The organism is Phaeovulum molybdatiresistens, from assembly GCF_023544865.1.
Lineage (GTDB): Bacteria > Pseudomonadota > Alphaproteobacteria > Rhodobacterales > Rhodobacteraceae > Pontitalea.
In genome coordinates this window covers 53,843-161,440 of the sequence record NZ_JAMJFX010000004.1, presented here as the reverse complement: position 1 = coordinate 161,440, position 107,598 = coordinate 53,843, and the positions used below count along the sequence as shown (strand labels likewise).

Genomic DNA, 107,598 nt, shown 5'->3' with positions numbered 1-107,598 from the left:
CGTCACTGAAGCTGTGGGATGAGTCTGTCCACGGAAAGGGAAACCTCGGCCATCAGCTGATTTGTGCAACAGAGCCCTGATCATCCACATTCTGGCCAAGCGGCTCTCTGAACGAACCGAAACGGCTAGGCCAGTCCTATCTACGCCAAATGCCGTGCGGGGCGCTACAGCGCAGCACCGCGATGCGACTAAACTGTGGCCAAAGCCTAAACGATAGCAGCCGCGCGATCAGTCACGGGTTCTTCCACGCCGATTCTGTATGCGGATGGGCGAAGTGCAAGCCCCTGATAGTCACAGAACAACCGAACGTGCCATCACGGGACCGCAAAGGCGGGGCTTTCGGGATTTTCGGGCCGAGATAGGTTGGAAACCTCATAGGCTTTCCCGCCAATGACTTAACCTGGCTCTGGCCCTTGAAATAGAAACAAGGAAATCAAGGCATGCCTGCCCCCGGACCCCTTCGGCATCTCTTACGACGAAACCCCCGACAGCAGGCCGATTGTGCAGGCCGAAGTCTGGCCGACAAGTGGCTTTCTAGCCCAGGTCAACAGGCGGCACCGGCTGGCCCGCGCCAAGGCCGTGCTGTGGAAGCTAATCCGCGATGGCTGGACCTGTCCCGAGTGCGGCGGGCATGTGCCAATGACCCGGCGCGCGGATGCAGTTTATTGCCGGGAAGCCTGCCGGAAGCGGGCGAAGCGCAAGCGGCAGGCGCTGGGCGTGAACCTTCAACCCTCTAAGGCGCTCTGGCCCTAAAAGCACATCGGGCCTTGCCGACCCTCACAATCTGGACCCTTGGAAGAACCTACCGGGGGGGGGGGGGCCAGCCCCTAAGATAAATGTTGATCTTGCCGACCGGGCTGGGCGAGTAGCCTTGTGGCTGGCGTAGGGTTCCTGTTCCGTTCGGCTATGCAGCGCGCCCTGTGCAGAGTATTCTTGAAAGAATTCGCAGGCGCGGGCAAGTTCAGCCAACTGGGTGAGCACCGTAAGGTGGCCTTGTTTTTAAGGCGTTTCGTCCGGTTGGCCTCTATCAATCGGGGAGGATCTCCCGGGCATCCCAGGTCCGGATGCCGCAAGGAATTGAGCCAGATTTCGACTTCCCGTCCTGGTTGATCTACCAGACAGCGATTCAACTCCCGAAGAATTCTTCGCGGGTTGAATCGCGAGGGGCAACTCGCCTGCCGCGCAAGGCATTGAAATTAGTTTTATTATTTCTTGCGAGGTTTGGCCGGCGGAGCGAAATCAACATTTATCTTATGGGCTGGGGGGGGGCGGTGCGAACTCTGGCCCCCTGGAATCGGAACCGGCGCACTTCCTTCACGGCAAACGCAAACACAGGTTTTCACACGGGGCCGAGTTTTTGGAGAGGTATCTACGCGCGAGGGATGGCCGAGTTTCGCTATCTTTCCACGCGCGCACGCTTTCCACGCGCGCACGCGCGAAGGCTGGCCGAGTTTTCCCGAGCCGTAAAAAGCGAGTTTGTGAAGCAATACGCGCGCGCGCACGCGCGCTAGGCGGGGGAATTGTAACTTCCCAGAACTTCGCGTCTTGCCCCCCCGAGGCGTCTAAAATAGGCCGATCTAGCCGGCGGCATGATCCGCGAACCGTTCCAGCGCTGGGCTGGCATGTTCCGGCTTATTCCGGGGACATCCAAGCGATTGAGGGGGAATTTCTGGGGGGGACGAAAAACCGCGTTGCCGATTTATCAAATTAAATCAAAGAATTGCCTGAAAATATTGGCGGAAGCGGTGGGATTCGAACCCACGGTACGGTTCCCCGCACGCCAGTTTTCAAGACTGGAGCCTTAAACCACTCGGCCACACTTCCGGTGCAGGGCGGCGCGCCTGATGGCCTTGGCTGTCCGGCCGGCGCGTCAAGTCCTGCGGGGCAGCGCTTAGACCAGATCACGCGATTCTGAAAGACGCCGCGCGCTGAAATCCGCAGGCAGGCCTGTGCCGCACTTTTCTTGGCCGGGCGGACCGGCTAATCTTGCGCAAAACGAGGCCCCGGCCGCGCAGGCCGCAACGGGGCGTGGGCGGGTGCCCTTGCGGGTGGTTCAGGGACAGGCGCGGGCAACCGTGCGGGAAGGGTCAGAATGTCGAGGCAGGAAATTAGACGGTTTGCACTGGTGCTGGCGGCCGGGGCGGTGCTGGCGGGATGCGAGGCGGGAACCCTGCCCTTCGCGGGCCTTGGCGGCGACGCGGTCGCACCCGAAGGCGCCGGGGCCAGCGCGCCTGCCGGCATCGAACGCGATGTCGAGGCGCCCAAGGTCTTTGCCGCGGAAGGCGACGGGCTTTGGGATGGCCGGCCCTCGTTGGGCGGGGTCTGGGTGGCGCATCCCGATGTAAAAGACCCCGAACGGGTGCTGATCCGCAACACAACCAACGGCAAATCGGTCGTGGGGGCGCTGTTCCGGCGTGAACGCGAACAGCCCGGGCCAAGGCTTCAGGTCTCGTCGGATGCGGCGGCGGAACTGGGCATGCTGGCGGGCGCGCCGACGAAACTGTCGGTGGTGGCGCTGCGCCGTGAGGTGGTCGCCGCCCCCGAACCGCTGGTCGAGGGCCCCGTGATCGCTGAAGGATCGGCGATCAGCGGCGAGGTCATCGAGGCGCGCCCGATCGCCGAGATTGCCAATTCCGCAAGCCAGGCCATCGCCAAGGCCGAGGCCGCGCCCGCCACACCGACGCCCGCCCCAGCGCCGGAAGCCGGGTTCAAGGCCTATGCCCAGATCGGCATCTTCAGCGTCGAGGCCAATGCCAAACGCGCCGCCACGCAGATGACCGACGCGGGCCTTACGGCCGCGATCCGCAAGGAGGAAAGCCAGGGCAAGACCTTCTGGCGCGTGGTCGCGGGCCCCGCCGCCACCGTCGCCGAGCGCAACGCGATGCTGACCAAGATCAAGGGGCTCGGCTATGCCGATGCCTATGCCATTTCGAACTGATCGGACCGCCTGATGACCCTTTTCCGCCCCGCCCCCCGCCTGCTGGCCCGCCTTGCCGCCGCCACGGCGCTGTCGCTGCTGGCCGCCCTGCCCGCCCGCGCCTTCGACACCCAGGCCAGCGCGGCCTGGGTCTATGATGTGACCACGCAGACGGTGCTTCTGGAAAAGAACGCCGATGTGGCGCTGCCGCCGGCCTCGATGTCCAAGCTGATGACGCTGAACATGCTGTTCGAGGCGCTGCGCGATGGGCGCGTCACGATGGACACGACCTTCTCGGTTTCCACCCGCGCCAAGGAAATGGGCGGATCGACCATGTTCCTGAACGAGCTTGACCGCCCCACCGTGCGCGAGCTGATCCACGGCATCGTGGTGAATTCGGGCAATGACGCCTGCGTCGTCGTGGCCGAGGGGCTGGCCGGGTCCGAGGACGCCTTTGCCAAGCTGATGATCGAACGCGCCCGGGCGCTTGGCATGGAAAATTCGATCTTCGCCAATGCCTCGGGCTGGCCGCATCCGGGCCATCGCATGTCGATGGAGGATCTGGGCATCCTGTCGGTGCGGCTGATCACCGAATTCCCTGAATTCTATCCGATTTTCGCCGAAACGAACTTCAACTACAAGGATCGTGCCCCGGCCAATGCCAACAACCGCAACCCGCTGCTGGCGATGCGCGGCACCGACTGGCAGGCGGACGGGCTGAAAACCGGCCACACCTCTGAGGCGGGCTATGGGCTGGCGGGGTCGGCCGTGCAGGGCGACCGGCGGGTGGTCTTTGTCATCACCGGCCTTGAGACCGAGGAACAGCGGCGCGGCGAATCCGAAGGCATCGTGAACTGGGCCTTCCGCCAGTTCGTGATGAAAACCGTGGTGCAAAAGGGCAAGCGGCTGGCCGAAGCGCCGGTCTGGCTGGGTGAGGCGCAATCGGTCGGTCTGGTCCCGGCCGAGGATGTGACCATGCTGGTGCCCGCGCTGGCGCAGGATACGATGACCGCCGAGGCGATCTTCAACGGCCCGATCGAGGCCCCCGTGGCCGCGGGCCAGGCCTTGGGCGAACTGGTGATCACCGTGCCGGGGCTGGATGCGCCGCGCCGGGTGCCGCTTGTGGCGCAAACCGATGTGGCCAAGGGCGGTTTCATGGTGCGCGTCAAGGCCGCGTTCGAACGTCTTGGCGCAAGGGCGCTGGACGCGGCTGGCAGCTGAGCGGCGATGTTCATCACCTTCGAGGGGATCGACGGATCGGGCAAATCCACCCAAGCGCGCCTGCTGGCCCAGGCGCTGCGCGATGCGGGGCGGGCCGTGGTGCTGACGCGTGAACCGGGCGGCAGCCCCGGGGCCGAGGAAATCCGCCGGCTGGTCCTGGAAGGCGACCCGGATCGCTGGTCGGCGGAAACCGAATTGCTGCTGTTCACCGCCGCCCGGCGCGACCATCTGGAACGGACCATCGCGCCCGCGCTGGCGGCGGGGCAGATCGTCATCTGCGACCGCTTTGCCGACAGCACGCGCATGTATCAGGGCCTGACGCGGGGCGATCTGCGCGCCACCGTCGATCGGCTGCATGACATGATGATCGGGCGCGACCCCGACCTGACCTTTTTGATCGACATCGACCCCGCGGTGGGTCTGGCGCGGGCCCGCGCGCGCAACGGGCATGAAGAACGCTTTGAGGATTTCGGCCTGCCGATGCAGGAACGGATGCGCGCGGGCTTTCTGGACCTGGCCCGCGAATTCGCGCCCCGCTTTCGGGTGATCGACGGATCCCGCCCGCCCGAGGCCGTTGCCGCCGAGATCTCTGCCATCGCCCGGGCCGTGGCATGAGCGCGGCGGACCTGCCCGATCCGACCCAGGTCGAAGGCGCCCCCCATCCGCGCGACACCGCGCGCCTGATCGGGCAGACCCGCGCCGAGGCGGATTTTCTGGAGGCCTTCAACACCGGGCGGCTGCACCACGGCTGGATGCTGACCGGCCCGCGCGGCGTGGGCAAGGCCACGCTGGCCTGGCGCATCGCGCGATTTTTGCTGACCCGGCCCACGCCCGGTTCGGCGGGGCTGTTCGGCGCACCCCCCGCGCCGCACAGCCTGGACACCGACCCCGACCATCCGGTCGTACGCCGCATCCATGCCGGGTCGGAACCGGGGGTCTTTTTGCTCAAACGCGGGCCGAACGACAAGGAAACCGCGCTATCAGCCGATATCCGCATTGATGAGGTGCGCAAGCTGAAAAGCTTTCTGCACCTGTCCTCGGCCGAGGGTGGACGGCGCGTGGTGATCGTCGATGCCGCGGATGAGATGAACATCCAGGCCGCCAATGCGCTGCTGAAGCTGCTGGAAGAACCGCCCGGCGGTGTCACCTTCCTGCTGATCGCGCATCAGCCGGCGCGGCTGTTGCCCACGATCCGGTCGCGCTGCCGCGAATTGCGGCTGGCAACGCTGGGCCCGCAGGACATGGCCGCGGCGCTGGCCCAGGCGGGGGCTGCGGCCGAGGATCCGGCGGCGCTGGCCGCACTGTCGGGCGGATCGGTCGGCGAGGCGATCCGGCTGACGAACCTGGACGGGCTGCGCAGCTATGCCGCGCTGGTGGCGCTATACGCCCGCCTGCCACAGATGGACCGGATCGCGGCGCTGTCGCTGGCCGAAAGCGTGGCGGGCAAGGCCAATGAGGCGCGCTTTGACCTGATGCTGGGCCTGTCGGACCTGTTCCTGGCGCGGCTGGCCCGGACCGGCGTTGCCGGCCCCCCTACCCCCGAGGCCGCCCCCGGCGAGGCCGCGGTGATGGCCCGCCTGTCCCCCGATCCGGCGGCGGCGCTGAAATGGGCGGCGCTGCACCAATCGCTGGGCGCGCGGGCGCGCCACGGGCGGGCGGTCAACCTTGACCCTGCCGCGCTGGTCATGGATATGGTGCTGGAAATCACGGCGGCGGCATCCGGCTGACCCGCCCAAGTCATGAGGACAGGCAGATGACCGCAGCGCCCGAAATCGTCGACAGCCACTGCCACCTCGACTTTCCCGATTTCGCCGAGGATCTGGCCGGCGTGGTCGATCGCGCCCGCGCGGCTGGCGTGACGCGGATGGTTACCATCTGCACCCGGCTGCGCCAGGAACCCCAGGTCCGCGCCATCGCCGAACGGTTCGAGGGCGTCTTCTACGCCGCCGGCACCCACCCGATGAGCGCGGCCGAAGAACCGCTGGTCAGCGTGGATCAGCTGGTGGCGCTGGCCGCGCATCCGAAATTCGTGGGCATCGGCGAAACCGGGCTGGATTATCACTACACCGCCGACAGCGCCGAGGTGCAGAAGACATCCCTGCGCATCCACATTCAGGCGGCACAGGAAACCGGGCTGCCGCTGATCATCCACGCCCGCGCCGCCGATGACGACATGGCCGCGATCCTGCGCGAAGGCTTTCGCGCCCGGCCCTACAGCTGCGTGATGCACTGCTTTTCCTCCAGCCCCGCGCTGGCGCGCGCCGCCCTTGACCTTGGGTTCTATCTGTCGATGTCGGGCATCGCGGCCTTCCCCAAAAGCCAGGATATCCGCGACATCTTTGCCGCTGCGCCGCTGGACCGGGTTCTGGTGGAAACCGACGCGCCCTATCTGGCCCCGCCGCCCTTCCGCGGCAAGCGCAACGAACCGGCCTATACCGTCCATACCGCGCGCAAGGGGGCCGAGATCTTTGGCCTCAGCTATGCCGATTTCGCCGCCGCGACCTCGGCGAATTTCGACCGTCTGTTCAGCAAGGCCGCGGTAAAGGTGCAGGCATGAGCCGGTTGCGTTTCACGATCCTGGGCTGTGGGTCATCGGGCGGGGTGCCGCGCATCGGCGGCCATTGGGGGGCCTGCGATCCCGCCAACCCCAAGAACCGCCGCACCCGCTGTTCCATGCTGGTCGAACGGATCGGCCCCGAGGGCGTGACCCGCGTGTTGATCGACACCTCGCCCGACATGCGCGAACAGCTGCTGCGCGCCGAGGTCGGCACCCTGGATGCGGTGGTCTATACCCACAGCCATGCCGATCACATGCACGGCCTGGACGACCTGCGCCAGATCACCTTCAACATGCGCCGCCGCCTGCCGGTCTGGGCCGACAGCGACACGCAAGAGGCGCTGCTGAACCGCTTTGGCTATGCCTTCGTGCAGCCGCCTGACAGCAACTATCCCCCGATCTGTGAGCTGCGCGCCATCCACGGCCCCTTCCAGATCGAGGGCGCGGGCGGGCCGATCCCGTTTCAGCCCTTCCGCGTGGAACATGGCAATATCGATGCGCTTGGCTTTCGTATTGGCGGGCTGGCCTATCTGCCCGATGTGTCGGCCATCCCCGACCCTGCCTGGGACCATCTGGGGGGGCTGGAGTGCTGGGTGCTGGACGCGCTGCGCCGCACGCCGCATCCGACGCATGCCCATCTGGCGCTGGCGCTGGAATGGATCGCGCGCGCCCGGCCCGCCACGGCGGTGCTGACCAACATGCATGTCGATCTGGACCATGATGAGGTGATGGCCGAAACGCCCGACCATATCCGCCCCGCGCATGACGGCATGGTGCTGGACCTGCCCGCGCCATGACCCTGCCCACCTGCATCCCGGCCCGCCCATGGGCGCGCTGATCGACGTCATCCTGCCGGTCTTTCTGGTGATCGGCTTTGGCTATCTGGTGACCTGGCGCGGGCTGTTCGCGGATGGGGCGGTGGATGGGCTGATGCGCTTTGCGCAGAACTTTGCGGTGCCGGTGCTGCTGGCGCGGTCGATCGCGCGGCTGGATCTGGGGGCGAGCTATGACGCGGGGCTGATGATCAGCTTCTACACCGGCGCGCTCTGCGCCTTTGCGCTGGGGATCGCGGGGGCGCGGCTTCTGTTTGGCCGGTCGGGGCCCGATGCGGTGGCGATCGGCTTTGCCTGCCTGTTCTCGAATTCCCTTCTGCTGGGCGTGCCGATCACCGAACGCGCCTATGGGACCGAGGCGCTGGCGGGCAATTTCGCAATCATCTCGTTGCATTCGCCGCTGCTTTACACGATCGGCATCGTCGCGATGGAGGCCGTGCGGTCGCGCGGCACCGGGGCGGGGCTGGGGCGCGTCGGGCTGAACGCGCTTTTGGGCGTGTTGCGCACGCCGCTGGTGATCGGCATCCTCGCGGGTTTCGCGCTGCAGGCCTATATGGCGCTCAGCGGTCAGGACCTGCCCGAGCCGCTTTGGGCGGCGATGACGATGATGGCCAATGCCGCCCTGCCCGCGGCGCTGTTCGGGCTGGGGGGCGTGCTGTATCGCTATCGGCCCGAAGGCGATATGAAGGCGATCGCCATGGTCAGCGGGCTGTCGCTGCTGCTGCATCCGGCGATCACCTATGGGCTTGGCCGCTGGGCCTTTGACCTGAATACGGGGCTGCTGCGGTCGGCGGTGCTGACGGCGGCAATGGCGCCCGGGATCAACGCCTATCTGTTCGCCAACATGTATGGCACGGCGAAACGGGTCGCGGCATCAAGTGTGCTGCTGGCGACCGCGGGGTCGATCCTGACGATCTGGCTGTGGCTGGCGGTCCTGCCCTGAGGCGCCTGAGCCGGCAGGGGCCAAGCCGATGCGGGCCAGGCCCTTGCCCGCAGGCGAAAGCACATTGTGCCGATCAGTGCGTCCAGGCGCTGCGGCGGTCGGTCGCGAAATTCTCGCCATAGCCGCGCGGGCGAACGTTGGCGGCCCGCTTGTGCGGTTCGGTCACGACGTAATCCAGGCCATGATCGCGGGCATAGGCCTCGGCGGCCTCACGGCTGTCGAATTTCAGCCGCACCTGCGATTGGGTGTCGCCCGAACTGGTCCAACCCATCAGGGGGTCAATTTCGCGCGCGTCGGCGGGCATGTAATCCAGATACCAGATCCGGGTCTTGGCCTGCCCCGACTGCATGGCGTTGCGGGCCGGTTGGTAGATACGCGCGCGCATGGCTTACCTCTTGCGAATGGGTCGCCTTTTATTAGTGGATCGGGCCAAAAGCGCAAGCCCTTGGCGCGGCAGCCGTTACCGGGCAAGGGGTGGCTGCCGGCCGGCTGGGGAGCGAGGGGTGGGGTGGTGCGCCCGCCGGCAGCCTTTTGCTGCTTGCCGGAACAAGATGCGAACAAACGCGCCGCGACGCAAGAAAAATTGCGCGCAATCCCATGATATAACTCGTAAAATTTGACGCATCCCTTAACCCTTTCTTGACCTTTGCACCAACCCCTTGCAACTGCGGCAAAACAGGCCAACTCTAGAGGGCTTGCAGAGGTCCGCGATGCCCCACAACACCACCAACGCCCCCGTCCCCCGCCCCGAGGTGCTGACCCGCCCGAAACTGGAAGGCGGCAAACGCTTTGTGATGAAGACCGAATTTTCCGCCGCGGGCGATCAGCCGACCGCGATCGTGGAACTGTCGCAAGGCGTGCTGGCGGGCGAACGCAACCAGGTGCTGCTGGGCGCCACCGGCACCGGCAAGACCTTCACCATGGCCAAGGTCATCGAGGCGACCCAGCGCCCGGCGATCATCCTGGCGCCCAACAAGACGCTGGCCGCCCAATTATATGGCGAATTCAAGGGCTTCTTCCCCGACAATGCGGTGGAATATTTCGTAAGCTATTACGATTACTATCAGCCCGAGGCCTATGTGGCCCGCACCGATACCTATATTGAAAAGGAAAGCCAGATCAACGAACAGATCGACCGGATGCGCCACTCGGCCACCCGGGCGCTGTTGGAACGCGACGATGTGATCATCGTCGCCTCGGTCAGCTGCATCTACGGTATCGGCTCGGTCGAAACCTATTCGGCGATGACCCAGGACATGGCAGTGGGCGGGCTTTTCGACCAGCGCAAGTTTCTGGCCGATCTGGTGGCACAGCAATACAAGCGGCTGGATGCGGCGTTTCAGCGCGGGGCGTTCCGGGTCAAGGGCGACACGGTCGATCTGTGGCCCGCGCACCTGGAAGACCGCGCCTGGCGCTTCAGCTTCTTCGGCGAAGAGCTTGAGGCAATTACCGAATTCGACCCGCTGACAGGGCAGAAAACCGACAGTTTCGAAAAGATCCGGATTTATGCCAACAGCCACTACGTCACCCCGCGCCCGACGCTGCAACAGGCGACCAAGGGCATACGGGCGGAACTGGCCCAGCGGCTGAAACAGCTGACCGATGAGGGCAAACTGCTGGAAGCGCAGCGGCTGGAACAGCGCACCAATTTCGACCTGGAAATGCTGGAGGCCACCGGCGTCTGCAACGGGATCGAAAACTATAGCCGCTATCTGACCGGTCGCGCGCCCGGTGAACCGCCCCCCACCCTTTTCGAATTCATCCCCGACACGGCCATCGTCTTCGCCGACGAATCGCATGTGACCGTGCCGCAGATCGGCGGCATGTATCGCGGCGACTACCGGCGCAAGTTCACGCTGGCCGAACATGGCTTTCGCCTGCCGTCCTGCATGGATAACCGCCCCCTGAAGTTCGAGGAATGGGATGCGATGCGCCCGCAATCGGTCTTTGTCTCGGCCACGCCTGCGGCCTGGGAACTGGAACAGGCGCAGGGGGTCTTTACCGAACAGGTGATCCGTCCCACCGGCCTGCTGGACCCCGAGGTGGAAATCCGCCCCGTGGAAACCCAGGTGGATGATCTGCTGGACGAAATCCGCAAGGTCGCCGCGCGCGGCCTGCGCACGCTGGTCACCACCCTGACCAAGCGCATGGCCGAGGATCTGACCGAATATCTGCACGAACAGGGCATCCGCGTGCGCTATATGCATTCCGACATCGACACGATCGAACGGATTGAAATCCTGCGCGATTTGCGGCTGGGGGCGTTTGACGTTCTGGTCGGCATCAACCTGCTGCGCGAGGGCCTGGATATTCCCGAATGTGGGCTGGTGGCGATTTTGGATGCCGACAAGGAAGGCTTCCTGCGATCCGAAACCTCGCTGATCCAGACGATCGGGCGGGCCGCGCGCAACGCCGAAGGCCGGGTGATCATGTATGCCGACCGCATCACCGGCAGCATGGAACGCGCGCTGGCCGAAACCAACCGCCGCCGCGAAAAGCAGGTGGCCTATAACGAGGCGCATCGCATCACGCCGCAAACCGTCAAGAAGAATGTCGAGGATGTTCTGGCGGGCCTGTGGCAAGGCGATACCGACATGTCGCGCGTCACCGCCACCGTGGGCAAGATGCACGGCGCCAACCTTGAGGCGCATCTGGACGGTCTGCGCGCCGCGATGCGCAAGGCGGCCGAGAACCTGGAATTCGAGGAGGCCGCCCGTCTGCGCGACGAAGTCAAGCGGCTGGAGGCCGTCGATCTGGTCGTGTCCGACGATCCCCTTGCCCGCCAATCGGCGGTGGAAGAGGCCGCCGATGCCGCCGTCAAGGCCAAGGGCCGGTCCACCGCCGGGCGCCCCGGCCAGCGCGGCGGTGTCAAGCGCCGCGGGCGCGGCTGACGATGCCCGCCGCGCGCCCCGCCATTGGGCCAAGGGCCGGGCGGTGGGGGCTGGCGGGTGTGATGGCAACCGCGATCCTGGGTGCGGGCGCGCCGATCCTTCCCGCATGGGCCGAGCCTGCGGCGAACGCGGCCTGCCTTGTCACGGGACACCCCCCCGCGTCCCCCTCGGTCGCGCAGGCCCGTCTGCTGGCCGCGCTGGCCCGGGTTGCGGATCTGGCCAGCCCGGGGCGCGACCCGCTGCTGGCGCCGCTGGATGACCGCGCGGTCACCCTGTGCCTGGACGACCGGCCCACCGGCGCGCTTGGCTATTTCGCGCCCGACACCGCCGAGATCGTGCTGGATGCCGGGCTGGAAGATGACGGGTTGTTTGTGGTGCTGGTGCATGAATTGCGCCACCTGCAGCAGGATCGGCGCGGCCTGTGCCCCGCGCCTATCGACCTGTCGCGCGCGGACATGCTGCAGATGGTCTTTGCGCTGGAGGCCGATGCCCAGGCGATCACCACGCTTTACGCCTGGCGCAAGCGTGCCGCCGGCGACCCGGGGCCCTGGCAGGCGCTGTCGGGCCATGAGGCCTTTGACCTGATCGGCGACAGCTTCGCCGCCGCCATCGCGCAATCGGGCGATCCGGCACAGGCGACCGCAGCTGCCTTTTCCGCCTGGTATGCCGAAGAGGCGCGGGTGGACCGCTACTATCGCGCCACCTGCAGCGATTGGTATGATGCGCAGGACCGCGAACACCGGCTGGGCGCCACCACCCCCCTGCCCGCCGATTTCAGCGCCGCCCTGTGCCAGATGCCCGATGGCGCGCCCTATGACTGCGCGCCGCCGCCCCCCGCAGCCAAGCCGCCCACGGCGCCCTGATCCCGCCCTACAGCGCGGCCAGCACCTCGGCCATCAGCGCCTGAACCTCGGCGCTGGCGGGGCCCGGGCGGGCCGCCTCGGGCGCGGCAAGCCCCTGGCCCAGCGTTTCGGCATAAACCACCCGATGCGCCAGCTGCGATTCGGCCAGATCGGCCTCAAGTTCGGTGGCGGCGGCAGCGATTTCATCGCCCAGCCGCGTGCCGCGCTTGGTGCGGTTCAGCACCACCAGCGGCCGCTTGCCCATCCGCCGCGCCATGTCCAGAACGCCCTCGGTCGCCCACAGATCGACATGGCTGGCGCCGACCGGGACAATCACCAGATCGGCCTCGCGCAAGGCCGGGCGCAGGTCGCTGTCCACCTTGGGCGGCGTGTCGATGATGATGAAATCATGCAGCTTTTTCAGCTTGTCGCTTTCATAGGACACACCCCAGGCCGATGAGGTCGACAGCTCCATCCCGGCCGCGCCCAGGCGTTCGCGCCGCGTCATGAACCACCGCCCCAAGGATCCCTGCGGATCGGTGTCCAGCAGCGCCACCGAATGCCCCGCCCGCGCCAGCGCCACCGCAAGGTTCACCGCCAGCGTCGTCTTGCCGGCCCCGCCCTTCTGCTGTGCGACCGCGATAATCCTGCCCGTCATGCTGCACCCCCTTTGCCGCAGCGCAGCATGGCACGGATTGCCGCGAATTGCACCCCCGGGCGTTGCCCCTAATGCCCCATCCGCTTGCGGATGCGCCGCACCATCAGCCAGACCAGCGCGATCACCACCGGCGTCAGGGCGGCGGTCGTCATTTCCTTGCCCAGACCCAGCAGCTTGGCCGCCGGATAGGCCAGATAGGCCGCCAGGCTGACCGCGTAATAGCTGATCGCCACAACGGACAGACCTTCGACCGTGTGCTGCAGCCGCAACTGCAGATCGGCGCGGCGATCCATGCTTTCCAAAAGCTTCTGGTTCTGCGCCGACCGTTCCACATCGACCCGGGTGCGCAACAGCTCACCCGCGCGGGCGGCGCGTTCCAGCATGGTGCGCAGCCGCGCCTCGGCCGATTTCACCGTGCGCATCGCCGGGTCATAGCGGCGCATCATGAATTCGGAAAACTTCTGCCGCCCCTCAAAGCGCGCCTCGCGCAGCACCTCGACCCGTTCCTTCACGATCGCCTCATAGGCGCCGGTCGCGCCGAAGCGGAAGGCATGTTCCACCGCCAGGCTTTCCAGTTCCGCCGAGATCGTCAGCAGCTCATCCAGCGCGGCTTCGGCGGGGCGTGTTTCATCGCGCATCCCCGTCATCAGCGCCGACAGCTGCGGGTCCAGCGCATTCAGCCGGCCCATCAACGCGCGCGCGCGCCCAAGCCCCAGCATCGACATGGCGCGATAGGTTTCCAGTTCGCAGATGCGCTGGACAATGCGCCCGATGCGCCCCGATCCGGTGCCGGGCCGCACGAAGACCGCAAAGCGCATCTGCCCCGCCGGATCGATGCGGAAATCGCCCGCGATCGCCGCCGCGCCATCCAGCACCCAGGCGCAGACCAGGCTTTCGGGCACGAACCAGCCATCCAGCGCGGGGGCGATGTCATCGGGGTTGTCGGGCAAGGTTTCGATGCGGATATTGACGGCCGCGATCCGCCGCCCCGGCGCCGCCCCGATCCAGTCGGCCGGAAAGACAGCGGCTTCGGCCGGATCGAAGGGCCGGTCCGACACGCCCGGCGCATGGGCCAGGAAGGTGGTGAATTCGGTATGGCTTTCCCATTTCAGCGCGTGGCGCCCGATCTGGCCGGTGTAATGCGTGGCGCCTGGCTGCGGATGGGCGGCGCCATAGCGGTCCAGCAGGGTCAGCAGATGGGCATGATCCTTGGCGCGGTCGCGGTTGGCCGCATCCAGCGGTTCCTTGATCGCCAGATAGACCACATGGCCCGGCGCCGAAATCCGCGGAAATGGGCGGGCATGCAGTTCATTGACAAGCGCATAGCGCTGGGGGTGGTCGTCGATCGGGCGCATCGCGGGGTCCGGTAAGGCTTGGCGAAGGCGGGGCCTTCGGGAATTGGGATATCGGCAGGGCCGGCTTCAAATAGCACCGCCGGGCCAAAGGAAATCAAGCGTGTGAGGGTATGCACAGGGATACCGGGCATTTGTGCAACAGCCCGCAACAAAAAGGCCCCGCCGGGGCGGGGCCTTTGCTGTCATGTCGCGCGCGATCAGTCGATCATCGGCAGCAGCTGGTCCACCGACTTCTTGGCATCGCCATAGAACATCCGGGTGTTGTCCTTGTAGAACAACGGGTTCTCGATGCCGGAATAGCCGGTGCCCTGGCCGCGCTTGGACACGAACACCTGCTTGGCCTTCCAGACCTCCAGCACCGGCATGCCGGCGATCGGGCTGTTGGGGTCTTCCTGGGCGGCCGGGTTCACGATGTCGTTCGAGCCGATGACGATGACCACATCCGTGCTGGGGAAGTCCTCGTTGATTTCGTCCATTTCCAGAACGATGTCATAGGGAACCTTGGCCTCGGCCAGCAGCACGTTCATGTGGCCCGGCAGGCGGCCCGCGACGGGGTGGATCGCGAAACGCACCTCTTTGCCCTTGGCGCGCAGCTTGCGGGTCAGTTCGCTGACCGACTGCTGGGCCTGTGCCACCGCCATGCCATAGCCCGGCACGATGATGACGCTGTCGGCATCGTTCAGCGCCGCGGCCACGCCTTCGGCGTCGATCGCGATCTGTTCGCCGGTGACTTCCATCGCCGGACCCGTGGTGCCGCCAAAGCCGCCCAGGATCACGCTGACAAAGCTGCGGTTCATCGCCTTGCACATGATGTAGCTCAGGATCGCACCCGAGCTGCCGACCAGCGCGCCGACCACGATCAAGAGGTCGTTGCCAAGGCTGAAGCCGATCGCCGCCGCCGCCCAGCCCGAATAGCTGTTCAGCATCGACACCACCACCGGCATGTCGGCGCCGCCGATGCCCATGATCAGGTGATAGCCGATGAACAGCGCGGCCAGCGTCATCACGATCAGCGCCAGCGTCGAACCCGACTGCAGGTAGACCACCAGCAGCACGATCGAAATCAGCGCAGCACCCGCGTTCAGCGCATGCCCGCCGGGCAGCTTTTTCGCAGCCGAGGTCACCTTGCCCGCCAGCTTGCCAAACGCGATGACCGAGCCGGTGAAGGTGACGGCGCCGATGAACACGCCCAGGAAGGTCTCGACCCGCAGGATCGACACCTCGACCGGCGATTTATGCGCCAAAAGCCCCGCAAAGCCCGTCAGCGCGCCGCGCGCGGCCTCATCCATGGCGAAGACGCGGGCCAGTTCCGCATGGGTGCCAAACCCCACGAAAACCGCCGCCAGACCGACAAGGCTGTGCATCGCCGCGACAAGCTGCGGCATTTCGGTCATCTGGACCTTCTTGGCGACGATCCAGCCGATGATGCCGCCGCCCAGGATCAGCAGCAGCGACAGCCACCAAAGCCCCGCGCCGGGGCCGACCAGCGTTGCCGCAACCGCCAGCGCCATGCCGACGATGCCGTACCAGACGGCACGTTTCGCGCTTTCCTGCCCCGAAAGGCCGCCCAGCGACAGGATGAACAGAACAGCCGCAACCACATAGGCGGCGGTGGTGAAACCGAATTCCATGTTCCGGCCCTCCCTTTACGACTTCTGGAACATGGCGAGCATGCGACGCGTCACCATGAAACCGCCGAAGATGTTGATCCCGGCCATGAACACCGACAGCGCCGCCAGCACCAGCACCAGGAAGCTGCCCGACCCGATTTGCATCAAGGCGCCCAGGATGATGATCGAGGAAATCGCGTTGGTGACCGCCATGAGCGGCGTGTGCAGGCTGTGGCTGACGTTCCAGATCACCTGGAAGCCCACAAAGACCGACAGCACAAAGACGATGAAGTGCTGCATGAAGCTGGCCGGCGCCACCAGACCAACGGCCAGCAGCAGACCGCCGCTGATCGCCAGCAGTGCCACCTGATCGCGGGTCTGCTTGCGGAAGGCCGCCAGTTCCTGGGCCCGCTTTTCTTCAGGCGTCAGTTCCTTGGCCTTTTCCTTGGGCTTGGCCGCCGCGATCGCCTGCACCTTGGGCGGCGGCGGCGGGAAGGTGATCGCGCCCTCATGGGTCACGGTCGCGCCGCGGATCACGTCGTCTTCCATGTTGTGGACGACCACGCCATCCTTGCCCGGCGTCAAATCCGCCATCATGTGACGGATGTTGTTGGAATAAAGCGTTGACGATTGCGCCGCCATCCGGCTGGGGAAGTCGGTATAGCCGATGACGGTAACGCCATTGTCGCTGACCACCTTCTGATCGGGCACCGTCAGGTCGCAGTTGCCGCCCCGTTCCGCCGCAAGGTCGACCACGACCGAGCCGGGCTTCATCATGGCGACCATATCGGCCAGCCACAGTTTCGGCGCATCGCGCCCCGGGATCAGCGCCGTGGTGATGACGATGTCCATCTCGGGTGCCAGTTCGCGGAACTTCTTCAGCTGCGCTTCGCGGAATTCCGGGCTTGAGGGCGCGGCATAGCCACCCGTGGCGGCACCGTCCTGAACCTGATCCTCGAAATCGAGATAGACGAATTCCGCGCCCATCGATTCGATCTGTTCGGCCACTTCGGGGCGCACGTCGAAGGCATAGGTGATTGCGCCAAGGCTGGTCGAAGTGCCGATCGCGGCCAAGCCCGCCACGCCCGCGCCCACCACCAGAACCTTCGCCGGGGGCACCTTGCCCGCCGCCGTGACCTGGCCGGTGAAGAAGCGGCCAAAGTTGTTGCCCGCCTCGATCACCGCGCGATAGCCCGCGATATTGGCCATGGACGACAGCGCGTCCATCTTTTGCGCGCGCGAAATCCGCGGAACCATGTCCATCGCGATCACGCTGGCGCCGGTGCCCTTCGCGGCCTCCAGCAGATCCTTGTTCTGCGCGGGATAGAAGAAGGAGATCAGCGTCTGGCCCTTCTTCAGCAGGCCCACCTCTGACTCCACCGGGGGACGCACCTTGACCACGATGTCGACCGCGCCAAACAGCGCCGCCGCATCGGGAACAATGGTCACACCGGCCGCTTCATAGGCGGCATCCGAAAACCCGGCCGCGGATCCCGCGCCGGACTGAAGGAAACATTCATGGCCCAGCTTTTTCAGCTGAACCGCCGAATCCGGCGTCATCGCGACACGCGATTCGCCCTCAAAGATCTCCTTTGGAGCTCCGATCTTCAACGCTCTCTCCCCCTTCTCATGGCCAGTTGGCCACGGTGGTCATGATATGGCCCGGAACGCATAACACCGCGCAATAATATTTCACAACGGCAATTCACCGCAGCTGCGGCGCAATTCCCGCCCAATGTGCCTTTGCGGCAAGCGGGCCTGTATCGCAAGCCCCTTGGCGCGGCTGCGACCCTTTGGCCGGTCCAGTCGGACCCTTGAAATGGCATCAAGGCGGGAAAATTGTTGCACAACGGCAACGGTTGACTACAGCCAGCGGCGCGTCCGGGCGGCATAGCGCTGCCAGTCAGCGCCGAAACGGGCGCGGATGCGGGCCTCTTCGCCCGCGATGAAGCGGCGCGCGATCAGCGCCATGAAACCCGGCACCAGCCAGATCGCCGCCAGACCGTCCCACCACAGCAGAAGGCCCGCCAGAATCAGCGCATCGGCCAGATAGATCGGGTTGCGCGACAGGGCAAAGGCCCCGCCCGTCACCAGCGCCGCCGGGTCACGGCGCGGGATAAAGGTGGTGTGGCGCGCCACCATCTGCGCAACCGCCACCGCCATCAACGCCAGACCCAGCCCGATCAGCACCATCCCCACCACGCGCCCGGGGCCAAAGGGCACCGGCACCGCACGCGCCAGCCCCCAGCCCAGGCCCGCAAACAGGCCAAGCCAGACCGGCGGCAGGTCCAGGATCCGCAATGGCTGGGCAAAACGCATCGGCGGCTCACTCTCCTGATCTTGTGTGCCGGCGATCCTTCGCGCGATGACGCGCGGGGATCAAGGGCCAAGTGCTTGCCAAACCCCGGCGGGCGCGACACTCTGCCCCCCTGACGGAGGAACATGATGACAACCGATTTCACCGCAACCCGCGCCCTGTTCGACCTGCCCGAAGGAATGGTCTATCTGGATGGCAATTCGCTTGGCCCCCTGCCCCGGGCGGTGCCGGACCGCGTCGCGCGCACGATCCGCGACGAATGGGGCGGGATGCTGATTTCGGCCTGGAACAAGGCGGACTGGATGGCGATGCCGCGCCGCGTGGGCGACCGGGTGGCGCGGCTGATCGGGGCGGAACCGGGCAGCGTGGTGATGGGCGACACGCTGTCGATCAAGGTCTATCAGGCGATCGCCGCAGGCCTGGACATGAACCCGGCCCGGCGGGTGATCCTGTCGGACAACGGCAATTTCCCCACCGATCTGTACATGGCCGAGGGGCTGTGCCGGACGCTGGGCGCCGATTACCGGCTGAAGGTCGTGGCGCCCGAGGATGTGGCAGACGCAATCGACGACACGGTGGCGGTGCTGATGCTGACCGAGGTCGATTACCGCACCGGGCGGCGCCATGACATGGCAGCGCTGACCGCGCGGGCCCATGCGGCCGGCGCCATCGCGGTCTGGGATCTGGCCCATTCTGCCGGTGCCTTCCCGGTCGATTTGGCCGGCGCGGGGGCGGATTTCGCGGTGGGCTGCACCTATAAATACCTCAATTCCGGCCCCGGTGGCCCGGCCTTCATCTATGTCGCCCCGCGCCATGCGGATCGGGCGGTGCCCGCGCTGTCGGGCTGGCTGGGCCATGCCGCACCGTTTGCCTTTGACCTGTCCTACCGGCCCGGCGCGGGGGTCGAGCGGATGCGGGTGGGCACGCCGCCGATCCTGCAACTGGCGGCGCTGGATGCGGCACTGGATGTCTGGGACGGGGTGGCGATGGCCGATATCCGCGCGGCCTCGCTTACGCTGGCGGATCGCTTCATCCAGGGCGTCTTGGCCGCCTGCCCCGATCTGCGCCTTGTGACCCCCCGCGATCCGGCGATCCGGGGCAGCCAGGTCAGCTTTGCCCATCCCGAAGGCTATGCCATCATGCAGGCGCTGATCGCGCGCGGGGTGGTGGGCGATTTCCGCGCCCCCGACATCCTGCGCTTCGGGATCACCCCGCTTTACATCGGCACGGCCGAGATCGACCGCGCCGTCGCCGTGCTGGCTACGGTGATGCGCGAGCGGCTGTGGGACCGGCCCGAATACCGCGAACGCGCGGCCGTCACCTGACGCGCCGCGCCGCCGCCGCCCAGGCGCGGACCGCATCGCCAAAGGCCCGGAACAGCGGCCGCGAAACCGGGTCATCGGCGGCATTCCATTCGGGATGCCACTGCACCGACAGGGTAAATCCCGGCGCATCCGCGACATGGATCGCCTCGGGCGTGCCATCCTCGGCCCGGCCTTCGATCACGATCCGGGGCCCGGGCTGACAGATCCCCTGCCCGTGCAGGGTGTTGGTCATCACCTCGGTCGCGCCCAAGACCTGATGAAAGCGCCCGCCCTCGGTCAGGCGCACGATGTGGCGCAGGGCAAAGCTTTCCTCAAGCGTGCCTTCGGGCGGCATGCGGTGGTTCATCCGCCCCGGCAGGTCGCGGATTTCGGGGTGCAGCGTGCCACCCATGGCCACGTTCACCTCTTGGAAGCCCCGGCAGATGCCAAAGATCGGCTGGCCACGGTCCACGCAGGCCCGGATCAGGGGCAGCGCCACCGCATCGCGCGCCCGGTCAAAGGCGCCATGCGCGGGGGTTTCTTCCTGCCCGTATTCGGACGGATGCACATTGGGCCGCCCCCCCGTCAGCAGGAAGCCGTCACAGACCTCCAACAGGTCTTCGACCCGGACCAGCCGCGGATCGGCGGGGATCACCAGCGGCACGCAATCGGCCACCTGCGCCACCGCCTCGGAATTCATCGTGCCCCCGGCATGCACCGGGTAACGGTCATTAAGTTCATGGGCATTGCCGATGATGCCGACAACGGGTCTGGACATGGTTTTCCCCCAGGCTTTGCGCAAGCCTAAGCGCCGCGCAGGCGCCTGAAAAGGGGATGCCGCGCACAGGGCCTGCGCGCGGCATCATGAAATGCGACCGTCAGGGCAGATCAAGCCTCGCCTGCCAGCCCCGCCGCCTCGATCCCGGCCAGCGCCGCCGCGGCATCGTTGTCTGACGTATCGCCCGTGACGCCCACCGCGCCGATCACCGCGCCCGCGCCATCACGCACCAGAACCCCGCCCGGCACCGGCATCACCTGGCCGCCAAAGGCGCCGTTCACCGCCGCCATGAAATAGGCCTGCGATTCTGCCCGCGCCATCTGTGCCTTGCCGCCCATGCCCAGCATGATCGACCCATAGGCCTTGGCGCGCGCGATCTCGAACCGGCCGGGGCTGGCGCCATTGCCGCGTTCAAAGGCGATCGGGTGACCGCCCGCATCCAGCACCACGACCGACAGCGGCTTCCAGCCGGCTTCGCGGCCATGGGCCATTGCCACGTCGATGATCCGCTTGGCGGCTTCCAAAGTCAGTGCCATGTCAGTTCCCTTCCTTCACCTGGGCGCGGCGCTGGTGCAGCACCGGTTCGGTATAGCCCGAGGGCTGCACCCGCCCCAGGAACACCAGATCACAGGCCGCCTGGAAGGCCAAGCCGTCAAAGCCCGGCGCCATCGGCCGATAGGCCGGGTCACCCTCGTTCTGGCGGTCGACGACGGCGGCCATCTTGCGCATCGCCTCCATCACGCGGCCTTCGGTGACCACGCCATGATGCAGCCAGTTCGCCAGCGCCTGCGAGCTGATCCGGCAGGTCGCGCGATCTTCCATCAGGCCCACGTCATGGATGTCGAGCACCTTGGAACAGCCCACCCCCTGATCGACCCAGCGCACGACATAGCCCAGGATGCCCTGCGCGTTGTTCTCGACCTCATCGGTGATCTCGGCGTCGGAATAGTTCTTGCCGGTGGCCAGCGGGATCGTCAGCAGGTCATCCAGCCGCGCGGGGCGGTTCAGCGCCGCGATCTCGGCCTGGCGGGCCTTGACGTCGACCTTGTGGTAATGCGTGGCATGCAGCGTCGCCGCCGTCGGGCTGGGCACCCAGGCGCAGTTGGCGCCGGCGCGCGGATGGCCGATCTTGGCCTCCAGCATCTCGGCCATGCGGTCGGGCATCGCCCACATCCCCTTGCCAATCTGGGCTTTGCCCGCCAGCCCGCAGGCCAGGCCGATATCGACGTTGCGGTCTTCATAGGCGGAAATCCAGGGCTGCGATTTCATCTCGCCCTTGCGCAGCATCGGCCCGGCTTCCATCGAGGTGTGAATCTCATCCCCCGTCCGATCCAGGAAGCCGGTGTTGATAAAGGCCACGCGATGCTTGGCCGCGCGGATGCATTCCTTCAGGTTGGCGCTGGTGCGGCGTTCCTCATCCATGATGCCCAGCTTGACGGTGTAACGCGGCAGGCCCAGAACCGCCTCGACCCGGTCAAAGATTTCGCTGGCAAAGGCGACCTCTTCGGGGCCGTGCATCTTGGGTTTCACCACATAGACCGACCCGGTGGTGGAATTGCGCGCGCCCCCGGCCTTGCGCAGGTCATGCATGGCGCACAGCGTGGTGACCATCGCATCCATCAGCCCTTCGGGAATTTCGCGCCCCTCGGCATCCAGGATCGCGGGGTTGGTCATCAGATGGCCCACGTTGCGCACCAGCATCAGCGCGCGGCCCTTCAGCGTGACGGGCCCGCCATCGGGCGCAGTGAAGGCCAGATCGGGGGCCAGCGCCCTAGTAAAGGTCTTGCCGCCCTTTTCCACCTGTTCGGCCAGATCGCCCTTCATCAGGCCCAGCCAGTTGGAATAGGCCAGCACCTTGTCGGCGGCATCGACCGCGGCCACCGAATCCTCGCAATCCATGATCGAGGACAGCGCGGATTCAAGCCGGATATCCGCGATATGGGCGGGATCGGTGCGCCCGATCGGATGATCGGCGTTCACATCAACAATGATGTGCAGGTCGTTGTTCTTCAAAAGGATCGCGGTCGGCGCCTCTGCCGTGCCCTGATAGCCTGCGAATTGCGCGGGCGTCTTCAGCCCCGCTTCCCCCTGCGCGGTGACGACAAGCCCGCCATCGCGCACCGCAATCGCGGTCACATCGGCCCAGGACCCGCTGGCCAGCGGCGCGACCTCATCCAGGAAGGCCTTGGCCCAGGCAATCACCCGCGCCCCGCGCGCCGGATCAAAACCCCCGCCCGCGGGCAGATCGCCCAGCGCATCGGTGCCGTAAAGCGCATCATACAGGCTGCCCCAGCGCGCATTGGCGGCATTCAGCGCATAGCGCGCGTTCATGATCGGCACCACCAGCTGCGGGCCGCATTGGGTGGCGAATTCGGGATCGGTCGGGCCGGTTTCGATGGTGAAATCGGGGCCCTCGGGCAGCAGATAGCCGATCTCGGTCAGGAAGGCCTTGTAGGCGGCGGCATCATGCGGCTGGCCGCGCCGGGCCAGATGCCAGGCGTCGATCTGGGCCTGAATCTCTTCCCGCTTGGCCAGGAACGCCCGGTTCTTCGGCGCCAGATCGCGCACGATGTCCGAAAAGCCCTTCCAGAAGGCCCCGGCGCTGACCCCGGTGCCCGGAAGCGCCGCGGCTTCGATGAATTCGACCAGCTGCGGATCGACCGACAATGCCTCACGCGCGATACGTTCGCTCATGCTTGCTCTCCCGTTTCGGCCCCGATCCGGGGCGATTGCCGTACTCTAATGGCGGTTTGCGCAAAATCGGTCAAGATACTTTACCAGTTGGGCCGGGATTGCGCCGCGGATACCCGCCGGTCCGCCCGCATCATAGCGCAGCCCGCCGCCCGGCCCAAGCCAGGGCGCCACGCGGCGCGCGGGCGGTGCGGCGGTTGAACCCCGCCGATGATCGCCCTAACCTGCGCCGCCGCGACCCGGTTCGCCCGAACCACCCTGCAGGAGCCCTTGATGGACACCACCCCCGCCGCCCCGACCCGTCTGGCCGATTACGCGCCCTGGCCGTTCCGCCTGGATCAGGTCCATCTGCAGTTTCGCCTGCACCCCACGGCGACCCGCGTCCGCGCCCGGCTGCAGCTGGCGCCCCGGGGCAGCGGTCAGGCGATGGTGCTGGATGGCGAGGGGCTGCGCCTGATCTCGGCGGCGGTTGATGGCGTGCCGCTGACGCCGGCCGATTACCGGCTAACCGACACCGCCCTGACGATCCACCCCGCCGCCCTGCCCGATGTCCCCTTCACCCTGGAAACCGAGGTCGAGATCGCACCCGAGGGCAACACCGCGCTGGAAGGCCTGTATATGTCGCGCGGCATGTATTGCACCCAGTGCGAGGCCGAGGGCTTCCGCAAGATCACCTTCTACCCCGACCGCCCCGATGTGATGGCCCGCTTTCACGTGCGCATCGAAAGCGAGCTGCCGGTGCTTTTGTCGAACGGCAACCCGGTGGGGCAAGGCGCGGGATGGGCCGAATGGGACGACCCCTGGCCCAAGCCCGCCTATCTGTTCGCGCTGGTCGCGGGCGATCTGGTGGCGCAGTCCGACCGCTTCACCACGATGTCGGGGCGCGAGGTCGCGCTGAACATCTGGGTCCGCCCCGGCGATCAGGACCGCTGCGGTTTCGCGATGCAGGCGCTGAAACGGTCCATGCGCTGGGATGAAACCGCCTATGGCCGCGCATACGATCTGGACGTGTTCAACATCGTCGCCGTCGATGATTTCAACATGGGCGCGATGGAAAACAAGGGGCTGAACATCTTCAACTCGAAATGGGTTCTGGCCAGCCCCGAAACCGCGACAGACGCCGATTTCGAACGGATCGAGGGTATCATCGCGCATGAATATTTCCACAACTGGACCGGCAACCGCATCACCTGCCGCGACTGGTTCCAGCTGTGCCTGAAGGAAGGGCTGACGGTGTTCCGCGACCAGCAGTTCACCGCCGACATGCGCCTGGGCCCGGTCAAGCGGATCGAGGATGTGATGGCCCTGCGCGCCCGCCAGTTCCGCGAGGATCAGGGCCCGCTGGCCCATCCCGTCCGCCCCGAACATTATCGTGAGATCAACAATTTCTACACCGCCACCATCTATGAAAAGGGCGCCGAGGTGGTGGGCATGCTGAAACGTCTGGTGGGCGATGATGGCTATGCCCGGGCGCTTGACCTCTATTTTACCCGCCACGACGGGCAGGCCTGCACGATCGAAGACTGGCTGAAGGTCTTTGAGGATGCGACCGGCCGCGATCTGACCCAGTTCAAGCGTTGGTATACCGATGCCGGCACCCCGCGCCTGCGCGTGACCGAGGATTGGGCCGATGGCACCTATACCCTGACCTTCACGCAATCCACGCCCCCCACGCCCGGCCAGCCCGACAAGCCCCCGCGCGTGATCCCGATTGCCGTCGGGTTGCTCTCGCCCAACGGGGACGAGATGATGCCGACGCAGGTTCTGGAAATGACCGAAGGCCGACAAAGTTTCACCTTCCCCGGCCTTGGCGCGCGCCCGGTGCCGTCAATCCTGCGGGGCTTTTCGGCCCCCGTGGTGCTGGACCGCGACACAGATCCGGCCGAACAGGCCTTTCTGCTGGCCCATGACACCGACCCCTTCAACCGCTGGGAAGCGGGCCGCGGCCTTGCGCGCCGGGCGCTGATGGCGATGGCCACGGGCGACGCGCCCGACCCGGCGCATCTTGATGCCGTGGGCCATGTGCTGGGCGATGAAACCGCCGATCCCGCCTTCCGCGCGCTGGTGCTGCGCCTGCCCGGCGCCGAGGAAATCGCCCAGGCCCTGCATGAGGCGGGCCAGACCCCCGACCCCGATGCGATCCACACCGCGCGCCTGGCCCTGGCCCGCGCGCTGGCCGACCGGCATGAGCCGCTGCTGGATCGGATCTATCGGCAGATGGAGGTGCCCGGCCCCTATTCGCCCGAGGCCGCCCCCGCGGGCCAACGCGCGCTGCGACTGGCCTGCCTGTCGCTGCTGTCGCGCCGCGACGACGGCGCGCGGGCGCAGTCGCTGTTCGCCCAGGCCCGCAACATGACCGAGTCGCTGGGCGCGCTAACCTGCCTGATCGAGGCGGGCCGCGGCGCCGAGGCGCTTGCCGCCTTCCGCAGACGATGGGAAAGCGACCGGCTGGTCATGGACAAATGGTTCATGGTGCAACTGGCCCATTGCCCGCCAGAAAAGGCCCCGGAACTGGCCGCAACGCTGGCCCGCGACCCTGCCTTCGACTGGAAGAACCCCAACCGCTTCCGCGCGTTGCTGGGCGGGCTTGCGGCCAACCACGCAGGCTTTCACCACGCCTCGGGCGCGGGATATGCCTTCTATGCCGACTGGCTGATCCGGCTGGATCCGGTGAACCCGCAAACCGCCGCGCGCATGTCCACCGCCTTTGAAACCTGGGCGCGCCATGACGCATCGCGCCGCGCGCTGGCCCGCGCCGCGCTGACCCGCATCGCCGCCACCCCGGACCTGAGCCGCGATCTGCGGGAAATGACCGTGCGGCTTCTGGGGTGAACGGACACACGCGGCCCGCGCCGGGGGCGCTGCCCCCGGACCCCCGAGGTATTTGCGGCAAGATGAAAGCGCATGGGCTTCTTCTTGGCAAAAATACTCAGGCTCCGCGGCCAGCCCGGGGAACCGGCGCCGGAGGTCTTTCCCGAAGGCTTGCCCCGCCCGCGCCCCTGGCCTAGAAGGCGAAAGCCCGCCAAGGAAGGACGTGACCCATGCTTGATCATCTTGCCTACAAAGCCCCCGAACCCAAAGTGATCGCCGGCGCCAAGGCCGATTGGGAACTGGTGATCGGCCTTGAGGTCCATGCGCAGGTCGCCTCGAACGCCAAGCTGTTTTCGGGCGCCTCGACCACCTTCGGGGCAGAGCCGAATTCCAACGTCGCCTTCGTCGATGCCGCGATGCCCGGGATGCTGCCGGTCATCAACGAATTCTGCGTGGCCCAGGCGGTGCGCACCGGGCTGGGGCTGAAGGCGCAGATCAATCTGACCTCGGCCTTTGACCGCAAGAACTATTTCTACCCCGACCTGCCGCAGGGCTATCAGATCAGCCAGCTTTACCACCCTATCGTGGGCGAGGGCGAGATCATCGTGGACATGGGCCCGGGCGTGGCGCGCCGTGTGCGGATCGAGCGTATCCACCTGGAACAGGACGCGGGCAAGTCGATCCACGACATGGACCCGAACATGTCCTTCGTCGACCTCAACCGCACGGGCGTCGCGCTGATGGAGATCGTCAGCCGCCCCGACATCCGTGGCCCCGAGGAAGCCGCCGCCTATGTGGCAAAGCTGCGCCAGATCCTGCGCTACCTTGGCACCTGCGATGGCAACATGCAAAACGGCAACCTGCGCTGCGATGTCAACGTCTCGGTCTGCCGCCCCGGCGCCTATGAACGCTGGCAGGAAACCGGCGATTTCGGCCATCTGGGCACGCGCTGCGAGATCAAGAACATGAACTCGATGCGCTTCATCCAGCAGGCGATCGAATATGAAGCCCGCCGCCAGATCGCCATTGTCGAGGATGGCGGCACCGTGGTGCAGGAAACGCGCCTGTATGACCCCGACAAGGGCGAAACGCGCAGCATGCGGTCCAAGGAAGAGGCGCATGACTATCGCTACTTCCCCTGCCCTGACCTGCTGCCGCTGGAAATCGAACAGGCCTGGGTCGATGACATCGCCGCCTCGATGCCCGAACTGCCCGATGAAAAGAAGGCGCGGTTCGTCAGCGATCTGGGGCTTTCGGAATATGACGCGGGTGTTCTGACCGCCGAGGTCGAGAATGCCGACTTCTTCGAAGCGGTCGTGGCAGCCTGTGGCGATGGCAAGCTGGCGGCGAACTGGGTCATCAATGAACTGTTCGGCCGACTGAAGAAGGAAGGCCATGAAATCGGCGACAGCCCCGTGACGCCCGCGCAACTGGGCGGCATCATCGCGCTGATCAAGGCGGGCGACATTTCGGGCAAGATTGCCAAGGATCTGTTTGAAATCGTCTGGACCGAAGGCGGCGACCCGGCGGCCATCGTCGAGGCGCGCGGCATGAAGCAGGTCACCGACCTGTCCGCGATCGAGAAGGCGGTGGATGACATCATCGCCGCCAACCCCGCGCAGGTGGAAAAGGCCAAGGCCAACCCGAAACTGGCAGGCTGGTTCACCGGCCAGGTGATCAAGGCCTCGGGCGGCAAGGCCAATCCGGCGGCGGTGAACGAAATCGTGGCGAAGAAGCTGGGGCTGTAACGGCCCCAGTCCCGGCTCACCGCATCGTCAATTGACCGCGGGGCGGGCCCGGTTAGAACGGCCCGGAACAAGAGGTGTGCCGATGCAGCAATATGAATACCGGGTGATCCCGGCCCCCGCGAAGGGTGAAAAGGACCGTGGCCTGAAGACCGGGGCGGAACGCTTTGCCCATGCCCTGGCCCGCGCGATGAACGACATGGCGCGCGAGGGCTGGGAATATCTGCGCGCCGATACCCTGCCGGCCGAGGAACGCAGCGGCCTGACCTCGAAGACCACGGTCTATCACAACCTTCTGGTGTTCCGCCGCGCGGTTGCAGCGGGGGCAGACCTGGGCCTGGCGCTGCCCGCCCCCGAGCGGGCCGAGGCGCCCCCGGCAGAAGGGACATCAGACGAACCCAAGGCCCGCCGTCTGCTGGCCGAAACGCCCGAAGGCGCCGCCCCGCGGCTGGGCCCGGCCGCGGCCAGCGGGGCGTAGGCGCTAATCCTCAATCTCCAGCGCCAGCGCGTGGATGCGGGCCAGCAGCTCCGGCCCCAGCGCCGCATGGATCGCCCGGTGCCGCGCCAGCCGCGACATCGGCGCAAAGGCGGCAGCGGCGATGCGCACCCGGAAGTGGCTTTCCCCCTCGGGCCGGGCGCCGGCATGGCCCGCATGGCGCGCGCTTTCATCGATCACCTCCAGCCTGTCGGGCTGGAATTGCGCAAGCCGCGCCCTTATCTCATCCACCACCGGCATTTTTCCGCCACGCCCCCTTTCGCCCCCCGTGAAAACCCCTAAACTCTGTGGCCCGAGTCGCACCGGCTGGTCAACAGGCCCGGCACAAGAGACGCATGATGAGCAGAAACGACCCCTTCGGATTCGATATCTCCGCCGCCTCCGACAAGAAGCGCCGCCAGAAGGGCAAGCGCGGGATGTCGGGCGCGTTCGACACCTCGACCCGCGTCTGCGACAAGGAAGGCTGCAATGAGCCCGGCCAGTATCGCGCGCCCAAAAGCCCCAAGGTGCTGGATGACTACTACTGGTTCTGCAAGGATCATGTGCGCGAATACAACCTGAACTGGAACTATTTCCAGGGCCAGTCCGAGGCGGAATTCCAGGCCTTTCTCGACAATGCCACGGTCTGGGAACGGCCCACCCGCCCCTTCAACCGCGCCAATGACGAAGCGCGCGGCTGGGCGCGGCACGGCATTTCCGACCCGATGGAAATACTGGGCGCCAATGCCACGCAAAACCCGGGCCGCCAGGTCGTGGGGCGCAAACTGCCGCCCACCGAACGGCGCGCGCTGGATATCCTGGATGCCAGGGACAGCATGACCAAGCCTGAGATCCGCAAGCTTTACAAGGCGCTGATCAAGGTGTTGCACCCCGACATGAACGGCGGCGACCGCAGCCAGGAAGAGATGCTGCAACAGGTCGTCTGGGCCTGGGATCAGATCAAGGACAGCCGCAACTTCAAGGACTGACCCGGGCAGGCCCGGGCCGGATCACGCCCCCTGCCGGGCCGCTTCTTCTTGGCGAAAATACTCCGGGGGTGAATGCGCCACCGCGCCATGCGGGGGCGCAGTGGGGGCAGCGCTCCCCCTCCTGTCTTCTGCCCCCCGCTCAGGCCCGGCCGAACCGCCCGCGCGCCGCGCGGATCGCCGGGTTGATCAGCCGCGCCACGACCGGGATCAGCCCCAGCCCCAGCGCCAGGCCGAAGATGCCGTCGAACAGCGCGGTAACCGCCCAGGCCACCGCGCCGGGCGCGCGGCCCAGGGCCGCAGCGGCCGCCTCGGCCTGATGATGGATCCAGTCATAGGGCCCGGGCCAGCCAAGCCCGGCCAGCCCGTGCAGCACGATGGACCCTCCGACCCAGATCATCGCCGCCGTGCCCACCACCATCAGCGCCTTCATGAAATGGGGCATGAAGGCGACGATGCCGCGCCCCAGCGCGCGGGTCGGCGCCAGCCGCCCGACGCGCGCCAGCCACAGCCCGACATCATCGGCCTTCACGATCAGCGCCACGCCGCCATAGACCGCCACGGTGATGCCCACCGCCACCACCGCCAGCGTCACCGCCTGCATCACCACCCCCTGCGCGGGCAGCGCCGCCAGTGCGATGGTCATGATCTCGGCCGACAGGATGAAATCGGTCTTGACCGCGCCCGCGACCTTTTCCGCCTCAAGGTGCAGCGGGTCGCCCACCGGGTCCACATGGCCATCGGCATGGGGCGTATGGGGGTGGAACAGATGCCAGACCTTTTCCGCCCCCTCAAAGCACAGATAGCCCCCGCCCAGCATCAAAAGCGGCGTGATCGCCCAGGGCGCGAAGGCCGACAGCAACAGCGCCGCCGGCAGCAGGATCAGCAGCTTGTTGCGGATCGAGCCCAGCGCGATCTTGCCCACGATCGGCAATTCACGCGCCGGCGCAAAGCCATGCACATATTTCGGCGTCACCGCGGCATCGTCGATGACCGCGCCCGCGGCCTTGGCGCCTGCCTTGGCGGCCTGCCCCGCCACATCATCGATACTTGCCGCCGCGACCTTGGCGATGCCCGCCACGTCATCCAACAACGCCAGAAGGCCGCTCATGCCCTGTCTCCTGATAGGTTGCTGCGCAAGCCTAGCCCGGGCGCGCAGACGCGGCAATCCACCGCCTTCCCCTTGCACGCCCGGGCGATATGATCCACAACTTTCCCAGGCCGCCCGATCGGGGCGCGCGTGCGAAAGACAACCCGGATAGAATTGGCGGACGGCATGCTGGATCACAACGCGAAACCCACCGAAGACATCTCCGTAAGGGACATTTTCGGGATCGATACCGAAATGAAGGTGAAGGGCTTTGCCGAACGCACCGATCGCGTGCCGGAACTTGACCCGACCTACAAATTCGACCCCGATACCACGCTGGCCATCCTGGCAGGCTTTGCCTACAACCGCCGCGTGATGATCCAGGGCTATCACGGCACCGGCAAATCCACCCATATCGAACAGGTCGCCGCCCGGCTGAACTGGCCCTGCGTGCGGGTGAACCTGGACAGCCACATCAGCCGGATCGACCTGATCGGCAAGGATGCGATCAAGCTGCGCGACGGCAAGCAGGTGACCGAATTCCACGAAGGCATCCTGCCTTGGGCGCTGCGCAACCCCGTCGCGATCGTGTTCGATGAATATGACGCGGGCCGCCCCGACGTGATGTTCGTGATCCAGCGCGTTCTGGAACATGACGGCAAGCTGACGTTGCTGGACCAGAATGAAATCATCACCCCCAACCCGTTCTTCCGCCTGTTTGCCACGGCCAACACGGTGGGCCTTGGCGACACGACGGGGCTCTATCACGGGGTGCAGCAGATCAACCAGGCGCAGATGGACCGCTGGAGCCTGGTGGCCACGCTGAACTATCTGTCGCATGACGCGGAAACCGCGATCGTTCTGGCCAAGAACCCGCATTACAACACCGAAAAGGGCCGCAAGACGATCAGCCAGATGGTGCATGTCGCCGATCTGACGCGCACCGCCTTCATGAACGGCGATCTGTCCACGGTCATGTCGCCGCGCACGGTGATCACCTGGGCGCAGAACGCGGAAATCTTCCGCAATGTGGGCTATGCCTTCCGGCTGACCTTCCTGAACAAATGCGACGAGCTGGAACGCCAGACGGTCGCCGAATTCTACCAGCGCCTCTTTGATGAGGAGCTTCCCGAAAGTGCTGCGGCCCAGGCGATACGGTAAGGCATGAAACCCTCCGACAACCCTGCAGATCCGTTCAAGAAGGCGCTGGCCGAGGCGACCAAGACGCTGGCCGATGATGCCGATCTGACGGTCACCTTCTCGGTCGATCCTTCGGGGATCGCTGGCGATACGATGCGCCTGCCGCAGGTCAGCCGCCGCATGTCGCGCGAAGAGGTGTTGCTGGCGCGCGGCACGGGCGATGCGCTGGCGCTGCGCAGGCGCCATCACGATGCGGGCACCTTCGCGCGTTACAACCCCGCGGGACCGATGGCCCGCGATCTGTATGAGGCGATGGAAACCGCCCGCTGCGAGGCCCTGGGCGCGCGCGACATGCCCGGCACGCTGACCAATATCGACGCCAAGATCGCGCATGAGGCCGAGCGCAAGGGCTATGGCCAGATCCGCAGCCGGGAAGAGGCGTCACTTGCGGTTGCCGCGGGCTACATGGTGCGCGAACTGGCAACCGGGCGCAAACTGCCCACGGCGGCGAACCATGTGCTGGACCTGTGGCGCCCCTTCATCGAGGAATCGACCGCCGATGATCTGGGCGATGTGAACGCGGTCCTGGCCGATCAGGCGGCCTTTGCGCGGATGGCGCGCCGGGTGATTGCCGATCTGGGCTATGCCGATCAGCTGGGCGAAGACCCCGACGCCGATCAGCCCGACGACGGCGCAGAGGACGAGGCCGAACAGGAAGAAGAAGCCGGCGACAACCAGGCCCGCGACGAGGCCCAGGACGAAGACGAGGCATCCACCGAAAGCAGCCAGGACGAAACCCAGGAGCAAAGCCAGACCACCGTCAGCATGGACGACCTTGCCGATCAAGAGATGGGCGAAGAGGTCGAGATGCCCGAGGCCGAGGCGCCGCTGGAACCGCCCCCGCCCGCGCCCTATTCCGCCGCCGATCCGAACTATCAGGTCTATACCACCGATTTCGATGAAGAAATCCGCGCCGAGGATCTGGCCGAACCGGCCGAGCTGGAACGGCTGCGCGCCTATCTGGACCAGCAGCTGGAACCGCTGAAGGGCGCGGTCAGCCGGCTGGCCAACAAGCTACAGCGCCGGCTTCAGGCGCAACAGAACCGCAGCTGGGAATTCGACCGCGAGGAAGGCATCCTGGATGTGGCGCGCCTGGCGCGTGTGGTGGCCACGCCCACCACGCCGCTGTCGTTCAAGGTGGAAAAGGATACCGAATTCCGCGACACGGTGGTGACGCTGCTGCTGGACAATTCCGGATCGATGCGGGGCCGGCCGATTTCCATCGCGGCGATCTGCGCCGATGTGTTGGCGCGCACGCTGGAACGCTGCTCGGTCAAGGTGGAAATCCTGGGCTTTACCACGCGCGCCTGGAAGGGCGGGCAAAGCCGGGAAAAATGGCTCAATTCCGGGCGCCCGCAACAGCCGGGGCGGCTGAATGACCTGCGCCACATCATCTACAAATCCGCCGACGCGCCCTGGCGGCGGGTGCGCGACAATCTGGGCCTGATGATGAAGGAAGGCCTGCTGAAGGAAAACATCGACGGCGAGGCGCTGGAATGGGCGCATCGGCGCATGCTGGGCCGGCGCGAGGCGCGCAAGATCCTGATGGTGATTTCCGATGGCGCGCCGGTCGATGATTCCACGCTGTCGGTCAATGCCGCGAATTATCTGGAAAAGCACCTGCGCGACGTGATCGCGATGGTCGAAAAGCGCCGCGCGGTAGAGCTGATCGCGATCGGCATCGGCCATGACGTGACGCGCTATTACCAGCATGCGGTGACCATCACCGATGTCGAACAGCTGGCCGGGGCGATGACCGAACAGCTGGCGGGCCTGTTCGATTCCGACCCGCGCGCACGGGCCCGGCTGATGGGCATCGCCAAGGCAGCACGCTGATGTATCAGGATTTCGCGGTCCGTTCACGCCCCTCGGATGGGCCGCCCCGGCTTGCGGCGCTGCGCGCGGTGCTGGCCGAGCAAGGGCTTGCGGGGTTCATCGTGCCGCGTGCCGATGCCCATCAGGGCGAATATGTCGCCCCGCGGGACGCGCGGTTGGCCTGGCTGACGGGATTTACCGGATCGGCCGGGTTCTGCATCGCGCTGATGGATCGCGCGGGCGTCTTCGTCGATGGCCGCTACCGCGTGCAGGTCCGGGCCGAGGTCGATTGCGCCACCTTCACCCCCGTCAACTGGCCCGAGGTCAAGCCCGGCCCCTGGCTGGCCGCGGCCCTGCCCGCGGGCGGTCGCGTGGGCTTTGACCCCTGGCTGCACACCCGCAAGGACATCGACGATCTGCAGGCCGCGCTGGCCGGCAGCGGGGTGGACCTTGTGCCCCTCGCGCGCAACCCGGTCGATGCGATCTGGCCCGACCAGCCCGCCCCGCCCGCCGCCCCGGCCCGCATCCATCCGCCCGAATTCGCGGGCGAGGACAGCGCCACCAAGCGCGCCCGCCTGGCGGGCGGGCTGCGCCAGCGCGGCGCGCGCGCGGCGGTGATCACGCTGACGGATTCGCTTTGCTGGCTGCTGAACATCCGCGGCGCCGACATTCCGCGCAATCCGGTGGTGCAGGGCTTTGCGATCCTGCATGACACCGGCCATCTGACCCTGTTTGCCGAGGCCGCAAAATTCGCGCGCGCCCTGCTGGACCATCTGGGCCCCGATGTCACCCTGCGCCCGGTCGCGGCCTTCGCCCCCGCGCTGCGCAGCCTGCCCGGCCCGGTGCAGGTCGACCCGGCCAGCGCGCCGCTGCAGGTGGGGCGCGAACTGGGCGAACAGGGTATCGAGATCTTGTGGGCCGATGACCCCTGCATCCTGCCCAAGGCGATCAAGACCCCCGCCGAAATCGCCGGAATGGAAGCCGCGCATCACCGTGACGCGGTGGCAATGGTCGAATTCCTGGCCTGGCTGGATGCCGAGGGGCCGAAGGGCGGGCTGGATGAAATCGCCGTGGTCACCGCGCTGGAGGGCTTTCGCCGCGCGTCCAATGCGCTGACCGAAATCAGCTTTGACACGATCTGCGGCGCGGGCCCCAATGGCGCCATCGTCCATTACCGCGTGACCGAGGCGACGAACCGCCCCGTCCGCCCCGGTGAAATCCTGCTGGTCGATTCCGGCGGGCAATATGTGGACGGCACCACCGACATCACCCGCACCATCGCCGTTGGTCCCGTGCCTGACGATGCCTGCGCCCCCTTTACCCGTGTGTTGCAGGGCATGATCGCCATATCGCGCGCGCGTTGGCCCCGGGGCCTGGCCGGGCGCGATCTGGACGCGTTGGCGCGCATCGCCCTGTGGCGCGCGGACCAGGATTACGATCACGGCACCGGCCACGGGGTGGGCGCGGCGCTTTGCGTGCACGAAGGCCCCGCGCGGCTGTCGCGGATATCGGATGTGGCCTTGCAGCCGGGCATGATCTTGTCAAACGAACCGGGCTATTACCGCGAAGGCGCCTTTGGCATCCGGATCGAGAACCTTGTTCTGGTGGAACAGGCCCCGCCCCTGCCCGGCGCCGATGACCGGGCGATGCTGACATTCGCGACGCTGACCTGGGTGCCGATCGACCGCCGGCTGATCCTGGCCGAGATGCTGGCCCCGGATGAACGCGCCTGGCTGAACGACTATCACGCCCAGGTCCTGCACCGGATCGGACCGACCGTGTCGCCCGCCGCACGGGCCTGGCTGGCAACCGCCTGCGCGCCGATCTGATCCGCCCGTTCGCCTGCGCCACGCCACCGCGGGCGGGAAGGCGCCCGCCCGCCGTCAGGGGGCTTTTCCCGGCCCGTTTGCTGACCTAGGAAGGGGCAGAAGCGCACCGCCGAAGGATCGCCCAGGATGCCCCATGATGCCGCCATTGCCGCCCTGCAGGCCCTGCTTGGGCCGCGCCTTAGCGTCACCCGCGCCGAGCGCGACCTGCATGGCGCATCCGAGGCCTGGTATCCGCCGACCCCGCCCGATGCGGTCGCCTGGCCCGAAACCACCGCCGAGGTGGCGCAGATCGTGCGCATCTGCGCGGCCCATGGCATGCCGATCGTGCCCTGGGGCGCGGGCACATCCCTGGAAGGGCATGCGCTGGCGGTTCAGGGCGGGCTTTGCCTTGACATGGGCCGGATGAACCGCGTGCTTGAAATCCGCCCTGAGGATATGCTGGCCGTGGTGCAACCCGGCCTGACGCGTGAGGCGCTGAATGAGGAACTGCGCGCCACCGGCCTGTTCTTTCCGGTCGATCCGGGCGCCAATGCCAGCCTTGGGGGCATGGCGGCGACCCGCGCCTCGGGGACGACGACGGTGCGCTATGGATCGATGCGCGCCAATGTCGCCGCGCTGGAGGTGGTTCTGGCCGATGGCCGCATCATCCGCACCGGCAGCGCTGCGGCCAAATCCGCCGCGGGCTATGACCTGACCGCGCTGATGCTGGGGTCGGAAGGGACGCTGGGCATCATCACCGAACTGACGCTGCGCCTGCATGGCCAGCCCGAGGCGATTTCCGCCGCGGTCTGCGCCTTTGACACGCTTGAGGCGGCGGTGCAGACGGTTATGGCCACGATCCAGCTGGGCATTCCGATGGCGCGCATCGAATTCGTCGATGAGACGATGGCGCGCGTCTTCAATGCCCATGCCGGCACCAGCCTGCCCGAAACGCCACATCTGCTGGTGGAATTCCACGGCTCGCCCGCGGGGGTGGCCGAACAGGCCGAACGCTTTGGCGAGGTGGTGGCGGAAATGGGCGGCGCGCATTTCGACTGGGCCACCACGCCCGAGGCGCGCGCGCGGCTGTGGAAGATGCGCCACGGCGCCTATACCGCGTGCCTGGCCGCGCGGCCGGGATCGATGGGTCTGGTGACCGACATCTGTGTGCCGATGTCGCGGCTGGCCGAGGCGGTGCGCGAAACCCGCGACGATATCGCCGCCGAAGGGCTGATCGGCCCGATCCTGGGCCATGTGGGCGATGGCAATTTCCATGCCGTCCTGCTGCTGGACCGGGGCAGCGACAGCGATCTGGCGCGGGCCAAGCGGCTGGCCGGTCGCATGGCCGAACGCGCGCTGCGCATGGGCGGCACGGTCACCGGCGAACATGGCGTGGGCCTTGGCAAACGCGCGCTGATGGCGGCTGAACATGGCCCCGCTTGGGCGGTGATGGGCGCGATCAAGGCCGCGCTTGACCCCGCCAATATCCTGAATCCGGGCAAGCTGGTGCCCGGACCTGATCTGCGCCCCGATCTGGCGCCCGATCTGGCCCCCACCCGTCCGGAGACCCTTGCATGACCCTGATGTCCACCCCCGCCGACCTGCCGCGCGCCTTTGCCCTGGCCTGGAGCGCGCGTGACGCCCACGCGCTGGCGGGCTTTTTCGCCCCGGATGCCGATTTCCTGAGCCTGACCGGCGCCGCCGCCGAAGGCGTGGACGAAATCACCGAGGTTCTGGCAGGCGAACTGGCCGGCGCCTTTGCCCGCGCGCGGCTGGTGACCGGCAAGACCAAGCTGCGCCCGCTGGGCCCGCATGCGGCGGTGCTGCTGCAGCGCTTCGTGCTGACGGGGATCGTGCATGCCGACGGGTCGGACGCGGGGCGGATCGGGGCCGTGCTGGCGGCGACGCTGGTGGCCAATGGCGCGGGCTGGGAAATCGTGGCGGCGCAATTCGTGGCCGAGGGCTGACCGGCCAGACGCCTGCCCGCCCCCCGGACGGATCAGCCCGTCAACAGCGCGCGGGCCGCGTCGCGCGCGGCCTCGCTGACCTCGGCGCCCGAAATCATCCGCGCGATTTCATCGACCCGCGCATCGGCGGCCAGCGGCACCACGGTGGACGTGGTCATGCCATCGGTCACGCGCTTTTCGACGCGCCAATGATGCCCGCCGCGCGCCGCCACCTGCGGGCTGTGCGTCACGACCAGAACCTGCGCCCCTTCGGCCAGACGCGCCAGACGCCGGCCCACCGCATCGGCGGTGGCCCCCCCCACGCCGCGGTCGATTTCGTCAAAGATCAGCACCAGCGCATCGGCCCCGCGCGCCAGAACCACCTTCAGCGCCAGCAAAAAGCGTGACAATTCCCCGCCCGAGGCGATCTTGTTCAAGGGCCCCGCCGGCGCGCCGGGGTTGGTGGCCACGGTAAAGGCCACCGCATCGCTGCCCTCGGGGCCGGGGTCGCCCGCGCTGATCGCCGTGGCAAAGACCGCCCGTTCCAGCTTGAGCGGCGCCAGTTCCGCCGCCATCGCCGCATCCAGCCGCCCCGCTGCCGCGCGCCGCGCCGCCCCCAGCTGCGCCGCCGCCGTATCATAGGCGGCCCCGGCGGCGGCCAGATCGGCCCGCAGCGCCCGGATGCCATCTTCGCCGCCATCCAGCGCCGCCAGCCGCGCGCGCAGGGTTTCGGCAAACCCGCCCAGATCGTCGGGCAAAACCCCATGCTTGCGCGCCAGCGCCCGGATCGCGAACAGACGTTCCTCGCAAGCCTCAAGCGCGCGGGGGTCAAAGGACAGGGCGTCGAGCGCCTCTTCGACGCCCTGCGCGGCATCGCCCAGTTCGATCAGCGCGCGTTCCAGCGCCGACAGCGGCGCATCCAGCCGGCCTTCGGCCTTTTCCGCAGCCCCCTGCAGCCAGCGATCGGCATCGCGCATCGCGCCCTCGGCGCCCTCGGGGCCCAGCATCTGCAGCGCGCGGGCCACATCGGTGCGGATGCGTTCGGCGCCCTGCATCAGGCGGCGCTGCGCGTCCAGCGTGCCTTCCTCACCGGGCTGGGGATCAAGCTGGTCCAGCTCGGCCACGGCATGGCGCAGGAAATCCTCCTCGCCCTTGACGGCGGCCAGCGCGGCCTCGGCGGCCTCCAGCTTGCGGGCGATTGCCGAGCGGCTGGCCCAGGCGGCGCGCACCTGCGCCAACAGATCTTCATGGCCCGCGAAAGCGTCCAGCATCGCGCGGTGCCCACGCGGGTTCAGCAAGCCGCCATCGTCGGATTGGCCGTGCAATTCCACCAGCGTCGCCGACAGCGCGCGCAGCACCTCGCCCGAAACGCGGCGGTCGTTGATGAAGGCGGTCTTGCGGCCATCGGCGCCATTCACCCGGCGCAGAATCAGCTCGGCCCCGCCGGGCAGCCCGGCCTCGGCCAGAACGGCATGGGCGGCATGACCGTCGGGCAGATCGAACACCGCCGTCACCTCACCCTGATCGGCGCCCTTGCGCACCAGTTCGGCCCGACCGCGCCAGCCCAGGACAAAGCCCAGACAATCCAGCAGGATCGACTTGCCCGCGCCGGTTTCCCCGGTCAACACGTTCAGCCCCGCCTGGAACCCAAGGTCCAGCCGGTCGATGATCAGCATGTCACGGATTTCAAGCGCGCGCAGCATCCCCGCCCCCGTCGCGACCCGCGATCAGAGCCACTCGCCCCGGATCACCTGGCGATAGACCCGCGCCAGCCAGCTGTCGCCCTTGGCCTCGGGTTCAAGGCCGCGGCGGGTCAGCAGGCGGTAGCTGTCTTCATAGAAGGGCGAGGACCGGAAGTTATGGCCCAGAATCGCGCCCGCGGTCTGCGCCTCTTCGGTGATGCCAAGCGCCAGATAGGCCTCAACCAGGCGGTGCAGCGCCTCGGGCGTGTGGGTGGTGGTCTGGAAATCCTCAACCACCACGCGGAAGCGATTGATCGCCGCCGTGTAATGCCCGCGTTTCAGGTAATAGCGCCCGATTTCCATTTCCTTCGCGGCCAGATGGTCGAAGGCCAGATCGAATTTCAGGATGGACGAACGCGCATATTCGCTGTCGGGATATTCCTCGATCACCGCGCGCAGCGCCTGCAGCGCCTGGAAGGTCAGGCCCTGATCGCGGCCAACCTCATCGATCTGGTCGTAATAGGACAGGGCCAGCAGGTATTTGGCATAGGCCGCATCCTCATCGCCGGGATAGGTGTCGATGAAACGCTGCGCGCTGGCGCGGGCGGCCTCATAATCCTTGGCCTTGTGCTGGGTGAAAGCCTGCATGATCAGCGCACGCTTGGCCCATTCCGAATAGGGATAAAGCCGCTCCACCTCGGAAAAATAACGAAGCGCGGATTCGGGACGGCGGGGGTTGCCCACCTCCAGCTCATATTCGCCGCGCTTGTAGATTTCCTCGGCGGTCAGGGATTCAAGCGAGGCTTCGCGCGCCGTGCCACCACCGCAGGCCGCAAGCACCCCCACAAGAACGAGACTTCCGACCAGTTGAGCCGCCGATCTGCCGCGCGCCATGTCCTGCCCTATCCCGTTTCTACCCTGATTCCACCTTGGCAAAAGCTGCCCCGCGTGACGCGGAACCGCCCCTTCGGTTTGTCCTAGCACAGAAAAATCCGGGGCGCAAAACGCCTTTCACCGCCGCGGCATAGGCCGGATGACAGCGGACGGCCCGGCATCGGCGCGCGGGTCAACGCGCCGCGACGCTGGCCCGGCAGACGCCCGCACCCGGCAGGCCATAGGCCTGCGCGGGCGAACATTCTTCCCAGGTCCAGGCCGAAGGATCGGCGAACAGCGCGCGCAACAGACGGTTGGTCATCGCATGACCCGCCCGCGTGCCGGAATAGCGGCCCAGGATCGGCGCCCCGGCCAGGGCCAGGTCGCCAAGCGCATCCAGCATCTTGTGACGCACCGCCTCATCGGCGTGGCGCAGACCGCCCGGCGACAGGACGCGGTCACCATCGACCACAACGGCGTTTTCATAGGTGCCACCAAGGGCCAGACCATTGGCGCGCATCGCCTCGACATCGGACTGGCGGCAGAAGGTGCGGCTATCGGCCAGTTCGCGCACAAACGCGCCATTGGCCATGTTCAGCCGCTTGGCCTGACGGCCGATCGCGGCATCGGCAAAGTCGATGACGAAATCGATTTCCAGTGCCGGGGCCGGGTCCAGCCGCGCCACGGCCTCGCCTTCGCGCACCTCAACGGGTTTCAGAATGCGGATGGCGCGCAGCGGCGCATCCAGTTGGCGCAGGCCCTTGGCCTGGATCCCCGCGACGAAGGGGGCGGCGGACCCGTCCAGGATCGGAACCTCGGGGCCGTCGATCTCAATCAGGGCGTTGTGGACACCAGCACCGACCAGCGCCGCCATCACATGTTCGATCGTCGAGACAGAAACGCCTTCGGCATTTTCCACCAATGTGCACAGCCTGGACGGTGTCACCCGGTCCCACAGCGCGGGAATGCGCGGATTGGCCGCGCGCACATCGGTGCGGCGGAAGACAACGCCATGATCGGCGGGCGCGGGGTGGATCACCATCCGCACAGGCTGGCCCGAATGCAGGCCAACGCCTTCAAACACCGCCGGGGAACCTATTGTCGTCTGCACTGCTGCACCCTTTGTTTCACTTGCCGGTGGCGGCGCCGCCCAAGGGGCACCGGACCGCAGCATCAGCTAAGCCCCCGGGGGCCGGTTAACAATTCACTCTTTGTAACGCATTGAAACAATTGCCGCAGGCTTGGGCACAAGCCTGCCGATCACGGCATAATGCATTGATATACAATGACAAAGGGCCGGGATCGCCCCGGCCCTGTCTGGTCTTTTGTGAACGGATCAGTTCGCCTGGCGCCGCAGGAAGGCCGGGATTTCGATCCGGTCCTGATCGGGATCGGCGGCCTGATCTTCGTCATAGGCCTGATGCTGCTGGGCGACGGTGCGCGCCTGGGGTGCGGGCTGCGGCGCCTGCTGCGTGGTTTCAGTGCCGTGGCCGGTCATCCGGTTGATCAGCGAGTTGATGCCAAACCGCGGGCGTTCCGCCTGGGGGGCGGGCTGCGCCGCGGGCCGCTGGGCCGCCAGACCACCTGCAAGCGGGCGCTGCGCCGCCGCCGAGGGGGCCCTGTTCACCGCCGCCTGCAGACGCTGCAGCGCCTCGGGCGAGGGGGTGCCGGGCGCGCGCGGGCGCGGGGCGACAAAGGCGCCCATGTCGTCCTCGACCTGCAGGTCGCGCGCCATCGGCTGCGGCGCGGGCTGCGGCCGATAGGCCGGGGGCGGCAGATCGTCGGCATGGACCTGCGCGTGCGACGGCGCCTGCGCGGGGGCCGTGTGCTGCACCGGCGCGCACATCGGCGCGGCTTCGGGCGCGTCGAACAGCCCCGGTTCCTGCGCGGCGGCCTGCTGCACCGGCGCGGTGGATGCAGCCACCGGCGCGGGTTCGGCCACCGGGGCCTCTTCGCGCGCGGCAGGGCGCAGCGGTTCGGACATGGGGCGGCGCGGCACCGGGACTTCGGCGGTCGCCGGGGCGGCGTCGATGCCAGTCGCCACGACCGACACCCGCATCTGCCCTTCCATCGACGGGTCGAGCGTCGAGCCCACGATGATGTTCGCGTCGGGGTCCACTTCCTCGCGGATGCGGTTGGCGGCTTCATCCAGTTCGAACAACGTCAGGTCATAGCCGCCGGTGATGTTGATCAGAACGCCCTTGGCGCCACGCAGGCTGATTTCATCCAGCAGCGGGTTGGCGATCGCTTTTTCGGCGGCCTGGATCGCGCGGTCATCGCCATCGGCCTGGCCGGTGCCCATCATCGCCTTGCCCATTTCGTCCATCACCGAGCGCACGTCGGCAAAGTCGAGGTTGATCAGGCCCGGGCGCACCATCAGGTCGGAAATGCCCTTCACGCCCTGATACAGCACGTTGTCGGCCATCGCGAAGGCCTCGGTGAAGGTGGTGCGTTCGTTGGCCAGACGGAACAGGTTCTGGTTCGGGATGATGATCAGCGTATCGACGACCTTTTGCAGCGCCTCAAGCCCCTCTTCGGCCTGACGCATCCGCTTGGATCCCTCGAACTGGAACGGCTTGGTCACGACGCCCACGGTCAGCACGCCCAGTTCACGCGCGGCCTGCGCGATGATCGGAGCCGCGCCGGTGCCGGTGCCGCCGCCCATGCCGGCGGTGATGAAGCACATATGCGCGCCGGCCAGATGATCGACGATTTCTTCAATCGTCTCTTCGGCGGCGGCCGCCCCGACCGAGGGGCGCGCGCCCGCGCCCAGACCTTCGGTGACCTTGACGCCCATCTGGATGCGGGCCGCCGCGCGCGACTGCTGCAGGGCCTGGGCATCGGTGTTCGCCACGACGAACTCGACCCCTTCCAGCTGCTGCTCGATCATGTTGTTGACCGCGTTGCCACCCGCCCCGCCGACGCCGAACACGGTGATCCGCGGCTTGAGGTCTTCGTGATCCGACATCATCAGATTCAAGGTCATTGGTTTCCGCCTGTGATTTTGTTCGGCCCCTGTCCCGAGCCGGTTTCCCTGAAAATTAGGGTGATTTTAGCCTTGATTCCGTGGAACGTCACCTGAAAAACACAGTTACTCCACAAAATCTGGAAGGCGAAAAACCGCCGCAAGCGGTATTTCGCGCATGACGCAGCATCTGGTGGAAACGATTCGCATCCACCGCAGCGGCTGGGTTCACCAATTGTCGCGGAACCAGCGCATCGCACGCTTGAGCGAGCGGGCCGGATAGCGTTCGGCGGGGATTTCGAAATCCCACCATTCGTCCTGCGGATGGGCGGCAAACAGCGCCAGCCCCACCGCGCTGGCAAAGCCCGCCCCGGTCGCGGCCTGCGGCAGGCCCTGCACCCGCAGCGGCCGGCCCAGACGCACGTTCTGGCCCAGGATCCGCGCCGCCAGCCCGTCCAGCCCGGGGATCTGGCTGGCCCCGCCCGTCAGCACGATCTGCTGGCTGGGCAGATGGTCAAAGCCCGCCGCATCCAGGATCGCGCGCACCTCTTCCAGGATTTCCTCGACGCGGGGGCGCATGATGCCGATCAGCTCGGTCCGGCTGATCTGGCGGCGGTCCTTTTCCCAGTCGCCCGAATTGCCCGACAGCTCGATCATCTCACGATCATCCATGCCGGTGGCATAGACCCCGCCGTGGAAGGTCTTGATCCGTTCGGCCAGCGCCATCGGCACCTGCAGCCCCGCGGCAATGTCCTTGCTCACCAGATCGCCGCCCATGCGCACCGCATCGGCAAAGATCATGTGTTTCTTCATGAAGATCGACACGCCCGTGGCGCCGCCGCCCATGTCGATGCAGGCCGCGCCCAGTTCCTGTTCATCCTCGACCAGGCTTGCGATCCCCGAGACATAGGCCGAAGACGCCACCCCCGCCAGTTCCAGATCGCAGCGCCGGATCACATGGATCAGGTTCTGCACCGCATCGGCCTCGATCGTCAGCATGTGCATGTCAACGGCCAGCCGCTGGCCGACCTGCCCGCGGGGATCGCCAAGCCCGGTGCGGTGATCGAGCGTAAAGTTCACCGGCTGGGCATGCAGCACCTCGCGCCCGGGGCCGATGTCGGGCATGTCGCAGGCCGCCAGCACGCGCGCCACATCCTGTTCGCTGACATGACCGTCATGCAGCGTGACATCGCCCGCCAGCCCATAGCTGCGCGGCCCCGCGCCGGAAAAACAGGCAATCACATGATCCACGCGGGTATTGGCCATCTTTTGCGCCGCCTGCACCGCGGTGCGGATCGCGCGTTCGGTTTCGGCCATCGCGTCGATTTCGCCAAAGCGCACCCCGCGCGACCGGGTCGTCGCCGCGCCGATCACCCGAAAGCCCGCCTGCCCCGCCAGGGGGCCCAGCCCGTCGCCCTCGCGCATCGCATCGGCCCCGTCGAAGCGCAGCACCAGACAGGCGATCTTGGATGTGCCCACATCCAGAATCGCGATCACGCCGCGCTGCATTGCGGTCTTGCGCATGTTGCGCATCGCGCGCTGGAATTCGTAAAGATCTGTCATCGTACAGCCCTCGCCTTCGTGTCCGGGCCGGTGATCCTGCGGAATTCCTCCAGAGCGGCGGCGGAAAGGCGGATCGTGGGCCGGGTTTCGTTGCGCATGTCGAGATGGGTAAAATCGCGGTCAAGAATGTCTTCGGCGGCATCCAGCGCCAGCACGCGTTCGATCGCGCGCACCGGGTTCTGTTCGGGCAGCAGGATGCGCTGATCGCGTTCCAGCACCAGATCCCAGCGCCGTTCGCCCACCCGCACCAGTCCGCGCGCGCGCGGCAGGATCGGCGCGGCGGCGGCCAGCACGGCCAGCGCCTCAGGCACGGCACGATCGGCGCCCACACCCGCGATCAGCGCCAGATCAGGGCGCGTCTCGCGCGCGATCAGCGTGGCGACACGGTGGCCCGTCGCATCCAGCATCTCAAGACCCGTCGGCGCACGCCACAGGATCGCGGGGACGCGTTCGGTCACCGCTGCCTCCAGCACGCCGCCGGGGCGGATCATCAACCCGACATCGGCCACCGCATCCAGCCGCCGGATCATCGCGCGGAACGCGTCCAGATCAATCGCGAAGGACGAGGCGGGCAGCTGCACCGGCATCATCGCGCGGATCGCGGCATCAACCTCGGGGCTGGCGCCCTCGATCTTCAACAGGCCGACCATGAATTCGGGGCGGTTCTGGATCGACAGCTTGATGTCTTCATAGCTCGCGACCAGATCGGCGCGGCGCCCCTCATCGCCCAGCCAGATGCCAAGGCCCAGCACCACGGCAAAGACCGGCAGGCCGATCCGGGTCAGCGCGCGCACGAACGGCGTCAGCCACAGCCGCTGCAACCGATAGGCCAGGCGCGAGGGCGCGGGGTCACGGCGTGGCGGGCGTGGGGCGGCGGCGGCCATCTGCGGCGCACGCGGGGCCGCGCCCGGACGGGGTTCGGCGCGCAGCTGCGGCCGCGGGGGCGGGGCACCTAGCGATCGCATGAGGCATCCTCGACGATCCAGCGGCACAGATCGGGGAAACCGATGCCCATATGCGCCGCCTGTTCAGGCGACAGCGAGGTCGGCGTCATCCCCGGCTGGGTATTGGTTTCCAAGAGTACAAGGCCCGCAAGGCCCCGCGCCTCATCCCAGCGGAAATCAGTGCGCGACAGACCCCGGCACCCCAGCGCGCGATGGGCGCGCAGGGCATGGTCCAGACAGGCCGCGGTGATTTCGGGCGGCAGATCGGCGGGCAGCACATGGCGCGACCCGCCGGGGCTGTATTTCGCGTCGTAATCATACCAGCCTGTGGTCTGGATCTCGGTCACGCACAGCGCGCGATCGCCCATGACGGAACAGGTCAGCTCACGCCCGGGGGCATAGCTTTCCACCATCACCATCTGCGGCATTTCATCGGACAGTTGCGGCGGGCGGTTCGCGCCGTCCAGCACCAGATAGACCCCGACCGAGGACCCCTCGTTGTTGGGTTTGACCACATAGGGCGCGGGCAGGACATGGCGGGCCATGACCTCGGCCTTGGGGGCCAGCACGCTTTCCACCACCGGCAAGCCGGCGGCGCGGAAGGCATCCTTGGCGCGGGTCTTGTCCATCGCCAGCGCCGAGGCCAGAACGCCCGAATGCGTATAGGGAATGCGCAGCCATTCCAGCAGGCCCTGGACACAGCCATCCTCGCCCCAGCGGCCATGCAGAGCGTTGAAGACCACGTCGGGGCGGATTTCGGCAAGACGCATGGCCAGATCGGGGCCGGCATCGACCTCGATCACCTCATAGCCCGCCACCCGCAGCGCCTGGGCACATTCGCGCCCCGAAGACAGGGACACCGCCCGCTCTGCCGAGGGGCCACCCATCAAAACCGCCACACGGTGGGCTGCCCTGCTCGACACACCCGCCACTTTCGCCTCTTCCCGGGGTTATCCCCGTGGATTATTGATCTTTTTCTACCGCATCAGGCGCCACAAAATCGCCGATGCGCATGATTTCCCACTCTAGCGAAATTCCCTGCGTCTGCAAAACCTTTTTGCGCACCTCTTCGCCAAGCGCCTCAAGGTCGGCGGCGGTGGCGCCGCCCGCGTTGATCAAAAAGTTGGAATGCATTTCCGACATCTGCGCGCCGCCCCGCCGCGCGCCGCGCATGCCCGCCTTGTCGATCACCGCCCAGGCCTTCAGGTCATGCACATCATCGGCCCGCCCGGTCGAGGAATAGCCCACCGGGTTGCGAAACGTCGACCCGGCGGACCGTTCGCGCGTGGGCTGGCTGGCATCGCGCCGGGCGATCTGGTCGGTCATCTTCGCCTCCAGCGCGGCCGGGTCGCCCGGCGCGCCTTCGAACACGGCCTCGACCAGCACCCAGCCTTCAGGCAGGTGGCTTTGACGGTAGGACAGGCGCAGATCGACAGGGGTCAGCGTCACCGCCCGCCCCGCGCGGTTCAGCGCCCGGGCCGAGATCAGGTGATCGGCGACATATTCGCCATAGCACCCCGCATTCATCCGCACCGCGCCGCCGATACTGCCCGGAATGGTGCGCAGGAAGGTCAGGTCCACCCCCGCCTCGGCCGCGCGGCGCGCGACATGGGCATCCAGCGCCGCCGCCCCCGCCGTCACCCGGTTGCCCGCAACCGTGATGCCGTTGAAGCCCCGCCCCAGCCGGATCACCACCGCGCGCAGGCCGCCATCGCGCACGATCAGGTTGGACCCCACCCCCATCGGAAACACCGCCACGCCCGGGTCCAGCGCCGCCAGAAACGCGGCCAGATCGGCCACATCCGCGGGCTGGAACAGCCAGTCCGCCGGGCCGCCGACGCGCAGCCAGGTCAGATCGGCCAGCGGCCGGTTCGGGGTCAGCACCCCGCGGGGGGTGAAATCGGTGGTGAAAAGCGTCTTCATGACCAGGGTCTAATCCGGCCCGGGCGGGCGCGCAAGCGTCACTCGGCCGGGTCGGGCTGGCGCAGGCGGCGCATCAGGTGGACCAGCGGCCAGCGCAGCACGCTCATGCCGCCGACCAGCACCGCCAGCCCCCAGACCGGGCCGTTTTCATAGGTGACCCAGCCCAGGATCGGCACGCCCGACGCGATCAGCGCCCAGGCCGCGCGCCAGTGAAACCGGGCCGGGGCAAGCGCGATCGACGTGGCCAGCACCGCCCAGAGGCAAGCGGCAAGAAGCGACAGCGTCCCCATCCGCCTAGGTCAGCTTCGCGATCAGGCCATGCGCCCAGGCCGAAATCGTGCCCGCGCCCAGGCAGACAACAATATCGCCCGGCCGGGCCTGTTCACGCACCAGGCGTGCCAAATCCTCTTCATGGTGCAGCGCGCGGGCATGGCGATGGCCGTGCCGGATCAGCCCCGCCACCAGATCATCGCGCGAGGCGCCGGGGATCGGGTCTTCGCCCGCCGCATAGACATCGGCGATGGCGACCACATCGGCCTCGTTGAAGGCGGTACAGAAATCATCGAACAGGCTGGCCAGACGGGTGTAACGGTGCGGCTGATGCACGGCGATGACGCGCGCGCCGGGCTGGCCCGACACCGCCTGCCGCGCGGCCTTCAGCACGGCGGCAATTTCCACCGGATGGTGGCCGTAATCGTCGATGATGCTGACGCCGCCCAGCACCTCGCCCAGCTTGGTAAAGCGGCGGTTCACGCCGCCAAAGGCGGCCAGCGCCTCGCGGATTTCATCGCGCTTCATGCCCAGATGGCGCGCCACCGCAACCGCCGCCAGCGCGTTCGAGACGTTGTGATCGCCCGGCATCGGCAGGGAACAGTTTTCGATTTTCGAACCCTCGCCCTCGGATTGCAGCAGGATATCGAAGAACGCCTTGCCCTGATCGAACCGAAGGTTCACGGCGCGCACATCGGCCTGGGCATTGAAGCCAAAGGTCACGACGCGCCGGTCGGTCAGCTTGCCCACCAGCGCCTGCACCTCGGCGTGGTCGGTGCAGCAGACGGCCAGACCGTAGAACGGAATGTTCGAGACGAAATCGTAAAACCCCTTGCGCAGCGCGTCAAAGCTGCCCCAGTGTTCCATGTGCTCGGGGTCGATATTGGTCACGATGGCGATCGTCGCGGGCAGGCGGTTGAAGCTGCCGTCGGATTCGTCGGCCTCGACCACCATCCATTCGCCCGCCCCGGCCCGGGCGTTTGATCCATAGGCATGGATCACGCCGCCATTGATCACGGTGGGGTCGAACCCGCCCTTGTCCAGCAGCGTGGCCACCATCGTCGTGGTCGTGGTCTTGCCATGCGTGCCCGCGACTGCGATGTTGGAGCGCAGCCGCATCAGCTCGGCCAGCATCTCGGCCCGGCGCACCACCGGCAGGCCGCGCCGGCGCGCCTCTTCCAGTTCGGGGTTGCCCGCCTTGATCGCCGAGGAAATCACAACGACCGCCGCATCGCCCAGGTTGTCCGCGCGCTGGCCTTCGAAGACCTTCGCGCCCAGTTGCACCAGCCGGTCGGTGATCTTGCTGGCCTTGGCGTCCGACCCCTGCACCGTGAAGCCCTGGGTCATCAGCACCTCGGCGATGCCCGACATGCCGATGCCGCCGATCCCGACAAAGTGGATGGGGCCCAGTTCCCCGGGAAGTTTCGTAGCGGCTGCGCTCATGTCTTGGTCTTTCGTGCAAGCGCCTCGACCAGATCGACCAGCCGGGCGGTGGCATCGGGGATGCCGTAATTCAACGCGGAATGGGCCATCTGCACGGCCCCGGCGGGATTGTCCAGCACAAGCGCGACCTGTTCGGCCAGCGTTTCGGGGTCAAGCCGCGCCTCGGGGATCAGGATCGCGCCGCCTGCGTCCACCAGCCCACGGGCATTTGCGGTCTGATGATCGCCCGTCGCCGCAGCATAGGGGATCAGGATCGCGGGGCGCCCGATGACGGAAATATCCGCCACAGAAGAGGCCCCCGCGCGCGAAATCACCAGCTGCGCCTCGGACAGGCGGCGGGGGACGTCGTTGAAGAAGGGCTGCACCTCGGCGGCGATACCGGCGGCGTCATAGGCGGCGATCACGCGGGCCATATCTTCGTCGCGGGCCTGATGGGCGACGCGCAGATTGGCGCGCAGCCGGTCGGGCAGCGCGGCCAGCGCGGCGGGCACCATATCCGACAGGATCCGCGCGCCCTGGCTGCCGCCAATGACCAGCACGCTCATCGGATAATCGCCGGGCGGGATATAGGGGGCGGCGGCACGGTCGCGCACGGCGGCGCGCACCGGGTTGCCGGTGTGAACGGCCTGCACCTTTTCGGGCAGCGCCGTGGGCCAGGTGCCGCAGGCCAGCACATCGACGCGCGGCGCAAAGAGCCGGTTCACCTTGCCCAGAAGGCCGTTTTGTTCATGGATCGCGCGCGGAATGCGCAGCGCCACCGCCGCCGCCAGCGCCGGGATCGTCGGATAGCCGCCAAAGCCCACCACAACCGTAGGCCGGTCCGACAGTCCAGCCACGATGGCCTTGACCACCCCGCCCGCGATGCGCAGCGGCACCACCGCCCGGGCCAGAACGCCACCGCGCGCGAAGGTGGCCGAGGGGACCTGTTCCACCCGCACCACATGCGGAAAGCCGCCCGCATAGCGCGCGCCGCGCGCATCCGTCGACAGCTTGACGCGCCAGCCCCGGCGCACCATCGCCTCGGCCAGGGCCTGGGCGGGGAACATATGCCCCCCCGTCCCCCCGGCCGCGATCAGCAACAGCGGTTCGCGTGTCCGCGACATCACCACCCCCTGCGCGCCAGAATATCCGAGATCTGCCCCTGCGGGCGCGTCCGGGTCAGCGCCAGCAACATGCCCAACGCGATGCCCGAGGCGATGACCGACGATCCGCCATAGCTGACGAAGGGCAGCGTCATCCCCTTGGCCGGCAACAGCCGCACCGCGACCCCCATGTTGATGAAGGCCTGCACGCCAAAGGCACAGGCAAGTCCCGCCCCGGCCAACCGCGTGAACGTATCGCGTTCGCGCATCAGCCGGATCAGCGACCGCACCACGATGGTGGCGTAAAGCGCGATGATCATCAGCACCAGGATCAGGCCATATTCCTCGGCCGCGACGGCGATGATGAAATCGGTATGGGCATCGGGCAGCGACCATTTCACCGTGCCCTCGCCCACGCCCACGCCAAAGAAGCCGCCTTCCTGGATGGCGTTGGTGGCATAGCCGATCTGGGTGCGCGGGTCGATTTCGGCCGACAGAAAGCCATCGATGCGGCGCGCGAAATGTTCCGAAGAATTATAGGCCACCACGCCGCCCAGCACCGTCATCCCCGCCAGCACCGTCAACAGAAAGATCGGCGCCCCGGCGATGAAATACATCACCCCCCAGGAAAACAGCACCAGGCTTGCCTGCCCGAAATCGGGCTGCAGCGCCAGCAACAGCACGATCACCAGCGCCAGAACAAAGGAATAAAGCCGCCCCGGCGGGCCCGCGACCTCTTGGGAGGCGGCCATGAACCAGGCGGCTAGCACCACGAAACCGGGCTTGAGGAATTCCGACGGCTGCACCGAGGCGAAGCCGAAGGACAACCAGCGCACCGCGCCCTTGCCGAAATCGGTGCCAAAAAATGGCAAGGCCAGGATCGCGATGAAAGCGCCGACAAAGCCGATCACGCCCAGCCGGCGCACCTGAACCGGGCTTAACATCGACACCAGCGCCATGACGCCCAGCGCAACCACGCCAAAGAACGCCTGCCGTTTGACGTAATAAAAGGGTTCAAGCCCGTTCTTTTCCGCCAGCGGCACCGAGGCGGCCAGCCCCAGCAACATCCCCAGCATGAACAGCAAAAGAACGCTGGTCAGCGCCCATTTGTCGATTGTCCGCCACCAGCGGGGAAGAATCGGTTCACCGGCCCGCACGGGCACGGTGCCAAAGACCATCTCTGTCATGGGCTACCGCCGTCTCTGCCTCAAATCGCCCGTTTGCCGGGTCTAGCAAAAACTCTACCCCATTCGCAGGCATCTGACCAGAACGGACTTGGCCGCGCGGCCCGGCCATGGCCGTTTTTTGCCGCCGTGGGCGCGACTTGCGCGGAACGGGGTGATTGCGGTCAGCGCGCAGGCGGGGCAAGCTGGAGCCAGACCGACCAACCGCGCCTGAACGGCCTGCCCCAAGGACCAGCCATGACCGAACCCTGCCTGTTCTGCCGCATCGCCGCGGGCGAACTGCCCTGCCACAAGCTGCATGAAGATGACCACGTTCTGGCCTTTCTGGACCTGCATCCGGTGCGCCCGGGCCATGCGCTGGTGATCCCGCGCGCCCATTACCCCTGGTTTGAGGATCTGCCCACCGATCTGGCCTGTCGGATCACCACCCTGTCCCAGCGGATCGCCCGGACCATGAAGGCGCTTTACGGGGTGGAACGGGTGGCGATGGTCTATACCGGCATTCATGTCGCCCATGCCCATGCCCATCTGGTGCCGATGCACGATGTGCATGACATCACCTCGGCCGCCTATCTGACCGAGGGGCCAGATCGCTTTACCGCGCCACCCTCGCCGCCCGCGGGAACCCTGGCGGCCACGGCAGCGGCGCTGCGCGCGGGGCTGGCCCGCGCAGGCTAGGCCAAGGCGCGCACCAGCGCGGTGAAATGCTCGCCGCGCTTTTCGAAATTGGGATATTGGTCGAACGAAGCCGCGGCGGGGGCCAGAAGGACGGTATCGCCCGGCTCGGCCTCGGCGGCGGCGCGGGCCACCGCACGGTCCATGGTTTCACAGATCTCATGCGGCAGATCGCCCAGTTCCAGCGCGAAATCGCGCGCCGAATGGCCGATCAGATAGGCCTTGACCACCGTCCCCAGGAAGGGCGTCAGCCCCCCCAGACCACCATCCTTGCCAAGCCCCCCGGCGATCCAGCGGATGCGCGGAAAGGCCTGCAGGGCCTTGGCGGCACTGTCGACATTGGTGGCCTTGGAATCATTGACGAAGCGCACCCCGCCGCGTTCCGCGACCAGCTGCGACCGATGCGGCAGGCCGGCAAAGGAATGAAAGGCCGCCTCAATGTCCCGCGGGGCAAGGCCCAGCGTGCGGCAGGCGGCATAGGCGGCGCAGGCATTCTGGTGGTTATGCGCACCGGGCAGGCCCCGAACCTCGCGCAGGTCGATCGCGGCCACCTGCCGCCCCCTGCGCCATTCCGCCAAAAACCCCTTGCGCGCAAAGACCGACCAGCCGTAATCGCCCAGCTTGCGCGCCGCCGAAATGCGGATCACGCGGTCATCCGCCGGACCAGTGGCCAGCTGATTGGCCAGAAAGACGCCCTCTGGCTCATCCACCCCGATGATCGCGCGGTCGGGCCCGCCTTCGGCAAACAGCCGCCGCTTGGCCGCGAAATAGCCCCCCATGCCGCCGTGCCGGTCCAGATGATCGGGCGACAGATTGGTGAAGACCGCAACATCCGGCGTCAGCGCGCGGGCAAGATCCGTCTGGTAAGAGGACAGTTCCAGCACTACCACCTCGCCATCCTCGGCGGGGTCCAGATCCAGCACACCGCGCCCGATGTTGCCCGCCATCTGCACCCGCCGCCCCGCCGCCTGCAGGATGTGATGGATCAGCGCCGTCGTCGTCGACTTGCCGTTCGAGCCGGTGACACAGACGGTGCGCGGGGTCACGTCAAAATTGTCCCAATCCGCGCTGGCCCAACTGCGGAAGAACAGCCCGATGTCATTATCGACCGGCACGCCTGCCTCCATCGCGCGGGCGATCAGGCGGTTCGGTGCGGGATACAGATGCGGGATACCGGGCGAGACGATCAGCGCCGCGACCCCCTCGAAAGCATCGGCCCGGGTCAGGTCATGCAGCGCGAGTCCCGCCGCCTGCGCCCGGTCGCGCGCCTCGGGACTGTCGTCCCAGCACAGCGGCATGGCCCCGCCCGCCGTCAAGGCGGCAGCGGTGGCAAGGCCGGACCGCCCCAGCCCAAGCACCGCGACACGTTCGCCTGCAAAACCCTGAACCGGAATCATCCCTACCCCCTGCTTGCATCTGTGACAGTGCCCCGCGCCGAACCGCGCCACAAGCGGTCAGGCCGGGGGCTGCCTGCCCCCGGACCCCCGGGGATATTTGGACAAAGCCGAAGGAACATATGTTCGGCTTTGTCCAAATATCCACGGGGGGTGAATTGGCCGACAGGCCAAGAGGGGGGCAGACAGCCCCCCTTTATCCGCCGGGCCTAGCGCAGCTTCAGCGTGGCAAGACCGATCAGCGCCAGGATCAGCGAAATGATCCAGAACCGGATCACGATCTGCGGTTCGGCCCAGCCCTTCTTTTCGAAATGATGGTGGATCGGCGCCATCAGGAAGACCCGCTTTCCGGTGCGCTTGAAATACAGCACCTGGATGATCACCGACAGCGCCTCGACGACGAACAAGCCGCCGACGATGGCCAGCACGATCTCGTGCTTGGTGCAGACCGCGATGGCGCCCAGCGCGCCGCCTAACGCCAGAGAGCCGGTATCGCCCATGAAGACGGCTGCGGGCGGGGCGTTATACCACAGGAATCCCAGCCCCCCGCCGATCAGCGCGGCGACAAAGACCAGGATTTCGCCCGTACCGGGCACGAAATGCACCCCCAGATAGGTGGTGAAGTCGACCCGCCCCACGATATAGGCGATCGCGCCCAGCGTTCCGGCGGCAATCATCACCGGCATGATCGCCAGCCCGTCCAGCCCGTCGGTCAGGTTCACCGCATTGGCCGCGCCCACAATCACGATCATCGCGAAGGGCACGAACAGCAGGCCCAGATTGACCAGCGCATCCTTGAACACCGGCATTGCCAGCTGATTGGTAAGCCCCGCCGGGTGCAGCCAGGACGCCGCCGCAGCCGCCAGCGCCGCCAACGCCAGGCCCAGTGCCATCCGGACGCGGGACGACACGCCCTTGGTGTTTTGCTTGGTCACCTTGGCATAGTCATCGGCAAAGCCGATCAGGGCATAGCCATAGGTCACCGCCAGCACGATCCAAATATACCCATTGTCCAGCCGCGCCCACAGCAGCGTGCCCACCGCCAGCGCCGACAGGATCAGCAGCCCCCCCATCGTGGGCGTGCCGGCCTTGGCGAAATGCGTCGCCGGGCCATCATCGCGGATCGGCTGGCCCTTGCCCTGCTTGCGCCGCAGGATGTCGATCAGCGGGCGGCCGAACAGAAAGCCGAAGATCAGCGCGGTAAAGAAGGCCCCCCCTGCCCGAAAGGTGATGTATCGGAACAGGTTGAAGAAATCGCCACCGTCGGAAAAGTTGGTCAGCCAATACAGCATTACGAAAGCCCTCTTGCGGCGCCGGGGGTTCGGGGGCCGTCAACCTCATGCGCCTCTGCGGCGCCCGCCTGCCCCAGTTTGCGCAGCGCGTCAACCACCAGGCTGACCTTTGACCCCTTGGAGCCCTTGACCAGCACCACATCGCCCGCATCGGCCAGATGGGCGGCGCGCGCGGCCAGCCCCTGGGCGGTTTCATGCCATTCGCCGCGCTTTTCCCGCGGCAGCGCCTGATGCAGCGCCCGCATCCGCGGTCCGGCGCAATGCACGATGTCCACCGCCGCCAGCGTCGGCAGATCGGCGATCGCGGCATGCAGCGCGGCCTCATCGGGGCCCAGTTCCAGCATGTCACCCAGCACGGCCACGCGGCGGCCCCGTTTCACCCGGCCGACCCCGTTGCGCGGCGCAACCCCGGCCAGCACCTCAAGCGCGGCCGCCATTGAGGCGGGATTGGCGTTGAACGCGTCGTCAAACAGATCGAAGCTTTGCGCGGCATCGACAATGTCCATGTAGATCCGTTCGCGCGCGCCCCGCCCCGCAGGCGGCACCCACAGGCCCATGTCGCAGGCCGCGACCGCCGGATCGGCGCCGACCGCCTCGGCCAGCGCCAGCACGCCCAGCGCATTAGCCGCGAAATGGCGGCCCGGCGTCAGGACCTTGAACAACAGCGGCTCGCCCCCGCGGGTGGCCTGCACGATGGTCGCATCGCCCGCCACCGTCGCCGCGATCAGCCGATAATCGCTGTCAGGCGTGGGGCCAAAGCGCAGGATGCGGCCCGCGCGCGCCGCTGCGGCGGTTTCGAGGATCGGGGTCACCGCAAGGCCGGTCGGGATGACCGCGACACCGCCTGGTTCCAGCCCCTCAAAGATCGCGGCCTTTTCGCGCGCGATCCCCTCGATGCTGTCAAAGGCTTCCAGATGGGCGGCGGCCACGGTGGTGATCATCGCCGCATGGGGCCGGGCCATCCGCGCCAGCGGCGCGATTTCGCCGGGGTGGTTCATGCCGATTTCAATCACCGCGAAATCGGCATCAGCCGGCAGGCGCGCCAGCGTGACCGGCACCCCCCAATGGTTGTTGAAGCTGGCCTCGGCGGCATGCACCTTGCCCTGCGCCGACAGGACCGCGCGCAGCATTTCCTTGGTTGAGGTCTTGCCGACCGATCCGGTCACCGCGATCACCCGCGCGCGCGACCGCGCCCGGCCCGCGCGGCCCAGCGCCTCAAGCGCGGCCAGAACATCGGGCACCACCAGCAAGGGATCGGTTTCATGGCAACCGGGCGGGATGCGGCTGACCAGGGCCGCGCCCGCGCCGCGCGCCAACGCATCGGCCACGAAATCATGGCCGTCGCGCACATCCTTCAGCGCCACGAACAGATCGCCCGGCCGCAGGGTGCGGGTGTCGATCGACAGCCCCGTCACCGCAAAGTCGCGCGTGGCCCGCCCGCCCGTGGCGGCGACGGCATCGGCAGAGGTCCAAAGGATCGCCATCTCAGATCTTTCCGTCCAGAGCGGCCACCGCAACGCTGGCCTGTTCGGCATCGTCGAAGGGATAGATATCCGTTCCGATCACCTGCCCGCTTTCATGCCCCTTGCCCGCGATCAGCGCCGCATCGCCCGGGCCCAGCGCATCGACCGCGCGCAGGATCGCCTCGGCCCGGTCGCCCACCTCATGCAGGCCGGGACCGCCGGGCAGGCGCGCGCCGTCCAGCACGGCGGCACGGATGGTGGCGGGGTCTTCGGTGCGGGGATTGTCGTCGGTGACATAGACCACATCGGCATGTTCCGCCGCCGCGCGCCCCATCAGCGGCCGCTTGGTCCGGTCCCGGTCGCCGCCTGCGCCCAAGACCACGATCAGCCGGCCCATCACATGCGGGCGCAGCGCGCGCAGCGCGGTTTCCACCGCGTCGGGCGTGTGGGCGTAATCGACAAAGACCGCCGCGCCATTGTCGCGCGTGGCGGCCAGCTGCATCCGGCCGCGCACCGTGGTCAGGCGTGGCAGCGCGGCAAGGACCGCCGCCGCATCCGCCCCCGCCCCGATCGCCAGCGCCGCCGCCGTCAGCACGTTCATCGCCTGAAACCCGCCAATCAGGTTCAGCCGCACCAGATGCACCTGGTCCTGCCAGGAAAAGCGCAGATCCTGCCCCGTAGCATCGAAGCGCTGGCCCAGCAGGCGCATGTCGCAGCCCTCGGCCTGGCCCACCGAAATCAGCCGCTGGCCGCGCACGGTGACGTATTTCGCAAGCTCGGCCCCCTTCGGGTCATCAATGTTGATGACCGCCACGCCATCCTCGGGCAGGACGCGGGTGAACAGCCCCGCCTTGGCGGCGAAATAGTCGTCAAAGCTTTCGTGGTAATCCAGATGGTCCTGGGTGAAATTGGTGAAGGCCGCCGCCGCCAGACGCACCCCGTCCAGCCGCCGCTGCGCCAGCCCGTGGGAAGATGCCTCCATCGCGGCATGGGTCACACCTGCATCCGCCATCTGCGCCAGCAGCCGGTGCAGGGTGATCGGTTCGGGCGTGGTATGGCTTGAGGGGGCTGCAAAGGCGCCCTCGACCCCGGTGGTGCCGATATTGGCGCCTTCCAGCCCGATCAGCTGCCAGATCTGGCGGGTAAAGGTCGCCACACTGGTCTTGCCGTTGGTGCCGGTGACGGCAACCATGGTTTCGGGCTGGCGGCCAAAGAACAGCGCCGCGGCAAAGGCCAGCGCCTGGCGGGGGTCTTCGGTCACGACGACGGACGCCTCGGTGCCGGCCAGCGCGTCGCGCGCGATGTCCAGGCCCGCGCGGTCGGTCAGAATGGCCACCGCGCCCATGCGCAGCGCATAGCCCACGAATTCGGCGCCATGCGCCCTGACGCCGGGAAGGGCCGCGAACAGGTGGCCGGGCTTGACCTGGCGGCTGTCCACCGACAGCCCCGTCACCGCCACATCACCGCCTTGCAGGGCGGTCAGGCCCAGTTCGCTCAAGGCTTTTGCGCCCTCGCCCATCGTCTGTGTCCTTTCCTCGCCGGCGCGGCCATTTATCGCCGCGCGCCCTGGGGCGTCAATTGCGCACCAGCGTGATCGCCTCGGGATCGGCGGGTTCCGGCACCGGGCGCAGGCCCAGCAGCGGCGCGGTGCGGCGCACCACCTCGGCCGCGATCGGAACGGCGGTCCAGCCCGCGGTGCGGCGCGGTTCCGACCCCGAGGTATCGACCGCCTCATCCATCGACACGATCAGCACATATTTCGGGTCCGAGGCCGGAAAGACACTGGCGAAGGTGTTGATGTTGCGTTCATCCCAATAGCCGCCGCCGGGCTTGGGCTTTTCGGCGGTGCCGGTCTTGCCCGCGACCTGATAGCCCGCCACCTCGCCAAAGGATGCGGTGCCCTCGGTCACCACCTTGCGCATCATGTCGACCGCCTGACGGGCGACCTCGGGGCGGATGATCTGTTCGCCGGGGGTGGGGGCCGCGCCATGGATCAGCGTGGGGGTCACGCGCCGCCCGCCATTGGCCAGCATCGCATAACCGGCCGCCAGATGCAGCGGGCTTGCCGACATGCCGTGGCCATAGGACACGGTCAGCGTGACCAGTTCGCCCCAGCGCGGCGGCAGCAACGGCCGGCCGGTGGGCGCCTCGGCCAGTTCGACCTTGGTCGATTCAAAGAACCCCATCCGGCGCAGGAAATCCTGCTGCGCCTCGCCGCCGATCATGGTGGCGATGCGCGCCGTGCCCACGTTCGAGGATTTCGCGATCACATCGGTGACCGTCAGCTGCGGGCCATAGTTGCGGTAATCCTTGATCCGGTGTTTGCCGAAATACATCGGCGTCTTGGTCTCGATCATGGTCTGGGGGTTCACCAGCCCCATTTCCAGCGCCTGCGCCACCGCGAAGATCTTGAAGGTGGACCCCAGTTCATAGACCCCCTGCACCGCGCGGTTGAACAGCGGGCTGTCGGACGCATCGCCCTTGGTCAACGGCGCGGGGCGGTTGTTGGGGTCGAAATCGGGCAGGCTGGCCATCGCCACGATCTCGCCGGTGGCGACCTCCATCAGGATGCCGGTGGCGCCCTTGGCATCCATCAGCTTCATGCCGCCATACAGCACCTCTTCCATCGCGGCCTGAACCGTCAGGTCGATCGACAGGCGCAGCGGCGCGCCGGCATTCGCGGGATCGCGCAGCCAGCCGTCAAAGGCCTTTTCCACGCCCGCCACGCCGATCACCTCGGCGGAATCCACGCCCTCGCGGCCGAAACTGGCCCCGCCCATGATATGCGCGGCCAGCGCGCCATTGGGATAAAGCCGCATTTCACGCGGGCCGAACAGCAGGCCCGGGTCGCCGATGTCATGCACCGCCTGCATCTGTTCGGGGCTGATCTTCTTCTTGATCCACAAGAACTTGCGCCCGCCGGTAAAGTCGCGCACCAGACGGTCGCGGTCCAGGTCGGGGAAGATGCCCGCCAGCTTGTCGGCGGTGCCCACCGGGTCCACCATCATCATCGGCTGGGCATAAAGCGCATGGGTCACCAGGTTGGTCGCCAGCACCCGGCCATTGCGGTCCAGGATATCGGCGCGCTGCGCCAGGATCGCCTCGCCGGAGCTGGCCAGCTGGGGTTCTTGCGGTTCGACCGCGGCCAGCATGCCCATGCGCGTGCCCACGGTGACGAACCCGGCCAGGAACAGCGCCGCCATCACCAGAAGCCGCCCCTCGGCCCGGGCGCGGGCACGGTCGCGCGTCGCCTCGCCGCGCAGGCGGATGTTCTCGCGCTCGATCGCATCGGGGTTTTCACCCTTGGCGCGGGCGTCAAGGATACGGGCCAGCGGGCGCAGCGGTGTGCGGATCATTCGGCAACCTCCGGGGCGATCACATCAATGGGCTCGACGCTGGGCAGTTCGGGCTGCGGCGGATAGGCCACCTGCGCGACCGAGCCGAATTGTTCGGGCAACAGCGGCAAAAGGCCAAGGCTGGCGAAGTTCAAGTTCACCAGTTCACGCAGCCGGTCGGGGCGGTTCAGATAGGCCCATTCCGCGCGCAGCACGCCCAGCCCCTCGCGCAGCGAGGCGATTTCGCGTTGCAGGCGCTTCATCTCGGCCTGGCGAGACTGGGTTTCGTAATTCTCGCGGTAGGCCCAGAACGCCAGCCCCATCACGCACAGCGCCGTTGCAAGATAGATCAGCGATCTCATCGGGGATGTCCTTTCAACACCGGCGCGGGCAGGCCAAGGCTTTTGCGATCCGCGCGCCCGGCGGGGGCATCGGTGCGCGCCGCCACGCGCAGCTTGGCCGAGCGCGCGCGGGGGTTTTCCGCCAGTTCCGTGTCATCAGGGCCGATCGCCTTGCTAAGCAGGCGGAAGGCCGGTTCCACCGCGGCGCGGGCGGGCGCGTAGCGCGACCCCTGCCCCTCGCCGCCGGAACGCGCCTGCAGGAAGCGTTTGACCACGCGATCTTCCAGCGAATGGAAGGTGACCACCGCCAGCCGCCCGCCCGGTTTCAGCGCGCGTTCGGCGGCCTCAAGCCCCTCGATCAGCTGGCCGAATTCGTCGTTCACCGCGATGCGGATCGCCTGGAAGGACCGCGTCGCGGGATGGCTTTGCCCCGGTTTCGGGCGCGGCAGACAGCGTTCGACCACCGCGACCAGTTGCAGCGTGGTTTCAAACGGCGCGGTCTTGCGCGCCTCGACAATCGCGCGCGCGATCCGGCGCGAGGCGCGTTCTTCGCCATAGTGATACAGGATGTCGGCCAGATCGCCTTCGTCCAGCGTATTGACCAGATCTGCGGCCGAGGGGCCGGTGTCGCCCATGCGCATGTCCAGCGGCCCGTCGCGCAGGAAGGAAAAGCCGCGTTCGGGCATGTCAAGCTGCATCGAGCTGACGCCAAGGTCCAGCACCACACCATCCAGCGGCTCGCCCGCCAGCGTGTCCAGATCGGAAAACGTCCCCTGCACCAGCCGCAGGCGGTCGCCATAGGCCCCGCGCCAGCTTTCGGCCATGCGAAACACCATCGGATCGCGGTCCACCCCGATCACGCGATCAGCCCCCGCCTCCAGCAGGCCGCGCGCATAACCGCCCGCGCCGAAGGTGCCATCCAGCCAAACCCCAGAGACAGGCGCGACCGCTTTCAGAAGCGGCCGCAGCAGAACGGGGATGTGGGGGGCATCGGCGCTCATGTCTGCCTCGGGGCGGCTGCGGGCAGGTTCGGCAGATTGACCAGCGGATCATAGCCGCGGGGCCGCTGGGTCGCGCGTTCGGCGTAAAGTTCGGCCTGTTCGGCCTCATAGGCCGCGGGATCCCAGATCTTGAACGAGGTGCCCGCCGAAACAAAGAACGCCTCGGACTTCAGCCCGATCTTTTCGCGCAGTTTCTGCGGCAGGACCAGACGGCCATCATCGTCGATCTGGGCTTCGTGCGACTGGCCATACATCAGTTCTTCGATCTCGGCCCGTTCCACCGATCCGCGCTGCATCATGTCGATCTGCGCGTCGATTTCGGTGATCGCCTCCATCGTGTAGACCTGCAACCATGTCTGCTGCGGGCCGCCATAGACGATGACGATGTTGGGGCGGTTGCCGGGGGTCCAGTCGGGGTCACAGGCCTCGATCACGCGACGGAAGGAGGCGGGGATGGAAACGCGACCCTTCGCGTCCACCTTGAACGTCTCCGACCCTCTGAACCTGCGTGCCACTGGCGCGCTCCTGTCCCATTCCCCTGCCCGGGTCATCCCGGGGCCTTGTAAAGGAAAACGGCGGTCGGGCTGCTGCCACTGCCCGATCCGCCGCCCTCGTCCCATCACTGGGTGTGTCCGACTACACGCGCCACCTTGGGGGATGTCTGCTCGCCCGCGCGCCGGATCGTTCTTGGTCGTGAAGCGGGTGCCTGTATGAAACCTGCTCTTTTCGCCGTGAGGTCTTGATGCCTCGTTCGCCCGTCTTCCCGATGACCAAGGGATGCCATGGGATTTCATGGGAAGCAACAGGAAATTATGGCCAGATTCACCGCCGCTGCGGAACCTGATGTGGGGCGAAGGGCATCCAGCGGAGCGCAACCCCGCGATGAACGGAACAGGTAGAAGATAGTGGTCCGACAGCCACAACATCTTGTTAACCGTGCCGCGTCACAGCCCGCCCCATGATTTCCCACCGAAACGGAAAATTTCATCCAAAAGCCGCCGAACGCCCGCTGAAAACGCCCCAAAGCACCCGAATCCACGCGCGATCACGGCCGATCACGCCGGGGTGATTCGGCTTGATCCGCGATGCGACCGCGCCGTTCCCATGAAATACCATGGCCCCGGGCCACATCCTGCCCGGGGCCATGAAATCCCAGTTCCGAAATCCTGTTCCCGTGAAATCCCGGGCCCGCGGCGGGTTCAGACCGCGTTAGCCGCGATCAACCGGGCCGCCAGCGCGGCATAGGTGCCCGCCATCGGCCCCTCGCCGGCCGCGACCGGGGTTCCGGCATCGCCCGCCAGCCGCACCGACAGGTCCAGCGGCAGTTCGCCCAGATAAGGCATGCCCAGCTTGGTCGCCTCGGCCGCGACACCGCCATGACCGAACAGATGCGCCTCATGCCCGCAATTGGGGCAGATATAGGTGGACATGTTCTCGATCAGGCCCAGCACCGGCGTGCCCAGGCGGCGGAACATGTCGATCGCCTTGCGCGCATCCAACAACGCCACGTCCTGCGGGGTGGACACGATGATCGCCCCGTCCAGCCGCGTCTTCTGGCACAGCGACAGCTGCACATCGCCCGTGCCCGGCGGCAGGTCGATGATCAGCACATCCAGCGGGCCATATTCATCCCATTTCACCTGGCCCAGCATCTGCTGCATCGCGCCCATCAGCATCGGGCCGCGCCAGATCACGGCCTCATCCTCTTTCAGCATCAGCCCGATCGACATCAGCGTGACGCCATGCGCCTGCAGCGGCAGGATCGTCTTGCCATCGGGCGAGGACGGGCGGCGGTTCACCCCCATCATGCGCGGCTGGCTGGGCCCGTAGATATCGGCGTCCAGCAGGCCCACCCGCTTGCCCGCCCGCGCCAGCGCCACCGCCAGGTTCGACGAAACGGTCGATTTTCCGACCCCGCCCTTGCCGGACCCCACCGCGATGATGCGCGCGACACCGGGCACCGGCAGCGGCCCGGCCTGGGGCTTGGGGTGGCCACCGATCTGCGGGGCGCCAAAGCCCTTGGGGGCCTGCGCGGTGGTGACGATCGACAGGCTGTCCACCCCCGGCAGGGCACGCACCGCCGCCTCGATCGCGGGGCGGACCGATTCCAGCATCTGCGCGGTGGCGGGGGCATCGGCCTCCAGCACGAACCGCACCGCGCCGCCTTCGACCGCCAGCGCGCGCAGGTAATCACGCGACACCACATCGCCCCCGCCGGGCAGCGCCACGCGGCCAAGCGCCTCAAGAACCATTTGCTTGCTGACAGACATGTTTTCCCCCTGGATGCGGACCCTGACAATCTGGCGCATTCCGCGCGGAAGGCAAGCGATCAGGAATTTGCACAAATTTTACACATTGTGACGCGGCGTTAGCCCAAATTAGGTCAGCAGCCGTTATGCAGTTTCCGCATGGCAGCGTTGCGGCTTATTGGTATTGTGCATACGCAGCATTCGTCCCATTTAGTCTTCAACAGCAGCACAGGGCTGCAGCACGAAACGACGCAAATCAGGACGATGACAATGGCACTCGCTCAGGACATCCATCACGCCAACGCCAGCACCGGCGGTATCGGTGCGCGTATCCTGGCGTTCTTCACCGCCATCGGCGAAGCCCGCGCCCGTCGCAAGGTCTATGCGCTGACCGTGCGTGAACTGCGTGGCCTGTCGAACCGCGAACTGGCCGATCTGGGCATCAACCGCTCGATGATCACCCGTGTCGCGCTGGAAGCGGCCTACGGCAAGTAAGTTTCAGTTCCTGAGGCCCCTCCTCCTCCCTGGGCCTCGGAAATCGGCGGCACCCTCCTCCTCCTCCCTGAGGGTGCCGCCCCCAGATACCGGCCACAGGATCGCATGATCCCCGCCGGACGCCCAAGCGAAGACCTCCTCCTCCTCCCTGAGGTCTCGTGATGAAGGCGGCGGCCCCCTCCTCCTCCCTGGGGCCGCCGCGCTTCCAACCGGGCACAAGACAAGGGCTTTGGCCCTGCGGAATACGGAAGGCCCCTCCTCCTCCCTGGGCCAACCGTTCGAAGGCGGTGACCTCACCCTCCTCCCGGGGTCATCGCTGACAATACCGAAGGCCCCCTCCTCCTCCCTGGGGCTGACGGAAAAGATGCGGCGGTGCCCACCTCCTCCCGGGCGCCGCCGTTTTCTTTTGGCGCAAACGGTCTTGCACCGCGCGCCGGGGCGCGGCATCACCGATCACGACTGACAGGGGAAACGGGATGCTGTCCTATCAACACATCTATCACGCCGGAAACCTGGCCGATGTGCACAAACACGCGCTGCTGGCCTGTGTGCTGGATTATCTGACCCGCAAGGACAAGCCGCTAAGCTACCTGGAAACCCATGCCGGGCGCGGGCTTTATGCGCTGGATGCGGCCGAGGCGCTGAAGACGGGCGAGGCGGCGCAGGGCATCCAGCGCGTCGAACACCTGGGCTGGTTCGCCCCCGATCACCCCTATGCGCGCGCCCTGGCCGCCACCCGCGCGGCCCACGGCCCACTGGCCTATCCCGGATCGCCGCTGGTCGCCGCGCATCTGCTGCGCCCGGTCGACACGATCCATCTGTGCGAATTGCACCCGCGCGAGTTTGCCGCACTGCGCGAGGCGATGGCGCCCCATGGCGGCATCTTCCACCCGAAGGACGGGTTGCAGATGGCCCTGGCGCTGACGCCCCCCACCCCACGGCGCGGGCTTCTGGTAATCGATCCCAGCTATGAGGTGAAATCCGACTATCAGGCCCTGCCCCGGCTGATCGGCCAGATCGCGCGCAAATGGAACGTCGGCACCATCGTGCTGTGGTATCCGATCCTGGCCTCGGGCGCGCAGGAACCAATGGTCCGCGCCCTGCGCGCGGCCCATCCCGACGCGCTGATCCATGAGGTGCGATTCCCCCCCGCGCGCGAAGGCCACGGCATGGTGGGATCGGGGATGTTCATCCTGAACCCGCCCTGGGGGCTGGACGACGAGGCAAGCCGCCTTTCAGCGCTGTTCGCAACGCTTTGACCACCGGCCACGATCGCGCGCCTAGAACGGCAGGTCATCCACCGCATTCGCGGGCGTGACATAGCTTGCCACCAGATTTTTCTCGCCCGCCTTGTCGAAATCGATGGTCAGCTTGTCGCCCTCGATGCCGCGGACATGGCCATAGCCGAATTTCTGGTGAAAAACCCGGTCCCCCACCGAAAACGCGCTGACCGCCGTCAGGTCGATCACCGCATGACGCGCCTCGCGCGGCTGGGCCATGGGGCGGGTGGCGCTGCGATCCTGCATCCGCTTCCAGCCGGGGGAGTTGTAGACATCGGCGCGCATCGCGCGATCCTCGATCCCGCTGCCAAGGCCCGCGCCAAAACCGCCCGCAGCGCCATAGCCCCCGCCATAAAGGCCAGGCGGGGTCAGCACCTCGACATGTGCTTCGGGAAGTTCGTCAATGAAGCGCGAGGGCAGCTGGCTTTGCCACTGGCCATAAACGCGCCGATTGCCCGCAAAACTGATCGTGCATAGCCGTTCCGCCCGCGTGATGCCGACATAGGCCAGCCGGCGTTCCTCCTCCAGCCCCTTCAGGCCGGTTTCATCCATCGCGCGCTGGCTGGGAAACAGACCGTCTTCCCAACCGGGCAGAAAGACCACGGGGAATTCCAGCCCCTTCGCCGCATGCAGCGTCATGATCGAGACCTTTTCCTCGGCCTCTTCGCTGTCATTGTCCATGATCAGCGCGACGTGTTCCAGAAACCCCTGCAGATTCTCAAACTGCTCCAGCGCCTTGACCAGTTCCTTCAGGTTTTCCAGACGGCCCGGCGCCTCGGGCGTCTTGTCGTTGACCCACATCGCGGTATAGCCCGATTCCTCAAGGATCGTTTCGGCCAGCCGCACGTGATCGTCGCCCGCCAGCACCGCCGCGTGCCAGCGCCCGATGCCATCGACAAAGGCGCGCAGCTGCCCCGCGCCCTTGCCGGTGATCAGCCCCTCGGCCAGCACGGCCCGCGCGCCCATCAACAGGCCCAGGCCGCCATCGCGCGCGCGCCGCTGGATCACCTGCTGCGCCTTGTCGCCCAGGCCGCGCTTGGGCGTGTTCACCACCCGCTCAAACGCAAGATCATCATCGGGGCTGACCGCCAGCCGGAAATAGGCCATCGCATCGCGAATCTCGAGCCGTTCGTAGAATCGCGGGCCGCCAATCACGCGGTAGGGCAGGCCGATGGTCAGGAAACGGTCCTCAAACGCGCGCATCTGATGGCTGGCGCGGACCAGAATCGCCTGCCCGTTCAGCCCCACCGGCGCCATGCCGCGGCTACCCCGCTGCAGCGCCTCAATCTCGTCGCCGATCCAGCGCGCCTCTTCCTCGCCATCCCAATGGCCGATCAGGCGAACCTTTTCGCCGCCCGCGGCCTCGGTCCACAGCGTCTTGCCCAGCCGCCCCGCGTTCTGCGCGATCACCCCCGAAGCGGCCGCCAGAATATGCTCGGTCGAGCGGTAATTCTGCTCCAGCCGGATCACCACCGCGCCGGGAAAATCCTTTTCAAACCGCAGGATGTTGCCCACCTCGGCACCGCGCCAGCCATAGATCGACTGGTCGTCATCGCCCACGCAGCAGATGTTGCGATGCCCCTGCGCCAACAGCCGCAGCCACAGATATTGCGCGACGTTGGTGTCCTGATATTCGTCCACCAGAATGTAGCGGAACCAACGCTGATATTGTTGCAGCACATCCGGATGGGCGTGGAAAATCGTGACCACGTGCAGCAGCAGATCGCCGAAATCCACCGCGTTCAGCGTCCGCAACCGGTCCTGATAGGCGGCGTACAACTCGCCCCCGCGGTTATTGAACGCCCCCGCCTCGCCGCCCGAAACCCGCTCGGGCGTCAGCGCGCGGTTCTTCCAGCCATCGATGATCCCCGCCAGCTGCCGCGCAGGCCAGCGTTTCTCATCCATGTTCGCCGCCACGATCAGCTGCTTCAGCAGCCGGATCTGATCATCCGTATCCAGAATCGTGAAGTTCGACTTCAGCCCCACCAGTTCCGCATGCCGGCGCAGCAGCTTGACACAGACCGAATGGAAGGTGCCCAGCCAGGGCATCCCCTCCAGCGAATGGCCCAGCAGCCGCCCGATCCGGTCCTTCATCTCGCGCGCGGCCTTGTTGGTAAAGGTCACGGCCAGAATCTCGTTCGGCCGCGCCCGCCCGGTGGTCAGCAGATGCGCGATCCGGGCGGTCAGGGCCTTGGTCTTGCCCGTGCCCGCCCCCGCCAGCATCAGAACCGGCCCATCCATCGCCTCGACGGCGGTCCGCTGGGCTGGGTTCAACCCGTCCAGATAAGGCGCGCCCCGCGCCGCCATGGCCCGCTGCGACAGGGGCACCGCCGCCTCGAAGGCGCTTTCTTCGTCAAATCCGCTCATGGCGCCAACTTAACGCGGCCCGGCGCCGCCGCCAAGTGAAGTTCCGCGAATGTTCTTCTTCTTGGCCAAAATACTCCGGGGGGGAAGCGGCTTTGCCGCGAAGGGGGGCAGCGCCCCCCTTACCCGTGATGGATCAACGAGGCGAACAGCCGCGGATCCAGGCTTTCGGCAGCAAAGGTCGGCCCCTCGGTCAGCAGGCTGACCGCATCATGGCTGTGCAGGCTTTCCTGATGGCTGGCCAGAACCCGGAAATCGCCGATTCGCGGATCGGCCAGCAGCACCCCGGCAAAGGCGCGGGCGGCATCTTCCACAAAGATCGGATTGGCGGCGTTCAGCTCGGCAAAGGCCTGTTCGTCCTCGCGCTTGACCATCACCTGGGTTTCGGTCGGCACCGCGCGCCGCGCCATGTCGATCAGGTCTTCGAACCACAGCACGCGGCCCGGTTCCACCACCACGGAAATCCGTGCAACCGATCGCTGCGAATGCGGCGTGGCCAGCTGCCCCCGCACCATCCGCGCATGTTCCGACAGCTCCAGCGAGCACGGGCAGGTCGAGGAATAGACGTAATCCAGATGCACGATCTTCTTGCGCACGCCGGCGGTTTCCACCACCTCCAGCGCGATGTCGTAATACTGCCAGCCCGACAGGCCGGATCGCAGGCTTTCCACCTTCATCGGGAAGGACAGACGCATCTGGATGCGGGCGTCAAAACTGTCCAGATGGTCCTTGTAGTCATCCAGCGCCGCCTCAATCACCTCAAAGGAAAAGGTGCGCTCGGCATGGCCATAGAAGGACCGCATGATCCGGCTCATGTTGATGCCCTTCTTTTCGGCATCCAGGCTGACGGTGCCGGTGACGCTGGTTTCCAGCGTCAGATCACCGTTGTCGCGTGTATGGTAGCGGATCGGCAGGCGGAAGTTGGAAATGCCGACATGCTGGATCTGCGCCTTGGCGCCCACGATCAGGCTTGCCGGGCCGTTCTGCAGATCGGGCAGACCGGCGCGATAGCTTTCATCGGCGTTGAAATCCTCGGGGTAAACGCGGCGCAGATCGGGGTAATTGCCGACCGACCGCCCCGGCAGCAGGCGCGCAATCGCCGGATCAAGCCGGGCGATTTCCGTTTCGGTCGCGCCGGCGGCCCATTGGCGCAACACATCCAGCGCCGCTTTCGCCTCTGCGGTATCGGGCGCCTCGATCTTGCCGTGAATGTTCATCGCTGATCCCCCTGGGGCTGGCCCAACCCCGCCAATATGGGGGGTGCGGCGCGTTTGTCCAAGGGGATACGCATCCCACCCGCCACCGGATCACCCGGATCACCCGGATCGGTTCGGATCACACCGCGTCCAGCGCAGCCAGCACATCGGCCACCAGATCGCGGCCATCCTCGATCCCAAGCGAGATCCGCACCAGACCCGGCGTTATGCCCAGCAGATCCTTCTGATCCTGCGGCAGGCGCTGGTGGGTGGTGGTCGCGGGATGGGTCACGATCGACTTGGCATCGCCCAGGTTGTTGGAAATCTTGACGATCTGCAGCGCGTTCAGGAACCGGAAGGCGGCCTCTTGCCCGCCCGTGATCTCGGCCGAGACCATGGTGCCGCCCGCCCCCATCTGCGCGATGGCCAGCGCATGCTGGGGGTGGCTGTCCAGCCCTGGATAGATCACGCGCGCCACCTTGGGATGACCGTCCAGCGCGCGGGCCAGGGCCTCGGCATTGGCGGTCTGGGCGCGCACGCGCAGGTCCAGCGTCTGCATGCCGTTCAGCATGATCCAGGCGTGGAACGGGCTCATGGCGCCGCCGGTATGCTTCATGTAGGTTTCCAGCGGGCCGCGGATGTACTCGCGCGTGCCGCAGACCACCCCGCCCAGCGCCCGCCCGCCACCGTCGATATGCTTGGTGGTGGAATAGACCACCACGTCCGCCCCCTGGTCCACCGCGCGCGAAAAGACCGGCGTGGCGAAGACATTGTCGACGATCACCAGCGCGCCCGCGGCATGGGCAATTTCGGCGACGGCGCGAATGTCGATCACCTCAAGCGTGGGGTTTGACACGCTTTCGAAGAACACCGCCCTGGTGCCAGGGCGCACGACCGCGCGCCACTGGTCCAGCGACAGCCCATCAACCAGCGTCACCTCGACCCCGAAGCGGCCCAACAGTTCCAGCACATACAGGCACGACCCGAACAGCGCCCGCGCCGCCACCACATGATCGCCCGCCTTCAGGATGGAAAACAGCGCGCCATTGACCGCCGCCATGCCGGATGCGGTGGCAAAGGCATCCTCGGTGCCCTCGATCGCGGCCATGCGATCTTCGAACATGCGGGTGGTGGGGTTGCCGTAGCGGGCATAGATGAATTCATCATCGCCCACCTTCACAAAGCGCGCCTGCGCCTGTTCGGCACTGTCATAGACAAAGCCCTGGGTCAGAAAGATCGCCTCGGCCATTTCGCCATATTGGCTGCGGCGGATGCCTTCGTGGATCAGTTTGGTGCGGGTGTTCCAGTCGCTCATCTGCGCCTCCCCCTGGCGGGCCTTCGGTTGCGCTGGCGTTACCAAGGGGCAGCCGGGCGGTCAATGCCGCGCCCTTGCCTTTGGCGCGCGTTGCGCCATGCTTTGGCCGAAAGGAGATACCATGATCGATCTGTATTACTGGCCCACGCCGAACGGCTGGAAAATCACCATCGCGCTGGAGGAAATGGGCCTGCCCTACCAGGTGCAGCTGATTAATATCGGCGCGGGCGACCAGTTCGACCCCGAATTCCTGAAGATCGCGCCCAACAACCGCATGCCCGCGATCGTGGACCCCGACGGTCCCGATGGTGCGCCGGTGTCGATCTTCGAATCGGGGGCGATCCTTCTGTATCTGGCGCGCAAGACCGGCCAGTTCATAGGGCACGGCGAGCGTGACCGGATCGCGGTCGAACAATGGCTGATGTGGCAGATGGGCGGCCTTGGCCCGATGGCGGGACAGGCGCATCATTTCCTGAAATATGCCCCCGCGATGGACCCTCCGCAGGACCTGCCCTATGCCAAGGACCGCTACCGGCGCGAGGTGGCGCGGCTTTACGGTGCTCTGGACCGGCAGCTGGCCCGGGGCGAATTCGTGGCGGGCGATTTCCTGTCGATCGCGGATTTCGCGATCTGGCCCTGGGCCTGCTTGTGGGAAGGCCAACAGCAAAGCCTGGATGACAAGCCCCATCTGGCGCGCTGGCTGGACACGATGGCCGCCCGGCCCGCCGTGCAGCGCGGCCGCGCGGTGGGGGCGGATCTGCGGTCGGACGCGGCACAGGACCGCAAGGCGCAGGAGATCCTGTTCCGGCGCTAATTCCGGCGCTAATCGGCCTTCTTCTCGATCCCGTAGCGGGCGAACAGCCGCCCCTGCGCCATGAAGAAGCCGAACATCAGAACGGTCAGGCCGAAGGTCTTGAAATTGACCCAGGCCTGATCGGACATGCTGCGCCAGACGACCTCATTGGCGACCGCAAGGCCGAGGAAAAACAGCGCCATGCGCTGGGTCAGGATGCGCCAGCCCTCGGGCTCCATCGGCAGGGCCTCTTCCATCACCAGCGCAAGCCAGGGCCGACGCAGCATCAGGCCAAGGCCCAGGATCGCGGCGAACAGAAGGTAAATGATCGTCGGCTTCATCTTGAAGAAGCGTTCATCGTTCAGCCAAACCGACAGCCCCCCGAACACCACCACCAGCACCAGCGTGGCGATCTGCATCGGCGCCAGCCGCCCCGTCAGCCGCCACAGGATCAGCGTGGTGATGACCAGAAGCGGCACGAAGCCCGCCGTGGCCAGGATAAAGCCCGAATAATCGGTGCCGCCGATCGTGTAGCTTTCATCCTTCAGCTTCACGAAGGCCACGAAGAAGGCAATCAGCGGCCCGAACTCCAGCGCCGCCTTTACCCAGGGTTTGATCTTTTGCTGCGCCATTCGCCACCGCCCTTTGTTGTTTGCCCCAGAGATAAGCGAGGATTTTCGCGATGACACCCCCCAAAGCACGATTTCAGGGGCCAGAAGCGGGGGCTGTCTGCCCCCGCACCCCCGAGGATATTTGGACAAAGCCGAAGGGATCAGCCCTCTTGTCCGACCAGGGCGCGGGCGAAATCCTCGGGGTCGAAGGGGGCGAGGTCGTCGATTTGTTCGCCGATGCCGATGGCGTGGATCGGCAGGCCGAAGCGGTCGGCCAGCGCCACCAGCACGCCGCCCTTGGCGGTCCCGTCGAGCTTGGTCATCACAAGACCCGACACATCCGAGATCTTGCGGAAGGTTTCCACCTGGCTCAGCGCGTTCTGGCCGGTGGTGGCATCCAGCACCAGCAGCGTGTTGTGCGGGGCGGTTTCATCCTTCTTGCGGATCACGCGGACGATCTTGGCCAGTTCCTCCATCAGGTCGGCGCGGTTTTGCAGCCGCCCCGCCGTGTCGATCAGCAGAAGGTCCGCGCCATCGGCCTGTGCCTTGGTCATCGCGTCGAAGGCCAGGCTGGCGGGGTCCGAGCCTTCGGGCGCGGTCAGCACCGGCACGCCCGCGCGCTGGCCCCAGACCTGCAGCTGTTCGACCGCCGCCGCGCGGAACGTGTCGCCGGCCGCGATCACCACCGATTTGCCGGCGGCGCGGAACTGGCTGGCGAGTTTCCCGATCGTCGTGGTCTTGCCCGAGCCATTCACGCCCACCACCAGCACGACCTGCGGTTTTTTCGGGTAAAGCGGCATGGGGCGCGCGACGGGGTCCATGATGCGCGCGATTTCCCCCGCCAACAGGCCCTGGATTTCCGGCACCGACAGGCGTTTGCCCATGCGCCCTTCGGCCAGGTTGGCGGTGACGCGCAGTGCCGTTTCCACCCCCATGTCGGACCGGATCAGCAATTCCTCAAGGCTTTCGAGCATCGCATCATCCAGCACCCGGCGGGGTGCGGCATCCTCGGCCCGGCCCAGAATGCGGCCCAGCAGGCCGGGCTTGCGGGCGGGTTCTGCGGCTGTCGCGGGCCCGGGTGTGGGGGGGGTGGACGGCGTAGCCTCTGGCTCGGGCGTTTCCGGGACTGTCACATCCTGGGCCGGGGCTTCGGCCACGATGGCATCAAGCCCCTCCTCCAGCTTGGCAGAGGATTTCGTCAGGCGGGATTTCAATTTCTGGAAGAAAGACATCTGCGGCCCTTTCGGTTTCCAGACACCTAATCAATCCCGCCCCATGATGGAAGGGCCCGATGTCACCCGGGCGCCCCGCCCTGCCCGCTTTGCCGCAGCCGCGCATGCACAAAGAGGGTGGACAGCCGCCCCGGTCTGTTCAAGATCAGGCAGAGCGATTTTGACGCAACCACCTTTTTCAGACTGCCCCCGCCGCGGGGCACAAGCGGCGAGATACAGATGCCCACACCCCCGATGCCCGCCCCCCCCCGGATGCCGCGCCCCGCAACCTTGCTGGGGCAGATGCGCGCACGGGTGCCCCCCGTTGCGGCCTTCGCGCTGGTGACGCTGCTGCCCTTGCCGTTTCTGATGCTGGGGGCGGTTTTGGGGGGCGCCTTTGCCTGGGGGGCGCTGGCCTATGTGGCGGTGCTGATCACCGTGCTGGACCGGCTGATCGCGGGGGCCGCACCCGATGCCCCCGAGGGCGCGGAGTTTCCCGCCGCCAACCGCCTGTCGGCAGCGCTGGCGATTGCGCATTTCGTGGCGCTGGCGGTTGCGGTCTGGGCGCTGTCGGGGGGATCGGGGCTGGGCTGGGGCGACCGTGTCGCGCTGTTCCTGGGGTTTGGGCTGTTTTTCGGGCAGGTGTCGAATTCCAACGCGCATGAGCTGATCCACCGCGCCGACCGGCGGCTGTTCCGCCTTGGGATGTGGGTCTATATCTCATTGCTGTTCGGGCATCACACCTCGGCGCATAGGCTGGTGCATCACCGCTTTGTTGCAACCCCCGATGATCCCAACAGCGCCGAATTGGGCGAGGGGTTCTGGGATTTCGCGCGCCGCGCCTGGGCGGGGTCTTTCGTGGCCGGCCATGAGATGGAGACGAACCTGCGCAAGACCCTGCCCCCGGGCGACAGCCTGCGGGCGCGGCTGCGGCGGGTGCATCCCTATGTGATCTACCTGGCGGGCGGGGCGGGCTTTGTGCTGGCCGCGCTGGCGCTGTTCGGGGTCGGTGGGCTTCTGGCCTATCTGCTTTTGTGCGCCCATGCGCAGGTGCAACTGCTGTTGGCCGATTATGTGCAGCACTATGGCCTGAGCCGTCGGCGCCTGGGCATGGACCGCTATGAGCCCGTCGGCCCCGCGCACAGCTGGGATGCGCCGCAGCGGGTGTCCTCGCTGTGGATGCTGAACGCGCCGCGCCATTCGGACCATCACGCCCATCCGGGGCGCGAATATCCCGCGCTGCGGCTGGGCGCGATCGGGGTGCCGGGCCGGCCGGTGCTGCCACGGTCGCTGCCGGTGATGGCGACGCTGGCGCTGATCCCGCTGCTGTGGCGGCGCGTGATGGACCGGCGCGTGATGGCGCTGCGTGGCCGGGGGTAGCGGCGCGGATATTCACGGCGCTGTGGCTGGCGGTGGGCCGGGGTTTCTGGCAGGCTGGCGGCATGGCGGCCCGCCCCGGCCGCGTCACCAAGGACAGGCCATGCCCCCGATCCGCATCCTGCTGCCCCTTTGCGCCGCGCTGCTGATGGCGCCACCCGCCGCCGCCGACCCGACGACGGGCCAGGGCACGGCCCCGCCGGGCGGCGCGCCACCTGCGGCCCCGCCCCTGCACACAGCACCGCTTGACGCCGCGGAATTCGACGCCCGCACCCAGGGCCGCACCATCACCTATTCCGCCTATGGCCAGCCCTATGGGGTGGAACAATATCTGCCCGGGCGCCGCGTGCTCTGGGCGTTTGAAGGGGGCGCGTGCAAGGAAGGCACCTGGTTCCAGCAGGGCGAGATGATCTGCTTTGACTACCGCGATGACGGCGGTCTGCAATGCTGGACCTTCCACGACACGCCCGAAGGGCTGATGGCGCGGTTTCTGGGCGATCCCGGGGCCGAGCCGCTGGTGTCGCTGTCCGAAAGCCCCGAACCGCTGGACTGCCCCGGCCCCGAAGTCGGGGTGTGACGCGTCAGAACAGGCTGCCCTGATCGGGTGGCGGCTTGCCCGCGCCGGATTTGCCAGAACCGGATTTTCCTGCGCCAGGCTTTCGTGGGCGCTGCGGCGCGGGCGCCCCATCGCTTTCCCCCGCAGGCAGGACCGACAGCCGGCCATCGTGGAATTCGATCTCCAGCGCGGTCTGGCCCGCGGCCTGGGCGCGCGCGGTGATCAGGCCATCGGGCCCACGCACCACCGCATAGCCGCGCCGCAGCGTTTCCGTGTAACCAAGCGTCTGGCGCATCCGGTCCAGCCGGTCCAGCCGTTCGCCCAGCGCGTCCAGGCGCGCGCGGGGGGCCAGCGCCAGCCGGTCGGACAGATCGTCCAGCCGCGCGCGGGCATCGCGGTTGCGCCGCGCGGCCTCATCGCGCAGGCGGCCCAGCGCGGGGCCAAGGCGCGCGCCCAGCTTGTCGATCGCCGCCTGCTCGCGCCGGATGAACAGACGCAGCAGATCGGGGCGCACCAGCGCCGCCACGGGCCCGAACTGTTCGCGCTTGCGCCCGGTCAGCGCGCGCAGCGCCGGGCCCAGCCGGTCGGACCACAGGTCGAACCGTTGCCTTGCCGGGGCGGTCAGCGCCTGTGGCCGGCCAAGCCCGCGCGACAGATCGACAAGCCGCTGCGCCCGCATCTGCCCGCGATGGGTCATCGCGCGGGCCATGCGGGTGCCGCCCTCATTCACCCGGGCCAGCAGCTCCATCCGCACCGGCACGGCCATTTCGGCGGCGGCGGTGGGCGTGGGCGCGCGCCGGTCGGCGGCAAAGTCGATCAGCGTGGTATCGGTTTCATGTCCCACGGCGGAGATCAGCGGGATCTGGCTGTCGGCTGCGGCGCGCACCACGACTTCCTCGTTGAAGCCCCAAAGATCCTCAAGGCTGCCGCCGCCACGCGCCACGATGATCAGATCGGGCCGCGGGATCGCCCCGCCCGGCGCCAGCGCGTTGAAGCCACGGATCGCGCGGGCGACCTCGGGGGCGCAGGCCTGGCCTTGCACCGCGACCGGCCAAATCAGCACACGGCGCGGAAAGCGGTCACGCAGCCGGTGCAGGATGTCGCGGATCACCGCCCCCGACGGCGAGGTGACAACGCCGATCACCTGCGGCAGGAAGGGGATCGGCTGCTTGCGGTCGGGCGCAAAAAGGCCCTCGGCGGCCAGCGCCTGGCGGCGCTTTTCCAGCATCGCCATCAACGCGCCCGCGCCCGCGGGTTCCACGTCATCGACGATCAGCTGGTATTTCGATTGGCCGGGAAAGGTGGTCATGCGCCCGGTGGCGATGACCTCCATGCCTTCCTCGGGGCGGACCTGCATCCGCGCGACCTGGCCCTTCCAGCTGACGGCGGCGATGACGGAACGGTCGTCTTTCAGGTCGAAATACATATGCCCCGAGGACGGCCGCGACACGCGCCCCACCTCGCCACGCACACGGACGCGGTCGAACTGGCCCTCAATCACCCGTTTGACCGCACCCGACAGCTCGGACACGGTATATTCATGGGCATTGCCGGGGGCATTGCCGCCCCCCGGGGCCGGGTCATCCTCGAAAAGCTCCATCCGTTCCCCTGTTCGCTTGCCTGACAGCGCCCCAGACCTTAGAAGGCGCGCAACCGAAGGCCAAGGGGGACGAATGATGAATATTCTGGTGCTGGGCGGCGGCGGGCGCGAACATGCGCTGGCCTGGGCGATCAAGCAGAACCCCAAATGCGACCGGCTGATCGTGGCGCCCGGCAATGCCGGGATCGCAATGATCGCCGAAATGTCGGATCTGGACCCGCTGAACGGCGCGGCGGTGGTGAATTTCTGTGAAGAAAACGCCATCGACTTCGTGGTGATCGGCCCCGAGGCCCCCCTGGCCGCCGGTGTCGCCGACCGCCTGCGCGAGGCGGGCGTGCTGTGCTTTGGCCCCTCGGCCGCGGCCGCGCGGCTGGAGGCATCGAAGGCCTTCACCAAGGAAATCTGCGATGCCTGCGGTGCGCCCACCGCGGCCTATGCGCGGTTTACCGATGCCGGGGCGGCGGCGGATTACGTCCGCGCCCAAGGCGCGCCGATCGTGGTCAAGGCCGACGGGCTGGCCGCCGGCAAGGGCGTGATCGTGGCAATGACGCTGGATGAGGCGCTGGCGGGTCTGGATGAGATCTTTGGCGGCGCCTTTGGCGAGGCGGGCGCCGAGGTGGTGATCGAGGAATTCATGGATGGCGAAGAAGCCAGCTTCTTCATTCTGTCCGATGGCGTGAACGTCCTGCCCGTGGGCACCGCGCAGGACCACAAGCGCGTGGGCGATGGCGACACCGGCCCCAATACCGGCGGCATGGGCGCCTATTCCCCCGCCCCCGTCCTGACGCCCGCGATCCAGGACCAGGTCCTGGCCGAAATCGTGCGCCCCACCGTGGCCGAGATGGCGCGCCGCGGGACGCCGTTTCAGGGCGTGCTGTACGCCGGGCTGATGATCAAGGACGGCCGGGCGCGGCTGGTGGAATACAATGTCCGCTTTGGCGATCCGGAATGTCAGGTGCTGATGATGCGCCTTGGCGGGCAGGTGCTGGACCTGATGATTGCCTGCGCGGAAGGGCGGCTGGATCAGGTGCGCGCGCACTGGGCCGAGGATCACGCGCTGACCGTGGTGATGGCGGCACGGGGCTATCCGGGCAGCTACGTCAAGGGCACCGCGATCAAGGGACTGGACGCCCTGCCCGCGGACAGTTTCAACATGGTCTTCCACGCGGGCACCACGGCGAAGGACGGGGCGGTACTGGCCACGGGCGGGCGGGTTCTGAACGTCACCGCGCGCGGCGCGAACCTGCGTGAAGCGCAGGCCCGGGCCTATGCGATGGTCGATGCGATCGACTGGCCGGACGGGTTCTGCCGGCGCGACATCGGCTGGCGCGCGCTGTGATCTTGCGGCGGGGGCGCTGCCCCCGCACCCCCGAGGTATTTCGGGCAAGATGAAGAGAAGCCTCAGCAGTTGGGGACATTGACGGCAAGGCCGCCCAGCGAGGTTTCCTTGTATTTTTCATGCATGTCGCGGCCGGTCTGGCGCATCGTTTCAATCGCGGCGTCAAGCGGCACAAGGTGGGCGCCGTCGCCGCGCAGGGCAAGCGAGGCGGCGGATACCGCCTTGATCGCACCAAGGCCGTTGCGTTCGATACAAGGCACCTGGACCAGACCCTTGACCGGGTCGCAGGTCATGCCAAGGTGATGTTCCAGCGCGATTTCCGCGGCGTTTTCCACCTGTTCGGGGGTGGCGCCCAGCACGGCAGCAAGACCCGCGGCGGCCATGGCGGCGGCAGAGCCCACCTCGGCCTGGCAGCCGCATTCGGCGCCTGAGATTGAGGCGTTGTGCTTGATCAGCCCGCCCACCGCGGCGGCGGTCAGCAGGAATTCCCCGATGCGCGCCGCACTGGCGCCGGGCACATGGTCCAGCCAATAGCGGATCACGGCGGGCACCACGCCCGCCGCGCCGTTGGTGGGGGCGGTGACGACCTGGCCGCCGGCGGCGTTTTCCTCGTTCACGGCCATGGCATAGGTCGACATCCAGTCGTTGATCACATGCGGCGCGGTCAGGTTCCTGCCGCGTTCGGCGATCAGGCTTTCGTGGATCGCGCGCGCGCGGCGGCGGACCTTGAGGCCACCGGGCAGGATGCCTTCTGCGGCAAGGCCGCGGTCGATGCAGGCGTTCATCACCGACCAGATCCGGGCCAGCCCTGCGTCGATATCGGCATCCGGGCGGAAGCGCCGTTCATTGGCGCGTTTCATCTGCGCGATGGTCAGCCCCGAGGCATGGGCCATGGTCAGCATTTCGGCTGCGGTGCGGAAGGGAAAGGGCACGGGCGAAGGCGCGGCAAGGACACGGTCATCCACCGCCGCCGCTTCGGCCGCGGTCAGAACAAAGCCGCCGCCGATGGAATAGTAGGTTTCCTGCGCGATCACGTCGCCCTGCGCATCCAGCGCCATCAGGATCATGCCATTGGCATGGCCTGCCAGCGCGGGGCCGAAATCGAAGATCAGGTCGGTCGCGGGATCAAAGCGCAGCGGCGCAAGGCCGGGCGGGGACAGCAGGCCGGTTGCCGCATTGGCCGCAAGGGCGGCTTCGGCCGCCGTGGCGTCATAGGTTTCGGGCAGAAATCCCGCCAGGCCAAGGATCGTTGCACGGTCGGTGGCGTGGCCCTTGCCGGTGAAGGCCAGCGAGCCGTGCAGGCTGGCGCGCAGCCCATACGCCTGGAAGGGCGAGGCGCGCAGCCGGTCCAGAAACCGCCCCCCCGCGATCATCGGCCCCATCGTGTGCGAGGACGACGGCCCCACCCCCACCTTGAACATGTCGAACACGCTTAGGAACATCCGCGCCTCCCTGATTGCCCCCACAATGGCGCAGTGTGCGCGCGCGGCAAGCCCGGAAACGACCCGGCGCGCGGCATTTGCGCGCGATCGGGCGGGCGGATCGGGCGAATTGGCACTCGCACCCCGGGGCGCGATTGCCTATAACCGGACCATCCCATCAGCCAGGAGCCATCCATGCCCGCCGAACTCTCGCCCATCGACAAGGCCAAATTCGCCGCCGCCCGCCGCGCCGTCGACTTCATCGAGGACGGGATGCGCGTGGGGCTGGGCACCGGATCGACCGCGGCCTGGATGGTGCGCTGCCTGGGCGAATTGGTGCGCGAAGAGGGTCTGCAGATCATCGGCGTGCCGACCAGCACCCGCACCGCCGATCTGGCGCGCCAGCTGGGCATCAAGGTCGTCAGCCTGGATGAGGCGAAATGGCTTGATCTGACGATCGACGGGGCGGATGAATTCGACAACGAGCTGAACCTGATCAAGGGCGGCGGCGGCGCGCTGTTGCAGGAAAAGATCGTGGCCACCGCATCCGACCGGATGATCGTGATCGCCGATGCCGCGAAAGAGGTGGCGCAGCTGGGCGCCTTTCCGCTGCCCGTCGAGGTGGTGCCCTTCGGTTGGCAGACCACCCGCGCGCTGATTGAGGAAACGTTGGTCAGCATGGATGTGCTGGGGCGCAACACCACGCTGCGGGTGAACGGCAGCCAGCCCTTCATCACCGATGAGGGCAATTACATCGTCGATCTGCACCTGAACCGGATCGGCAATCCGCGCCAGCTGGGCCTGATGCTGAACCAGATCCCCGGCGTGGTGGAAAACGGGCTGTTCATCGACATCTGCGACGTGGTCATCATCGGCCATGGCGATGGCACGGTGGAACTGCGCGACATCAACGAAGGCACGGTCGAGACCGATCAGATCGATTTCAACGAGGCGGAGAATATCTTCGCCGATCTGGATTAAAGGGCCCGGTGCGGGACCGCAGGGCAAGGAAGCAGGCATGACTTTCGACTATGATCTGTTCGTGATCGGCGGCGGCTCGGGCGGGGTGCGCGCGGCGCGCATTGCGGCGGGCGAACATGGCGCGCGCGTGGGCCTGGCCGAGGAATACCGCATGGGCGGGACCTGCGTGATCCGCGGCTGCGTGCCCAAGAAGCTGATGGTCTTTGCCTCTGGCTATCCGGCGGCGATGGAAGACGCCCGCGCCTATGGCTGGGATGTGCAGGCGGGTGGGTTCGACTGGTCGAAATTCCGCGCGGCGCTGGATGTGGAACTGGACCGGCTGGAGGCGGCCTATCGCAGCGGGCTGACGGGCGCGGGCGTGACGGTGCATGACTGCCGCGCCACGCTGGTCGGTCCGCATACGGTGGAACTGGCCGATGGGCGCCAGGTGACGGCCAAGCACATCCTGATCGCCACCGGCGGGCGGCCTTTCGTGCCGGATCTGCCGGGCGCCGATCTGGTGATGACCTCGAACGAGATCTTCCTGATGGACGCCCTGCCCCGGTCGGTTCTGATCGTGGGCGGCGGGTTCATTGCCTGCGAATTTGCCTGCATCCTGAACGGGCTGGGCGTCGAGGTGACGCAATTCTACCGCGGCGCGCAGATCCTGCGCGGCTTTGACGATGAGGCGCGCGGCCATGTCGCGGGGCTGATGGCCGAAACGGGGGTGACCATCCATTGCGGCACCGATGTGCTGGAACTGCACAAGACGGCCCAAGGGATCCGCGTCAAGGCCACCGACGGGTCCGACCGCACCTATGATGCGGTGGTCTATGCCACGGGCCGGGTGCCCAACACCCAGGGCCTTGGGCTGGACCGGGCGGGCGTCACGCTGGGGCGGCGCGGCGCGGTGCTGGTGGACGACTGGTCGCAGACGAATGTGCCATCCATCTATGCGGTGGGCGATGTAACCGACCGCATCAATCTGACCCCGGTGGCGATCCGCGAGGGGCATGCCTTTGCCGACACCGTCTTTGGCGCGATGACGCGCAAGGCCGATCACGACCTGGTCGCCTCGGCCGTGTTCACCCAACCGTTCGAGCTGGGGTCCGTCGGGCTGACCGAGGAAGCCGCGCGCGAAGCCGGGCCGATCGAGGTTTACGCGACCTCGTTCCGGCCGATGAAGACGCTGTTTGCCGGGCGCAATGCGCGGGTGATGATGAAGCTGATCGTCTGCGCCGCCACGCGCCGGGTGCTGGGCTGCCATATCGTCGCGCCCGAAGCCGGCGAGATGATCCAGCTGGCCGCCATCGCCATCAAGATGGGCGCCACCAAAGAGGATTTCGACCGCACCTGCGCGGTCCATCCGACCATGGCCGAAGAACTGGTGACGATGCGAAAACCTGTGCGGAGCGCTTGATTTTCCGCGATTTGTGCCCAATTCGCAGGGCAGACCTTTAGAAGAAGTGAGGAACGGATGAGCAACGGAGGACCCTGGGGATCGGGTGGCGGTTCAGGCGGCGGCGATGACGACGACCGCAACAACCGCCCGCGCGGCAGCGGCCCGCGCCGCCCCGGTGAGGGCGCACCGATCCCCGAGATCGAGGAGATCATGAAGAAGGGCTCCGAGCAGCTGCGCGTGCTGATGGGCGGGCGCGGCGGTCAGGGCGGCGGCGGTCGCGGCCCGCGGGGGGGCGGTTCGGGCGGCCCGGCGCTGACGCGCGGGACGCTGGGGCTTGTGGTGCTGGCGGCGGCGGGGCTTTGGGCCTTTTCGTCCTTCTACACCGTCAAGCCCGAAGAACGCTCGGTCGAGCTGATGTTCGGTCAATATCAGGCGACCGGCAACCCGGGGCTGAACTTTGCGCCCTGGCCCGTGGTCACGGCGGAAATCGTGCAGGTGACGGGCGAACGCACCACCGAGATCGGATCGGGCCGTGGCGGCCCCGCCGACAGCGGGCTGATGCTGACGCGCGACCAGAACATCGTCGACATCGAATTCCAGGTGGTCTGGAACATCAGCGATCCGGCCGCCTATCTGTTCAACCTGGCCGACCCGGAAGACACGATCCGGGCGGTGTCGGAATCGGCGATGCGCGATATCATCGCGCGATCGGAACTGTCGCCGATCCTGAACCGCGACCGCGGCGTGATTGCCGCAGATCTGCGCCTTGCGGTGCAGGAAACGCTGGACAGCTATGAATCGGGCATCAACGTGGTGCGCGTGAACTTCAACCGCGCCGACCCGCCGCGCGAGGTGATCGACAGCTTCCGTGAGGTGCAGGCCGCCCAGCAGGAACGCGACCGGCTGGAAAAAGAGGCCGATGCCTATGCCAACCAGGTCACCGCCGGCGCCCGGGGTGAGGCTGCCCGCCTGATGGAGGATGCCGAGGCCTATCGCGCCCGCGTGGTCAACGATGCCCAAGGCCAGGCCGCGCGCTTTGTCTCGGTCTATGAGGAATATGTGAAGGCCCCCGAGGTGACCAAGCGCCGGATGTATCTGGAAACCATGGAAAAGGTGCTGGGTCCGGTGAACAAGGTGATCCTGGACGGCGTGTCCGGCCAGAACGGTGGCAGCGGCGTTGTGCCCTATCTGCCGCTTGATCAGCTGCGCCGCGCGCCGGCTGCCACGACCAACGGGGGGAACAACTGATGAGCCGCATGCAATTCGCCATTCCCGCGCTGGTGATCGTCGCGGGGGCCGCGCTGTCGTCGCTGTTCGTCGTGGATGAACGCGAAAAGGCGCTGGTGCTGCAATTCGGGCAGGTCAAGCAGGTCAAGGAAACGCCCGGTCTGGGCTTCAAGATCCCGCTGATCCAGGAGGTGGTGACCTACGAAGACCGCATCCTCAGCCTGCCGACCCAGCCGCTGGAGGTGACGCCGCTGGATGACCGCCGCCTTGTGGTCGATGCCTTCGCCCGTTGGCGCATCGTCAACCTGATCGAATTCCGCGAAGCCGTGGGGGCGGGCGGCGAACAGGTGGCCAAGTCACGGCTGGACAGCATCGTCAACGCCGCCATCCGCGAGATTCTGGGCTCGGTCCCGTCCACGGCGGTTCTGTCGGCGGACCGGACCGTGCTGATGACCCGCATCCGCGACATCGCCCGGCGCGAGGCCGCGGCCCTTGGCATCGACGTGATCGACGTGCGTCTGACGCGCACCGAACTGCCCGAACAGAACCTGGCCGCGACTTTCGCGCGGATGCGGGCGGAACGCGAACGCGAGGCGGCCGATGAACGCGCCCGCGGCGGCGAGGCGGCGCAGCGCGTGCGCGCCACCGCCGACCGGACCGTGGTCGAACTGACGTCCGAGGCGCGCAAGCAGGCCGAGATCATCCGCGGTGAGGCCGATGCCGAACGCAACGCGATCTATGCCGAAGCCTTCGGTCGCGACCCGGAATTCTTTGCCTTCACCCGATCGCTGGAATTTTATGCCCAAACCATGAGGGCCGAAAGTTCCTCGTTGGTGACGCAGCCCGACAGCGTCTATTTCGACTATGACCGGTTCCTGAAATCGATCGGCGGCGGCAGCGCCCAAGCGGGCGGTTCGGCAGGTTCCGGGCAATGATCGCCACGATCCTTTGGGGGATCGGGCTGGTACTTGTGATCGAGGGGCTGGCGCTTGCGCTGGCCCCTTCGCGCATGGAAGAAGTGCTGGAGCTGTTGCGCGCGATGGGCCGTGACCGGCGGCGCCTGCTGGGCCTTGCGGTAATGACGGGGGGCATTGCAGCCCTGTGGCTGGCGCGGGCGATGGCGGGATAGGCAGGCTCACGTCGATGTGACGCGGCGCGATGGGCTTTCAATTGCACCGATCGCGCCCTAGGTATCTATGCAAGAAGCGGGTTTTCGTCCCAGTATGGCAAAGCCCGTGATCCGGCTGAGAGGGGAGCATCGCATGACAGCACAGGTTCTGACGCTTGCAACGCCGCGGGGGGTCCGCCGCATCCTGACCGCGTCGATGCTGGCATTATCACTGGCCTTCGCACCAGGCGTTCTGGCCCCGGCGCAGGCCGCGCCGGAAAGTTTCGCCGATCTGGCGCAGAAGGTCAGCGACGCGGTGGTCAACATCACCACATCAACCACCGTCGCCGCGCCGACCGGGCCCGGCCCGATGTTTCCGCCCGGTTCGCCTTTTGAGGACCTGTTCCGCGACTTTGGCTTCCCCCCCGGCCCCAATGGCGGCCCCGGCCCGCGCCGGTCGAACGCGCTGGGATCGGGCTTCGTGATTTCCGAGGACGGCTTCATCGTCACCAACAACCACGTCATCGAAGGCACCGATGAGATCGAGGTGGAATTCTTCTCGGGGCGGACGCTGAAGGCCAAGCTGATCGGCACCGACCCCAAGACCGATGTGGCCCTGCTGAAGGTGGAAAGCGACAAGCCGCTGAAATTCGTGAAATTCGGCGACAGCGACCAGATGCGCGTGGGCGACTGGGTAATGGCGATGGGCAACCCGCTGGGCCAGGGATTCTCGGTCAGCGCGGGCATCGTGTCGGCGCGCAACCGCGAACTGTCGGGCACCTATGACGACTATCTGCAGACCGATGCCGCGATCAACCGGGGCAATTCGGGCGGCCCCTTGTTCAACATGTCGGGCGAGGTTGTGGGCGTGAACACCGCAATCCTGTCGCCCAATGGCGGGTCGATCGGGATCGGCTTCTCGATGGCCTCGAATGTCGTGCAAAAGGTCGTGGCGCAGCTGAAGGACTTTGGCGAAACCCGGCGCGGCTGGCTGGGCGTGAAGATCCAGGATCTGACCCCGGACATGGCCGAGGCGATGGGCCTGGCCGAGGCGTCGGGTGCGATGGTCACCGATGTGCCCGAAGGCCCCGCGCGTGATGCGGGGATGCTGCCGGGCGATGTGATCACCAGCTTTGATGGCGCGCCGGTCAAGGACACGCGCGAACTGGTGCGGCGTGTCGCCGATGCGCCGGTGGGCGAGGCGGTGCGCGTCACCGTGATGCGCGAAGGCAAGAGCGAGACGCTGCTGGTCACGCTGGGCCGGCGTGAGCTGGCCGAGGGTGAGGCGGTTCCCGCCGCGGTCGCGCGTCCGCAAGATGCCGAACGCGACATGCTGGGCATGACCGTGACGCCGCTGACGCCGGCGCTCAGTTCCGAACTGGGGCTGTCGGCGGGGGCCACGGGTCTGGTCGTGAAATCCGTCCCCGAGGACAGCGAGGCCTTTGCCAAGGGCATGCGCGCGGGCGATCTGATCGTCGAGGCGGGCCAGCAGGCGGTGGCGACGCTGGACGATCTGGACGACCGCATCACCGAAGCGCGCGAGGCCGGGCGCAAATCGGTGCTGCTGCTGATCCGCCGCGGCGGCGAGCCGCGGTTCGTGGCGCTGCCGGTGGATTGACGCCCTGACCCGGACCCATCTTGCCACGGGCGCCTTCGGGCGCCCGTTTGCATTGGCGGCGCCAAAAGGCCACAGGGGCGCGGGCGGGGGCGGCAGGCTCTGGCCAAATCCGCCGCGATCGCCTAAATCCCGTTCTCCGAAGGGTGCGCCCGGATGCGCGCCGCAAAGCGGGGAACGGACATGGTCAAGATCACCTATGTGGAACATAACGGCACCGAGCATGTGGTTGACGTCAAACCCGGAATGACGGTGATGGAAGGCGCGCGCGACAATGGCGTGCCCGGCATCGATGCCGATTGCGGCGGCGCCTGCGCCTGTTCCACCTGCCATGTCTATGTGGATGCGGCTTGGGTGGGCAAGCTGAACCCGAAAGAGGCGATGGAAGAGGATATGCTCGACTTTGCCTGGCACCCGGACCCGGTGCGTTCGCGGTTGACCTGCCAGATTTCGGTGACCCCGGCGCTGGAAGGTCTGGTCGTCCACATTCCCGAAAAGCAGATCTGAGCCCCAGAACGGGCCACGGGCGCACCTGCGGCGCGCGGCCTGTCGCTGCGCGCCCGCGCGTGGTGATGCGGGAAATGATGGCCGGGGCGCTGCGGTGATGCCCCAGAAAAGGAACGGACATGGCCTTTTGTGTGTTGACGGTGAACTGCCCCTCGCGCCGCGGGATCGTGGCGGCGATTTCGAATTTCCTGGCTGCGAACGGCTGCAACATCACCGATTCCCATCAATATGACGATCCGCTGACGGGGCAGTTCTTCACGCGTATCACCTTCCGGTCGGAAACCGGGGCGACGATCGAGGACCTGCGCGCGGCCTTTGCCGCGGTGGCGGCGGAATTCGCCATGGACTGGGCGATCCACGATGGCGCCCGGCGGATGAAGGTTCTGCTGATGGTGTCGAATTTCGGCCATTGCCTGAACGACCTGCTGTATCGCTGGCGCATCGGTGCGCTGCCCATCGAGATCGTGGGCGTGGTGTCGAACCACCTGACCTATCAGAAGGTGGTGGTGAACCACGACATCCCCTTCCATCTGGTCAAGGTGAACAAGGACAACAAGCCCCAGGCCGAAGCGCAACTGATGGCGATCGTCGATGAGACGGGGGCCGAGCTGGTGGTGCTGGCGCGCTACATGCAGGTGCTGTCGGATGCGTTCTGCGCGCGCATGTCGGGGCGGATCATCAACATCCACCATTCCTTCCTGCCCAGTTTCAAGGGCGCCAATCCCTACAAGCAGGCCTATGAACGCGGGGTGAAGCTGATCGGTGCGACCGCGCATTACGTCACCGCCGATCTGGATGAAGGCCCGATCATCGAACAGGATACGGTGCGCATCACCCATGCCCAGAGCCCCGAGGATTACGTAAGCCTGGGCCGCGATGTCGAGGCCCAGGTGCTGGCGCGCGCGATCCATGCGCATATCCACCACCGGGTTTTCCTGAACGGCAACAAGACGGTGGTCTTCCCCGCTTCGCCCGGGTCATATGCCTCGGAGCGGATGGGCTGAAGGACAGGGGGCGCTGCCCCCTCGGGCCTGCGGCCCTCACCCCCGGGATATTTGGACAAAGCCGAAGCCCTGAAGCGGGGGTTTGGTGCGAAAGGCAGGCACAGGCATGAGCGAGACTGACCGTATCCTGCCCGGCGTGACATTGATGATCTTTTTCTGCGTGGTGGCGCCGCTGATCGATGTGGCGTCGAAACTGGCCGCGCAAGAGGTGCCCGTGGGCATGGTCACGCTGGGCCGTTTCGTGGTGCAGGGCGCGCTGATGGCGCCGATCGTGGCGCTGATGGGGCTGGATTTGCGGCTGAGCCGACGGGCGCTGCGGCTGACGGCGCTGCGCGCGCTCTGCGCGATTGGATCAACCTATTGTTTCGTGGCCGCGGTCAAGGTGATGCCGATTGCCGATGCGCTGGCGATTGCCTTCGTGGAGCCTTTCGTGATCCTGCTGATCGGGCGGCTGGTTCTGGGCGAGCAGGTCGGCCCCCGCAGGCTTGGTGCGGCGGTGGTGGGCTTCGTGGGCGCGCTGTTCGTGATTCAGCCGTCCTTCGTGGCCTTTGGGGCGATCGCCCTGTTTCCGCTGGGCACGGCCGTGTTCTTTGCCGCCTATATGTTGGTCACGCGCGCGCTGTCGAATGAGGTGCATCCCGTGACGATGCAGCTGCACACCGCGCTGGCGGCGACGGCGCTGTGCCTGCCGCTTCTGGGCCTGGGCGCGATGATGGCAGAGCCGTCCCTGGCGCTGGTGCTGCCGCAGGGGATTTTCTGGATGTGGGTGTTTTGCGTGGGGCTGGCGGCCACGATCAGCCACATGGCGATGACCTATGCGCTGAAATTCGCGCCCTCATCCACGCTGGCGCCGCTGCATTACCTGGAGATCGTGACGGCGACGCTGTTTGGCTATCTGTTCTTCCGCGATTTCCCGAATGCGCTGACCTGGGTCGGGGTGGGGATCATCGTCGCCTCGGGGCTGTATGTGATCCACCGCGAGCGCGTCACAGCCGCCCAACTGCGCCAAGCGCGGGCCGCAGATGCGCTTTTGGCAAGAGGATCAGCACCGGCCCGTCCACCCACAGACGCACAGGCCCCGTAACCTCGTTCGAGGTGCCGATCACGCCGGCGGGTGCCATGGCGATGCCGTCGATCGGCCAGCGCAACCCGGTGGACCGGCCCTGCGCCGGGCCGAAGGGAAACAGCGACAGCCGCGTGCCCACCGGCAGGTCAAGCGCCAGATAGGCCGGGGCGCGGAAGGCGATGTCATGATCGCCCACCACCATCACGCAGTGATCGGCGTGGCGCACGACCGAGGCCAGCGTTGCCAGCGTGTGATCCAGCCGCCGACCGGAAAAACCCAGCGCCAGATAGAACGGCGCGCGGACATGCCTCAGGCATTTGTCGAAATCGGTGCTGTCCTGTTCGGCGATCCGGTGCATCCGATCCGCCGCAATCGCCCCGCGTGCCCGCGCCGAGAGGCTATCCAGATCCCCGATCACCGCCTGCGGCATCAGACCAAGGTCCAGCGCGCGGTCCGCGCCGCCATCGGCGGCGATCAGCAGGGGCGCGATTGTCAACGCTTCGGCAACATCCGCGGCGGTGGAATCACCCCGGCCCAGCAGTGTGACCCCGTTGGAAGACTGAACAATACCGTGCATCATAGGCGCATTGATTACGATTAAGGCACGCAAACACAATCCGCTTCGGCAAAATTCCTTGTTCTTGCCCTTTTCCGTTCACGCTTAAGCACCAGTTCAAGGGTGATATGATCCGGACTGGCATAGAAGAAAGCGAGCGTTCCATGGTTGGTGCGAGCAAGATTCTCACCGTGTCCTACGGGACCTTTTCTTGCACGCTGGAGGGATTCGATGAGCCTTTCAGCACGATGAAGGCCATCGCGGAATATTTCCGCGATCTCGCCGCCGAGGACCGCTATTTCGGCGCCGAGCCGCCGACACCCGATGCCGAGATGCTGCACCGCATCGCCGAGCGTGAGATTCAGCGCCGGGTTGAGGCGAAGATCCAGGCCAATGGAATCGTGCTGCGCCCGCAGGCCGACGCGGCAGCGGACGAACCGATTGTCGCGGCCCCTGCCCCCGCGCCGATGCCGGAACCGACGGCAGAACAGCCCGCCGCGCCGCTGGCGGAGGCCGCGCCGATCACGTTGGCAGCAACCGCACAGGCGACCGATCTGGCCGCCGATCCGGGCGGCCCGGAAAGCGTCGCGGCCAAGCTGCAGCGGATTCGCGCAGCGGTGGCCAGCGCGCGCAGCGCGGCCCAGGTCTATGCCGAGGATGAGGGCGCCGAGCCGCTGCTGCCCCCGGTTGCCGACAACGCGCCAGAGGATTTCGGCTATGAGCTGGACCTGTCGGGCCCCTTGTTGAGCGATGAGGACGACACCCCCGCGCCGATGGCTGCCGAGGCCATCGCCGAAGATGCCCCCGTGCCAGAGGAGCCGGCGGCGACCGAGGCAGTTGCCGCCCCCGCCGAGGCGCAGGCTGAACCGCTGGTGCCGCTGTCGGACGAGGCGGCGGCCCGCCGCCGCGCGCGGCGTCAGGCTGCGCGGGCGGCCGCGCTGGCCGCAGCCGCCGCCGAACTGCGGCAGGCGGACGCGGGCGCGGAACCAGAGACCGACCCCGGCGCGCCCGAGGCTGAGGAGGCGCAAGATGAGGCGCCTGCCCCCATCGACATCGCCCTGCCTAAGGTCGAGATTGCCGCCGTCGCGGAGGACGCCGCTGACGCCACGGAAAAACAGAACGAAGAGGTTCTGGCCGCTGCCCCCCCGGCCGGGCGCATCTTTGTGCTGCATCCGACCGGACGGGTCGATGTGGTCGCTGCCGATGAGGCAACCGAAGAGCTGGCGGCGCCGGATGAGACCGGCCTGGATGATGCCGCGCTTCTGTCCCTGGATGACGAGGCGGCGACCGATGCGGAATGCATCCCGGTGGTCGATGCCCTCGACGCAGAGGAGCAAGAGACGGTCGATCTGGATGACGATCTGGCCGAATCGGTTCTGGCCGCGCTTGCGGCAGAGGATGACACCGAGGCTGGGGCGGATGCCGATGTTGCAGTGGCCCCCGATACCGCAGAGCCGATCGGCGCCGAGGATGACGCCGAGGATCTGGCGGAGGAAACCGCCGAGGCCGCGCAGGACATTGCGCAGGACGAGATCGTGACCGACGCGGAGTTGACGGACCAGACGGCTGACGCGCTGATCGACGACGCCGCGCTGACCGCGGACGGGCTGTCCCCCGAAGCCGAGGCCGAATTGCTGAATGAACTGGCCGCGCTTGAAACCGATGAGCCGGAGCCCGGGCTTGAGGAGGTCACCGATCAGCCGGATGAGGCTGCGCCGCAATTCACCGATGAGACCGCCGAAGCCACCGCGGCGGAGCCCGAAGCCGCAGCCGATACGCAGGCCGCGCGCAGCCATGGCGCCGACCACCCCGTTGCCACCCCGCCCGAAGAGGCGGACCTGTCGCGGTTGCTGGAAGAAACCAACACCAAGCTTGAGGGCGCCGAGAATCGTCGCCGGTTTTCGGCGATCGCGCATCTGAAGGCGGCGGTTGCCGCTACGGTAGCCGACCGTCTGCTGCGCGGCACGCTGGTGGGGAAATCCGCCGCCTCCAGGACCGATGACACCAATGCCTATCGCGAAGACCTGAGCCAGGCGGTGCGCCCGCGCCGCCCCGTGCCCGCCGGCCAGCCGCAAACCGCCCGCCCGCAGCTTGCACGGCCCGAAGCCGCGCGCCCGGCGCGGCCCGAAAACCGCCCCGCGCCGCTGGTTCTGGTGTCTGAACAGCGCGTCGATCGATCCGCGGACCGCGTGGTCCCCGCCACGCCGGTGGTGCGCCCGCGCCGGGTTTCGGCCGGGCAGATCGGGGGGCGCCGCGCCGCGGCAGGTGCGCCCGACGCCGGTGCCGATGACGCCCCCGCCGGCCGACCAGACCCGGTCGAGGCGCGCAGCTTTGCCGAATTCGCGCAAGAGGCCGGGTCGAACGGCCTTGCCGATCTGCTGGAAGCAGCAGCGGCCTATACCGCCACGGTCGAGGGGCGGCCGCATTTCTCGCCGCCGCAGATCATGAAACAGGTGGCAACCGTGGCCGATGAAAGCGCCTTCAGCCGCGAAGACCGGCTGCGGTCCTTTGGCCAGCTGCTGCGTCAGGGCAAAATCGCCAAGGTCAAGCGCGGCCAGTATGCGATCACCGAACAGTCGCGCTTTTATGACGAAACGAACCGCGCCGCGAATTGACGCGCCGCGGTTCGGACCGGATCAGGCGGAGGGGCCCTGCCCCTCCGTTTCGTGTTTTGCGGGGTCGGCCTGGCCGATGCCGCGAAAAACCGCGCGGAACGGCAGGGCCCACAGGAAGCCCAGCCCCAGATAGACCAACAGTTCGGCCCAGATCGGCAGCCGCCCGAAGGTCGCGTCAAGCCAGTTCACCACCGTCACCGCCGCCACGATATAAAGCGGCAGCCCCACGACGAGGATCAGAAGCGACCAGCGCCGACGCGCCCTGTAGGACAGCGCCATCGGATCAGTCCTCGAAGGGATCGGTGACAAGGATGGTGTCGTCGCGTTCCGGGCTGGTGGACAGCATCGCCACCGGGCAGTGGATCAGTTCCTCGATCCGGCGGACGTATTTCACCGCAGCGCCGGGCAGATCGGCCCAGCTGCGCGCCCCGGCGGTCGATTCGGACCAGCCTTCCATTTCCTCATAGATCGGCGTGGCGCGGGCCTGCAGGGCGGCCTGGGTCGGCAGATAATCATAGCGGACGCCGTCCACCTCATAGCCGACGCAGATCTTCAGGGTCTCGAACCCGTCCAGCACGTCCAGCTTGGTCAGCGCGATGCCCTTGACGCCGGAAATCGCGCAGGTCTGGCGCACCAGAACCGCATCGAACCAGCCGCAGCGGCGCTTGCGCCCGGTCACGGTGCCAAATTCATGGCCGCGCGTGCCCAGCCGTTCGCCGTCGGCATCGTTCAGCTCGGTCGGGAAGGGGCCTTCGCCGACGCGGGTGGTATAGGCCTTGACGATGCCCAGCACAAAATCGATCGCATTCGGGCCAAGGCCCACGCCGGTCGCCGCCTGCCCCGCGATCACGTTCGACGAGGTGACGAAGGGATAGGTGCCAAAGTCGATGTCAAGAAGCGAGCCCTGCGCGCCTTCGAACAGGATGCGTTTGCCGGCGCGGCGATCCTCATCCAGCACCTTCCAGACGGGGGCGGCATATTTCAGGATTTCGGGGGCGATTTCGCGCAGGCTGGTCAGCAGCGCCTCGCGGTCGATGGCCTCAAGGCCCAGGCCTGCGCGCAGGGCGTTATGATGCACCAGCGCCCGGTCGACGCGCAGTTCCAGCGTGTCATTATCAGACAGGTCGGCCACGCGGATCACGCGCCGGCCCACCTTGTCTTCGTAGCACGGCCCGATTCCGCGCCCGGTGGTGCCGATCTTGGCAACCGAGGCATGGGCTTCGCGTGCGCGGTCCAGTTCGCCGTGGAAGGGCATGATCAGCGGGGTATTTTCCGCGATCATCAGCGTGTCGGGGCTGATTTCGACGCCCTGGCCGCGGATCGACTCGATCTCTTTGACCAGATGCCAGGGGTCCAGAACGACGCCATTGCCGATGACGGACAGCTTGCCGCCGCGCACCACGCCCGAGGGCAGCGCGTTCAGCTTGTAGACCTTGCCGTCGATGACCAGCGTATGGCCCGCGTTGTGGCCGCCCTGAAAGCGCGCGATCACATCGGCGCGCTCGCTGAGCCAATCAACGATCTTGCCCTTGCCCTCGTCGCCCCATTGGGCGCCGACCACCACGACATTGGCCATGTCTTTCTCCTACAGGTTCGCAAAACCGCGTCACCTATAGCGGGGCTGATGCCCCGGGGGAACCAGTTTTTCGCAGATTTCGGCACGCTGCGACCGGCATGGGGGCGGGCAGGCCGGGAAACGGCTTGCGCGCCGGGCCCCATGCGCCTAGATAGGCGCGTCAGTTCGAAAGAAGGCCAAGGCCCGCATGGAAAACGTCATCCTTACCGTCCACCTGATCCTGGCGCTGCTCTTGATCGGCGTGGTGCTGCTGCAACGTTCCGAAGGGGGCGGGCTCGGCATGGGCGGCGGTGGCGGCGGCGGCGGCGTCATGAGCGGGCGGCAGGCGGCCAATGCGCTGTCCAGGCTGACCTGGATCATCGCCTCGGCCTTCATCGTCACCTCGATCGCCTTGACGGTGGTGGCGGCGCGCAATGCAACCGGCGGCTCGGTCGTCGATCAGCTGCCTGCGGCCAGCGGCGAGGTCAGCACCCCCGCCCTGCCCGACCTGACCATGCCACCGCCTGCGGCGGATGCGCCGATGACCCCGCCGCCCGCCAACTAAGGCGGGGGACCGAACCGGCGGCGTCACAAGCCTTGGGGCATGACGCCGCACCTGACCCAACTGCTTGCGGTCCGGTTGCGGGCGGACTGCGAATCGTGTAAGCATTAAATCCCGTGATGCCAAACCTTGGTTCGGCAGATTCAATTGGATTTTGACAAGATCACGGGGGCTTCCATGGCACGTTACGTTTTCATCACCGGCGGCGTGGTGTCCTCGCTTGGCAAGGGGCTGGCTTCGGCCGCCCTTGGGGCGCTGTTGCAGGCGCGCGGCTTTTCGGTGCGGTTGCGCAAGCTGGACCCCTATCTGAACGTCGATCCCGGCACCATGAGCCCGTTTGAACATGGTGAGGTGTTCGTGACCGATGACGGTGCGGAAACCGACCTGGATCTGGGCCATTACGAACGCTTCACCGGCGTGTCGGCGCGAAGGACCGATTCCGTATCTTCGGGCCGGATCTATTCCAACGTTCTGGAAAAGGAACGCCGGGGCGCCTACCTGGGCAAGACGATCCAGGTGATCCCGCATGTCACCAATGAAATCAAGGACTTCCTTGCCGTGGGCGAGGATGAGGTTGATTTCATGCTGTGTGAAATCGGCGGCACCGTCGGCGATATCGAGGGCCTGCCCTTCTTTGAGGCGATCCGCCAATTCGCGCAGGACCGCCCCCGCGGGCAATGTATCTTCATGCATCTGACGCTGCTGCCCTATCTGGCGGCCAGCGGCGAATTGAAGACCAAGCCCACGCAGCATTCGGTCAAGGAACTGCGCTCGATCGGGTTGCAGCCCGATGTGCTGGTCTGCCGGTCGGAACATCCGATCCCCGAAAAGGAACGCGCCAAGATCGCGCTGTTCTGCAACGTCCGCCCCGAGGCCGTGATCCCCGCCTATGACCTGAAATCCATCTATGAGGCGCCGCTGGCCTATCACCGGATGGGGCTGGATCAGGCGGTGCTGGATGCCTTTGGCATCAGCCCCGCGCCGCGCCCCGACCTGTCGCGCTGGGAAGATGTGATGGACCGGCTGGACAATGCCGAAGGCGTGGTGCGCGTGGCGATCGTGGGCAAATATGTCCAGCTGGAAGACGCCTACAAATCCATTGCCGAAGCGCTGACCCATGGCGGCATGGCCAACCGGGTCCGCGTCAAGGCCGAATGGATCGATGCCGAGATCTTTGAACGCGAAGACCCCTCGCCGCATCTGCAAGGCTTCCATGCGATCCTGGTGCCCGGCGGCTTTGGCGAACGCGGCACCGAGGGCAAGATTCGCGCCGCGCAATATGCCCGCGAAAAGGGCATCCCCTATCTGGGCATTTGCCTCGGCATGCAGATGGCCGTGATCGAGGCGGCGCGCAATCTGGCCGGCATCACCGATGCAGGGTCCGAGGAATTCGACCATGAGGCGGGGCAGAAACGCTTTACCCCCGTGGTCTATCACCTGAAGGAATGGGTGCAGGGCAATCACCGGGTGGAACGCAAGCTGGATGACGACAAGGGCGGCACGATGCGCCTTGGCGCCTATTCGGCGGCGCTGACGCCCGGGTCGCGCGTGGCCGAGGTCTATGGCCAGTGCGACATCGAGGAACGCCACCGCCACCGCTATGAGGTGGACGTGCGCTATCGCGAGCAACTGGAAAGCTGCGGGCTGGTGTTTTCGGGCATGTCCCCCGATGGCCGCCTGCCCGAGATCGTGGAACACAAGGGCCATCCCTGGTTCATCGGCGTGCAGTTCCACCCGGAACTGAAATCCAAGCCCTTCGCGCCGCATCCCTTGTTCGCGGGCTTCGTCAAGGCCGCGCTGGATCAAAGCCGACTGGTCTGACCACAGGCTGGCCTGACCGGCGGGGCGCCCCCCGCCGGCCGGCAGGATGGCCGGATCAGCCTTGCACGACCCGCTGGGTCTGGCTGCCCAAACCCTCGATCCCCAGACGCATGGTCTGGCCCGCGCGCAGGAACCGCGGCGGCTTCATCCCCATGCCCACGCCCGGCGGCGTGCCGGTGGCGATGATGTCGCCGGGCTGCAGCGACATGAAGCGGCTGACATAGGCCACGATCTCATCAACCGGAAAGATCATGGTGGCGGTGCTGCCCTGCTGGCACGGTGTGTCATCGACCGACAGCCACAGGCGCAGGGCCTGCGGATCGGGGACCGCATCGCGCGTGACAAGCCAGGGACCGATCGGGCCAAAGGTATCGCAGCCCTTGCCCTTGTCCCAGGTGCCACCACGTTCATTCTGATATTCGCGCTCCGAGATGTCGTTGACGACGCAATAGCCCGCCACATGGTCCATCGCGGCGGCACGGTCGATGTATTTGCCGCCCCGGCCGATGACCACGCCCAGTTCCACCTCCCAATCGGTCTTCACCGATCCGCGCGGCAGTTCCACATTGTCATCCGGCCCCGACAGGCATGAGGTCCATTTGCCAAAGACGATCGGTTCGGCCGGCACCGGCATCCCCGCCTCGGCGGCGTGATCGGCATAGTTCAGCCCGATGCAGACGAACTTGCCCACGCCGCCCACACAGGGCCCCAGCCGCAGATCCTGCTGCGGCGTGCCGGGCACCAGGGGCAGGCTGTCGGGGTCCAGCGCCGCCAGCCGCGCCAGCGTGTCAGGCAACAGCGCCGCCCCGCCGATATCGGTCACATGGGCCGACAGGTCGCGCACCCGCCCCGCCCCGTCCAGCAACCCCGGTCTTTCATGGCCCTTGGGCCCATATCGCAACAGTTTCATCAGGCTCCTCCGTGTTGGAACAGTGCTAATCGGTGGATCGGGCAAAGAAAAGACCGCCCCGCCCCCTCGCCTTCGGGGCGCGGCTGGGGCAGGCTGCGCCCCGAACAAGGGGGCCCACAACAAGGGGACGATGATGATTCCGGTATTCGATGGCCATAACGATTTTCTGCTGCGCCTGATGGCCGATCCCGCGCGGCGCGAGGCGATCTGGCTGACGGGCGAGGGCAAGGGCCACCTGGACCTGCCGCGCTGCAAGGCGGGCGGCTTTGCGGGCGGGTTCTTTGCGATCTACATCCCCTCGCCCGCAACCGCGCAACCCTTGGATTTCGACGCGCTGATGGATGCGCCGCCCTATGCCCTGCCCCTGCCCGACCCGATCGGACAGGCCGCGGCGCTGCCCGTGGCGATGGCGATGGCGGGGCAGCTGATGTGGCTGGAACGCACCGGAACGCTGCGCATCTGCCGCAGCGTGGCGGACATCCGCGCGGCGATGGCGGCGGGGCAGATCGCGGCGGTGATGCATTTCGAGGGCGCCGAGCCGATCGGCCCCGATCTGGATGCGCTGCATGTCTGGCACGCGATGGGGCTGCGCAGCCTGGGCCCGGTCTGGTCGCGGCCCACCGCCTTTGGTCATGGCGTGCCCTTTGCCTACCCTGCCGATCCCGACACCGGCCCCGGCCTGACCCCCGCGGGCAAGGCGCTGATCCGCGAATGCAACCGCCTGAAGATCATGGTCGACCTGAGCCATCTGAACGCGCGCGGCTTTGATGAGGTCGCGGCCCTGTCCGATGCGCCGCTGGTGGCGACGCATTCCAACGCCCATGCGATCACGCCATCCTCGCGCAACCTGACCGATCGTCAGCTGGCGATGATCCGCGACAGCGGCGGCATGGTGGGGCTGAACTTTGCAACCGCCTTCCTGTCCCCCGACGGCCGGCAACGCCCCTTTGCGGGCTGGGACCCGGTTCTGCGCCATCTGGATCACCTACTGTGGCATCTGGGCGAGGATCATCTGGGCCTTGGATCGGATTTCGACGGCGCGACCGTGCCCGCCGATCTGGCCGATGCGGCGGGCCTTCCGCGGCTGCTGGATGCCATGACGGCGCATGGCTATGGCACGGAACTTGTGGAAAAAATCGCCCATCGGAACTGGCTGGCGCTGCTGGAACGGACCTGGGGCGGGTAAGGTGAGCCGCGGCTGACGTAACGGCGGGGTAACAGTTTTGTTGCATGACGCGCGATTCGCGGCAAATCTCTGACATTCAGGGCGTCCACGTCGCAAGACTGTCACAGAAGGCGCCTAAAGCCATCCGGTGCCCATTCCGGGCCCTGAGATCCGACCAACGGGAGACTGTCCGAATGACGATGAAACCGATGACCTGGCTTGCGGGTGCCGCGGCGCTTCTGGCCACCACGGCGCTGGTGCAGGCGCAGGATCTGGCCGCGCTTGAGGCCGCCGCCAAGGCCGAAGGCATGCTGACCACGATCGCGCTGCCGCACAGCTGGTGCAACTACGGCGAGGTGATTGCCGGCTTCAAGGCCAAGTATCCGGAAATCACCGTGAATGAACTGAACCCCGATGCAGGCTCTGCCGACGAACTTGAGGCGGTGCGCGCCAACAAGGGCAACACCGGCCCGCAGGCCCCCGACGTGCTGGACGTGGGTCTGGCCTTTGGTCCGCAGGCCAAGGCCGAAGGCCTGCTGCAGCCCTACAAGGTGTCGACCTGGGATGAGATCCCCGACGACATCAAGGATCCCGAAGGCTATTGGTATGCCGATTATTATGGCGTCATGTCCTTCATGGTGAACAAGGATCTGGTCGAAAACACCCCCACCGACTGGGCCGATCTGCTGAAGCCCGAATATGCGGGCCAGGTCGCGCTGGCGGGCGATCCGCGCGCCTCGAACCAGGCGATCCTGGGCGTTCTGGCCGCCGGTCTGGCCGCAGGCGGCGCGGCTGGCACGGAATCGGGCGAAAAGGGCCTGGAATACTTTGCCGAGATGAACAAGAACGGCAACTTCGTCCCCGTCATCGGCAAGGCCGGCACGCTGGCCCAGGGCGCCACGCCGATCGTCCTGGCCTGGGACTATAACGCGCTGACCTGGCGGGATGACCTGAACGGCAACCCCCCGGTCGAGGTGGTCGTGCCCAAGACCGGCGTTCTGGCAGGCGTCTATGTGCAGGCGATTTCGGCCTATGCGCCCCATCCCAATGCCGCGAAACTGTGGATGGAATACCTGTATTCGGACGAAGGTCAGAACCTCTGGCTGAAGGGCTATTGCCACCCCGCGCGCTTCAACGCGATGGCGGCGGCGGGCAAGCTGCCGCAGGAACTGGTCGATGCGCTGCCCCCGGCCGAAGCCTATGAGGCCGCCTATTTCCCGACGCTGGAAGAACAGGATGCCAACAAGGCCGCCGTCACCGGCGGCTGGGATGCGGTCGTGGGCGCCAACGTCCAGTAACCGGCTGACCTGACCCTGCCCGCCCCGGTTCGCCCGGGGCGGGCCCATAATCACAAGACGACCGACAGGACGGACAAGACCGCATGACTGCCCCCCCCCAAGCCCCGCCCCGCGCGCGGCGGCGCCTGCCGCTGACGTGGCTGGGCGTCCTGCCTTTCGCGCTGTTCGTCGGGCTGTTCCTGTTTGCCCCCACGATGAAGATCGTGATCGGCGCCTTCCAGACGCCTGAAGGCGGCCTGACGCTGGACAATATCCGCGGGCTGTTCACCACATCCATCCTGTCATCCTACTGGATTTCCATCAAGATTTCGGCGACCTCGGCGGCGCTTGGCTGTCTGGTCGGCTTTCTCATGGCGGCGGCGGTGGTGCTGGGCGGGTTGCCCGGCTGGATCCGGTCGCCTTTGCTGACCTTTTCCGGCGTGGCGTCGAACTTTGCCGGCGTGCCGCTGGCCTTCGCCTTTCTGGCGACGCTTGGGCCGCTGGGTCTGATCACGGTCTGGCTGCGATCCGAATTCGGCATCAACCTGCGGGCGCTGGGGTTCAACATCCTGTCGTTCTGGGGCCTGACGATCACCTATCTGTTCTTTCAGATCCCGCTGATGATCCTGATCATCACCCCCGCGCTGGACGGGCTGAAACGCGAATGGCGCGAGGCCGCCAGCGTGCTGGGCGCGACGGGGGCGCAATACTGGCGCATGGTGGCGCTGCCGATCCTGTTCCCCGCGCTTCTGGGCACCTTCGCGCTACTGTTTGCCAATGCCTTTGGCGCGGTGGCCACGGCGATTGCGCTGACGGGATCGTCGCTGAACATCGTGCCGATCATGCTGTTTGCGCAGATCCGGGGCGATGTGCTGGGCAACCCGAACCTGGGCTATGCCATGGCCTTCGGCATGATCCTGGTCACGGGCGTGGCCAATGTCATCTACATCTGGCTCAGGATACGTTCGGAAAGGTGGCTGAAATGAAAAAGCTGCTGGCCTGGGCGATCCTGCTGCTGGGGATCACCTATTTCATCCTGCCGCTGGTCGGCATGACCGAGTTTTCGCTGTCGATGCGCCGGGGCGTCTATTCGCTGGATGCCTATCGCGCGGTTCTGGCCGATCCGCGGTTTCACCAGACCTTCGGCTATTCGGTGATCATGGCGCTGCTGACCATCGTCTTTGGCGTGCTGCTGGTGGTGCCCACCGCCTTCTGGGTGCAGCTGAAGATGCCGCATCTGCGGCCCGTCGTGGAATTCGTCACCCTGTTGCCGCTGGTCATTCCGGCGATCGTCATCGTCTTCGGCTATATCCGGCTTTACAACACCTCAAGCTGGTTGCCGCTGACGGGCACGACCTTTGGCACGAACCTGCTGCTGATGCTAGGCTATGCCACGCTGTCGCTGCCCTACATGTATCGCGCGGTGGATACCGGGCTGCGCACCATCGACGTCGCCACCCTGACCGAGGCCGCGCAAAGCCTGGGCGCGGGCTGGACCACGATCCTGGCGCGGGTGATCCTGCCCAATGTGCTGGTGGCGGTGCTGTCGGGGGCCTTTGTGACCTTTGCCATCGTGATGGGCGAATTCACCATGGCGGCGCTGCTGAACCGCCCCGCCTTCGGCCCCTATCTGCAGCTGATGGGCGCCAACAAGGCCTATGAACCCTTTGCCCTGGCGGTGATCGCCTTTGTCATCACCTGGGCCTGCATGGGGCTGATCCAGCTGGTTACCCGTTTCTCCAAACATACCAAGGCGGCACGCTGACATGACCTTTCTGACGATCGAACATCTGGAGAAATCCTTTGGCCCGAACCGCGTGGTGAAGGATTTCAACCTGTCCGTCGAGAAGGGCGAATTCGTTTCCCTGCTGGGGCCATCGGGCTGTGGGAAGACGACGGTGCTGCGGATGGTGGCCGGGTTTGAAGCCCCAAGCGCGGGCCGGATCGCCATTGACGGGGCCGATGTCGTGCGCCTGCGCCCCAACCAGCGCAACATCGGCATGGTGTTTCAGGCCTATGCGCTGTTTCCCAACCTGACGGTCGCGCAGAATGTGGGCTTCGGGCTGAAGGTCAAGGGCACGCCGCGCGCCGAAATCGCGGCACGCGTGGCCGAGATGCTGGCCCTGATCGGCCTGCCCGATCTGGGCGGGCGTTATCCGTTCCAGCTTTCGGGCGGGCAGCAGCAGCGCGTGGCGCTGGCCCGCGCGCTGGCACCCAAGCCGCAGGTGCTGTTGCTGGATGAACCGCTGTCGGCGCTGGATGCCAAGGTGCGCGTCAGCCTTCGCAACGAAATCCGCGCGATCCAGCGCGAACTGGGCATCACCACGATCTTCGTGACCCACGACCAGGAAGAGGCGCTGTCGATGTCGGACCGCGTGGTGGTGATGCATCAGGGCGTGGCCGATCAGGTCGGCACCCCGTTCGAAATCTACAACCAGCCCGCCACCCGTTTTGTCGCGAATTTCGTGGGCACCCTGAACATCCTTGAGGCCGAGGTGATCGACCCCTCCTTGGGCCATGTGCGCCTGCCCGGCGGCCAGGCCCGGCTGGGGCGGCCACTGCCCACGGGCCGGGTGACGCTGGCCGCCCGCCCCGAGATGGTCAAACTGGGCGCCGAGGGCCGCGATACCGCGCTGCAGGGCCGGATCACCGAGGTGGACTTTCTGGGCTCGGTCATCCGCATCCGCGCCGATCTGGGCGGGGCGGTGCTGGCCTTTGACACGTTCAACACCTCACATGCGCGTCCGCCCCGGGTGGGGGAAACCGTGCAGCTTGGGCTGAACGCCGCCGATCTTCTGGTGCTGCAGGACTGACCCGCGTCCGCTTCTTCTTGGCCAAAATACTCCCCGCGGAGCGGTCCGCCGCCGGGCCCCCGCGCGCCCTGCCCCTTGCCAGGGCCGCCCCCCAGACCCTATCTGTCAGGCGATAACAAAGAAAATGAGGATGCCATGACCCTGCCCCTGCCCCGCCCTGTCTTTGACGCCAATGCGCATTCCGGGGGCTTCGGCGATCTGCCCGACTGGGACCTGAGCGATCTTTACACCGCCCCCGACGCCCCCGAGCTTGCGCAGGACATGGCGCGGCTGGAAGCCGCCTGCGCCAGCTTTGCCGCGGATTACGAAGGCAAGCTGGCCGGCCTCGATGCCGCCGGCATGGCCGAATGCATTCGCCGCTATGAAGACATCGACGTGACCGCCGGGCGGATCATGTCCTATGCGGGGCTGCGTTATTACCAGAACACCACCGATGCCGAACGCGCCAAGTTCATGGCCGATCTGGGCGACCGCATCACCACCCTGACCACGCCGCTGGTGTTCTTCAGCCTGGAATTCAACCGCATCGACGATGCCGCCTATGCCGCGCTGTTCGCCGATCCGGCGGTAGCGCGCTACAAGCCCGTCTTCGACCGGATGCGCGCGATGAAACCGCATCAGCTGTCGGATGAGCTGGAAAAGTTTCTGCATGATCAAACCGTTGTGGGCGCTGCCGCCTGGAACCGTTTGTTCGATGAACATATCGCGGGGCTGGAATTCCAGGTCGATGGCGAAACGCTGAACCTGGAAGCCACCACCAACCTTCTGTCCGACCACGACCGCGCCCGGCGCGAGGCGGGCGCGCGCGCGCTGGCCCGGGTCTTTGGCGACAACCTCAAGATCTTTGCCCGCGTCCACAACACACTGGCCAAGGAAAAGGAAATCGAGGACCGCTGGCGCAAGATGCCCACGCCCCAGCACGCCCGCCACCTGTCGAACCATGTCGAACCCGAGGTGGTGCAGGCGCTGCGCGATGCGGTCGTCGCGGCCTATCCCAAGCTGTCGCACCGCTACTATCGGCTGAAGGCAAAGTGGCTGGGCCTGGACAAGCTGCAGATCTGGGACCGCAACGCCCCCCTGCCCACCGAAGCGCCGCGCAAGATCCTGTGGGATGAGGCGCGCGATACGGTGCTGTCGGCCTATTCGGCCTTCAGCCCCGAAATGGCGCGGCTGGCGATGCCGTTCTTTTCGCGCGGCTGGATCGATGCGGGCGTGAAACCCGGCAAGGCCCCCGGCGCCTTTGCCCATCCGACCGTGACCACTGTGCACCCCTATGTGATGCTGAACTATCTGGGCAAACCGCGCGACGTGATGACGCTGGCGCATGAACTGGGCCACGGCGTACATCAGGTGCTGGCGGCTGGTCAGGGCGAGCTGTTGGCATCAACCCCGCTGACGCTGGCGGAAACCGCATCCGTCTTTGGCGAGATGCTGACCTTCCGCCGCCTGCTGGAGGCCGCCGCGACCCCGGCCGAGAAAAAGACCCTGCTGGCCGGCAAGGTCGAGGACATGATCAACACCGTCGTGCGCCAGATCGCGTTTTACGATTTCGAATGCAAGCTGCACGCCGCGCGCGCGCAAGGCGAACTGACGCCCGAGGATATCAACGCGCTGTGGATGTCGGTGCAGGCGGAATCGCTGGGCGATGCGTTTGAATTCATGCCGGGCTATGAAACCTTCTGGGCCTATATCCCGCATTTCGTGCATTCGCCCTTCTACGTCTATGCCTATGCCTTCGGCGACGGCCTGGTGAACGCGCTTTATGCGGTTTACGAAGGCGGCCTGCCGGGGTTCACCGAGAAATATTTTGACATGCTCAAGGCGGGCGGGTCCAAGCATCACAAGGAACTGCTGGCGCCCTTCGGGCTGGATGCGTCTGACCCGGCGTTCTGGGACAAGGGCCTGTCGATGATCGCCGGCATGATCGACGAGCTGGAGGCGCTGGAGGACTGATCCCCCCCGCCCCGCAAACCGAAAAGGCGCGCCCCCGGCGCGCCTTTTTCATGTTCTGCCCTGTCGTGCCTAAAGGCCGATGGCCGAAATCAGGCGGCCATAATCGGCCTCACCCGCATGGGTGGTGCGGCGGTAGGAATAGAAGCGGTCGGGATCGGAATAGGTGCAATGGCGCGTCCATTCGGCATGGCCGATCCCGGCCTGACGCAGCCGATACAGGCCAAAGGCCGGCAGGTCGAACATCGGCTTGCCCGCCGGCCCGCCGGAAAAGAAGCGCCCGTAGTCCGGATCCTCGACCAGGAAGGTTTCCATGAAATCATGCCCCACCTCATAGGCGCGCTGCGAGATGCAGGGGCCGATCACGGCGGTAATGCGTGCGCGGTCCGCGCCCAGCGCCACCATCGCATCCACCGTCGCCTCCAGAACGCCATCCAGCGCGCCGCGCCAGCCCGCATGCGCAGCACCAATCACGCCCGCCTGCGCATCGGCGAACAGCACCGGCTGGCAATCCGCCGTCAGCACCGTCAGCACCAGACCGGGCGTGGCGCTGACCATTGCATCGGCCCGCACGGGGGCATCGGGCGGCGCGGTGAGGGTTACCACATCGGCGGAATGGACCTGATGCAGACCGATCAGCGCGGCAGTGGGGGCGGCCATAGCCTCGGCCACGCGGGCGCGGTTCATGCGCACTGCCTCGGCCTGATCGGATGACCCCTGGCCACAGTTCAGCCCTGCGAACACCCCCGACGACACCCCGCCCTTGCGGGTAAAAAAGCCATGGCGAAGGCCGCACAGGGCCGGCGAGGTCAGGATTTCCAGCGAAGTGGTCATGGGTCAGGCACCGTCGAAGCCCGGGGGAAGGGGCATGTTGCGGGGATGGATGGCAAGGCTTTGGAACAGGTTTCCCATTTCCAAAGGATGGGTCAAGCGCCGATGTGCGGCAATATGGCTGTCCAGTGCCGCCCCGGTCAGCCGTGCGGCCAGCGCCTGCGCGCGCGCGGTGATGCCCAGCCGTTCCAGCAGCACCCCCTGCGCGGTCATGCCTGAAACCGCCGCCCCGGCGGCGCGGGCGGCGGCAGCCAGCGGTTCGAAATCGACATGCGCCGTCAGATCGGCCTCGCCGGGGTGGGCATAGGGGCTTTCGGGGCGATGGGCGCGCAGCGCCTGAAACGTGTCCCCCAGCGAATGCCAATGGCCATAATCCACCACGATCGCCACCCCGCCCTTCGCGGCGATACGTGCCGCAATGGCCGCCATGATCGGCGGGGCGGCGGGGCAAGTTTCGACCACCGCGCCCTCGGCCGTGTCCGCCAGCCGATGCGCCAGATCCGCGACGGGATGGGCAGGCGACAGGCCCGGCTGCAAGGCACCATCGGGCGACAGGCCGACATGACGTTCGCACCAGCCCGGGCCCTGACGCTGAAACTGCCGGATCGGCAGGGCATCGAAAAATTCGTTGGCCAGCAGGAGCAACGGCAGATCGGGCAGCGTGTCTACGCTGTCGTGCCAGCTGACCGCGTGGCGCTGAAGCGTTGCGCGCTGGACGTCGCGCAGGGTGGCTGATGCCTCAACCAGATGCACGCGGGCCGCCGCCGCCATGCCCGGGACCGCGGTGATCGCGCGCAGCACATCGGCCATCAACGTGCCACGGCCGGGGCCAAGCTCGGCCAGGGCAAAGGGATCGGGGCGGCCCTGATCCAGCCAGACCTGCGCCAGACACAGGCCCAGCATTTCACCGAACATCTGCGAAATCTCGGGCGCGGTGGTGAAATCGCCCCCCGTGCCAAAGGGATCGCGGGTGGCGTAATAGCCGTGGCGCGGATGCAGCAGGCATTCGGCCATGTAGTGATCCAGCCGCATCGGCCCGTCGGCGGCGATACGACGCGCCAGGATCGCGGCCAGCGGCGTCATGCCGCCACGCGCGCCCGCGCCAGCGCGCGGGCCACGAAGGCCAGGCCGATCACGATCATCGGCAGCGACAGCAACTGCCCCATCGACAGGCCGAAGCCGCCAAACTGGATGGCATGGCCCAGCGGATTGTCGGGCGTGATGAATTGCGCATCGGCTTGGCGGAACAGTTCAACAAAGAAGCGCGCCGCGCCATAACCCGCCAGAAACACACCCAACAGAAGCCCCGGCCGACGCAGACCGCCGCGCGCCAGCAACAGCCACAGCACCGCGCCCAGCAAAAGCCCTTCCAGTCCCGCCTCATAGAGCTGCGAGGGGTGGCGCGCGCAAGGGCCCGTGACGCCCGGACAATCCTGCGCCGCAGCACCCGGGAAGATCACGCCCCAGGGCGCATCGGTCGGGCGACCCCACAGCTCGGCATTGATGAAATTGGCAAGCCGGCCGAAGAACAGGCCCACCGGCGCGGCCAACGCGAAGGCATCGGCCACCGGCAGGGCCGCGATCGCATTGCGGCGGCAGAACCACCACGCTGCGACCACGACGCCCAGAAAGCCGCCGTGAAAGGACATGCCGCCCTGCCAGACCTTCACGATCTCGGCCGGGTTGGCCAGGTAATAGCCCGGCTGATAGAACAGCACAAAGCCCAGCCGCCCGCCGATCACCACGCCCAGGATCACCGCGGTCAGCAAATCCTCGACCCGTGCGGGCGCCATCGGCGCCTGCCCGCCCCACAGCGCGGGACGCTTCATCAGCCCCACGATGATCCGCCAGCCCAGGATCAGGCCCGCGATATAGGCCAGCGCATACCAGCGCAGCGGCAGATCCAGCACCGGGATGACAAGGGCGTTGGGGTCGATTTCGGGAAAGGGTATGGCCATGGGGTCCTCTGCAATCGGGCGGAGAAAGCCCCGGCCCCGCGACGAAGTCAACCTTGAGCTTTCCGCCCGCCCCGCCCATATAGGGCAAAACCCCGTGAGCGGAGGAAGCCATGCAGACGCCCAACAAATTCTTCGACGAAATGTCCCGCCTGATGACCAGTGCCATGGGCGTGGCGCAGGGCGCCCGGACCGAGGCCGAGACGGCGATGAAATCCTGGATGGACCGCTGGCTCGCCGAGCGCGACTTTGTCACCCGCGAGGAATTCGATGCGGTGCGTGCGATGGCGCAAAAGGCACGTGAGGAGAATGAGGCGCTGAAGGCGCGGCTGGACGCGCTTGAGGCCGCTGCTGCCCCGGCGGACAAGCCCGCCCGGGCCCGCGCGAAGAAGGCGGACAGCTGATCCCGTCCCGGCCGGTCGCGCGCGGTTGGTGCGGAAGCCTCCGGCGGGGATATTTGCACAAAGCCGAAGGGGCGCGGTCAGTTCAGGGTCAGGCTTTGGCGCAATTCGCCCTGCGGCGTGTAGATCAGGACCATGTCCTGATCGGTCACCACAACCAGATGGTCGCGCGCGAATGTCAGCGATTGCACCCGCGCGCCTTCGGGCAGGGTGATCGCGGCGGGCAGTTCGGGCAGGGGCGCGGCGCCCGGCAAGCGGATGACAAGCAGCGCGATGATCGCTACAAGACCCACGATCATCGTGGCGGTCAGCGTCGTCACCAGGATCTTGAGAAAGCGGACCTCGGGCAGCGGGGCTTGGGGGCCATCGGAAGGCATCATGTCGGACATTGAACAGCGTATCCTGCAAGTGGTGATGGGCGAGGCCCCGGCCGATCGCCTTGATAAGGCGCTTGCCGCCGAAGTGCCAGAGCAAGCCGCCCTGTCCCGATCCCGGCTGGCACGGTTGATCACCGAAGGCGCGGTCACGCGCGATGGCGTGGCGGTGACCGACCAGAAGGCCAAGGTCAGCCCCGGCGAGGTCTATGAGATTGCGCTGGAACCGGCCCGCCCGGTGGAAACCGAGGCCCAGGATATCCCCCTGACCGTGCTCTGGGAGGATGAGGATCTGATCGTCATCGACAAGCCCGCGGGGATGGTGGTGCATCCGGCCCCCGGATCGGCCGATGGCACACTGGTCAATGCGCTTCTGCACCATTTCGGCGGACGGCTGTCGGGCGTGGGCGGCGAGGCGCGCCCGGGCATCGTGCACCGGATCGACAAGGATACCTCGGGCCTTTTGGTGGTGGCGAAATCGGATCGCGCGCATCATGGCCTTGCCGCGCAGTTCGAAACGCACACGGTCCACCGCCACTATATGGCCGTGGTGCATGGCCTGCCCGATGCCGCCGATCCGCGCCTGCGTGGCACCCGCGGGGTCAGCTTCGAGGCGGGAAACGTGCTGAAAATCACCTCGCATCTGGCGCGGCACAAGACCGACCGGCAGCGTCAGGCCGTCCTGTTCGAGGGCGGGCGCCATGCGGTCACCCGCGCGCGCGTGGTTGAGGCCTTTGGCACCCCGCCCGTTGCCGCGCTGCTGGATTGCTGGCTGGAGACGGGCCGCACGCATCAGATCCGCGTGCATCTGGCCCATGCCGGGCACGGGCTGATCGGGGATCCGACCTATGGCGGGCGGCGCAAACTGCCCACGAAAGCGGTGGGCGAGGCAGCGGTGCAGGCGGCTGCGGCCTTTCCCCGGCAGGCGCTGCATGCGGCAACCCTGGGCTTCGTGCATCCGGTGACGGGCAAGGATCTGTCCTTCACCTCGCCACTTCCGGCCGACATGCAGGCGCTTCTGGCCTCGCTGCGGGGCTGACAAGCGCGTGAACCGAACGGTTCAGTTGTTGCACTGCGCCGGAAACCGTTTCATCCTGCGTTAAAGAATACATGTTAGACCACGCGCCGGAACCGCAAGACACCCGGCGCGTTGGTCTTGAACCGGATGCATCGGACCCCCATGTAAGCCGGTCTCGAGGAGGGAGATGAGACGCTGATGACCAGCTATGCAAACCTGCCCGCGCCCAGCCCCGAACAGGGGCTGAACCGTTATTTGCAGGAAATCCGGAAATTTCCGCTGCTGGAACCGGAAGAGGAATACATGCTTGCCAAGGCATGGGTTGACCATCAGGACCCCCAGGCGGCGCATCGGCTTGTGACCTCGCATCTGCGGCTGGCGGCGAAGATCGCGATGGGCTACCGCGGCTATGGCCTGCCCCAGGCCGAGGTGATTTCCGAGGCGAATGTGGGCCTGATGCAGGCGGTGAAGCGCTTTGACCCGGAAAAGGGCTTCCGGCTGGCCACCTATGCGATGTGGTGGATCCGCGCCGCGATCCAGGAATATATCCTGCGGTCCTGGAGCCTGGTGAAACTGGGCACGACCTCGGCGCAGAAAAAGCTGTTCTTCAACCTGCGCAAGGCAAAGTCGAAGATCGGCGCGCTGGAGGAAGGCGATCTGCGCCCGGAAAACGTGGCCCAGATCGCGCGTGATCTGAGCGTGACCGAGGATGAGGTCATCGCGATGAACCGGCGGATGTCGGGGGGCGATGCATCGCTGAACGCGCAGATCGGGTCGGCCGATGGTGATTCGGCGGCACAGTGGCAGGACTGGCTGGAAGATGAAGATGCCAACCAGGCCGAAGCCTATGCCGAAGCCGATGAACTGCAGACCCGG

General features: G+C 66.8%; 94 protein-coding genes and 1 tRNA gene (1 of these 95 running past the window's edge). 47 read left to right on the top strand and 48 right to left on the bottom strand.

Features of this window, described 5'->3' with window-relative positions:
* Positions 1 to 1,734: 1,734 nt before the first annotated feature.
* Positions 1,735 to 1,824 (bottom strand) — tRNA-Ser (locus tag MXB90_RS05145).
* 268 nt (positions 1,825 to 2,092) lie between these two features.
* Between MXB90_RS05145 and MXB90_RS05140 the strand changes: the two genes are divergently transcribed.
* The 7 genes from MXB90_RS05140 to MXB90_RS05110 are packed head-to-tail and all read left to right on the top strand — an operon-like array spanning position 2,093 to position 8,471.
* Complete coding sequence (locus tag MXB90_RS05140; protein ID WP_250041912.1) at positions 2,093 to 2,938, top strand: SPOR domain-containing protein; 846 nt, start codon at positions 2,093 to 2,095, stop codon at positions 2,936 to 2,938.
* A 12-nt stretch (positions 2,939 to 2,950) separates the two neighbouring features.
* Positions 2,951 to 4,138: a D-alanyl-D-alanine carboxypeptidase family protein gene (locus MXB90_RS05135; RefSeq protein WP_250041910.1), complete on the top strand. Its 1,188-nt coding sequence runs from the start codon at positions 2,951 to 2,953 to the stop codon at positions 4,136 to 4,138.
* 6 nt (positions 4,139 to 4,144) lie between these two features.
* Positions 4,145 to 4,753, top strand: coding sequence for a dTMP kinase (gene tmk / locus MXB90_RS05130; RefSeq protein WP_250041908.1), 609 nt, complete (start codon positions 4,145 to 4,147; stop codon positions 4,751 to 4,753).
* The gene (locus MXB90_RS05125) at positions 4,750 to 5,865 is read left to right on the top strand and encodes a DNA polymerase III subunit delta' (RefSeq protein WP_250041907.1); all 1,116 of its coding nucleotides are present in this window, start codon (positions 4,750 to 4,752) and stop codon (positions 5,863 to 5,865) included. The genes tmk and MXB90_RS05125 overlap by 4 nt, the downstream gene beginning before the upstream one ends.
* A gap of 26 nt (positions 5,866 to 5,891) precedes the next feature.
* Entirely contained in the window at positions 5,892 to 6,695 is an 804-nt protein-coding gene (locus MXB90_RS05120) for a TatD family hydrolase (protein WP_250041906.1), read from the top strand.
* Positions 6,692 to 7,492: an MBL fold metallo-hydrolase gene (locus tag MXB90_RS05115; RefSeq protein ID WP_250041904.1), complete on the top strand. Its 801-nt coding sequence runs from the start codon at positions 6,692 to 6,694 to the stop codon at positions 7,490 to 7,492. Before MXB90_RS05120 ends, MXB90_RS05115 begins: the two co-directional genes overlap by 4 nt.
* 28 nt (positions 7,493 to 7,520) lie before the next feature.
* A complete protein-coding gene (locus MXB90_RS05110) occupies positions 7,521 to 8,471 on the top strand; it encodes an AEC family transporter (protein WP_250041922.1) in 951 nt (316 codons plus the stop codon).
* Positions 8,472 to 8,544: 73 nt separating this feature from the next.
* Here MXB90_RS05110 and MXB90_RS05105 read toward each other — a convergent pair whose 3' ends face one another.
* On the bottom strand, positions 8,545 to 8,856 hold the full coding sequence (locus MXB90_RS05105) for an ETC complex I subunit (RefSeq protein WP_250041902.1): 312 nt from the start codon (positions 8,854 to 8,856) through the stop codon (positions 8,545 to 8,547).
* A gap of 325 nt (positions 8,857 to 9,181) precedes the next feature.
* On the opposite strand from MXB90_RS05105, the gene uvrB reads away from it, so the two are divergent.
* Both uvrB and MXB90_RS05095 read left to right on the top strand, forming a co-directional pair.
* The gene (uvrB, locus tag MXB90_RS05100; RefSeq protein WP_250041899.1) at positions 9,182 to 11,362 is read left to right on the top strand and encodes an excinuclease ABC subunit UvrB; all 2,181 of its coding nucleotides are present in this window, start codon (positions 9,182 to 9,184) and stop codon (positions 11,360 to 11,362) included.
* 62 nt (positions 11,363 to 11,424) lie between these two features.
* Positions 11,425 to 12,225 (top strand): DUF6782 family putative metallopeptidase, encoded by an 801-nt coding sequence (locus tag MXB90_RS05095; protein WP_250041897.1) that lies wholly within the window; start codon positions 11,425 to 11,427, stop codon positions 12,223 to 12,225.
* A 7-nt stretch (positions 12,226 to 12,232) separates the two neighbouring features.
* Here MXB90_RS05095 and parA read toward each other — a convergent pair whose 3' ends face one another.
* The 5 genes from parA to MXB90_RS05070 form a co-directional block, all read right to left on the bottom strand.
* Positions 12,233 to 12,862: a ParA family partition ATPase gene (parA, locus tag MXB90_RS05090; RefSeq protein WP_250041895.1), complete on the bottom strand. Its 630-nt coding sequence runs from the start codon at positions 12,860 to 12,862 to the stop codon at positions 12,233 to 12,235.
* Positions 12,863 to 12,930: 68 nt separating this feature from the next.
* Positions 12,931 to 14,217, bottom strand: a complete 1,287-nt coding sequence (locus tag MXB90_RS05085) for a DUF3422 family protein (protein ID WP_250041893.1) — start codon at positions 14,215 to 14,217, stop codon at positions 12,931 to 12,933.
* Positions 14,218 to 14,414: 197 nt separating this feature from the next.
* Positions 14,415 to 15,848 (bottom strand): NAD(P)(+) transhydrogenase (Re/Si-specific) subunit beta, encoded by a 1,434-nt coding sequence (locus MXB90_RS05080; protein WP_250041890.1) that lies wholly within the window; start codon positions 15,846 to 15,848, stop codon positions 14,415 to 14,417.
* 15 nt (positions 15,849 to 15,863) lie between these two features.
* Positions 15,864 to 17,438, bottom strand: a complete 1,575-nt coding sequence (locus MXB90_RS05075; protein WP_250041888.1) for a Re/Si-specific NAD(P)(+) transhydrogenase subunit alpha — start codon at positions 17,436 to 17,438, stop codon at positions 15,864 to 15,866.
* Between the two features lie 252 nt (positions 17,439 to 17,690).
* Positions 17,691 to 18,146: a methyltransferase family protein gene (locus MXB90_RS05070; RefSeq protein WP_250041887.1), complete on the bottom strand. Its 456-nt coding sequence runs from the start codon at positions 18,144 to 18,146 to the stop codon at positions 17,691 to 17,693.
* 126 nt (positions 18,147 to 18,272) lie between these two features.
* On the opposite strand from MXB90_RS05070, the gene kynU reads away from it, so the two are divergent.
* Positions 18,273 to 19,469, top strand: coding sequence for a kynureninase (kynU, locus tag MXB90_RS05065; RefSeq protein ID WP_250041886.1), 1,197 nt, complete (start codon positions 18,273 to 18,275; stop codon positions 19,467 to 19,469).
* Here kynU and MXB90_RS05060 read toward each other — a convergent pair.
* The 3 genes from MXB90_RS05060 to MXB90_RS05050 form a co-directional block, all read right to left on the bottom strand.
* A complete protein-coding gene (locus tag MXB90_RS05060) occupies positions 19,462 to 20,226 on the bottom strand; it encodes a gamma-glutamyl-gamma-aminobutyrate hydrolase family protein (protein WP_250041885.1) in 765 nt (254 codons plus the stop codon). The two genes, kynU and MXB90_RS05060, sit on opposite strands and share 8 nt — an antisense overlap.
* 110 nt (positions 20,227 to 20,336) lie before the next feature.
* Complete coding sequence (locus MXB90_RS05055; RefSeq protein ID WP_250041884.1) at positions 20,337 to 20,762, bottom strand: GlcG/HbpS family heme-binding protein; 426 nt, start codon at positions 20,760 to 20,762, stop codon at positions 20,337 to 20,339.
* A 1-nt stretch (position 20,763) separates the two neighbouring features.
* Positions 20,764 to 22,920 carry a malate synthase G gene (locus tag MXB90_RS05050; protein ID WP_250041882.1) on the bottom strand — a complete coding sequence of 719 codons (2,157 nt, stop codon included), beginning with the start codon at positions 22,918 to 22,920 and terminating at the stop codon, positions 20,764 to 20,766.
* A gap of 270 nt (positions 22,921 to 23,190) precedes the next feature.
* Here MXB90_RS05050 and pepN point away from each other — a divergent pair, with 270 nt between their 5' ends.
* The 3 genes from pepN to MXB90_RS05035 all read left to right on the top strand — a co-directional run bounded on the left by pepN (position 23,191) and on the right by MXB90_RS05035 (position 27,951).
* Positions 23,191 to 25,749, top strand: a complete 2,559-nt coding sequence (gene pepN, locus MXB90_RS05045) for an aminopeptidase N (protein ID WP_250041879.1) — start codon at positions 23,191 to 23,193, stop codon at positions 25,747 to 25,749.
* A gap of 209 nt (positions 25,750 to 25,958) precedes the next feature.
* Positions 25,959 to 27,476, top strand: coding sequence for an Asp-tRNA(Asn)/Glu-tRNA(Gln) amidotransferase subunit GatB (gene gatB, locus MXB90_RS05040; RefSeq protein ID WP_250041878.1), 1,518 nt, complete (start codon positions 25,959 to 25,961; stop codon positions 27,474 to 27,476).
* 82 nt (positions 27,477 to 27,558) lie between these two features.
* Positions 27,559 to 27,951 (top strand): DUF4177 domain-containing protein, encoded by a 393-nt coding sequence (locus MXB90_RS05035; RefSeq protein WP_250041876.1) that lies wholly within the window; start codon positions 27,559 to 27,561, stop codon positions 27,949 to 27,951.
* 3 nt (positions 27,952 to 27,954) lie between these two features.
* On the opposite strand, the gene MXB90_RS05030 is transcribed toward MXB90_RS05035, so the two are convergent.
* Positions 27,955 to 28,209 (bottom strand): BolA family protein, encoded by a 255-nt coding sequence (locus MXB90_RS05030; protein WP_250041874.1) that lies wholly within the window; start codon positions 28,207 to 28,209, stop codon positions 27,955 to 27,957.
* Positions 28,210 to 28,307: 98 nt separating this feature from the next.
* Between MXB90_RS05030 and MXB90_RS05025 the strand changes: the two genes are divergently transcribed.
* On the top strand, positions 28,308 to 28,937 hold the full coding sequence (locus MXB90_RS05025; RefSeq protein WP_250041872.1) for a J domain-containing protein: 630 nt from the start codon (positions 28,308 to 28,310) through the stop codon (positions 28,935 to 28,937).
* 139 nt (positions 28,938 to 29,076) lie between these two features.
* Here MXB90_RS05025 and MXB90_RS05020 read toward each other — a convergent pair whose 3' ends face one another.
* Positions 29,077 to 30,045 carry a DUF808 domain-containing protein gene (locus tag MXB90_RS05020; protein ID WP_250041870.1) on the bottom strand — a complete coding sequence of 323 codons (969 nt, stop codon included), beginning with the start codon at positions 30,043 to 30,045 and terminating at the stop codon, positions 29,077 to 29,079.
* A gap of 153 nt (positions 30,046 to 30,198) precedes the next feature.
* On the opposite strand from MXB90_RS05020, the gene cobS reads away from it, so the two are divergent.
* The 5 genes from cobS (at position 30,199) to MXB90_RS04995 (ending at position 36,814) form a co-directional block, all read left to right on the top strand.
* Complete coding sequence (cobS, locus tag MXB90_RS05015; protein WP_250041920.1) at positions 30,199 to 31,185, top strand: cobaltochelatase subunit CobS; 987 nt, start codon at positions 30,199 to 30,201, stop codon at positions 31,183 to 31,185.
* 3 nt (positions 31,186 to 31,188) lie between these two features.
* Positions 31,189 to 33,060 (top strand): cobaltochelatase subunit CobT, encoded by a 1,872-nt coding sequence (gene cobT / locus MXB90_RS05010; RefSeq protein WP_250041868.1) that lies wholly within the window; start codon positions 31,189 to 31,191, stop codon positions 33,058 to 33,060.
* Positions 33,060 to 34,868, top strand: coding sequence for an aminopeptidase P family protein (locus MXB90_RS05005; protein WP_250041862.1), 1,809 nt, complete (start codon positions 33,060 to 33,062; stop codon positions 34,866 to 34,868). The genes cobT and MXB90_RS05005 overlap by 1 nt, the downstream gene beginning before the upstream one ends.
* Before the next feature lie 126 nt (positions 34,869 to 34,994).
* A complete protein-coding gene (locus MXB90_RS05000) occupies positions 34,995 to 36,425 on the top strand; it encodes an FAD-binding oxidoreductase (RefSeq protein WP_250041861.1) in 1,431 nt (476 codons plus the stop codon).
* On the top strand, positions 36,422 to 36,814 hold the full coding sequence (locus MXB90_RS04995; RefSeq protein WP_250041860.1) for an SgcJ/EcaC family oxidoreductase: 393 nt from the start codon (positions 36,422 to 36,424) through the stop codon (positions 36,812 to 36,814). The genes MXB90_RS05000 and MXB90_RS04995 overlap by 4 nt, the downstream gene beginning before the upstream one ends.
* Before the next feature lie 32 nt (positions 36,815 to 36,846).
* On the opposite strand, the gene recN is transcribed toward MXB90_RS04995, so the two are convergent.
* The 12 genes from recN to ftsW form a co-directional block, all read right to left on the bottom strand.
* Positions 36,847 to 38,496, bottom strand: a complete 1,650-nt coding sequence (gene recN, locus MXB90_RS04990; RefSeq protein ID WP_250041859.1) for a DNA repair protein RecN — start codon at positions 38,494 to 38,496, stop codon at positions 36,847 to 36,849.
* Between the two features lie 24 nt (positions 38,497 to 38,520).
* Positions 38,521 to 39,369 carry an outer membrane protein assembly factor BamD gene (locus MXB90_RS04985; protein WP_250041858.1) on the bottom strand — a complete coding sequence of 283 codons (849 nt, stop codon included), beginning with the start codon at positions 39,367 to 39,369 and terminating at the stop codon, positions 38,521 to 38,523.
* A gap of 172 nt (positions 39,370 to 39,541) precedes the next feature.
* Positions 39,542 to 40,459, bottom strand: coding sequence for a UDP-3-O-acyl-N-acetylglucosamine deacetylase (lpxC, locus tag MXB90_RS04980; protein WP_250041856.1), 918 nt, complete (start codon positions 40,457 to 40,459; stop codon positions 39,542 to 39,544).
* 225 nt (positions 40,460 to 40,684) lie between these two features.
* On the bottom strand, positions 40,685 to 42,334 hold the full coding sequence (gene ftsZ / locus MXB90_RS04975; protein ID WP_250041854.1) for a cell division protein FtsZ: 1,650 nt from the start codon (positions 42,332 to 42,334) through the stop codon (positions 40,685 to 40,687).
* Between the two features lie 207 nt (positions 42,335 to 42,541).
* Positions 42,542 to 43,876, bottom strand: coding sequence for a cell division protein FtsA (ftsA, locus tag MXB90_RS04970; protein WP_250041852.1), 1,335 nt, complete (start codon positions 43,874 to 43,876; stop codon positions 42,542 to 42,544).
* Positions 43,873 to 44,841 carry a cell division protein FtsQ/DivIB gene (locus MXB90_RS04965; RefSeq protein WP_250041850.1) on the bottom strand — a complete coding sequence of 323 codons (969 nt, stop codon included), beginning with the start codon at positions 44,839 to 44,841 and terminating at the stop codon, positions 43,873 to 43,875. The genes ftsA and MXB90_RS04965 overlap by 4 nt, the downstream gene beginning before the upstream one ends.
* Positions 44,829 to 45,752, bottom strand: a complete 924-nt coding sequence (locus MXB90_RS04960; protein WP_250041848.1) for a D-alanine--D-alanine ligase — start codon at positions 45,750 to 45,752, stop codon at positions 44,829 to 44,831. The genes MXB90_RS04965 and MXB90_RS04960 overlap by 13 nt, the downstream gene beginning before the upstream one ends.
* Before the next feature lie 31 nt (positions 45,753 to 45,783).
* Entirely contained in the window at positions 45,784 to 46,743 is a 960-nt protein-coding gene (gene murB, locus MXB90_RS04955; RefSeq protein WP_250041846.1) for a UDP-N-acetylmuramate dehydrogenase, read from the bottom strand.
* 38 nt (positions 46,744 to 46,781) lie between these two features.
* On the bottom strand, positions 46,782 to 47,033 hold the full coding sequence (locus MXB90_RS04950) for a DUF2484 family protein (protein ID WP_250041844.1): 252 nt from the start codon (positions 47,031 to 47,033) through the stop codon (positions 46,782 to 46,784).
* A gap of 4 nt (positions 47,034 to 47,037) precedes the next feature.
* Entirely contained in the window at positions 47,038 to 48,456 is a 1,419-nt protein-coding gene (gene murC / locus MXB90_RS04945) for a UDP-N-acetylmuramate--L-alanine ligase (RefSeq protein WP_250041842.1), read from the bottom strand.
* Complete coding sequence (locus MXB90_RS04940; protein ID WP_250041833.1) at positions 48,453 to 49,559, bottom strand: UDP-N-acetylglucosamine--N-acetylmuramyl-(pentapeptide) pyrophosphoryl-undecaprenol N-acetylglucosamine transferase; 1,107 nt, start codon at positions 49,557 to 49,559, stop codon at positions 48,453 to 48,455. The genes murC and MXB90_RS04940 overlap by 4 nt, the downstream gene beginning before the upstream one ends.
* Complete coding sequence (ftsW, locus tag MXB90_RS04935; protein WP_250041831.1) at positions 49,559 to 50,725, bottom strand: putative lipid II flippase FtsW; 1,167 nt, start codon at positions 50,723 to 50,725, stop codon at positions 49,559 to 49,561. Before ftsW ends, MXB90_RS04940 begins: the two co-directional genes overlap by 1 nt.
* A 234-nt stretch (positions 50,726 to 50,959) precedes the next feature.
* Between ftsW and MXB90_RS04930 the strand changes: the two genes are divergently transcribed.
* Positions 50,960 to 51,400: an HIT family protein gene (locus MXB90_RS04930; protein ID WP_250041829.1), complete on the top strand. Its 441-nt coding sequence runs from the start codon at positions 50,960 to 50,962 to the stop codon at positions 51,398 to 51,400.
* Here the strand turns inward: MXB90_RS04930 and murD are convergent.
* The 9 genes from murD to MXB90_RS04885 all read right to left on the bottom strand — a co-directional run bounded on the left by murD (position 51,397) and on the right by MXB90_RS04885 (position 62,493).
* Positions 51,397 to 52,794: a UDP-N-acetylmuramoyl-L-alanine--D-glutamate ligase gene (gene murD / locus MXB90_RS04925; protein WP_250041827.1), complete on the bottom strand. Its 1,398-nt coding sequence runs from the start codon at positions 52,792 to 52,794 to the stop codon at positions 51,397 to 51,399. The genes MXB90_RS04930 and murD overlap by 4 nt on opposite strands.
* A gap of 206 nt (positions 52,795 to 53,000) precedes the next feature.
* The gene (gene mraY, locus MXB90_RS04920; protein ID WP_250041826.1) at positions 53,001 to 54,083 is read right to left on the bottom strand and encodes a phospho-N-acetylmuramoyl-pentapeptide-transferase; all 1,083 of its coding nucleotides are present in this window, start codon (positions 54,081 to 54,083) and stop codon (positions 53,001 to 53,003) included.
* On the bottom strand, positions 54,083 to 55,567 hold the full coding sequence (locus MXB90_RS04915; protein WP_250041825.1) for a UDP-N-acetylmuramoyl-tripeptide--D-alanyl-D-alanine ligase: 1,485 nt from the start codon (positions 55,565 to 55,567) through the stop codon (positions 54,083 to 54,085). The genes mraY and MXB90_RS04915 overlap by 1 nt, the downstream gene beginning before the upstream one ends.
* Position 55,568: 1 nt before the next feature.
* Entirely contained in the window at positions 55,569 to 57,065 is a 1,497-nt protein-coding gene (locus MXB90_RS04910; RefSeq protein ID WP_250041824.1) for a UDP-N-acetylmuramoyl-L-alanyl-D-glutamate--2,6-diaminopimelate ligase, read from the bottom strand.
* A 55-nt stretch (positions 57,066 to 57,120) separates the two neighbouring features.
* Complete coding sequence (locus MXB90_RS04905; protein ID WP_250041823.1) at positions 57,121 to 58,902, bottom strand: peptidoglycan D,D-transpeptidase FtsI family protein; 1,782 nt, start codon at positions 58,900 to 58,902, stop codon at positions 57,121 to 57,123.
* Positions 58,899 to 59,243, bottom strand: coding sequence for a cell division protein FtsL (gene ftsL, locus MXB90_RS04900; protein ID WP_250041822.1), 345 nt, complete (start codon positions 59,241 to 59,243; stop codon positions 58,899 to 58,901). The genes MXB90_RS04905 and ftsL overlap by 4 nt, the downstream gene beginning before the upstream one ends.
* Positions 59,240 to 60,223, bottom strand: a complete 984-nt coding sequence (rsmH, locus tag MXB90_RS04895; RefSeq protein WP_250041814.1) for a 16S rRNA (cytosine(1402)-N(4))-methyltransferase RsmH — start codon at positions 60,221 to 60,223, stop codon at positions 59,240 to 59,242. Before rsmH ends, ftsL begins: the two co-directional genes overlap by 4 nt.
* Positions 60,220 to 60,738, bottom strand: a complete 519-nt coding sequence (mraZ, locus tag MXB90_RS04890) for a division/cell wall cluster transcriptional repressor MraZ (RefSeq protein WP_250041812.1) — start codon at positions 60,736 to 60,738, stop codon at positions 60,220 to 60,222. Before mraZ ends, rsmH begins: the two co-directional genes overlap by 4 nt.
* Positions 60,739 to 61,422: 684 nt before the next feature.
* Positions 61,423 to 62,493, bottom strand: a complete 1,071-nt coding sequence (locus MXB90_RS04885) for an Mrp/NBP35 family ATP-binding protein (RefSeq protein ID WP_250041810.1) — start codon at positions 62,491 to 62,493, stop codon at positions 61,423 to 61,425.
* 249 nt (positions 62,494 to 62,742) lie between these two features.
* On the opposite strand from MXB90_RS04885, the gene MXB90_RS04880 reads away from it, so the two are divergent.
* Positions 62,743 to 62,967, top strand: a complete 225-nt coding sequence (locus MXB90_RS04880; RefSeq protein WP_250041808.1) for a DUF1127 domain-containing protein — start codon at positions 62,743 to 62,745, stop codon at positions 62,965 to 62,967.
* Positions 62,968 to 63,443: 476 nt separating this feature from the next.
* Positions 63,444 to 64,226: a 23S rRNA (adenine(2030)-N(6))-methyltransferase RlmJ gene (locus MXB90_RS04875; RefSeq protein WP_250041806.1), complete on the top strand. Its 783-nt coding sequence runs from the start codon at positions 63,444 to 63,446 to the stop codon at positions 64,224 to 64,226.
* A 21-nt stretch (positions 64,227 to 64,247) separates the two neighbouring features.
* Here the strand turns inward: MXB90_RS04875 and MXB90_RS04870 are convergent, their stop codons facing one another.
* The 3 genes from MXB90_RS04870 to metZ all read right to left on the bottom strand — a co-directional run bounded on the left by MXB90_RS04870 (position 64,248) and on the right by metZ (position 69,122).
* Positions 64,248 to 66,614 (bottom strand): ATP-dependent helicase, encoded by a 2,367-nt coding sequence (locus MXB90_RS04870; RefSeq protein WP_250041804.1) that lies wholly within the window; start codon positions 66,612 to 66,614, stop codon positions 64,248 to 64,250.
* 119 nt (positions 66,615 to 66,733) lie between these two features.
* The gene (gene folE2, locus MXB90_RS04865; protein WP_250041802.1) at positions 66,734 to 67,828 is read right to left on the bottom strand and encodes a GTP cyclohydrolase FolE2; all 1,095 of its coding nucleotides are present in this window, start codon (positions 67,826 to 67,828) and stop codon (positions 66,734 to 66,736) included.
* Between the two features lie 118 nt (positions 67,829 to 67,946).
* The gene (metZ, locus tag MXB90_RS04860) at positions 67,947 to 69,122 is read right to left on the bottom strand and encodes an O-succinylhomoserine sulfhydrylase (RefSeq protein ID WP_250041800.1); all 1,176 of its coding nucleotides are present in this window, start codon (positions 69,120 to 69,122) and stop codon (positions 67,947 to 67,949) included.
* A 121-nt stretch (positions 69,123 to 69,243) separates the two neighbouring features.
* Between metZ and MXB90_RS04855 the strand changes: the two genes are divergently transcribed.
* The gene (locus MXB90_RS04855; protein WP_250041798.1) at positions 69,244 to 69,936 is read left to right on the top strand and encodes a glutathione S-transferase N-terminal domain-containing protein; all 693 of its coding nucleotides are present in this window, start codon (positions 69,244 to 69,246) and stop codon (positions 69,934 to 69,936) included.
* Positions 69,937 to 69,944: 8 nt separating this feature from the next.
* Here MXB90_RS04855 and MXB90_RS04850 read toward each other — a convergent pair whose 3' ends face one another.
* Both MXB90_RS04850 and ftsY read right to left on the bottom strand, forming a co-directional pair.
* Entirely contained in the window at positions 69,945 to 70,547 is a 603-nt protein-coding gene (locus MXB90_RS04850) for an inner membrane-spanning protein YciB (protein ID WP_250041796.1), read from the bottom strand.
* A gap of 140 nt (positions 70,548 to 70,687) precedes the next feature.
* Complete coding sequence (gene ftsY / locus MXB90_RS04845) at positions 70,688 to 71,758, bottom strand: signal recognition particle-docking protein FtsY (RefSeq protein WP_250041793.1); 1,071 nt, start codon at positions 71,756 to 71,758, stop codon at positions 70,688 to 70,690.
* Positions 71,759 to 71,977: 219 nt separating this feature from the next.
* Here ftsY and MXB90_RS04840 point away from each other — a divergent pair, with 219 nt between their 5' ends.
* Complete coding sequence (locus tag MXB90_RS04840) at positions 71,978 to 73,117, top strand: alkane 1-monooxygenase (protein WP_250041791.1); 1,140 nt, start codon at positions 71,978 to 71,980, stop codon at positions 73,115 to 73,117.
* 100 nt (positions 73,118 to 73,217) lie between these two features.
* Positions 73,218 to 73,691 carry a hypothetical protein gene (locus MXB90_RS04835; protein ID WP_250041788.1) on the top strand — a complete coding sequence of 158 codons (474 nt, stop codon included), beginning with the start codon at positions 73,218 to 73,220 and terminating at the stop codon, positions 73,689 to 73,691.
* Between the two features lie 4 nt (positions 73,692 to 73,695).
* On the opposite strand, the gene xseA is transcribed toward MXB90_RS04835, so the two are convergent.
* Complete coding sequence (gene xseA / locus MXB90_RS04830) at positions 73,696 to 75,270, bottom strand: exodeoxyribonuclease VII large subunit (protein WP_250041785.1); 1,575 nt, start codon at positions 75,268 to 75,270, stop codon at positions 73,696 to 73,698.
* Positions 75,271 to 75,346: 76 nt separating this feature from the next.
* On the opposite strand from xseA, the gene purD reads away from it, so the two are divergent.
* Complete coding sequence (purD, locus tag MXB90_RS04825; protein WP_250041917.1) at positions 75,347 to 76,609, top strand: phosphoribosylamine--glycine ligase; 1,263 nt, start codon at positions 75,347 to 75,349, stop codon at positions 76,607 to 76,609.
* Between the two features lie 62 nt (positions 76,610 to 76,671).
* Here purD and MXB90_RS04820 read toward each other — a convergent pair whose 3' ends face one another.
* Positions 76,672 to 78,051 (bottom strand): L-serine ammonia-lyase, encoded by a 1,380-nt coding sequence (locus MXB90_RS04820; RefSeq protein WP_250041776.1) that lies wholly within the window; start codon positions 78,049 to 78,051, stop codon positions 76,672 to 76,674.
* Between the two features lie 174 nt (positions 78,052 to 78,225).
* On the opposite strand from MXB90_RS04820, the gene rpiA reads away from it, so the two are divergent.
* The 9 genes from rpiA to MXB90_RS04775 all read left to right on the top strand — a co-directional run bounded on the left by rpiA (position 78,226) and on the right by MXB90_RS04775 (position 86,937).
* Positions 78,226 to 79,011, top strand: a complete 786-nt coding sequence (gene rpiA / locus MXB90_RS04815) for a ribose-5-phosphate isomerase RpiA (RefSeq protein ID WP_250041772.1) — start codon at positions 78,226 to 78,228, stop codon at positions 79,009 to 79,011.
* 37 nt (positions 79,012 to 79,048) lie between these two features.
* Entirely contained in the window at positions 79,049 to 80,410 is a 1,362-nt protein-coding gene (gene gor, locus MXB90_RS04810; protein ID WP_250041771.1) for a glutathione-disulfide reductase, read from the top strand.
* A gap of 57 nt (positions 80,411 to 80,467) precedes the next feature.
* A complete protein-coding gene (gene hflK, locus MXB90_RS04805) occupies positions 80,468 to 81,640 on the top strand; it encodes an FtsH protease activity modulator HflK (RefSeq protein ID WP_250041770.1) in 1,173 nt (390 codons plus the stop codon).
* Positions 81,640 to 82,554: a protease modulator HflC gene (gene hflC, locus MXB90_RS04800; RefSeq protein WP_250041763.1), complete on the top strand. Its 915-nt coding sequence runs from the start codon at positions 81,640 to 81,642 to the stop codon at positions 82,552 to 82,554. The genes hflK and hflC overlap by 1 nt, the downstream gene beginning before the upstream one ends.
* Positions 82,551 to 82,748, top strand: coding sequence for a DUF2065 domain-containing protein (locus MXB90_RS04795; RefSeq protein ID WP_250041761.1), 198 nt, complete (start codon positions 82,551 to 82,553; stop codon positions 82,746 to 82,748). Before hflC ends, MXB90_RS04795 begins: the two co-directional genes overlap by 4 nt.
* A 133-nt stretch (positions 82,749 to 82,881) precedes the next feature.
* Positions 82,882 to 84,345 (top strand): Do family serine endopeptidase, encoded by a 1,464-nt coding sequence (locus MXB90_RS04790; protein WP_250041759.1) that lies wholly within the window; start codon positions 82,882 to 82,884, stop codon positions 84,343 to 84,345.
* A 180-nt stretch (positions 84,346 to 84,525) separates the two neighbouring features.
* Positions 84,526 to 84,849, top strand: a complete 324-nt coding sequence (locus MXB90_RS04785; RefSeq protein WP_250041755.1) for a 2Fe-2S iron-sulfur cluster-binding protein — start codon at positions 84,526 to 84,528, stop codon at positions 84,847 to 84,849.
* Between the two features lie 119 nt (positions 84,850 to 84,968).
* Positions 84,969 to 85,853, top strand: coding sequence for a formyltetrahydrofolate deformylase (gene purU / locus MXB90_RS04780; RefSeq protein WP_250041753.1), 885 nt, complete (start codon positions 84,969 to 84,971; stop codon positions 85,851 to 85,853).
* A 106-nt stretch (positions 85,854 to 85,959) separates the two neighbouring features.
* Positions 85,960 to 86,937, top strand: coding sequence for a DMT family transporter (locus MXB90_RS04775; protein ID WP_250041741.1), 978 nt, complete (start codon positions 85,960 to 85,962; stop codon positions 86,935 to 86,937).
* On the opposite strand, the gene MXB90_RS04770 is transcribed toward MXB90_RS04775, so the two are convergent.
* Positions 86,840 to 87,496: a thiamine diphosphokinase gene (locus MXB90_RS04770; RefSeq protein WP_349665897.1), complete on the bottom strand. Its 657-nt coding sequence runs from the start codon at positions 87,494 to 87,496 to the stop codon at positions 86,840 to 86,842. The genes MXB90_RS04775 and MXB90_RS04770 overlap by 98 nt on opposite strands.
* Before the next feature lie 143 nt (positions 87,497 to 87,639).
* On the opposite strand from MXB90_RS04770, the gene MXB90_RS04765 reads away from it, so the two are divergent.
* Entirely contained in the window at positions 87,640 to 90,090 is a 2,451-nt protein-coding gene (locus MXB90_RS04765; RefSeq protein ID WP_250041732.1) for a hypothetical protein, read from the top strand.
* Between the two features lie 21 nt (positions 90,091 to 90,111).
* On the opposite strand, the gene MXB90_RS04760 is transcribed toward MXB90_RS04765, so the two are convergent.
* Together MXB90_RS04760 and MXB90_RS04755 are read right to left on the bottom strand one after the other, a co-directional pair.
* The gene (locus MXB90_RS04760; RefSeq protein ID WP_250041731.1) at positions 90,112 to 90,369 is read right to left on the bottom strand and encodes a DUF2842 domain-containing protein; all 258 of its coding nucleotides are present in this window, start codon (positions 90,367 to 90,369) and stop codon (positions 90,112 to 90,114) included.
* A 4-nt stretch (positions 90,370 to 90,373) separates the two neighbouring features.
* Positions 90,374 to 91,666, bottom strand: a complete 1,293-nt coding sequence (locus tag MXB90_RS04755) for an adenylosuccinate synthase (protein ID WP_250041730.1) — start codon at positions 91,664 to 91,666, stop codon at positions 90,374 to 90,376.
* A 187-nt stretch (positions 91,667 to 91,853) separates the two neighbouring features.
* Here MXB90_RS04755 and secG point away from each other — a divergent pair, with 187 nt between their 5' ends.
* Together secG and MXB90_RS04745 are read left to right on the top strand one after the other, a co-directional pair.
* Entirely contained in the window at positions 91,854 to 92,210 is a 357-nt protein-coding gene (gene secG, locus MXB90_RS04750; protein WP_250041723.1) for a preprotein translocase subunit SecG, read from the top strand.
* Between the two features lie 174 nt (positions 92,211 to 92,384).
* Positions 92,385 to 94,028, top strand: coding sequence for a CTP synthase (locus MXB90_RS04745; protein ID WP_250041721.1), 1,644 nt, complete (start codon positions 92,385 to 92,387; stop codon positions 94,026 to 94,028).
* Positions 94,029 to 94,083: 55 nt separating this feature from the next.
* Here MXB90_RS04745 and MXB90_RS04740 read toward each other — a convergent pair whose 3' ends face one another.
* On the bottom strand, positions 94,084 to 94,938 hold the full coding sequence (locus MXB90_RS04740; protein ID WP_250041719.1) for a fumarylacetoacetate hydrolase family protein: 855 nt from the start codon (positions 94,936 to 94,938) through the stop codon (positions 94,084 to 94,086).
* A 133-nt stretch (positions 94,939 to 95,071) separates the two neighbouring features.
* On the opposite strand from MXB90_RS04740, the gene MXB90_RS04735 reads away from it, so the two are divergent.
* From MXB90_RS04735 to MXB90_RS04710, 6 genes are all read left to right on the top strand, one after another.
* The gene (locus MXB90_RS04735) at positions 95,072 to 96,124 is read left to right on the top strand and encodes a dipeptidase (protein WP_250041717.1); all 1,053 of its coding nucleotides are present in this window, start codon (positions 95,072 to 95,074) and stop codon (positions 96,122 to 96,124) included.
* A gap of 173 nt (positions 96,125 to 96,297) precedes the next feature.
* The gene (locus MXB90_RS04730) at positions 96,298 to 97,401 is read left to right on the top strand and encodes an ABC transporter substrate-binding protein (RefSeq protein ID WP_250041714.1); all 1,104 of its coding nucleotides are present in this window, start codon (positions 96,298 to 96,300) and stop codon (positions 97,399 to 97,401) included.
* A gap of 83 nt (positions 97,402 to 97,484) precedes the next feature.
* The gene (locus tag MXB90_RS04725; RefSeq protein ID WP_250041712.1) at positions 97,485 to 98,366 is read left to right on the top strand and encodes an ABC transporter permease; all 882 of its coding nucleotides are present in this window, start codon (positions 97,485 to 97,487) and stop codon (positions 98,364 to 98,366) included.
* The gene (locus MXB90_RS04720) at positions 98,363 to 99,145 is read left to right on the top strand and encodes an ABC transporter permease (RefSeq protein WP_250041710.1); all 783 of its coding nucleotides are present in this window, start codon (positions 98,363 to 98,365) and stop codon (positions 99,143 to 99,145) included. The genes MXB90_RS04725 and MXB90_RS04720 overlap by 4 nt, the downstream gene beginning before the upstream one ends.
* A gap of 1 nt (position 99,146) precedes the next feature.
* Entirely contained in the window at positions 99,147 to 100,193 is a 1,047-nt protein-coding gene (locus MXB90_RS04715; protein WP_250041708.1) for an ABC transporter ATP-binding protein, read from the top strand.
* Between the two features lie 135 nt (positions 100,194 to 100,328).
* Positions 100,329 to 102,146 carry a M3 family oligoendopeptidase gene (locus MXB90_RS04710; RefSeq protein WP_250041705.1) on the top strand — a complete coding sequence of 606 codons (1,818 nt, stop codon included), beginning with the start codon at positions 100,329 to 100,331 and terminating at the stop codon, positions 102,144 to 102,146.
* Between the two features lie 69 nt (positions 102,147 to 102,215).
* On the opposite strand, the gene pgeF is transcribed toward MXB90_RS04710, so the two are convergent.
* Genes pgeF through lgt form a run of 3 tightly spaced genes read right to left on the bottom strand, consistent with a single transcriptional unit; the run spans position 102,216 to position 104,932 of the window.
* Complete coding sequence (pgeF, locus tag MXB90_RS04705) at positions 102,216 to 102,977, bottom strand: peptidoglycan editing factor PgeF (protein ID WP_250041703.1); 762 nt, start codon at positions 102,975 to 102,977, stop codon at positions 102,216 to 102,218.
* Positions 102,978 to 102,980: 3 nt separating this feature from the next.
* Positions 102,981 to 104,057: a class I SAM-dependent methyltransferase gene (locus tag MXB90_RS04700; protein WP_250041701.1), complete on the bottom strand. Its 1,077-nt coding sequence runs from the start codon at positions 104,055 to 104,057 to the stop codon at positions 102,981 to 102,983.
* On the bottom strand, positions 104,054 to 104,932 hold the full coding sequence (gene lgt / locus MXB90_RS04695; protein WP_250041691.1) for a prolipoprotein diacylglyceryl transferase: 879 nt from the start codon (positions 104,930 to 104,932) through the stop codon (positions 104,054 to 104,056). Before lgt ends, MXB90_RS04700 begins: the two co-directional genes overlap by 4 nt.
* 110 nt (positions 104,933 to 105,042) lie before the next feature.
* Between lgt and MXB90_RS04690 the strand changes: the two genes are divergently transcribed.
* The gene (locus MXB90_RS04690) at positions 105,043 to 105,333 is read left to right on the top strand and encodes an accessory factor UbiK family protein (protein WP_250041682.1); all 291 of its coding nucleotides are present in this window, start codon (positions 105,043 to 105,045) and stop codon (positions 105,331 to 105,333) included.
* Positions 105,334 to 105,410: 77 nt separating this feature from the next.
* Here MXB90_RS04690 and MXB90_RS04685 read toward each other — a convergent pair whose 3' ends face one another.
* Entirely contained in the window at positions 105,411 to 105,710 is a 300-nt protein-coding gene (locus MXB90_RS04685; protein ID WP_250041679.1) for a DUF6476 family protein, read from the bottom strand.
* On the opposite strand from MXB90_RS04685, the gene MXB90_RS04680 reads away from it, so the two are divergent.
* Complete coding sequence (locus MXB90_RS04680) at positions 105,709 to 106,743, top strand: RluA family pseudouridine synthase (RefSeq protein WP_250041677.1); 1,035 nt, start codon at positions 105,709 to 105,711, stop codon at positions 106,741 to 106,743. The genes MXB90_RS04685 and MXB90_RS04680 overlap by 2 nt on opposite strands.
* A 177-nt stretch (positions 106,744 to 106,920) precedes the next feature.
* Positions 106,921 to 107,598, top strand: partial view of an RNA polymerase sigma factor RpoH gene (gene rpoH, locus MXB90_RS04675; protein WP_250041676.1) — the 5' portion only. It continues 222 nt past the right edge of the window; 678 of the gene's 900 nt are visible here — the first part of the coding sequence; its start codon is at positions 106,921 to 106,923; its stop codon lies beyond the right edge, outside the window.

What these genes read in the sequence shown, in the direction of transcription:
- MXB90_RS05140 (WP_250041912.1), top strand. Translation starts at nt 2,093, where the DNA reads ATGTCGAGGCAGGAAATTAGACGGTTTGCACTGGTGCTGGCGGCCGGG.
- MXB90_RS05135 (WP_250041910.1), top strand. Translation starts at nt 2,951, where the DNA reads ATGACCCTTTTCCGCCCCGCCCCCCGCCTGCTGGCCCGCCTTGCCGCC.
- tmk (WP_250041908.1), top strand. Translation starts at nt 4,145, where the DNA reads ATGTTCATCACCTTCGAGGGGATCGACGGATCGGGCAAATCCACCCAA.
- MXB90_RS05125 (WP_250041907.1), top strand. Translation starts at nt 4,750, where the DNA reads ATGAGCGCGGCGGACCTGCCCGATCCGACCCAGGTCGAAGGCGCCCCC.
- MXB90_RS05120 (WP_250041906.1), top strand. Translation starts at nt 5,892, where the DNA reads ATGACCGCAGCGCCCGAAATCGTCGACAGCCACTGCCACCTCGACTTT.
- MXB90_RS05115 (WP_250041904.1), top strand. Translation starts at nt 6,692, where the DNA reads ATGAGCCGGTTGCGTTTCACGATCCTGGGCTGTGGGTCATCGGGCGGG.
- MXB90_RS05110 (WP_250041922.1), top strand. Translation starts at nt 7,521, where the DNA reads ATGGGCGCGCTGATCGACGTCATCCTGCCGGTCTTTCTGGTGATCGGC.
- MXB90_RS05105 (WP_250041902.1), bottom strand. Translation starts at nt 8,856, where the DNA reads ATGCGCGCGCGTATCTACCAACCGGCCCGCAACGCCATGCAGTCGGGG.
- uvrB (WP_250041899.1), top strand. Translation starts at nt 9,182, where the DNA reads ATGCCCCACAACACCACCAACGCCCCCGTCCCCCGCCCCGAGGTGCTG.
- MXB90_RS05095 (WP_250041897.1), top strand. Translation starts at nt 11,425, where the DNA reads ATGGCAACCGCGATCCTGGGTGCGGGCGCGCCGATCCTTCCCGCATGG.
- parA (WP_250041895.1), bottom strand. Translation starts at nt 12,862, where the DNA reads ATGACGGGCAGGATTATCGCGGTCGCACAGCAGAAGGGCGGGGCCGGC.
- MXB90_RS05085 (WP_250041893.1), bottom strand. Translation starts at nt 14,217, where the DNA reads ATGCGCCCGATCGACGACCACCCCCAGCGCTATGCGCTTGTCAATGAA.
- MXB90_RS05080 (WP_250041890.1), bottom strand. Translation starts at nt 15,848, where the DNA reads ATGGAATTCGGTTTCACCACCGCCGCCTATGTGGTTGCGGCTGTTCTG.
- MXB90_RS05070 (WP_250041887.1), bottom strand. Translation starts at nt 18,146, where the DNA reads ATGCGTTTTGCCCAGCCATTGCGGATCCTGGACCTGCCGCCGGTCTGG.
- kynU (WP_250041886.1), top strand. Translation starts at nt 18,273, where the DNA reads ATGACAACCGATTTCACCGCAACCCGCGCCCTGTTCGACCTGCCCGAA.
- MXB90_RS05060 (WP_250041885.1), bottom strand. Translation starts at nt 20,226, where the DNA reads ATGTCCAGACCCGTTGTCGGCATCATCGGCAATGCCCATGAACTTAAT.
- MXB90_RS05055 (WP_250041884.1), bottom strand. Translation starts at nt 20,762, where the DNA reads ATGGCACTGACTTTGGAAGCCGCCAAGCGGATCATCGACGTGGCAATG.
- MXB90_RS05050 (WP_250041882.1), bottom strand. Translation starts at nt 22,920, where the DNA reads ATGAGCGAACGTATCGCGCGTGAGGCATTGTCGGTCGATCCGCAGCTG.
- pepN (WP_250041879.1), top strand. Translation starts at nt 23,191, where the DNA reads ATGGACACCACCCCCGCCGCCCCGACCCGTCTGGCCGATTACGCGCCC.
- gatB (WP_250041878.1), top strand. Translation starts at nt 25,959, where the DNA reads ATGCTTGATCATCTTGCCTACAAAGCCCCCGAACCCAAAGTGATCGCC.
- MXB90_RS05035 (WP_250041876.1), top strand. Translation starts at nt 27,559, where the DNA reads ATGCAGCAATATGAATACCGGGTGATCCCGGCCCCCGCGAAGGGTGAA.
- MXB90_RS05030 (WP_250041874.1), bottom strand. Translation starts at nt 28,209, where the DNA reads ATGCCGGTGGTGGATGAGATAAGGGCGCGGCTTGCGCAATTCCAGCCC.
- MXB90_RS05025 (WP_250041872.1), top strand. Translation starts at nt 28,308, where the DNA reads ATGAGCAGAAACGACCCCTTCGGATTCGATATCTCCGCCGCCTCCGAC.
- MXB90_RS05020 (WP_250041870.1), bottom strand. Translation starts at nt 30,045, where the DNA reads ATGAGCGGCCTTCTGGCGTTGTTGGATGACGTGGCGGGCATCGCCAAG.
- cobT (WP_250041868.1), top strand. Translation starts at nt 31,189, where the DNA reads ATGAAACCCTCCGACAACCCTGCAGATCCGTTCAAGAAGGCGCTGGCC.
- MXB90_RS05005 (WP_250041862.1), top strand. Translation starts at nt 33,060, where the DNA reads ATGTATCAGGATTTCGCGGTCCGTTCACGCCCCTCGGATGGGCCGCCC.
- MXB90_RS05000 (WP_250041861.1), top strand. Translation starts at nt 34,995, where the DNA reads ATGCCCCATGATGCCGCCATTGCCGCCCTGCAGGCCCTGCTTGGGCCG.
- MXB90_RS04995 (WP_250041860.1), top strand. Translation starts at nt 36,422, where the DNA reads ATGACCCTGATGTCCACCCCCGCCGACCTGCCGCGCGCCTTTGCCCTG.
- recN (WP_250041859.1), bottom strand. Translation starts at nt 38,496, where the DNA reads ATGCTGCGCGCGCTTGAAATCCGTGACATGCTGATCATCGACCGGCTG.
- MXB90_RS04985 (WP_250041858.1), bottom strand. Translation starts at nt 39,369, where the DNA reads ATGGCGCGCGGCAGATCGGCGGCTCAACTGGTCGGAAGTCTCGTTCTT.
- ftsZ (WP_250041854.1), bottom strand. Translation starts at nt 42,334, where the DNA reads ATGACCTTGAATCTGATGATGTCGGATCACGAAGACCTCAAGCCGCGG.
- ftsA (WP_250041852.1), bottom strand. Translation starts at nt 43,876, where the DNA reads ATGACAGATCTTTACGAATTCCAGCGCGCGATGCGCAACATGCGCAAG.
- MXB90_RS04965 (WP_250041850.1), bottom strand. Translation starts at nt 44,841, where the DNA reads ATGCGATCGCTAGGTGCCCCGCCCCCGCGGCCGCAGCTGCGCGCCGAA.
- murB (WP_250041846.1), bottom strand. Translation starts at nt 46,743, where the DNA reads ATGAAGACGCTTTTCACCACCGATTTCACCCCCCGCGGGGTGCTGACC.
- MXB90_RS04950 (WP_250041844.1), bottom strand. Translation starts at nt 47,033, where the DNA reads ATGGGGACGCTGTCGCTTCTTGCCGCTTGCCTCTGGGCGGTGCTGGCC.
- murC (WP_250041842.1), bottom strand. Translation starts at nt 48,456, where the DNA reads ATGAGCGCAGCCGCTACGAAACTTCCCGGGGAACTGGGCCCCATCCAC.
- MXB90_RS04940 (WP_250041833.1), bottom strand. Translation starts at nt 49,559, where the DNA reads ATGTCGCGGACACGCGAACCGCTGTTGCTGATCGCGGCCGGGGGGACG.
- ftsW (WP_250041831.1), bottom strand. Translation starts at nt 50,725, where the DNA reads ATGACAGAGATGGTCTTTGGCACCGTGCCCGTGCGGGCCGGTGAACCG.
- MXB90_RS04930 (WP_250041829.1), top strand. Translation starts at nt 50,960, where the DNA reads ATGACCGAACCCTGCCTGTTCTGCCGCATCGCCGCGGGCGAACTGCCC.
- murD (WP_250041827.1), bottom strand. Translation starts at nt 52,794, where the DNA reads ATGATTCCGGTTCAGGGTTTTGCAGGCGAACGTGTCGCGGTGCTTGGG.
- mraY (WP_250041826.1), bottom strand. Translation starts at nt 54,083, where the DNA reads ATGCTGTATTGGCTGACCAACTTTTCCGACGGTGGCGATTTCTTCAAC.
- MXB90_RS04915 (WP_250041825.1), bottom strand. Translation starts at nt 55,567, where the DNA reads ATGGCGATCCTTTGGACCTCTGCCGATGCCGTCGCCGCCACGGGCGGG.
- MXB90_RS04910 (WP_250041824.1), bottom strand. Translation starts at nt 57,065, where the DNA reads ATGGGCGAGGGCGCAAAAGCCTTGAGCGAACTGGGCCTGACCGCCCTG.
- MXB90_RS04905 (WP_250041823.1), bottom strand. Translation starts at nt 58,902, where the DNA reads ATGATCCGCACACCGCTGCGCCCGCTGGCCCGTATCCTTGACGCCCGC.
- ftsL (WP_250041822.1), bottom strand. Translation starts at nt 59,243, where the DNA reads ATGAGATCGCTGATCTATCTTGCAACGGCGCTGTGCGTGATGGGGCTG.
- rsmH (WP_250041814.1), bottom strand. Translation starts at nt 60,223, where the DNA reads ATGAGCGCCGATGCCCCCCACATCCCCGTTCTGCTGCGGCCGCTTCTG.
- MXB90_RS04885 (WP_250041810.1), bottom strand. Translation starts at nt 62,493, where the DNA reads ATGTCTGTCAGCAAGCAAATGGTTCTTGAGGCGCTTGGCCGCGTGGCG.
- MXB90_RS04880 (WP_250041808.1), top strand. Translation starts at nt 62,743, where the DNA reads ATGGCACTCGCTCAGGACATCCATCACGCCAACGCCAGCACCGGCGGT.
- MXB90_RS04875 (WP_250041806.1), top strand. Translation starts at nt 63,444, where the DNA reads ATGCTGTCCTATCAACACATCTATCACGCCGGAAACCTGGCCGATGTG.
- MXB90_RS04870 (WP_250041804.1), bottom strand. Translation starts at nt 66,614, where the DNA reads ATGAGCGGATTTGACGAAGAAAGCGCCTTCGAGGCGGCGGTGCCCCTG.
- folE2 (WP_250041802.1), bottom strand. Translation starts at nt 67,828, where the DNA reads ATGAACATTCACGGCAAGATCGAGGCGCCCGATACCGCAGAGGCGAAA.
- metZ (WP_250041800.1), bottom strand. Translation starts at nt 69,122, where the DNA reads ATGAGCGACTGGAACACCCGCACCAAACTGATCCACGAAGGCATCCGC.
- MXB90_RS04855 (WP_250041798.1), top strand. Translation starts at nt 69,244, where the DNA reads ATGATCGATCTGTATTACTGGCCCACGCCGAACGGCTGGAAAATCACC.
- MXB90_RS04850 (WP_250041796.1), bottom strand. Translation starts at nt 70,547, where the DNA reads ATGGCGCAGCAAAAGATCAAACCCTGGGTAAAGGCGGCGCTGGAGTTC.
- ftsY (WP_250041793.1), bottom strand. Translation starts at nt 71,758, where the DNA reads ATGTCTTTCTTCCAGAAATTGAAATCCCGCCTGACGAAATCCTCTGCC.
- MXB90_RS04840 (WP_250041791.1), top strand. Translation starts at nt 71,978, where the DNA reads ATGCCCACACCCCCGATGCCCGCCCCCCCCCGGATGCCGCGCCCCGCA.
- MXB90_RS04835 (WP_250041788.1), top strand. Translation starts at nt 73,218, where the DNA reads ATGCCCCCGATCCGCATCCTGCTGCCCCTTTGCGCCGCGCTGCTGATG.
- xseA (WP_250041785.1), bottom strand. Translation starts at nt 75,270, where the DNA reads ATGGAGCTTTTCGAGGATGACCCGGCCCCGGGGGGCGGCAATGCCCCC.
- purD (WP_250041917.1), top strand. Translation starts at nt 75,347, where the DNA reads ATGAATATTCTGGTGCTGGGCGGCGGCGGGCGCGAACATGCGCTGGCC.
- MXB90_RS04820 (WP_250041776.1), bottom strand. Translation starts at nt 78,051, where the DNA reads ATGTTCCTAAGCGTGTTCGACATGTTCAAGGTGGGGGTGGGGCCGTCG.
- rpiA (WP_250041772.1), top strand. Translation starts at nt 78,226, where the DNA reads ATGCCCGCCGAACTCTCGCCCATCGACAAGGCCAAATTCGCCGCCGCC.
- gor (WP_250041771.1), top strand. Translation starts at nt 79,049, where the DNA reads ATGACTTTCGACTATGATCTGTTCGTGATCGGCGGCGGCTCGGGCGGG.
- hflK (WP_250041770.1), top strand. Translation starts at nt 80,468, where the DNA reads ATGAGCAACGGAGGACCCTGGGGATCGGGTGGCGGTTCAGGCGGCGGC.
- hflC (WP_250041763.1), top strand. Translation starts at nt 81,640, where the DNA reads ATGAGCCGCATGCAATTCGCCATTCCCGCGCTGGTGATCGTCGCGGGG.
- MXB90_RS04795 (WP_250041761.1), top strand. Translation starts at nt 82,551, where the DNA reads ATGATCGCCACGATCCTTTGGGGGATCGGGCTGGTACTTGTGATCGAG.
- MXB90_RS04790 (WP_250041759.1), top strand. Translation starts at nt 82,882, where the DNA reads ATGACAGCACAGGTTCTGACGCTTGCAACGCCGCGGGGGGTCCGCCGC.
- MXB90_RS04785 (WP_250041755.1), top strand. Translation starts at nt 84,526, where the DNA reads ATGGTCAAGATCACCTATGTGGAACATAACGGCACCGAGCATGTGGTT.
- purU (WP_250041753.1), top strand. Translation starts at nt 84,969, where the DNA reads ATGGCCTTTTGTGTGTTGACGGTGAACTGCCCCTCGCGCCGCGGGATC.
- MXB90_RS04775 (WP_250041741.1), top strand. Translation starts at nt 85,960, where the DNA reads ATGAGCGAGACTGACCGTATCCTGCCCGGCGTGACATTGATGATCTTT.
- MXB90_RS04770 (WP_349665897.1), bottom strand. Translation starts at nt 87,496, where the DNA reads ATGCACGGTATTGTTCAGTCTTCCAACGGGGTCACACTGCTGGGCCGG.
- MXB90_RS04765 (WP_250041732.1), top strand. Translation starts at nt 87,640, where the DNA reads ATGGTTGGTGCGAGCAAGATTCTCACCGTGTCCTACGGGACCTTTTCT.
- MXB90_RS04760 (WP_250041731.1), bottom strand. Translation starts at nt 90,369, where the DNA reads ATGGCGCTGTCCTACAGGGCGCGTCGGCGCTGGTCGCTTCTGATCCTC.
- MXB90_RS04755 (WP_250041730.1), bottom strand. Translation starts at nt 91,666, where the DNA reads ATGGCCAATGTCGTGGTGGTCGGCGCCCAATGGGGCGACGAGGGCAAG.
- secG (WP_250041723.1), top strand. Translation starts at nt 91,854, where the DNA reads ATGGAAAACGTCATCCTTACCGTCCACCTGATCCTGGCGCTGCTCTTG.
- MXB90_RS04745 (WP_250041721.1), top strand. Translation starts at nt 92,385, where the DNA reads ATGGCACGTTACGTTTTCATCACCGGCGGCGTGGTGTCCTCGCTTGGC.
- MXB90_RS04740 (WP_250041719.1), bottom strand. Translation starts at nt 94,938, where the DNA reads ATGAAACTGTTGCGATATGGGCCCAAGGGCCATGAAAGACCGGGGTTG.
- MXB90_RS04735 (WP_250041717.1), top strand. Translation starts at nt 95,072, where the DNA reads ATGATTCCGGTATTCGATGGCCATAACGATTTTCTGCTGCGCCTGATG.
- MXB90_RS04730 (WP_250041714.1), top strand. Translation starts at nt 96,298, where the DNA reads ATGACGATGAAACCGATGACCTGGCTTGCGGGTGCCGCGGCGCTTCTG.
- MXB90_RS04725 (WP_250041712.1), top strand. Translation starts at nt 97,485, where the DNA reads ATGACTGCCCCCCCCCAAGCCCCGCCCCGCGCGCGGCGGCGCCTGCCG.
- MXB90_RS04720 (WP_250041710.1), top strand. Translation starts at nt 98,363, where the DNA reads ATGAAAAAGCTGCTGGCCTGGGCGATCCTGCTGCTGGGGATCACCTAT.
- MXB90_RS04715 (WP_250041708.1), top strand. Translation starts at nt 99,147, where the DNA reads ATGACCTTTCTGACGATCGAACATCTGGAGAAATCCTTTGGCCCGAAC.
- MXB90_RS04710 (WP_250041705.1), top strand. Translation starts at nt 100,329, where the DNA reads ATGACCCTGCCCCTGCCCCGCCCTGTCTTTGACGCCAATGCGCATTCC.
- pgeF (WP_250041703.1), bottom strand. Translation starts at nt 102,977, where the DNA reads ATGACCACTTCGCTGGAAATCCTGACCTCGCCGGCCCTGTGCGGCCTT.
- MXB90_RS04700 (WP_250041701.1), bottom strand. Translation starts at nt 104,057, where the DNA reads ATGACGCCGCTGGCCGCGATCCTGGCGCGTCGTATCGCCGCCGACGGG.
- lgt (WP_250041691.1), bottom strand. Translation starts at nt 104,932, where the DNA reads ATGGCCATACCCTTTCCCGAAATCGACCCCAACGCCCTTGTCATCCCG.
- MXB90_RS04690 (WP_250041682.1), top strand. Translation starts at nt 105,043, where the DNA reads ATGCAGACGCCCAACAAATTCTTCGACGAAATGTCCCGCCTGATGACC.
- MXB90_RS04680 (WP_250041677.1), top strand. Translation starts at nt 105,709, where the DNA reads ATGTCGGACATTGAACAGCGTATCCTGCAAGTGGTGATGGGCGAGGCC.
- MXB90_RS04685 (WP_250041679.1), bottom strand. Translation starts at nt 105,710, where the DNA reads ATGATGCCTTCCGATGGCCCCCAAGCCCCGCTGCCCGAGGTCCGCTTT.